General features: G+C 60.9%; 99 protein-coding genes and 6 pseudogenes (1 of these 105 running past the window's edge). 49 read left to right on the top strand and 56 right to left on the bottom strand.

Annotation, left to right across the window (positions count from 1 at the left end; genetic code table 11):
- Nucleotides 1-558, bottom strand: the 5' portion of a protein-coding gene (locus tag R4P64_RS29365) for a recombinase family protein (RefSeq protein WP_317823689.1). It extends 54 nt beyond the left edge of the window; 558 of the gene's 612 nt are visible here — the first part of the coding sequence; its start codon is at nucleotides 556-558; the stop codon falls past the left edge of the window.
- 513 nt (nucleotides 559-1,071) lie between these two features.
- Between R4P64_RS29365 and R4P64_RS29360 the strand changes: the two genes are divergently transcribed.
- Both R4P64_RS29360 and R4P64_RS29355 read left to right on the top strand, forming a co-directional pair.
- Nucleotides 1,072-2,331 (top strand): cytochrome P450, encoded by a 1,260-nt coding sequence (locus R4P64_RS29360; protein ID WP_317823688.1) that lies wholly within the window; start codon nucleotides 1,072-1,074, stop codon nucleotides 2,329-2,331.
- Between the two features lie 55 nt (nucleotides 2,332-2,386).
- The gene (locus R4P64_RS29355; RefSeq protein ID WP_317823687.1) at nucleotides 2,387-3,232 is read left to right on the top strand and encodes a mycofactocin-coupled SDR family oxidoreductase; all 846 of its coding nucleotides are present in this window, start codon (nucleotides 2,387-2,389) and stop codon (nucleotides 3,230-3,232) included.
- Nucleotides 3,233-3,284: 52 nt separating this feature from the next.
- On the opposite strand, the gene R4P64_RS29350 is transcribed toward R4P64_RS29355, so the two are convergent.
- Nucleotides 3,285-3,650, bottom strand: coding sequence for a hypothetical protein (locus R4P64_RS29350; protein ID WP_317823686.1), 366 nt, complete (start codon nucleotides 3,648-3,650; stop codon nucleotides 3,285-3,287).
- Between the two features lie 18 nt (nucleotides 3,651-3,668).
- Between R4P64_RS29350 and R4P64_RS29345 the strand changes: the two genes are divergently transcribed.
- Nucleotides 3,669-4,022 (top strand): integrase core domain-containing protein, encoded by a 354-nt coding sequence (locus R4P64_RS29345; protein WP_317823685.1) that lies wholly within the window; start codon nucleotides 3,669-3,671, stop codon nucleotides 4,020-4,022.
- A 282-nt stretch (nucleotides 4,023-4,304) separates the two neighbouring features.
- Nucleotides 4,305-4,603 (top strand): annotated as a pseudogene (locus tag R4P64_RS29340) (fatty-acid--CoA ligase); the annotation flags it as partial.
- Here R4P64_RS29340 and R4P64_RS29335 read toward each other — a convergent pair.
- Nucleotides 4,521-4,742 carry a recombinase family protein gene (locus R4P64_RS29335; RefSeq protein WP_317823683.1) on the bottom strand — a complete coding sequence of 74 codons (222 nt, stop codon included), beginning with the start codon at nucleotides 4,740-4,742 and terminating at the stop codon, nucleotides 4,521-4,523. The pseudogene R4P64_RS29340 and the gene R4P64_RS29335 sit on opposite strands and share 83 nt — an antisense overlap.
- A 424-nt stretch (nucleotides 4,743-5,166) precedes the next feature.
- On the opposite strand from R4P64_RS29335, the gene R4P64_RS29330 reads away from it, so the two are divergent.
- The 5 genes from R4P64_RS29330 to R4P64_RS29310 are packed head-to-tail and all read left to right on the top strand — an operon-like array spanning nucleotide 5,167 to nucleotide 8,636.
- A complete protein-coding gene (locus R4P64_RS29330; RefSeq protein WP_317823682.1) occupies nucleotides 5,167-5,949 on the top strand; it encodes an amino acid ABC transporter ATP-binding protein in 783 nt (260 codons plus the stop codon).
- Nucleotides 5,950-5,984: 35 nt separating this feature from the next.
- Nucleotides 5,985-6,872 carry a glutamate ABC transporter substrate-binding protein gene (locus tag R4P64_RS29325; protein ID WP_317823681.1) on the top strand — a complete coding sequence of 296 codons (888 nt, stop codon included), beginning with the start codon at nucleotides 5,985-5,987 and terminating at the stop codon, nucleotides 6,870-6,872.
- Nucleotides 6,873-6,901: 29 nt separating this feature from the next.
- Nucleotides 6,902-7,549 (top strand): amino acid ABC transporter permease, encoded by a 648-nt coding sequence (locus R4P64_RS29320; RefSeq protein WP_317823680.1) that lies wholly within the window; start codon nucleotides 6,902-6,904, stop codon nucleotides 7,547-7,549.
- Entirely contained in the window at nucleotides 7,546-8,373 is an 828-nt protein-coding gene (locus R4P64_RS29315; RefSeq protein ID WP_317823679.1) for an amino acid ABC transporter permease, read from the top strand. The genes R4P64_RS29320 and R4P64_RS29315 overlap by 4 nt, the downstream gene beginning before the upstream one ends.
- An 8-nt stretch (nucleotides 8,374-8,381) precedes the next feature.
- Nucleotides 8,382-8,636, top strand: a complete 255-nt coding sequence (locus tag R4P64_RS29310) for a hypothetical protein (RefSeq protein ID WP_317823678.1) — start codon at nucleotides 8,382-8,384, stop codon at nucleotides 8,634-8,636.
- Here R4P64_RS29310 and R4P64_RS29305 read toward each other — a convergent pair.
- Nucleotides 8,611-9,393 (bottom strand): IclR family transcriptional regulator, encoded by a 783-nt coding sequence (locus R4P64_RS29305; protein ID WP_317823677.1) that lies wholly within the window; start codon nucleotides 9,391-9,393, stop codon nucleotides 8,611-8,613. The two genes, R4P64_RS29310 and R4P64_RS29305, sit on opposite strands and share 26 nt — an antisense overlap.
- A gap of 206 nt (nucleotides 9,394-9,599) precedes the next feature.
- Between R4P64_RS29305 and R4P64_RS29300 the strand changes: the two genes are divergently transcribed.
- The 3 genes from R4P64_RS29300 to R4P64_RS29290 are packed head-to-tail and all read left to right on the top strand — an operon-like array spanning nucleotide 9,600 to nucleotide 12,566.
- Nucleotides 9,600-10,790, top strand: coding sequence for a CoA transferase (locus R4P64_RS29300; RefSeq protein ID WP_317823676.1), 1,191 nt, complete (start codon nucleotides 9,600-9,602; stop codon nucleotides 10,788-10,790).
- Nucleotides 10,787-11,617, top strand: coding sequence for a citryl-CoA lyase (locus R4P64_RS29295; RefSeq protein WP_317823675.1), 831 nt, complete (start codon nucleotides 10,787-10,789; stop codon nucleotides 11,615-11,617). The genes R4P64_RS29300 and R4P64_RS29295 overlap by 4 nt, the downstream gene beginning before the upstream one ends.
- Nucleotides 11,604-12,566, top strand: a complete 963-nt coding sequence (locus R4P64_RS29290; protein ID WP_317823674.1) for a cyclase family protein — start codon at nucleotides 11,604-11,606, stop codon at nucleotides 12,564-12,566. The genes R4P64_RS29295 and R4P64_RS29290 overlap by 14 nt, the downstream gene beginning before the upstream one ends.
- Nucleotides 12,567-12,592: 26 nt before the next feature.
- Here the strand turns inward: R4P64_RS29290 and R4P64_RS29285 are convergent, their stop codons facing one another.
- Complete coding sequence (locus R4P64_RS29285) at nucleotides 12,593-12,814, bottom strand: hypothetical protein (protein ID WP_317823673.1); 222 nt, start codon at nucleotides 12,812-12,814, stop codon at nucleotides 12,593-12,595.
- A gap of 2 nt (nucleotides 12,815-12,816) precedes the next feature.
- Here R4P64_RS29285 and R4P64_RS29280 point away from each other — a divergent pair, with 2 nt between their 5' ends.
- Nucleotides 12,817-13,281 (top strand): hypothetical protein, encoded by a 465-nt coding sequence (locus R4P64_RS29280; RefSeq protein ID WP_317823672.1) that lies wholly within the window; start codon nucleotides 12,817-12,819, stop codon nucleotides 13,279-13,281.
- Here the strand turns inward: R4P64_RS29280 and R4P64_RS29275 are convergent.
- From R4P64_RS29275 to R4P64_RS29250, 6 genes are all read right to left on the bottom strand, one after another.
- Entirely contained in the window at nucleotides 13,248-14,285 is a 1,038-nt protein-coding gene (locus R4P64_RS29275; RefSeq protein ID WP_317823671.1) for a wax ester/triacylglycerol synthase domain-containing protein, read from the bottom strand. The two genes, R4P64_RS29280 and R4P64_RS29275, sit on opposite strands and share 34 nt — an antisense overlap.
- A gap of 195 nt (nucleotides 14,286-14,480) precedes the next feature.
- A complete protein-coding gene (locus R4P64_RS29270) occupies nucleotides 14,481-16,118 on the bottom strand; it encodes an ABC transporter permease (protein WP_317823670.1) in 1,638 nt (545 codons plus the stop codon).
- Nucleotides 16,115-17,044 carry an ABC transporter ATP-binding protein gene (locus R4P64_RS29265; RefSeq protein ID WP_317823669.1) on the bottom strand — a complete coding sequence of 310 codons (930 nt, stop codon included), beginning with the start codon at nucleotides 17,042-17,044 and terminating at the stop codon, nucleotides 16,115-16,117. The genes R4P64_RS29270 and R4P64_RS29265 overlap by 4 nt, the downstream gene beginning before the upstream one ends.
- 858 nt (nucleotides 17,045-17,902) lie before the next feature.
- On the bottom strand, nucleotides 17,903-20,233 hold the full coding sequence (locus R4P64_RS29260; protein ID WP_317823668.1) for a LuxR C-terminal-related transcriptional regulator: 2,331 nt from the start codon (nucleotides 20,231-20,233) through the stop codon (nucleotides 17,903-17,905).
- Nucleotides 20,234-21,327: 1,094 nt separating this feature from the next.
- Complete coding sequence (locus R4P64_RS29255; RefSeq protein WP_317823667.1) at nucleotides 21,328-22,023, bottom strand: hypothetical protein; 696 nt, start codon at nucleotides 22,021-22,023, stop codon at nucleotides 21,328-21,330.
- 248 nt (nucleotides 22,024-22,271) lie between these two features.
- Nucleotides 22,272-22,415, bottom strand: a complete 144-nt coding sequence (locus R4P64_RS29250; RefSeq protein ID WP_317823666.1) for a hypothetical protein — start codon at nucleotides 22,413-22,415, stop codon at nucleotides 22,272-22,274.
- A 376-nt stretch (nucleotides 22,416-22,791) separates the two neighbouring features.
- Here R4P64_RS29250 and R4P64_RS29245 point away from each other — a divergent pair, with 376 nt between their 5' ends.
- Nucleotides 22,792-23,112: a hypothetical protein gene (locus R4P64_RS29245; RefSeq protein WP_317823665.1), complete on the top strand. Its 321-nt coding sequence runs from the start codon at nucleotides 22,792-22,794 to the stop codon at nucleotides 23,110-23,112.
- Nucleotides 23,113-24,062: 950 nt separating this feature from the next.
- Here R4P64_RS29245 and R4P64_RS29240 read toward each other — a convergent pair.
- Nucleotides 24,063-24,185, bottom strand: coding sequence for a hypothetical protein (locus tag R4P64_RS29240; protein ID WP_317823663.1), 123 nt, complete (start codon nucleotides 24,183-24,185; stop codon nucleotides 24,063-24,065).
- A 184-nt stretch (nucleotides 24,186-24,369) separates the two neighbouring features.
- On the opposite strand from R4P64_RS29240, the gene R4P64_RS29235 reads away from it, so the two are divergent.
- The 7 genes from R4P64_RS29235 to R4P64_RS29205 all read left to right on the top strand — a co-directional run bounded on the left by R4P64_RS29235 (nucleotide 24,370) and on the right by R4P64_RS29205 (nucleotide 32,209).
- Complete coding sequence (locus tag R4P64_RS29235) at nucleotides 24,370-25,881, top strand: DUF4389 domain-containing protein (protein ID WP_317823662.1); 1,512 nt, start codon at nucleotides 24,370-24,372, stop codon at nucleotides 25,879-25,881.
- Nucleotides 25,881-26,192 (top strand): flavodoxin domain-containing protein, encoded by a 312-nt coding sequence (locus R4P64_RS29230; protein ID WP_317823661.1) that lies wholly within the window; start codon nucleotides 25,881-25,883, stop codon nucleotides 26,190-26,192. Before R4P64_RS29235 ends, R4P64_RS29230 begins: the two co-directional genes overlap by 1 nt.
- An 878-nt stretch (nucleotides 26,193-27,070) precedes the next feature.
- Nucleotides 27,071-28,456, top strand: a complete 1,386-nt coding sequence (locus R4P64_RS29225) for an MFS transporter (RefSeq protein ID WP_317823660.1) — start codon at nucleotides 27,071-27,073, stop codon at nucleotides 28,454-28,456.
- Nucleotides 28,449-29,414, top strand: a complete 966-nt coding sequence (locus R4P64_RS29220; RefSeq protein ID WP_317823659.1) for a D-2-hydroxyacid dehydrogenase family protein — start codon at nucleotides 28,449-28,451, stop codon at nucleotides 29,412-29,414. The genes R4P64_RS29225 and R4P64_RS29220 overlap by 8 nt, the downstream gene beginning before the upstream one ends.
- 158 nt (nucleotides 29,415-29,572) lie before the next feature.
- Entirely contained in the window at nucleotides 29,573-30,412 is an 840-nt protein-coding gene (locus R4P64_RS29215) for an MBL fold metallo-hydrolase (protein ID WP_317823658.1), read from the top strand.
- A gap of 85 nt (nucleotides 30,413-30,497) precedes the next feature.
- Complete coding sequence (locus R4P64_RS29210) at nucleotides 30,498-31,364, top strand: aldo/keto reductase (RefSeq protein WP_317823657.1); 867 nt, start codon at nucleotides 30,498-30,500, stop codon at nucleotides 31,362-31,364.
- Between the two features lie 230 nt (nucleotides 31,365-31,594).
- Nucleotides 31,595-32,209, top strand: a complete 615-nt coding sequence (locus tag R4P64_RS29205; protein ID WP_317823655.1) for a TetR/AcrR family transcriptional regulator — start codon at nucleotides 31,595-31,597, stop codon at nucleotides 32,207-32,209.
- A 351-nt stretch (nucleotides 32,210-32,560) separates the two neighbouring features.
- Here R4P64_RS29205 and R4P64_RS34050 read toward each other — a convergent pair whose 3' ends face one another.
- The 4 genes from R4P64_RS34050 to R4P64_RS29190 all read right to left on the bottom strand — a co-directional run bounded on the left by R4P64_RS34050 (nucleotide 32,561) and on the right by R4P64_RS29190 (nucleotide 36,565).
- Complete coding sequence (locus tag R4P64_RS34050; RefSeq protein ID WP_411742719.1) at nucleotides 32,561-32,965, bottom strand: Zn-ribbon domain-containing OB-fold protein; 405 nt, start codon at nucleotides 32,963-32,965, stop codon at nucleotides 32,561-32,563.
- A 44-nt stretch (nucleotides 32,966-33,009) separates the two neighbouring features.
- The gene (locus R4P64_RS29200; RefSeq protein WP_317823654.1) at nucleotides 33,010-34,143 is read right to left on the bottom strand and encodes a thiolase C-terminal domain-containing protein; all 1,134 of its coding nucleotides are present in this window, start codon (nucleotides 34,141-34,143) and stop codon (nucleotides 33,010-33,012) included.
- Between the two features lie 75 nt (nucleotides 34,144-34,218).
- A complete protein-coding gene (locus R4P64_RS29195) occupies nucleotides 34,219-35,538 on the bottom strand; it encodes an MFS transporter (RefSeq protein ID WP_317823653.1) in 1,320 nt (439 codons plus the stop codon).
- Between the two features lie 277 nt (nucleotides 35,539-35,815).
- The gene (locus R4P64_RS29190) at nucleotides 35,816-36,565 is read right to left on the bottom strand and encodes a GntR family transcriptional regulator (RefSeq protein ID WP_317823652.1); all 750 of its coding nucleotides are present in this window, start codon (nucleotides 36,563-36,565) and stop codon (nucleotides 35,816-35,818) included.
- A gap of 182 nt (nucleotides 36,566-36,747) precedes the next feature.
- Between R4P64_RS29190 and R4P64_RS29185 the strand changes: the two genes are divergently transcribed.
- The 6 genes from R4P64_RS29185 to R4P64_RS29160 all read left to right on the top strand — a co-directional run bounded on the left by R4P64_RS29185 (nucleotide 36,748) and on the right by R4P64_RS29160 (nucleotide 42,714).
- Nucleotides 36,748-38,010, top strand: coding sequence for a CoA transferase (locus tag R4P64_RS29185; protein WP_317823651.1), 1,263 nt, complete (start codon nucleotides 36,748-36,750; stop codon nucleotides 38,008-38,010).
- 60 nt (nucleotides 38,011-38,070) lie between these two features.
- Entirely contained in the window at nucleotides 38,071-38,835 is a 765-nt protein-coding gene (locus R4P64_RS29180; RefSeq protein WP_317823649.1) for an SDR family oxidoreductase, read from the top strand.
- Nucleotides 38,836-38,873: 38 nt separating this feature from the next.
- Complete coding sequence (locus R4P64_RS29175; protein ID WP_317823648.1) at nucleotides 38,874-40,316, top strand: aldehyde dehydrogenase family protein; 1,443 nt, start codon at nucleotides 38,874-38,876, stop codon at nucleotides 40,314-40,316.
- A gap of 11 nt (nucleotides 40,317-40,327) precedes the next feature.
- Complete coding sequence (locus R4P64_RS29170; protein WP_317823647.1) at nucleotides 40,328-41,101, top strand: carboxymuconolactone decarboxylase family protein; 774 nt, start codon at nucleotides 40,328-40,330, stop codon at nucleotides 41,099-41,101.
- 365 nt (nucleotides 41,102-41,466) lie between these two features.
- Complete coding sequence (locus tag R4P64_RS29165; protein ID WP_317823646.1) at nucleotides 41,467-42,312, top strand: SDR family NAD(P)-dependent oxidoreductase; 846 nt, start codon at nucleotides 41,467-41,469, stop codon at nucleotides 42,310-42,312.
- Between the two features lie 105 nt (nucleotides 42,313-42,417).
- Entirely contained in the window at nucleotides 42,418-42,714 is a 297-nt protein-coding gene (locus R4P64_RS29160) for a hypothetical protein (RefSeq protein ID WP_317823645.1), read from the top strand.
- Between the two features lie 516 nt (nucleotides 42,715-43,230).
- Here the strand turns inward: R4P64_RS29160 and R4P64_RS29155 are convergent.
- Nucleotides 43,231-44,391, bottom strand: a complete 1,161-nt coding sequence (locus R4P64_RS29155; protein WP_317823644.1) for an iron-containing alcohol dehydrogenase — start codon at nucleotides 44,389-44,391, stop codon at nucleotides 43,231-43,233.
- Nucleotides 44,392-44,402: 11 nt separating this feature from the next.
- Nucleotides 44,403-45,893: a CoA-acylating methylmalonate-semialdehyde dehydrogenase gene (locus R4P64_RS29150; protein WP_317823642.1), complete on the bottom strand. Its 1,491-nt coding sequence runs from the start codon at nucleotides 45,891-45,893 to the stop codon at nucleotides 44,403-44,405.
- 118 nt (nucleotides 45,894-46,011) lie between these two features.
- Here R4P64_RS29150 and R4P64_RS29145 point away from each other — a divergent pair, with 118 nt between their 5' ends.
- The gene (locus R4P64_RS29145; protein ID WP_317823641.1) at nucleotides 46,012-46,902 is read left to right on the top strand and encodes a LysR family transcriptional regulator; all 891 of its coding nucleotides are present in this window, start codon (nucleotides 46,012-46,014) and stop codon (nucleotides 46,900-46,902) included.
- An 89-nt stretch (nucleotides 46,903-46,991) separates the two neighbouring features.
- Here R4P64_RS29145 and R4P64_RS29140 read toward each other — a convergent pair.
- Nucleotides 46,992-48,402, bottom strand: a pseudogene (locus R4P64_RS29140) (IS3 family transposase).
- Between the two features lie 655 nt (nucleotides 48,403-49,057).
- Here R4P64_RS29140 and R4P64_RS29135 point away from each other — a divergent pair.
- Entirely contained in the window at nucleotides 49,058-50,191 is a 1,134-nt protein-coding gene (locus R4P64_RS29135) for an MFS transporter (protein WP_317823640.1), read from the top strand.
- Nucleotides 50,192-50,710: 519 nt separating this feature from the next.
- Here R4P64_RS29135 and R4P64_RS29130 read toward each other — a convergent pair.
- From R4P64_RS29130 to R4P64_RS29090, 9 genes and pseudogenes are all read right to left on the bottom strand, one after another.
- Complete coding sequence (locus R4P64_RS29130; RefSeq protein ID WP_317823706.1) at nucleotides 50,711-50,848, bottom strand: cold shock domain-containing protein; 138 nt, start codon at nucleotides 50,846-50,848, stop codon at nucleotides 50,711-50,713.
- A 915-nt stretch (nucleotides 50,849-51,763) separates the two neighbouring features.
- Nucleotides 51,764-53,299, bottom strand: coding sequence for a carboxylesterase/lipase family protein (locus R4P64_RS29125; protein ID WP_317823639.1), 1,536 nt, complete (start codon nucleotides 53,297-53,299; stop codon nucleotides 51,764-51,766).
- A gap of 27 nt (nucleotides 53,300-53,326) precedes the next feature.
- Nucleotides 53,327-54,004 (bottom strand): GAP family protein, encoded by a 678-nt coding sequence (locus tag R4P64_RS29120; RefSeq protein WP_317823638.1) that lies wholly within the window; start codon nucleotides 54,002-54,004, stop codon nucleotides 53,327-53,329.
- A 63-nt stretch (nucleotides 54,005-54,067) separates the two neighbouring features.
- On the bottom strand, nucleotides 54,068-55,753 hold the full coding sequence (locus tag R4P64_RS29115) for a two-component system, sensor protein (protein WP_317823637.1): 1,686 nt from the start codon (nucleotides 55,751-55,753) through the stop codon (nucleotides 54,068-54,070).
- A gap of 13 nt (nucleotides 55,754-55,766) precedes the next feature.
- Nucleotides 55,767-56,426 carry a response regulator gene (locus R4P64_RS29110; RefSeq protein ID WP_317823636.1) on the bottom strand — a complete coding sequence of 220 codons (660 nt, stop codon included), beginning with the start codon at nucleotides 56,424-56,426 and terminating at the stop codon, nucleotides 55,767-55,769.
- Nucleotides 56,427-56,856: 430 nt separating this feature from the next.
- Nucleotides 56,857-57,000, bottom strand: a complete 144-nt coding sequence (locus tag R4P64_RS29105) for an ATP-binding protein (RefSeq protein ID WP_317823635.1) — start codon at nucleotides 56,998-57,000, stop codon at nucleotides 56,857-56,859.
- Nucleotides 57,001-57,031: 31 nt separating this feature from the next.
- Nucleotides 57,032-57,465, bottom strand: a pseudogene (locus tag R4P64_RS29100) (type I pantothenate kinase); the annotation flags it as partial.
- Nucleotides 57,466-57,712: 247 nt separating this feature from the next.
- On the bottom strand, nucleotides 57,713-58,174 hold the full coding sequence (locus tag R4P64_RS29095) for an Hsp20 family protein (protein WP_317823633.1): 462 nt from the start codon (nucleotides 58,172-58,174) through the stop codon (nucleotides 57,713-57,715).
- A gap of 177 nt (nucleotides 58,175-58,351) precedes the next feature.
- Nucleotides 58,352-58,729: a MerR family transcriptional regulator gene (locus R4P64_RS29090; protein WP_411742717.1), complete on the bottom strand. Its 378-nt coding sequence runs from the start codon at nucleotides 58,727-58,729 to the stop codon at nucleotides 58,352-58,354.
- A gap of 1,430 nt (nucleotides 58,730-60,159) precedes the next feature.
- On the opposite strand from R4P64_RS29090, the gene R4P64_RS29085 reads away from it, so the two are divergent.
- A complete protein-coding gene (locus R4P64_RS29085; RefSeq protein WP_317823632.1) occupies nucleotides 60,160-61,338 on the top strand; it encodes an alkane 1-monooxygenase in 1,179 nt (392 codons plus the stop codon).
- Between the two features lie 511 nt (nucleotides 61,339-61,849).
- Nucleotides 61,850-62,182 carry a cupin domain-containing protein gene (locus tag R4P64_RS29080; RefSeq protein ID WP_317823631.1) on the top strand — a complete coding sequence of 111 codons (333 nt, stop codon included), beginning with the start codon at nucleotides 61,850-61,852 and terminating at the stop codon, nucleotides 62,180-62,182.
- 66 nt (nucleotides 62,183-62,248) lie between these two features.
- Here the strand turns inward: R4P64_RS29080 and R4P64_RS29075 are convergent, their stop codons facing one another.
- Nucleotides 62,249-62,515 (bottom strand): hypothetical protein, encoded by a 267-nt coding sequence (locus tag R4P64_RS29075; RefSeq protein ID WP_317823630.1) that lies wholly within the window; start codon nucleotides 62,513-62,515, stop codon nucleotides 62,249-62,251.
- A gap of 272 nt (nucleotides 62,516-62,787) precedes the next feature.
- Nucleotides 62,788-63,036: a hypothetical protein gene (locus tag R4P64_RS29070; protein ID WP_317823629.1), complete on the bottom strand. Its 249-nt coding sequence runs from the start codon at nucleotides 63,034-63,036 to the stop codon at nucleotides 62,788-62,790.
- A 606-nt stretch (nucleotides 63,037-63,642) separates the two neighbouring features.
- On the opposite strand from R4P64_RS29070, the gene R4P64_RS29065 reads away from it, so the two are divergent.
- Entirely contained in the window at nucleotides 63,643-63,846 is a 204-nt protein-coding gene (locus R4P64_RS29065) for a cold-shock protein (RefSeq protein ID WP_317823628.1), read from the top strand.
- Nucleotides 63,847-64,749: 903 nt separating this feature from the next.
- On the opposite strand, the gene R4P64_RS29060 is transcribed toward R4P64_RS29065, so the two are convergent.
- The 13 genes and pseudogenes from R4P64_RS29060 to R4P64_RS29000 form a co-directional block, all read right to left on the bottom strand.
- The gene (locus R4P64_RS29060) at nucleotides 64,750-68,265 is read right to left on the bottom strand and encodes an ATP-binding protein (RefSeq protein WP_317823627.1); all 3,516 of its coding nucleotides are present in this window, start codon (nucleotides 68,263-68,265) and stop codon (nucleotides 64,750-64,752) included.
- A gap of 309 nt (nucleotides 68,266-68,574) precedes the next feature.
- A complete protein-coding gene (locus R4P64_RS29055; protein WP_317823626.1) occupies nucleotides 68,575-68,850 on the bottom strand; it encodes a hypothetical protein in 276 nt (91 codons plus the stop codon).
- Complete coding sequence (locus R4P64_RS29050; protein WP_317823625.1) at nucleotides 68,847-70,310, bottom strand: multicopper oxidase family protein; 1,464 nt, start codon at nucleotides 70,308-70,310, stop codon at nucleotides 68,847-68,849. Before R4P64_RS29050 ends, R4P64_RS29055 begins: the two co-directional genes overlap by 4 nt.
- Entirely contained in the window at nucleotides 70,303-70,815 is a 513-nt protein-coding gene (locus tag R4P64_RS29045) for a hypothetical protein (RefSeq protein WP_317823624.1), read from the bottom strand. Before R4P64_RS29045 ends, R4P64_RS29050 begins: the two co-directional genes overlap by 8 nt.
- A 556-nt stretch (nucleotides 70,816-71,371) precedes the next feature.
- On the bottom strand, nucleotides 71,372-72,406 hold the full coding sequence (locus R4P64_RS29040) for a hypothetical protein (protein ID WP_317823623.1): 1,035 nt from the start codon (nucleotides 72,404-72,406) through the stop codon (nucleotides 71,372-71,374).
- A gap of 204 nt (nucleotides 72,407-72,610) precedes the next feature.
- Nucleotides 72,611-73,022: pseudogene (gene tnpA, locus R4P64_RS29035) on the bottom strand (IS200/IS605 family transposase); the annotation flags it as partial.
- Nucleotides 72,932-73,441 (bottom strand): hypothetical protein, encoded by a 510-nt coding sequence (locus R4P64_RS29030; protein WP_317823622.1) that lies wholly within the window; start codon nucleotides 73,439-73,441, stop codon nucleotides 72,932-72,934. The gene R4P64_RS29030 and the pseudogene tnpA, both read right to left, overlap by 91 nt.
- Before the next feature lie 160 nt (nucleotides 73,442-73,601).
- A complete protein-coding gene (locus R4P64_RS29025; protein WP_317823621.1) occupies nucleotides 73,602-75,647 on the bottom strand; it encodes a 3-hydroxyacyl-CoA dehydrogenase NAD-binding domain-containing protein in 2,046 nt (681 codons plus the stop codon).
- Nucleotides 75,644-77,776 (bottom strand): acetate--CoA ligase family protein, encoded by a 2,133-nt coding sequence (locus R4P64_RS29020; protein ID WP_317823620.1) that lies wholly within the window; start codon nucleotides 77,774-77,776, stop codon nucleotides 75,644-75,646. Before R4P64_RS29020 ends, R4P64_RS29025 begins: the two co-directional genes overlap by 4 nt.
- Before the next feature lie 2 nt (nucleotides 77,777-77,778).
- Nucleotides 77,779-78,930, bottom strand: a complete 1,152-nt coding sequence (locus R4P64_RS29015; protein WP_317823619.1) for an acyl-CoA dehydrogenase family protein — start codon at nucleotides 78,928-78,930, stop codon at nucleotides 77,779-77,781.
- A gap of 253 nt (nucleotides 78,931-79,183) precedes the next feature.
- Nucleotides 79,184-79,957, bottom strand: coding sequence for a GntR family transcriptional regulator (locus tag R4P64_RS29010; protein ID WP_317823618.1), 774 nt, complete (start codon nucleotides 79,955-79,957; stop codon nucleotides 79,184-79,186).
- A 190-nt stretch (nucleotides 79,958-80,147) separates the two neighbouring features.
- On the bottom strand, nucleotides 80,148-81,086 hold the full coding sequence (locus tag R4P64_RS29005) for an NAD(P)-dependent oxidoreductase (protein ID WP_317823617.1): 939 nt from the start codon (nucleotides 81,084-81,086) through the stop codon (nucleotides 80,148-80,150).
- A 12-nt stretch (nucleotides 81,087-81,098) separates the two neighbouring features.
- The gene (locus R4P64_RS29000; protein ID WP_317823616.1) at nucleotides 81,099-82,556 is read right to left on the bottom strand and encodes an aldehyde dehydrogenase family protein; all 1,458 of its coding nucleotides are present in this window, start codon (nucleotides 82,554-82,556) and stop codon (nucleotides 81,099-81,101) included.
- Nucleotides 82,557-82,890: 334 nt separating this feature from the next.
- On the opposite strand from R4P64_RS29000, the gene R4P64_RS28995 reads away from it, so the two are divergent.
- The 6 genes from R4P64_RS28995 (at nucleotide 82,891) to R4P64_RS28970 (ending at nucleotide 89,773) form a co-directional block, all read left to right on the top strand.
- Nucleotides 82,891-84,201 (top strand): MFS transporter, encoded by a 1,311-nt coding sequence (locus tag R4P64_RS28995; RefSeq protein ID WP_317823615.1) that lies wholly within the window; start codon nucleotides 82,891-82,893, stop codon nucleotides 84,199-84,201.
- A gap of 143 nt (nucleotides 84,202-84,344) precedes the next feature.
- Nucleotides 84,345-85,655: an MFS transporter gene (locus R4P64_RS28990; RefSeq protein WP_317823614.1), complete on the top strand. Its 1,311-nt coding sequence runs from the start codon at nucleotides 84,345-84,347 to the stop codon at nucleotides 85,653-85,655.
- Between the two features lie 217 nt (nucleotides 85,656-85,872).
- Nucleotides 85,873-86,670: an N-acyl homoserine lactonase family protein gene (locus R4P64_RS28985; RefSeq protein ID WP_317823613.1), complete on the top strand. Its 798-nt coding sequence runs from the start codon at nucleotides 85,873-85,875 to the stop codon at nucleotides 86,668-86,670.
- A gap of 279 nt (nucleotides 86,671-86,949) precedes the next feature.
- A complete protein-coding gene (locus R4P64_RS28980) occupies nucleotides 86,950-87,486 on the top strand; it encodes a carboxymuconolactone decarboxylase family protein (protein WP_317823612.1) in 537 nt (178 codons plus the stop codon).
- Nucleotides 87,483-88,283 carry an SDR family NAD(P)-dependent oxidoreductase gene (locus R4P64_RS28975; protein WP_317823611.1) on the top strand — a complete coding sequence of 267 codons (801 nt, stop codon included), beginning with the start codon at nucleotides 87,483-87,485 and terminating at the stop codon, nucleotides 88,281-88,283. The genes R4P64_RS28980 and R4P64_RS28975 overlap by 4 nt, the downstream gene beginning before the upstream one ends.
- Before the next feature lie 281 nt (nucleotides 88,284-88,564).
- Nucleotides 88,565-89,773 (top strand): acetyl-CoA C-acetyltransferase, encoded by a 1,209-nt coding sequence (locus R4P64_RS28970; RefSeq protein WP_317823610.1) that lies wholly within the window; start codon nucleotides 88,565-88,567, stop codon nucleotides 89,771-89,773.
- A 155-nt stretch (nucleotides 89,774-89,928) separates the two neighbouring features.
- Here R4P64_RS28970 and R4P64_RS34045 read toward each other — a convergent pair.
- The 3 genes and pseudogenes from R4P64_RS34045 to R4P64_RS28960 form a co-directional block, all read right to left on the bottom strand.
- A pseudogene (locus R4P64_RS34045) lies at nucleotides 89,929-90,021 on the bottom strand (cyclophilin-like fold protein); the annotation flags it as partial.
- Between the two features lie 395 nt (nucleotides 90,022-90,416).
- A pseudogene (locus R4P64_RS28965) lies at nucleotides 90,417-90,912 on the bottom strand (zinc-binding dehydrogenase); the annotation flags it as partial.
- A gap of 243 nt (nucleotides 90,913-91,155) precedes the next feature.
- Nucleotides 91,156-92,337, bottom strand: a complete 1,182-nt coding sequence (locus R4P64_RS28960; protein WP_317823704.1) for a serine hydrolase domain-containing protein — start codon at nucleotides 92,335-92,337, stop codon at nucleotides 91,156-91,158.
- Between the two features lie 1,031 nt (nucleotides 92,338-93,368).
- On the opposite strand from R4P64_RS28960, the gene R4P64_RS28950 reads away from it, so the two are divergent.
- From R4P64_RS28950 to R4P64_RS28940, 3 genes are all read left to right on the top strand, one after another.
- The gene (locus R4P64_RS28950) at nucleotides 93,369-94,472 is read left to right on the top strand and encodes a 3-oxoacyl-ACP synthase III family protein (protein WP_033236211.1); all 1,104 of its coding nucleotides are present in this window, start codon (nucleotides 93,369-93,371) and stop codon (nucleotides 94,470-94,472) included.
- Nucleotides 94,456-95,418: a 3-oxoacyl-[acyl-carrier-protein] synthase III C-terminal domain-containing protein gene (locus R4P64_RS28945; protein WP_317823608.1), complete on the top strand. Its 963-nt coding sequence runs from the start codon at nucleotides 94,456-94,458 to the stop codon at nucleotides 95,416-95,418. The genes R4P64_RS28950 and R4P64_RS28945 overlap by 17 nt, the downstream gene beginning before the upstream one ends.
- Nucleotides 95,419-95,552: 134 nt before the next feature.
- Entirely contained in the window at nucleotides 95,553-95,756 is a 204-nt protein-coding gene (locus R4P64_RS28940; RefSeq protein WP_317823607.1) for a hypothetical protein, read from the top strand.
- Nucleotides 95,757-95,897: 141 nt separating this feature from the next.
- On the opposite strand, the gene R4P64_RS28935 is transcribed toward R4P64_RS28940, so the two are convergent.
- Together R4P64_RS28935 and R4P64_RS28930 are read right to left on the bottom strand one after the other, a co-directional pair.
- On the bottom strand, nucleotides 95,898-96,464 hold the full coding sequence (locus R4P64_RS28935; protein WP_317823606.1) for a universal stress protein: 567 nt from the start codon (nucleotides 96,462-96,464) through the stop codon (nucleotides 95,898-95,900).
- A 1-nt stretch (nucleotide 96,465) separates the two neighbouring features.
- Nucleotides 96,466-97,335, bottom strand: coding sequence for a universal stress protein (locus R4P64_RS28930; protein WP_317823605.1), 870 nt, complete (start codon nucleotides 97,333-97,335; stop codon nucleotides 96,466-96,468).
- 610 nt (nucleotides 97,336-97,945) lie between these two features.
- Here R4P64_RS28930 and acsA point away from each other — a divergent pair.
- The 6 genes from acsA to R4P64_RS28900 all read left to right on the top strand — a co-directional run bounded on the left by acsA (nucleotide 97,946) and on the right by R4P64_RS28900 (nucleotide 103,881).
- Nucleotides 97,946-99,742, top strand: a complete 1,797-nt coding sequence (gene acsA, locus R4P64_RS28925) for an acetate--CoA ligase (protein ID WP_317823604.1) — start codon at nucleotides 97,946-97,948, stop codon at nucleotides 99,740-99,742.
- The gene (gene pdhA, locus R4P64_RS28920; protein ID WP_411742716.1) at nucleotides 99,739-100,737 is read left to right on the top strand and encodes a pyruvate dehydrogenase (acetyl-transferring) E1 component subunit alpha; all 999 of its coding nucleotides are present in this window, start codon (nucleotides 99,739-99,741) and stop codon (nucleotides 100,735-100,737) included. The genes acsA and pdhA overlap by 4 nt, the downstream gene beginning before the upstream one ends.
- Nucleotides 100,737-101,711: an alpha-ketoacid dehydrogenase subunit beta gene (locus tag R4P64_RS28915; protein ID WP_045067609.1), complete on the top strand. Its 975-nt coding sequence runs from the start codon at nucleotides 100,737-100,739 to the stop codon at nucleotides 101,709-101,711. The genes pdhA and R4P64_RS28915 overlap by 1 nt, the downstream gene beginning before the upstream one ends.
- Nucleotides 101,712-101,725: 14 nt before the next feature.
- The gene (locus R4P64_RS28910) at nucleotides 101,726-102,853 is read left to right on the top strand and encodes a dihydrolipoamide acetyltransferase family protein (protein WP_317823602.1); all 1,128 of its coding nucleotides are present in this window, start codon (nucleotides 101,726-101,728) and stop codon (nucleotides 102,851-102,853) included.
- A gap of 11 nt (nucleotides 102,854-102,864) precedes the next feature.
- A complete protein-coding gene (locus R4P64_RS28905) occupies nucleotides 102,865-103,113 on the top strand; it encodes an acyl carrier protein (RefSeq protein ID WP_317823601.1) in 249 nt (82 codons plus the stop codon).
- 564 nt (nucleotides 103,114-103,677) lie between these two features.
- Nucleotides 103,678-103,881 (top strand): hypothetical protein, encoded by a 204-nt coding sequence (locus tag R4P64_RS28900; protein ID WP_317823600.1) that lies wholly within the window; start codon nucleotides 103,678-103,680, stop codon nucleotides 103,879-103,881.
- Between the two features lie 35 nt (nucleotides 103,882-103,916).
- On the opposite strand, the gene R4P64_RS28895 is transcribed toward R4P64_RS28900, so the two are convergent.
- The 8 genes from R4P64_RS28895 to R4P64_RS28860 all read right to left on the bottom strand — a co-directional run bounded on the left by R4P64_RS28895 (nucleotide 103,917) and on the right by R4P64_RS28860 (nucleotide 111,260).
- Entirely contained in the window at nucleotides 103,917-105,962 is a 2,046-nt protein-coding gene (locus R4P64_RS28895; RefSeq protein ID WP_317823599.1) for an erythromycin esterase family protein, read from the bottom strand.
- 58 nt (nucleotides 105,963-106,020) lie between these two features.
- Nucleotides 106,021-106,293 carry a cold-shock protein gene (locus R4P64_RS28890; RefSeq protein ID WP_045067616.1) on the bottom strand — a complete coding sequence of 91 codons (273 nt, stop codon included), beginning with the start codon at nucleotides 106,291-106,293 and terminating at the stop codon, nucleotides 106,021-106,023.
- On the bottom strand, nucleotides 106,283-106,711 hold the full coding sequence (locus R4P64_RS28885) for an SPW repeat protein (protein WP_317823598.1): 429 nt from the start codon (nucleotides 106,709-106,711) through the stop codon (nucleotides 106,283-106,285). The genes R4P64_RS28890 and R4P64_RS28885 overlap by 11 nt, the downstream gene beginning before the upstream one ends.
- Before the next feature lie 401 nt (nucleotides 106,712-107,112).
- Nucleotides 107,113-107,580, bottom strand: coding sequence for an Hsp20/alpha crystallin family protein (locus R4P64_RS28880; protein ID WP_317823597.1), 468 nt, complete (start codon nucleotides 107,578-107,580; stop codon nucleotides 107,113-107,115).
- 1,201 nt (nucleotides 107,581-108,781) lie between these two features.
- On the bottom strand, nucleotides 108,782-109,531 hold the full coding sequence (locus tag R4P64_RS28875; RefSeq protein ID WP_317823596.1) for an SDR family NAD(P)-dependent oxidoreductase: 750 nt from the start codon (nucleotides 109,529-109,531) through the stop codon (nucleotides 108,782-108,784).
- A gap of 9 nt (nucleotides 109,532-109,540) precedes the next feature.
- Nucleotides 109,541-109,789: a hypothetical protein gene (locus R4P64_RS28870; protein ID WP_317823595.1), complete on the bottom strand. Its 249-nt coding sequence runs from the start codon at nucleotides 109,787-109,789 to the stop codon at nucleotides 109,541-109,543.
- Nucleotides 109,790-109,836: 47 nt separating this feature from the next.
- Nucleotides 109,837-110,745: a universal stress protein gene (locus tag R4P64_RS28865; protein WP_317823594.1), complete on the bottom strand. Its 909-nt coding sequence runs from the start codon at nucleotides 110,743-110,745 to the stop codon at nucleotides 109,837-109,839.
- Complete coding sequence (locus R4P64_RS28860; RefSeq protein ID WP_317823593.1) at nucleotides 110,742-111,260, bottom strand: flavodoxin domain-containing protein; 519 nt, start codon at nucleotides 111,258-111,260, stop codon at nucleotides 110,742-110,744. Before R4P64_RS28860 ends, R4P64_RS28865 begins: the two co-directional genes overlap by 4 nt.
- Before the next feature lie 232 nt (nucleotides 111,261-111,492).
- On the opposite strand from R4P64_RS28860, the gene R4P64_RS28855 reads away from it, so the two are divergent.
- Entirely contained in the window at nucleotides 111,493-111,888 is a 396-nt protein-coding gene (locus tag R4P64_RS28855) for a hypothetical protein (protein ID WP_317823592.1), read from the top strand.
- Nucleotides 111,889-111,966: 78 nt separating this feature from the next.
- Complete coding sequence (gene otsB / locus R4P64_RS28850) at nucleotides 111,967-115,203, top strand: trehalose-phosphatase (protein WP_317823590.1); 3,237 nt, start codon at nucleotides 111,967-111,969, stop codon at nucleotides 115,201-115,203.
- Nucleotides 115,204-115,343: the final 140 nt, after the last annotated feature.

Here is a 115,343-nt window from a genome sequence, read left to right as displayed (position 1 = left end):
GCCCTCCATCGTGCGCAGCCGGTTCAGACCTGACTCGAAATCGGTGAACGTCATCGAGAGCATCTCAAACACGGTTCGTCCGATGGGGTCGCGCGGATCGTGAACAGTGCCGTCGAACATCAACACCACGTCCCGCGCCGCATGGTCGGTAGTGATTTCACCGAGGTCTGCCACTGAACGGGCCAACCTGTCGAGGGTCGTGACCACGAGGGTGTCCCGCGCAGAGAGAGCAGAGAGCGCAGCTGTCAGAGCGGGGCGTGGTCTATCTGTCCCGGCGAACTGCATGCGATTGGTCGGAATCGCATAGAACGAGAAGGTATTAGCAGAAATTTGAAGCCCACCCGCTCTCAATCCGGGGCCGACGAGAGTGGATGCCATGAAGTCAACACCTGTCGACGTCGGTGTACCACCACCGCCATGATCATCCCAGATTGTGGTTGGTCCTACCCCTCCGTCGCCGTCCCAGATCTTTGTCGGGTCCGCACTTCCGCCACCGTCGGGATCTGGATATAGGTCGCCGGTCTGCGGCTCAATCTTGTCGTCCTCATTCGTCTTCATCGTCGTTCACGGGAGTAACGATTACCGGCGCATTGATCGATGGTGATGGTTATGGTGCTGGTGTTGATGCTGCTCGGCTCTGGTTGCAAAGACGGGTGGCACCTGGTGGCAGGACTTGGCACTGGTCTATTTCTGGCCGGAGCTGGCCTGACTGCGACTGGTGCGCTCGCGCCTGCCAGCGGCCCCATAGCGATTTCAGGCGGGAGAGTAGCCCTCACAGGTGGGGGTGTTGCTTTGATCGGAGCTGGGCTTGAGACTTGGGGAAAGATACACAACGAGAATGGCGCGCCAGCGCCGTGTCGCTGGGGCGGAGTCTGTGGGGCGGGTGCCCGGGTAGGAGCGCGTCGGTGACCGCGACGCGCGCGGTGGTCGAGGTGGGTGATTCGGCGCCACTGGCCAAAGAATGGATGTAATATAAAATGTGCAAAATCGCGTGACGGGAGTCGCTTCCCTTGGCTGGGCGACCCCCTGGTGGTGTGGCGCGGGGACGATGTCGCAAGGAGGCGCATGGCTATGTCTGAAGACGTGTTCGAGCAGAAAGACCGCTTCTTCGGGGTGGGAAGGTTCGACGACCCATATCCGAAACTCGCGGAATTACAAAAGAAATGCCCGGTCCACGAGGGTTCGCTCTCCGGACTGTTCGGCACGGTGGGTGCCGAGAACACCATCTTTCCCGAAGAGAGCTACGTAACGGTCACCGCGTTCGACGAGGTTGACCGTATCCTCAAGTCCCCGAAGGTGTTCTCCTCATCTTGGTACCACCCGAGCATGGGTGAGATCGTCGGGCGCTCGATTCTCGAGATGGATCCTCCGGAGCACCGGCGTTTCCGGGCGTTGCTGCAGGTGGCGTTCAGCAAGTCGGCGGTGGAAGGCTGGGAGGAAGCGTTCATTCGCAGCATCCTGAACCGTGCGGTGGACCGTTTCGCCGGTCGTGGGCACGCGGACCTGTCGCAGGATTTCGCGTTTCTCTACCCCATCGAGGTCACCGCGACGGCGGCCGGACTACCGGTCGACGATCTGGACGAGTTCTACCGCTTCACGGCTGTACTGACCAATGTCGCTGTACCCGCAGAGGATCGGCTGAGGGCGAGCCGGGGGCTTGGTGAAATGGTGCAGCGGCTGATCGATGAGCGTCGCAAAGATCCGCGGGAAGACCTGATCAGTGTCCTCGTGCAGGCGCGTCTCACCGATGAGGAGGCGGCGGAAGCAGAAATCGGGGACGGGAAACGAACCCTCAGTGACGAGGAGATCGTCACGTTCGTCCGGCTGCTCGTCCCCGCGGGTGCGCAGACTACCTATCGGGCCATGACGAACCTCCTGTACGGTCTGCTGACCCACCCCGGCCAGCTCGATGCCCTGCGTGCGGACCGGTCGCTGATTCCGCAGGCGGTCGAGGAGGGAATCCGGTGGGAGGTGCCGTTGACCTACAGTGGGCGGACCGTGACGACCGGCACCGAGGTGTGCGGACGACCGGTCGATGCCGGGAGTCAGGTCCAGGTCCTGCTCGGCGCCGTCAACCGCGATCCGCAGCGGTGGCCCGATGCGGAGAAGTTCGATATCTTCCGGCCGCCGCAGCGGCACCTCGGTTTCGGTACGGGGGTGCATGTGTGCCTCGGAATTAACCTGGCGCGGTCGGAGCTGAAATGCGCGCTGGAGGTGTTGCTCGACCGGCTGCCCGATATCCGGCTGGACCCCGATGCCGACCCGCCCTCGATCACTGGTCTGGGTATGCGGACCGCAGCCCGTCTGCCGGTTGTCTTCACGCCGTCCTGAGGCGAAACATCTTGTGCCGCAGGCATTCAGGTATCGATATCGAGGAGGCAAGAACATGCAGGAAGTGGGAAAGGTCGCGCTCGTAACGGGCGCGGCACGGGGGCAGGGTCGCAGCCACGCGGTGGCGCTGGCGGCCGAGGGTGCGGACGTCGTGCTCGTCGACATCTGCCGGCAGCTCGACACGTGCTCTTATCCATTGAGCACACCCGAGGATCTCGCGGAGACCGTCGCGGCGGTGGAGGCCCAGGGACGTAAGGCCGTTCCGCTGCAGATCGATGTGCGGGACCGCGCCGAGCTCGACGACGCGGTCGACCGGGCGGTAGGGACCCTCGGTCGACTCGATGTGGTGGTGGCGAACGCAGCGATCTCGCCGTTGGGCGCCGGGCTGCCGATCACGGCGTACACCGACACCCTGGGTATCGTGTTCGGGGGAGTGGTGAACACGATCGGATCGGCTCTGAAGCACCTGGAGTCGGGCGCCTCGATCATCGTCATCGGCTCGACGGCGGCGCTGCGCGCCTCGACGACGGAGGGGGTGAGTCGGCACGGTCACGGCGGCGCGGCGTATTCGCTCGGCAAGCAGATGCTTCCCCTGCTTGTGCACGATCTCGCGTACCAGCTGGGACCCCGCGGGATCCGCGTGAACGCAGTACACCCGTCGAACACGAACACCGATCTCCTGCACAACGAGGCGATGTACCGGGCGTTCGTGCCGGGGGCGGAGCATCCCACCCGGGAACAGGCTGAGTCGCTGTTTCCAACCATGCAGCGGATGCCGGTGCCGTTCATGGAGCCATCGGATATCACCGCCGCGGTGAAGTTCCTGGCCTCCGACGAGGCGCGCTACATCACCGGACAGAACCTCGCCGTCGACGGCGGGGCGCTGCTGCTCGGCACCTGACCGGCTCGGGTGCGAGCGGCCCGGTGGGCTGCTCGGCACCCGAGCGGTTGGTTCACCTGCCGGCAATGCCAGGCAGAAGTGCATACTTGATACTATCCGCGAAGGCGATGGCGTGCTCGTCTGCCCGTATGTCGGCGTGATCGGTTCCGACGATCCGGCTTTTCCTGTGTGCATTGATGGTGGCGGTGTCGAAGGCTTCGACGTGGGCGAAGTCGTAGGCGCTTACGTGGGCGTGGTGGGTGGCTTGGAGGAAGCATCGGCCGGGACGTACTCCGCCGCATGCGGTGAGCCATCTGGAGCCCTGCTTGGTGAACGTACCTGCAGCGGCTGTGGCGTCGGTGATGAACTCACCCGCCGCCATTGCTGCCCAGAACGTTTGAAAGATCTCCGGAACCATGCGATGAGAATATGCAGCCACGGTCGACACCTCTGATCAGTGGTGTTGCATCGACCGGTTGAAGCCGCACAATATACATCTATTTCCTTCGCGGAAACGCTTGTGTTGGAAGGGATTGCAGCTTCAATTGGAAGTGTCGGCGACGCCTACGACAATGCCCTCGCGGAGTCGACGATCGGACTGTTCAAGACAGAAGCGGTTTCCAAGAGGAGTCCCTTTCTGCAGGGCCCGATCAAGACGATCGACGACATCGAATTCGCGACGATGGAGTGGGTGGATTGGTTCAATACCCGCCGTCTGCACAGCACCTTGGACTATGTCACTCCGGACGAGTTCGAGGCCGTCTATTACTCTCAATTATCGATTCTCCAGCCGGAGATGTCGCCAGCATAGGAGCGGCAAGAAACCCGGCACGGTTCAGTTGAGCAGATACTCGGTATATGAGCGCTGCGACACCAGATCGAGTTCCTCGTGCTCGTCAAACGGTGACGGGCGCAATGTGTGTGCCCGGACTGAGTATCTGCATCCGAATCCTCCTCAAACCTGCGACAACTAGCGGCGTGTCTCGAGCGTAGGGACGCCGATGCTTGCGCACAGTTCTCGCGTTTCCGAAACTATTTGCAGAATTTTCAAATGCATTGAACAAGTTGCGCGTTATTGCTCTCCCATGCTGGAGGCATCGGCTACTGGGGACGCCTTGACGAGACGGCCGAGACCTTCCACACCAGCTCGACAACCGGTTTAGCGAAGACAGCCACACCGAGGGCGCGCCGGCGGAAGCCAACTCGATGCGTACCGGTGACTTCGGCGTCTACGTCGACGGCGAGCTATATATCACGGGGCGCGTCAAGGACCTCGTGATCGTCGACGGCCAGGCTCTGCGTCCCGGATTCATCGCTGCGTCTGCCGTGCCGGCCAACCGGCTGCCTTCTGTCGTGTTCTCCAACACGCATTCGTGTCTGAAGTTAGGTGCAGCATCGACCGTCCGAGCTGGTCCAGTCGGGTGATCACCAGGACGTCGTCCTCGCGCAGCCGCTGCAGCACCAGATCAAGCTGGGGCCGTGAGGCTTTCGCCCCGCCTGCGTGATCGACGTGGATGTTCTGGGCGGCCACGCCGGCGCGGCACAACGCATCGACCTGATGGTTGGGGTACTGGTCTGCGCTGGAGACTCATGCGTAGCCGATCAGCATGTGTCGAGAATGCCCCGGCTTGGGTTTTTAGACATAGTTTTCCGAGACGGGTTTTTGACGCAACCAGCTTGAATGCGCCATTCAGGGCGGGTGTCTGATAGCGATCGATTCCCGACAGAAATACCGCGAGCACCCAGCGGGCGCCCGCGTCGCCGGAGGGCTCGCGACGGCCGATGAGGGCGGCTACGGATAAAACTCCCAATCCACTAGATGATTTATGTAGACCATCTGATGGTTCATGTGCTAGTTTCGTGTCATTGAAACATGACCTGGATCACTCCCCATCCCTGCTGGTGGGGGTCCGTCACAGACATGGCCTGTCGGGCTGTTTTTACGGAGGAGCACCATGCACTCGACCATTGATCAATCGTCGCTTTCGTCGTCGTCCTTCGAGGCGCCGGTTCTGGTTCGTATGGAGGGTGTGAACAAGTACTTCGGAACCCACCACGTGCTGACGGACGTCGACCTCGACATCACCGCCGGCGAGGTGCTGGTGGTGATCGGCCCGTCCGGGTCGGGAAAGTCGACCCTGTGTCGCACCATCAACCGCCTCGAGCCAATCAGCTCGGGTCGGATCCTGCTTGACGGTGTTGAACTGCCCCAGGAAGGTAAGCGCCTCGCGCGGCTACGTGCCGAGGTTGGAATGGTGTTCCAGTCGTTCAACCTGTTCTCGCACATGACGATCCTGCAGAACGTCATGCTCGGGCCGACCAAGGTTCTCGGAATCGGAAAAAAGGAGGCCGAGGCCACCGCCCGTAGGCTCCTCGACCGAGTCGGTGTGGGTAACCAGGCGGAGAAGATGCCGGCCCAGCTCTCCGGTGGACAGCAGCAGCGCGCGGCGATCGCCCGCGCCTTGGCGATGAAGCCGAAGGTGCTGTTGTTCGACGAGCCGACGTCCGCCCTGGACCCGGAGATGGTCAACGAGGTCCTCGAGGTGATGAAGGAACTCGCCGAGACCGGTATGACGATGGTCGTGGTCACCCACGAGATGGCTTTTGCGAAGTCGGCAGCAAACCGGGTGATCTTCATGGACGCCGGACGCATCGTAGAAGAGGCCGAACCGCACGAATTCTTCGCCAACCCCCAGACCGAGCGCGCCAAGGATTTCCTGTCGAAGGTCCTGCACTGACCGCCGCACCGTCGACACGAAAAAGGTTGTCTGTCATGAGTTTTTCCCGTAAAGCGATCGTGCCACTGGTGGCCGTACTCGCCATCGCCGGCATCGCCCTGTTCGGCACCCGCTCGACCGTGACCACGGGGATCACCCCGGCGGTCGCGCAGTCACCCCAGTTCGCACCAGGCACGACGATGGAGAAGATCGCTCGGGAGGGTGCGCTTCGGGTGGGAACCCGGTTCGATCATCCCGGGCTGTCGGCCCGCAACCTGCGCGGCGAGCAGGAGGGATACGAGATCGATCTGGTCCGATACATCGCCGGCAAACTCGGTGTGCCCGCCGACCGGATCGAGTGGACGGAAGCGAACTCCGCCAGCCGCGAGCAACTACTGCAGCAGGACAAAGTCGACGTCGTCGTCGCGACACTGTCGATCAACGACAAGCGACGTCAGGTGATCAGCTTCGGTGGCCCCTACCTCGACATCAACAACGACCTGGTGACGGCGAAGGGCAATCCGAAGAACATCACCGATCCCCAGACCCCGACCGGGGTGACGGTGTGCTCGACCCTCGGTGGGGCGGTGTCGGCGTCGCTGCGCAAGAACTTCCCGCAGACGAACCTGATCGAATTCGACGTCTCGTCCAAGTGCATCGATGCCCTCAAGAACGGGTCGGTCGACGCGCTCGCCACCCAGGGGCCCATCGGTGCCGGATACGTCAGCAAGGATCAGAAAGACATCGAGCTGATCAACAAACCTTTCGCGGTCGAGTCGTGGGGGGTAGGTATCGCCAAGGGCGATGTCGCGTTCTGCGAGTTCCTCAACAGCGCAATCGCCGATTACTACAGCGACGGCTCCGCCGAGGAAGCCTGGGCCGACAGTCTCGGCCGCTACACCAATCAGCAGCCGGTCATGCCGGAACTGCAGCCCTGCACCTAGATTTTTCGTCACACTTTCGAGGACATCCCATGCACACCGTAGTCGACAATTTCGGCGCCCTGATGGAGGGCTTCGCGGTCACGCTCGCGCTGATCGGCGTCTCCACGGTCCTGGCGCTGATCGGCGGAACGATCCTCGCATCGTTCCGTGTCTCCCCGATCCCACTTCTGCAATCGATCGGCTCCGGGTACGTCGAGACGTTCCGTAACGTCCCGACTGCCGTCATCTACTTCATGACCCTGTTCGGATTCCCGCAGCTCGGCATTATGATCCCGTTCTTCTGGGCGGCCGTCGCCGCGCTGGCGATCTACTACTCCGCCTTCTTCTGCGAGGCCGTCCGCTCGGGCATCAACGCGATCCCGGTCGGACAGTTCGAAGCCGGTCGCTCGATCGGTCTCACGTTCGGCGGCTCATTGCGCTACATCGTGCTGCCGCAGGCCTTCCGGAGCGTTGTTCCACCGCTGATCAACGTGTTCATCGCACTAACCAAGAGTTCGGCGATCGCCAGCGCGTTCGGTGTCGCGGAACTGCTCACCCGTGCCGAAGGCGTGATCGCCGAGGAGAGCCAGGCGGTGCTGTGGATCCTCGCGGCGACCAGCCTCCTGTACCTGGTGATCACCATCCCCGCGGGGACCATCGCCAACATCGTCGAGAAGAAAGTTGCGGTGGCGCGATGACAACGACAGCAACCAAACCGGCAACTACCAAACCCACGATCGCCATGTACGACGTACTCGGACCGCAAGGTCAACGAAAGGTCCGCAACGCCACCTGGGTCGGTGCCGTCGTGGTTGCGATCATCGTGGCACTGGGACTCTACCAGCTTGGCTCCCACGGCCAGCTCAGCCCCGATCTGTGGTCGGTACTGCTCGACCGGGACCTGATGCGCAGCGTCCTGAAGGGTCTGCTCGCCACGATTCAGTGCGCGATCGTCTCCATCGTGCTCTCGGTGGTGTTCGGCATGATTCTCGCGGCAATGCGGATGTCGGACAGCAGACTCCTGCGGGGCGTTGTGCGGGTATGGGTGGAGATCTTCCGCGGCCTGCCCCTGCTGGTGCTGATCTTCTTCATCTTCCTCGGCGCACCCCAATTCGGAATCATCGTCCCGACGTTCTGGGCACTGGCTATCGGCATCTCGCTCTACAACAGCGCCGTGATGAGTGAGATCTTCCGCGCCGGCATCGCGTCGTTGCCCCGCGGTCAGGCCGAAGCGGCGGCCGCGATCGGCATGCGCAAGACCCAGATCTTCCGCATCATCCTGCTGCCGCAGGGCATCCGGATCATGCTGCCCGCCCTGATCAGCCAGGTCGTGACGATCGTGAAGGAAACCTCCCTCGGCTTCGTCATCGGCTACACCGAACTGCTGCGCAGCGGCCGGGTCGCAGTGGAGTACCTCGGTGGGCAGTACGCCATCCCGGTCTATGTCTTGATCGCGATCATCTACCTGCTGATGAACGTCGGGCTGTCGAAGCTTGCGCGCCGAATCGACGCCCGCTCGTGAGGTAGGGGATGGCCTTTCCCTCGGCCGTTGTTGTCCGAGTGGAGAGCGCGATCAGTGCCGGTATCTCGAGCGCCCGTACCCCGGTCGAGATACCGGCATTTGTTCTGTGCGGAGCAAAAGGGGATGAGCGCAGTTCCGGCATCACCTGCCGTGGCGCGGATGCGCAGAAGCGGCGCGTCGAGGCCCACCCGCTGGCCGTTGCGGCTGTAGGGGGCCGGGCGCCGTGCCCGGACGGGTTCAGTCCAGACCGGGCATGCCGATAGCTGAAATCTCCTCTGCCGCTGCCCCGGTGCATTCGATGTAGTGGGGTGTCCGGTCCTCGGTGAACCGGCCGGTGGGACCGCCCAGAGTCAACGCGGCCACGACCGTGCCGTGGGAGTCGATGAGCGGGAAGGACAGCCCGGACGAGCCGAGCTCACGCTCGCCGTGGACGAGCTGATATCCGCGTTCGCGCCCGACCTCGACCTTCTCACGCAACTCGTCGGCGAATTCGGGGCCGTACGGGGAGTCCGCGGCCACGTCGTCGATCAGTTCCGGTGCGGCCAACAGCAGAATCTTGCCGGCGGCACCGGCCCACAGCGGGTACGGCACTCCGAGCGGGATGACGCTTCGCACGGTCGCCGTGCTCTCCCACTGGGCGACCACCACCCGGGACAGACCCTGCCGGATGTACAGGTTCACCGTCTCGCCGGTGTCGGCGCTGAGCTGGCGCATGACGTCGACGACCTCTTCCGGCGGCGCCCAGGTCGTGCCCGCCAGGCGCACCCAGCGCAGCATCTCCGGGCCGAGGCTATAGACCCCATCCGCGCGGCTGGTAAGGACACTGCGCGCACACATCGTCGCCACCAAACGGACGACGGTGGTTTTCGGCAGTTTCGTCCCCTCTACGAGTTCTTTGAGGCTGCGGGTGGGATGCGCTGCGTCGAACAATTCGAGCAGGTCGATCACCCGGGTGACGCTGCGGACACCCGCGTCGGCAACGGCCGGCTTCTCTGCTGAATCCGTAGGTACTGCAGTCACCCTTTGGTCCTCCCTGCTCAGCAACTCTTCCGATGCACCACTCTACGGTTCGGAGAAACCGATCTGTACGGATACGGGCGAATCGACGACAACCTAAACCATTAGATGGCTTACATAGACCGCTAGATGGTTTTTATGGTAGGGTTAGGTGCGTCACACGACGACGCTCTTGCTTGGTGGGATTCGCCCACGGAAAGGATTTTCCGATGAAGTTGCTCGATGGAATCCGAGTCTTGGATCTCACCAACGTCCTTGCCGGCCCGTACGCGAGTTACCAGCTCTCACTGATGGGTGCCGACGTCATCAAGGTCGAAGTACCCGGCAGCGGCGACCTGGCTCGACAACTCGGTGCCGACACCGGGCTGTCGAGTCAGAAGCTCGGCGCCTCGTTCGTGGCCCAGAACGCTGGTAAGCGCTCGATCACGGTCAACCTCAAGAGTGCGGCCGGCCGGAAGGTGTTCGACCGGTTGATCGCCGGCGCCGACGTCCTCGTCGAGAACTTCCGTCCGGGTGTGCTCGCCCGGCTTGGCTACTCCTGGGACGAGTTGCACGCGATGAACCGGCGGCTGGTGTACTGCGCGATCTCCGGTTTCGGGCAGACCGGGCCGATGCGGGAGCGCCCGGCGTACGACCAGATCATCCAGGGTCTGTCCGGGATGAGTGCGGTCACCGGCACACCCGAAACCGCACCGTTGCGCGTCGGGTTCCCGGTGTGCGACACCCTCGGCGGGATGACCGCCGCGATGGCCATCAACGGAGCTCTCGCGTCCCGGGGCCGGACCGACGAGGGTGTCTACCTGGATGTGTCGATGCTTGAGAGTTCGCTGACGGCGCTGGGCTGGGTGGTCTCGGACTACCTCATCGCCGGACGGCAACCCAGCGCGAACGGCAACGAAAACCCCACCGGCGCACCGTCAGCGACCTTCCAGACAGGATCCGGTGCCCTCAACATCGCGGCCAACAAGCAGGAACAGTTCGAGATCCTGTGCAAGCTGATCGGCCGCGAAGATCTGATCGACGACCCCCGGTTCGCGCTGCGCGACGACCGCAAGAACCGTCGCCCGGAACTGCGCGTCGAGATCGAGGCCGCCCTCGCGGCCAAGTCCGCCCGCGAGTGGGAGCCGATGCTCAATGAGGCAGGGGTGCCCGCGGGACTGGTCCTCGACGTCACCGACTCCCTCGACCTCGAGCAGATCACTCAACGTGAACTGGTCCACCAGGTCGACCTGCCCGATCGCACGGTCAGCGTCCTCGGCACCGGCTTCCACGTAAACGGTCGCCCGCTGGCCCCGGCGTCGGCGCCCCCGACGCTGAGCGAACACACCGACGAACTGCTCACCGATCTCGGCTTCACTGCAGACGAGATCACCGAACTGCACACGGAAGGCGCGGTATGACCACCATCGATGACGTCACCGGCTGGTGGCGCACCGAGATCAGCGACATCTCACCCGGCGTCATCCGCTACCGCGGCTACGCCATCGAGGACCTGATCCCGACCACCTCGTACGCCGGCATGGTCTGGCTGATGATCCGCGGCGAACGCCCCACCCCATGGCAGGAACGACTCCTCGACGCCGCCCTGGTGTCCGCCGTCGACCACGGCCCGCAGGCACCGTCGATCGCGGCTTCCCGTATGGCCGCCACCTGCGGGGTCGGCCTCAACAACGTGATGGCCACCGGCGTCGGGATGCTCGGCGACGTCCACGGCGGCGCAGGTGAGCAATGCATGAGCGTGCTCGCCGACATCGTCGAGCAGGCCACCGACCCTACCGATCTGCGCCCTGTCGCCGACCGCATCGTGGCCGAATACCGTTCCGCTAAAAGGTATGTGCCCGGGTTCGGGCACCGATTCCACCCCCGCGATCCGCGCCGCGACCCGCTGCTGTCGCTGGTCGACGCGGCCCGCGACGACGGTGCGGTGTCCGGCCAGTACCTGCACGCCGCCCTCGCCCTCGAGCAGTCCCTCGCCGCCGGACGGACCCGGCCGGTCCCGATGAACATCGACGGTGCCACCGCCGTGGTCTACGCCGAGCTCGGCTTCCCACCCCCGCTCGGCCGCGGGCTGTTCGTCCTGTCCCGTTCGGTCGGCATCCTCGCCCACGGCTGGGAGCAGACCCAGCAGGGCGGCCGCAACAAGGGACCGATTCCCCGCACCCTGTTGCCCACCTACACCGGCCATCCAGCCCGCGCCGTCGAGGACACCACCCATGCCGATCGATAACCCCACCACCAACACCCCGGCCGCGCCGGCCCGCTCGACGTGGGGACAGTTCGAAACCACGCCCGACCGGGGAATGGCCAACTACGCCGGCCCCGACCACGTCCGTGGCGCCGCCACGCTGGTGCAGCGTGGGGCGGTCTTCGGGCTGGACTACCCCCTGGATGCGTTCGTGCCGTCGTTGGCGACGCCGCGCAGCGCTCCCGAACACCATGTGGTCTCCCGGCACCGCGACCACCGCGACGACTACCTGGACAGATTCTGGCCGCAGGCCGCCAGCCACCTGGACGGGTTGCGGCACCGCCGCCACGCCGAGCACGGCTTCTACAACGGCACCCCGGACGATGCGATCGTTGCCGGCAATCCGGCCCTCGGCATCAACCACTGGTCCCAACACCCGATCGTGGGCCGCGGAGTCCTCATCGACATCGGCCGCCACCGCACCCACCTCGGGAAACCGATCGATCATGCCGGCGGCGAAGCCCTCGACATCAGCGAACTCGACGACACCTTGGCCGCTCAGGACGTGCAGCTACGCGCCGGTGATCTGCTGCTGATCCGCACCGGCTGGGCACAGTGGTTCCTCGACGAGGCCAGCGCCGACGAGCGTGCGCAGATCCACACCAGCAAGACCTGCACCGGCCTCGCGCAGTCGCAGGCCGCAATCGACTGGTTCGCCGCCCATCAGGTCGCCCTTGCCGCCTCGGACACTTTCGCGCTCGAACGACTTCCCGCAGTAGCTGATTCACCCTTCGGGGCCGACACCGACCGCGGCATGATGCATCAGGAACTCATCGCGCTGCTCGGCCTGCCCATCGGCGAGCTGTGGAAACTCCACGAACTCGGCGAGGACTGCGCCCGGGACCGCCGGTACGAATGCCTGCTGACTGTCAAACCCCTCAACCTCACCGGCGGCGTCGGTTCGCCAGCCAACGCCACCGCCATCAAGTGACCACCGGGTACGGTGCCGCGGCGGTGTCAATCGAGGACGGATGGACCGAGGTAATCGACGACGGTTTCATCGCCCTGGTCGGCCCCTTCCACACCCGCACCGACGGCGGTCAGACCGAGGTCGTGGTCGTGTGCCAGGACAAGCACCGCAACCGGCGAGGAATCGTGCCAGGCGGGCTGGTGATGACGTTCGACGACCGCGCACTCGGCATCGCGGTCCGCGCGCACAGCGGCGCCCCACCATGGCAACGGTGCACCTCGACGTGCACTTCGTCGCTCCCATTCACGTCGGCGCCGTCCTGCGCGGCCGACCCCACACCGCACCCGGGACCCGGTCGCTGCTTTTCATGCGAATGAAATGGATCTTCGAGACTGGGCGGGCGATGTCTGGACAGAACTGGACGCAACGCAACAGGCGCTTCTCGCGCGCAGCAGAGTCGATCGACGAACGCTATCCGGACCCGGACGTCCAGCTGGAGCGCGATGCGGCGCTCTCGACTGCCGTGCAATACATGCTGGGGGAGACAACAGCCGCCGAGGTGCGCGAGCGACTCAATCGCGCCTGTGTCGAGGCGATGGAAGCATTGGCAAGAGTAAAGATCTGGGGTAAGGCCCTCGCCAAAGTCGATGGCCTTCCTACTTGTGGCCGTTCGGTGCTTCAGGCCGGTCACCACGTTTCAGGTCACGCCTCGGGCTGCCCGTTAGCGAGTGTGTAGAGCGCCCATCCGGTGGGAGCTGTCCACCAGCGAACATTGGCAGGCGGCGTCCGCCGAGGTGCGCCTGTGGGAGCTCCGGCTACCAGATTCGCGGCGTGTCTGAGATCCCTTTTGAATGCCGAGCCGAGAGTGGGACTGAACGCAAATTGCCTGGTGATCTCCGCGCCCGCAAGATACAGAGGTACCGAGGAACCTACGACGTTCGAAGCGACAAAATCCATGTGTTTGAGGATGTCGCCGGTCACCGCAACCGGTAGCATATTCAGCATCGCAGCCAAGTGCGGAGAGAGCGGAATTGCAGGTTCATTGCGCCAGCTGTCGACGATGTCGTGGACTCGGCGCATCGGCTGATCCGGACTCGCGATATCGAGTGGTAACGCAAATCTTGCCAATGAGATTCGGTTGCCGCCCAATGGGTCTCGATCGGTACGTAGACTGATCGGCAAGGTCACCATCAGCTCCGGCGGCACAGCACCATGGCGGCGGTGGTACTCGGCCATTCCGAGGAGAACAGCAGCCAAGAATGCATCGTTGATCGAGCACTTGGTGGCAGTCGCGGCTGCGGCAAGCGCCGCGACCGGCAGCTCGAGTACGCCGAAACTTCGACGCGTACTACGAGCAGTCATCACCGGTGACAATGTGGTAGTCGCCGGTCGTGTCATACGCAGAGCCGAACCGAGGATTCGTGCGGCGCCGCGGCCGGTAACGGCAGGATGCCGCAATGCGCGTGCACCCTGTCGAACAGCGGAACCAGCCGCTGTCCCCAGTGCAATCGCCACGGCGTTGGCACCGGTCGGATGATCAATAGATGTCACAGTCTCCCGCGCGGGTCGATCCGATTCGCCTTCTCTTGTCTCGTCTGTGATTTCACGTGTCAGTTGCATTCCCCCGACCCCGTCGGTGAGAGAATGATGAACCTTGACCACCAGTGCCGCGCCGCCGTCAGCGAGTCCGTCGAGCACTGTGAACTCCCACAGCGGACGATCCTTGTCGAATGCGGCCATCCCAGCTGTTTTGCGGAACAGCAGATTAGAGCAACATCCGAGCACACGGCAATCCAAAGGAACCACGCACCGGCAATCGAAATATTTGAATAATCGAGCCGAGAACTCCTAACGGCTGCACCCCAAATAACTTGACAACGCCGTGTCAAGAGGGGCGATGCCGACGGACGATGCTGAAGGTCGCACGCTGATTCGTCAGCGCAGGTCCCGTCGTCGGAAAGCAAATAAACCCGTCGCTGTCAGCGCAGCTGCGATGAGCGTCAACCACACGAGAGGCATCAACTCGAACGGTGCGCCCGGCAGTCTCGGGGCGTGGGTGAACGGTTCGAGATCAAGTACCCATTGGGGGAGTCTCGCGAGCGAGCCGACCAGGAAGATGAAGAGAAATGCCACCAGGACGCCCCAGACGACCGGCGTGAACCTCGGAACTACGCCGAACAAGAAGACGGTGACTCCGGTGAGCACCCAGACCGCCGGCAGCTGCACAAGCGCAGCGCCGAGGACGGACGGCAGGGTACTTCCTATATCGCCGTTGGCAATTCCGTAGGTGCCTCCCGCCGTAAGTCCGGCGACCAGGAGAGCACTGGCGGGACCGAGCAGTGCAAACACGATGTGGCTCGACGCCCATCGGATTCGGCCCACCGCGCCGGCAGTTACCGGTTCGACGCGCTGGGCGGTCTCTTCGGAGTGCAGGCGCAGCGCCGCAGACACGGAGTATGCCGCGGCAGCTATCCCGAGCATGATGAAGGCGTAGCCGATGAAAGACTTTTCGAGAGACTGAGATCCGCCCATACGGGTGATGATGTCGCGGATTGCCTGGCTGTCTCCGATTTGTCCGCCGACGCTCGTTGCTGCACTGCCGATGAGTAGGCCGTACAACCCTAGCCCGATAGTCCAGGCTGCAAGTGTGCCGCGCTGCATTCGCAAGGCCAGCGCGAGAGTGCCTGCGAGACTGGAAGATGCGACCGCAGGACCTTCACGTTCTGCGATGAGCCCTCCGCCGACGTCGCGCCTGCGTAGGAGTGCGTAAGCCACCCAGGTAAGTACAGCTGCAGTGAGGAGGGTGGGTATGAGGACCCACCAGCGTTCGTCGGCGTAGGCGCGGATCTGCAATGACCAACCCAAGGGCGAGAACCAGGAGAGCGTCCCCGACCCGGCGTCCCCGATGGCACGAAGCGCAAACGCGGCACCGAGTACAGACATAGCGATGCCGCGGGCAACCCTGGCACTAGGAGTCAGTTGCGCCGCGACGGCGGCGGCAGCACTGAACACCAGCCCGGATCCGGCCAGCGCCGCCCCGAATGCAACTGAGCCGGCAACGGGTAGGTTTTGGGTGAGAAGTGATGCAGTACAGAGAATCCCGGTGACGACGGATGCCCCGCCGGCTAGAACCAACGCCGCAGTCAGGCTCGAATATCGCCCGACGGAGGTGGAATCCAGAAGTTCGGTCCGGCCATTCTCCTCTTCGGCGCGCGTATGGCGAATGACAGTGAGAATTGCCGCGACTGCGATCAGCGTCGAGTAGATTCCGGCCTTCCAGACTCCGACTGATCCCAGACTGGCGTTGAAGATCGGGCCGTACATCGCGATCTCGGCCGGACTGGCCGCAGTTGTGGCCGCGAAGGCAGCGAGTTGCTCTGGGGAAGTGTAGATGCCGGCGATGCTCGCCACGTACAACGCCGGCGCCGACGCGAAGATCAGAATCCACAAGGGGAGAGCTATGCGATCCCGGCGTAAATACAGGCGCACGAAATGAAGAGTCCCGGTGAAATGCGAGTTCGAGACGGGTTCGGGATCTCTGGATTTGGGACGCGAGATCATGGAGATGCTCATGCCTCCACCTGTTCTTTCCGATCTGGCTCCGTCGAACTCGCTTCATCGACCCCGTAATGGCGAAGGAAGAGTTCTTCGAGAGTGGGCGGCGCACTGACGAAGCTGCGCACGCCGGTATCGCCGAGAACTCGGATGAGCTCTCCGAGATGCTCACTGTCGACCTGACAATGCAACATCGATCCGTCGAGTTGGATGTCTGCGACCCCTCCGATTCGGCTGAGATCGCCGGGGTCCCCGAGGAGTTCGGCCGTGATGGAGGTGCGACTCAGATGCCGCATGGACTCGAGTGTTCCGGATTCGACGGTTTTCCCGGACCTGATGATAGTGACGTGTTCGCAGAGCGCCTCTACTTCGGAGAGGATGTGGCTGGACAGGAGGACGCTCACTCCGCGGCCGCTGGCTTCGGCGACGCACTCGCGAAACACCTTTTCCATCAGAGGATCCAAGCCGGATGTCGGTTCGTCGAGGAGGAGCAGGCGGGCGTTGGATGAGAGCGCTGAAATCAACGTGACTTTCTGACGATTTCCTTTGGAGTACGCGCGGCCTTTCTTTCGCGGGTCCAGGTCGAAACGCTCGATCAACTCCTTTTTGCGTGTGCTGTCCAACCCGCCTCGCATTCGCGCCAGTAGATCGATCGTTTCGCCGCCCGACAGCGATGGCCACAACGTCACGTCGCCCGGGACATACGCCATGTCGCGGTGTAGTTCGACGGCGTCTCGCCACGGGTTGCGCCCGAACACGGTAGCTTCGCCACTATCGGGATGCAGGCTCCCGAGCAGGACACGAAGAGTGGTGGATTTTCCGGCTCCGTTGGGTCCGAGGAATCCGTGAACCTGACCTTCGTCGACGGTGAGTTCGAGTCCGTTCAGCGCCCGCGTTCGCCCGAATGTCTTTACTAACTCGTGAACTTCGATGACCGCGCTCATGAATAGTCCTATTTCCATTTCGTGGAGTTTGTGGCTCCCTCTCGCCGCGGACGGAGTCTCTTTGCCGACGCTTCGACTTGAGGAGGTAGACGGCAAGTCTAGGAGCAGTTTGCACACGTGACTGTTAACCGCACCTGCATGGTTCGCCGGATGGAAGCGATTGGCGCGCGAGGACTTCCTTTTCTTGCGTCAGCCTCGCCGCTCGGCCATAAACGAGTGTGCATCCCCGGTGCGTCTCTTGTCCGGCCAGTCGAGGACTCGGCGGTGACTAGAGCCGAATCGAAAGCCAACGATCTGCGATTCGGGAGATGGTGTTCCTGTGCGCACTCCATGCAATCGACTCTCCTCCGGTGAGTGGGAGATATCCATAATTAGTGGGTTTGAGGCGGATAGGGGGTGAGGCGATGCTGTGAAATATTCGTCGTATCACGAATGAGAAAGCAGGATCCCCCCGACGATGAGGGCGCCGGGAATGCATGCGAAGACGAAGCCGAGTGCTGCGGTAATGACGGTGATCAAGCCGACGGTATTCTTCTGTTTCATCGGCTGGTCGGTTATGGGGGTAAGGGGCATAACCGAGGGAAGGACCCATGGGGTCCGGGCGGCGGCATGTTCAGAGTCGTGTCTTCAGAGTGTTGTGCCTGTCGCGTGACGATTTCCACCCGCTCACAGAGCGTTGTTGCTTGGCTAATTCGAGTGTGTGGCGCATCCGCCCTGCGGCTGTCCCATTTCCGAGGTGGATGCTCGAAATACTTTCTCAGATATAGGCAGACACCACGGACAAACACGAAAACAGCATGTGGATGTGAACGACTCGTCGATGTGTTCCAGTCTTCTCGCGCGATAGAGGATCTTCGTTCATTGACATTCGGAAGAGTTGGGGAGGTTGTTTTTGTGCTGGAGCACCCAGGCTGCGATGCTGGTGCGCGAGCTGTATCCGAGTTTGTTCCGTATGTGATCGACGTGGCCGTCGACGGTTCGCTGAGAAATGAACAGTTTTTTTGCAATTGCCCTGTTGGTCAATCCTTGCGCTAAGAGCTTGGCCACCTGCAGTTCCCGCGGAGTCAGCATGGCGTCGTCGGCCGTCGTTTTCTGTGCTCGATTGAGCGGCTGTTCCCTCAGTGCGCGAGCTATTGCGTCGTCGAGAGTCAGATTTTTGCCGTGATCGAAAGCAGTTTGGAAACCCTTGTCTCCGATCTTGTTACGGGCATCGATCGCTCCTGCTTCGTGGTACGGCACCATGCTCCCGAAGGTGGCCATGGGACTGCCCGTGGCAGTGAACAGTGTGTCGGCCGCGCCCATCAGTGTGGCTGTTAGGTTCGCGTCCTGGTCGACAAGCGTCCACGCGAGTTCCTCGAGGCACCATGCGCATCCGAACTGGTTGTCTAGCTTCTGCAGCAGTCGCAGGGAGTCCTCCAGTAGCTCGATGCCGCGAGTGCGGTCGCCGTGACGCCACAGCGCGGATCCGTAGTCCGACATCGTCATCGACCGCCACATGATTTCGCCGTGCGATTCGGAGATGGCCAATTCTTGTTCGTAGATGCCTGCGGCCCGATCAGTTTCGCCGAGTGCGTCGACGACGAATGCGAACCAGTAGAGCGCGGGGACCAGACGGGCGATGTCGTCGTTTGCCCGGAATGCTCCGACAGCCCGGTCGAGGTACTCGGCACCGCGCACCAGATCGCCGTCGGCGACCGCGACGAATCCGAGCGCGTACGTCGCCAGTACGCGCCCGTTGTCGTTGCGCTGTTTCTCGGCGTGGCGTCGAGCATCTTCGGTGAGGTTTGTCGCTGAGGCGATATCGCGTTGGAGGGCTGCCAGCAGGGCGCCGGTCACGGTGGCTTCGACTACCGCGTCACCGACGGTGCCTTCGATTCGAGCGGGCACCTTGGTCAGAGCACGGTCCAGCCAGTAGCGACCTTCGTTGAATCGACCACGCGTAAGCCAGTAATCATGCAGTGCACTTGCGGCATGCAGTGTGTCTTCGATCGAGTCAGGATCGGTCAGGCTGAACTCCAATGCACTGCGCACGTTGGGCAGATCGCGGTCGATCCGCGTCATCCAGTCGATTTGGTGCGGTCCGATCCAGTCCTTCTCGGCGCAGAAGATGAGCTCCCTGAACCAGGCACAGTGTCGGTGCTGCAGTGAGTCCCATTCGTCGTCCGGTAACAGGCCGCGTCCATAATCGCGAAGAGTCTCGAGTATGCGGTATCGGACGTACGGGCCGTCTTGTTCGCGGATGAGGATTGATTTGTCGACCAGGGACATCACAAGATCGTCCAGATCTTCGTTCTCGGGTTCCTCGGAGAAAATTCCCTCGACCGATTCGAGATCGAAGCTGCCCGTAAAAACGCTCAAGTGTGCCCACAATAACTGCTCCGACGGAGTACACAGATCGAAGCTCCAGTCGATACTCCGTGCAAGGGTCTGTTGCCGCTCCGGTGCGTTCCGGATGCCCCGCGTCAATAGCTGGAAACGGTCGTTGAGTCGTTGCAGGATCTGATCGACCGACATTGCCTTCAGACGAGCAGCTGCCAGCTCGATAGGCAGCGGCAGCCCCTCTAACCTGCGCACGATCTTTTCGACAACCGCACGGTTCTCGTTGGTGATCCGGAAACCCGTGACCGTGGACTGCGCCCGCTGCTCGAAGAGCATCATCGCGTCGCCATCACTGCTATCGGTGGGAAATGATGGCTTGGTGGGTAGCCTCATCGGCGGCACTCGTAACACCATCTCGCCGTGGATGCCAAGCGGTTCTCGACTGGTCGCCAGCACTGTCAGTCGAGCGCAGTAGCGAAGCAGTTCGGCGACGGCATCGGCGACGCACTCGATGAGGTGTTCGCAGTTGTCCAGAACCAACAGGATCCGGTCGTTGGCGAGTCGCTCGATCAGTACCGACCGTGGTGACCGTGTGGATCGGTCTTGTACTCCGAGCGCAGCCAGAATCGTCTGGTCGAGGAGTGCCGGCTCCTGCAGGTCGCTGAAGTCGACGAACCACACGCCCTCGGGGAACGCTCGGGTGGAATCATTGGCGACACGCAGAGCCAGCCGGGTCTTGCCGACCCCGCCCAGGCCCGTCAGAGTCACGAGGCGGTATTCCGACAGCAGACGGCGGACTTCTTTGGCTTCGGACCGTCGACCGACGAAACTGCTTAGTTCGATCGGTAGGTTTCCTCGTGTCGCCGCCATGTTTATCGTGCCGAATTGTCATGTGTAGGGGAAGCTTTACCCCCACAGTGTACGCGGAACGGTGTAGGCGGAATGTGCGGTCGCACCTCCCGCGATTTCTGAGTCGGCTGGACGAGATCCGCCGAGTTCGTTGTCCCGGTTCCGGCCGTTGTACTGATCTGGCGGATGCGTTCGCGGGTGTTTCGGTGAGTAGTGTCGGCGCAGAGCCACAGCTATGGAGTTCTGGGCAATGACGCCGTGCGTTGATGATTGTGGGAGGAAATCTGTCTCCTCGAAAACTACTGCCGCAGAGAATAATTGGATTTCAGGTGCGAGTCACACCAGTCGGTCGAGGAAGCTAGGGCTTCGGAGTCCTCCGACCTCAGGCACATCAGCTTGCGCGCCAGCTCTGCCCGCGATTACCTTTGTCCGTTCCGCAGAATAGGTTTAGTACCACCATCCACGCCGAAAGTGCCGAAAGTACGGCGAATCACCTCATGGATGTTGCGAGATTCTGACAGTCTCACCGACGACGAGCAGATCAGGCAAACCTCGCCAGCTGCCGACACCTCGAATCCACCGCAGCGCACGTCACATCGTTCGCGCATATTCTCGCCGAATACTTTGGGAAACAACTGAACTCGTGGATGTCTGCCTTCGTGGCAGATGACCCTCCGCGCTTGCATCGCTTCGTTCGAGGACTAGACACCGATCACGCCGCGGTTAGGAATGGACTAACTCTGTCGTACAGTTCCGGCGCTGTCGAAGGCGCGTCAATCGGATCAAGATGCTCAAACGGCAGATGTACGGACGTGCCGGATTCGACTTGCTCGACAAACGAATACTCCTCAGCGGCTGATACTTTCAAAATCAATCATGGAAAGTGGGCCAGAACCAGTTTTCGACCGTCGTTCACAGGGCAGGCTTGTGTGACGGTTACCCATGATTTCATGTAGCCGGAGCCGGTGCGATAAGGTCGGCGTCGATCGTTTTCTCTTGTTTCGAGAGCTAGACGCTGATCGGTGGTCACCCGCCGCAGCCCGCACCCGACCGTCGAGGTTCCCGACTCGCCCTGCGGCGCACGCGGTCGAAAGGCGGGTACATCGGGCTATCGGTCACCGGGTGGCAGGGTGGGTACTGCTCTCGGCGAGGTGGCGAATCGTGAGGAGCATTTTGCGGCTCATGACGAAGCTGACGGGTTCGATCAGAGTGGGACCGAAGGCGAGTCGACTGGACAGGCGTGGCCCGAACGCTCCGCGGCCCCGCTCGACCAATCGGGTACGTCGGTGATCGACACGGTGCAGGTGGAATGCCCAGATCTGTGAATCGTCGGTCTCCGGGAGAGCCCCGTGCAGGACCAGTCGGGAGTTCGGTTCGGTCATGACAACAGTCAGTGGGGGTGCCTGAGGGTGTAATCGGATCTGGTCGCCCACACCGATGTGTTGGTATTCCGGGACGAGGGTGTCGGAGTTGCGCACGTGGCAGCCGATGAGGTTTTCGAGTCCTTCGTAACTGTAGAAGCCGCCGCGCCCTTGGCCCAATTGGGCGATCCACGGCCACACCTTCTCCGGTGGTGCGTCGATCGTGATCGCATGGGTGTAGCCCCACCGGGCCTGCGGGACGAACTCGTCGCCGGGCAGCGTTGCCGCGGCCTCCGCGTCGGTGGCGCCCCACCCGGTGCGCCAACGGCGCAGGGGCTTCGTCAACGGCACGTGCACGGCGATGAGCACGGCTCCGGCGATCGCTTGCACGGTCGTTGCCGACGCGCGGCGTAAAATGGTGTGCATGGCGGGCTTCTCGGTCGTCGTCATGGCTCCTCATCTGGGGGCAGTCGGAGGTGGTCCCGTCGGCGACGGTGGTCGCGGTTCGCGCAGCTGTCTGCAACGAGACGGGGTGGCGTGCCCGTACGCGAACCAGTGATTGGCTCGGCGGCGGGTGGGACAGCCGCCTTAATGGCGACGGTGCCACCATGTCGAGTGTGAAGGGTCGCGCGCCTCCCCACCGGTTTTTCATCGTAAGGACGGTGATGAGCACCTCACATTCTGCTGCGGTCGCGCCGCTACGGACGCTCGTCGTGCGTGGGGCGCGTGAGCGTCTGGTCGGGCGAGCGCCGGGACGGGCTACGTACCGAAATGTACGTCGTGGATATAGCGGTGACCGACAGGATGAGGGCGATGAGAACGAGCGCGAGTGGCCAGTCCATGAGTATTCACTCCTTGAGGGTGCGCGCCGCGCGGTGGACGGCTCTATGCGGTTATCAGTTTCTTTTCGTAGGCGTTGTGCGCGGAGCAACACGAGAGCCACTGTGAACCGGTTGTTGTCGTTCCGTTCGGTGCAGGCGACGCCCGGGAGGATCGCGCGGATCCGGACGCGACGCCCAGACAGCCGATGACGAGCGCGATGTTGTTGCCGATTTTTGGGTACTCCCGTTTTCTCCGAGTTGGTCCGATACCAGTGTCGGCCGGCCCTCGGGGCTGCGGTGAGGGCCATATGTCACTAACTCCACCCCCGGCTGTCTCCTTACTGCTACGCGCCACTGCTGCACCACTAGTAGTGGGTGGGCGGGCACAATGGGCATCATGTCTGCAGAACCGGAGACGTTGCGGGTCGAGCTGGAAGAGGTCGGGGCGCGGCACTGGTGGGCTTCGCTGTTGGCGACCCTGGCCTCGCAGTCGGGGAACGCGTACATGCGGTTCGTCGGTGTCGTCGATGGCAGATCGCGGTATGTCAGTTCCACCTTTCCGGTCTCTCGCACGTTGGGAACCGTTGCGCCGCAGGAAGCGTGGGCTCCAGAGATGACAGCGTCCCTGGCCGAGCTTCGACGCAGCATCGAGGATGATGGTTGGCACCTGAGCGGCCGTGGACGGCAGCCGTGGTCTCTGATCTACCGACTTCACTGAGGCGAGTCGCAGGTCATCCGTGTGCTCGGATCAACGGATCATCAGGGGGTCGGTGGAACAAGGCTTCGGTCATCTCCGCGCGGAAGAACTCCCAGTCCGCGTTGTCGTGAGCTGCCTAACCAGCCCGTAGCTGCGCGGGAATGTTCATACCCGCGTCCATGCGCGCGGAATCGATGATGTCGGTGAACCGGTGGCGGCCGAACCCGGTGCCCGTCTGAGTTGCCTCACCGTTGTAGGCGCAGTCCGCGCAGGGTGCCGTCGTGAGGAACCTTCAGGTGGGCGGTCTTCTCTTGCCTGTCGACGGGTCGTACCCGTCGACAGGCAGTCCGCGATTTTAGCGGTGGCAGCCCAGATGAAGCCAGTGTCGGAGTCGGGTATCTGAGTCGCCGAAAAACGGACGCCACCTCCTAGACGGATCTGCCCGGATATGTGCAATTGCATCGACCGGGCTTCCCTCAAAGCGCGTGTGTGATCCAGCGGCGGGCAACGGGCGGAAGGTTTCCGAACGGTGCAGAGTACGGCGACTAAGGGTCGCAGGGCGGGAATACGGGCGAGGGCCTATGCACAGTTCCGGCTTCACCGATCACGGTCAGTTCCGGATCGGCGCTCAGCGATCCGCGGCACATGATCTCGTGGTCATCGGCGAGAAACTACGGTGGTCATGAGGCGAGTCAGTGTCAGCGTCCGTTGAAAACGACATCACGGGCGACGTCGCCGACGACGGGGTCGGGATCCGGCGACCGTGGCACGCAGCGGGCTGCGCAACCTCATCACCCGCACCGAACAGGCCGGTGGCATGCGCCGGAAGCCCGAGAGAGAGCGGTGGCACTCGCTGTCCTGGACCGTACCGCTACCGGCGCCGTAACTTCGCACCGTCCGGGACGGTAGTTCTGTCCCGGACGGGTTATCTCCGCCTGCCTCCCGGGTGGTCAACACGGCCGCACCCATTCCTAGCGCGCCCTGGCCGCGACAGTGGAAGCGACGGTGACATTCGCGGCCGTCGATAGGGGCCACCACACCGACTCGAAGAGAGTGGCGCGATGTCGGCGCAGATCGGTTAGTGGCTTAGTCACGGGTACACCGCTTGCGTTGTGCAGAGTTGTCCGGGTGCTTGTCGAGTGGTGTCCCGAATACATCGGAGGACGTATTCGGGACACCACCGCTGTTTCGTCAACCTCGGGTAGTGACCAATGGCCCTGACGGAGCGTCTCGCCTGACACCACAGTGGTGTCAGGACAAACGATTTCGGAGGCTGGCGTGAGACCTGGAAGAATCGTTGCGCTCGTCATCGGGTGCCTGTGTGCTGTGGTCGGGTTCGCCCTTCTAGGTGCTTCCGTGTTCCTCGGGTGGGCGTACTTCACACAGAACGACAACGGCTATTTCACCTCGCCCACCCAGAGGTATCAGTCCGCGGCGAATGCCCTGGTGTCGCAGCGGATCGATCTTTTCGAGGAAGCAAACTTTCCCCAGGGCTTCAGCACCGAGGACCTCGGTCGGGTGATGCTGCGCGTCACCTCGGACCTGTCGGACAAGGAAATCTTCGTCGGAATCGGCCCGCGCGAGGCGGTGGAAGGCTATCTCTCCGGTGTCGCGCGCAGCGAGGTGACAGAAATTGAATTCGACCCCTTCCAGCCGAGTTACCGTCAGATCCCCGGTGACCGAAATCCGAAAAATCCAGCGGTTCAGTCTTTTTGGGACGTCTCGTCCGCTGGTTCCGGAACCCAGGAGGTGGAATGGGATCTTCAGCGCGGGTCTTGGACCGCTGTCGTGATGAACGCCGACGGCAGTCCCAACGTCGCTGTCGACGTCCAGGCCGGGGTGCGGCTCGAGGTCCTCGGACCTCTAGCATTCGGTGTACTCATCGCTGCTGTGGTGATGCTCGCAGTGGGCATTCCACTGGTTGTGGTGGGAGCGCTGGGGCTCGGCCGGCACGGTCCACCTCAACCGCACTGGCCGGCAGCGATGAGTGGACTCGGTGCGGGCTATGTCCCCACCGCACCATCGACCGCCCACGCACCCACCCCGTCCGCGCCCTATGCCGCGCACCTGCGAGGCGACCTTGATCAACCGCTGTCGCGTTGGTTGTGGCTGGTCAAATGGTTGCTCGCGATTCCGCACTACTTTGTGTTGTTCTTCCTCGGTCTGGGATTCGTGGTAACAACAGTGGTGGCAGGATTCGCGATTGTGTTCACGGGCCGGTATCCGCGGGGGCTATTCGATTTCAACGTAGGAGTTCTGCGCTGGCTCTGGCGTGTGCAGTTCTACGCTTACTCCGCACTGGGCACCGATCGGTATCCGCCGTTCACACTGGCGCGCACCGATTACCCAGCTGACTTCGATGTCGAGTATCCCGAGACACTCTCCCGTGGGCTCGTTCTGGTGAAGTGGTGGCTGCTGGCCATACCGCACTACTTGATACTGGCCGTTCTCGCTGGCGGGTGGTTCGGCGGATGGCGCTTCGGAGTTACTAGTGGCGACGACAGAATCTCCGGACAGCCCTGGTTGTTCGGCTCGCTGCTCGGCGTTCTCATCCTGGTCGCGTCGATCATCATCCTGTTCACCGGCCGCTATCCGCGCCCGCTCTTCGACTTCATCATGGGTATCAACCGCTGGGTCTACCGTGTCATCGCCTACGTCGCGCTCATGCGCGACGAGTATCCACCCTTCCGATTCGACCAGGGACCACGCGAACCCCACGACCACACCGCTCCACGGGGCCGGGCGCCGGATGATCTGCCGGCCGCAGGTCACCCGCAGGGATCGACCTGATGACCACCTTGGTGAGCTACGCGACGGCGAAGGGTTCAATCCGAGAGTTAGTCGAGTGCATCGCTGCGCAGCTCGAATCCTTGGGTGAGACCGTGTACGTACTGTCGTTGTGCGCCGTCACCTCGGTGCAGGAATACGACGGAAGTGCCATCCACAGTGGTCAGTGGCTTCCCGAAGCTGCGGACGCCATCGAGCGGCTGCGCCCCCAACTCGCCGGCCGGTCCGTGTGGGCGTACTCCGTGTCGTCGGTGCGGGAACCAGACGATCCTATCGAACCGGGTGGAGTTGGTGTGGCTGTTGGTGGTTGGTGATCGTGTGGAGGAGTCGTCAGGCTCGTTCGATGATGTGGTGGAGCGGTAGCTGTACTGAATCCGGACCTATATCCATGTCGTGAAGGTGCGGAGTTGCTTGTGCCATGTGGGGCTTTGGGGGTTGTGTTCGTCGTTGTGATGCATTGCTACCGAGGGGGAGGTGTCGAGTTCCGCAGGTGCAGGTTCGCTTATTGCTCTGTGGATTCGGCTTGTTCCCAACGGCAGTGGTTCCTGCGGTAATTGTCACGCAACCAAGTGTGCTCGCGTTCGGTTGCTCAGCGTCGTCGGCAAGCACAACCGACCGCAATGATGACGATGCGGATCGAGGTGAACGCATCGAAGAGAGAGATTGCCGACCCGACCACGACCTCTGCGTTGGAAGCCCAAGCAGGCGCTCGGATCTCGCGGCAAATTCTCGACTTCTGTATGGGCCAGCGCGCGAGGGGCGTCTAAGTAGGATTTCATGGAGTTGAGATCAGACTATCCGGATGCCCAATGTGCGCAGCACGATCGGACGTGACGGCGGTGTCTAACGCCCACAACGAGTTTGGTCGCCCGTAAGAGCTGGACGGACCGAGATGGTTGAGAATGGCCACCGGCCAGTTCTGCGATGGCGAGGTTTCAGGCTGTGCTTTGCCGATCGCGAGCTTCGGATCGTGGGTGTGCGTTGCGGTTCCCGACGTCGAGAGCGTGTACACCTTCGTCATCGGCGGTCGGCGGGCAGGCGCCGTCGAAACGTTCCGGGGGGCGGGTGTCTGGTGCTTGCCGGCGTGGCCTTATCTCGTCTGGGGCAGTTTGCGAAGTGACTCTACTCACTTATGGAACGATTGATCCGCAAATAGCTTGACCGACCGACTCGCGGCGGCAACTATTATGGCATGAACGATCCAGATATAGGTGCGAGTGAAACGGTCCGAGCTCGCCCGTTGTCCCCAGATATAGAGGAATCAGTCAGTGGCCCAACGGCATTGAGTCAGGCGACGGTACTACTGCTGGCAGTGGTCTGTGGGGCGGCGGTCGCGAACATCTACTACGCACAGCCGTTGCTCCCGGTGATTGCGCAGTCGCTCGGGGTGTCCCAGGGCGCCAGTGGACTGGTGGTCACTGTCTCGCAGGTCGGCTATGCGCTGTCACTGGCGCTCTTGGTGCCTCTGGGCGATGTGCTCGAACGGCGTCGCCTGGTGACCGTGCTGCTCGGCGCGAGTGCCGTCGCTCTCCTCGGCGCGGCCGCGTCCCCGGCACTCGGGTCGCTGCTTGCCGCGATCGCGGTCGTCGGGGTTACTTCTGCGGTGGCGCAGATCGTTGTACCGCTGGCCGCGTCGTTGGCGCCGAACCACCAGCGTGGGGCGGTTGTAGGCACGGTGACCAGCGGTCTGCTCATCGGAATCATGATTGCGCGGACAGTCGCCGGACTACTTGCCGAAATCGGCGATTGGCATCTGGTGTACGTCTTCGCCGCGGTCCTGATGGCAGTCCTGGCAGTCGTGTTGCGGCTGGTCCTGGACCCGGTGCCCCCCTCGGAGCGCACTACTTATCCGCAACTTCTGCGCTCCGTGCTGACGCTCGTACATTCCGAATCGTTGCTTCGCAGGCGCATGGTCTTGGCCGCGGCCGGTATGGGCTGCTTCACCGTTCTGTGGACCGCGTCGTCGTTCCTGCTGGCGGACGCGCCGTACGCCTACGAGCCCGCGGCCATCGGATTGTTCGGACTGGCCGGAGTCGTCGGAGCCTTCGCCGCGATGGGAGCCGGTAGGCTCGCCGACCGCGGGCGAGGCCGTCAGGTGACTACGAGCGGATTGATCCTGCTGACCGTCAGCTGGCCCGTGCTCGCCCTCGCCGGCATGGGCGGACTGGGCGGACTGATCGCCCTGGTTGTCGGCATCGTGGTGCTCAACCTGGCTCAGCAGTCCTTGTTGATCAGCCACCAGAGCGCGATCTACCACCGCGCCCCGCATGCCCGGAGCAGGGTGACGACAGCCCTTATGGTCTCCGCGTTCGCCGGCAGCACAGTCGCCTCAGCGTTGACCGCGGCGCTGTACCCGGTCGTAGGGTGGCTCGGGATGTGTGTGCTCGGCTTTGTCATCGCGCTGGTCGGCGTCGGAACGTGGGTATTGGAGATTCTCCACCCCAGCCCTTCCGAACCCCTTGCCGCGCCGTTGGCCACAGCAGACACCACCGGAACTCAACAGAGCCCGATAGCGGTCGGCCGCGCAGGTTCTCATCCCGCGGAACGGTCTCACCGCCAGGGGGTCGACCATGTTTGAAATCCGCCGAGTGGCGATCCTCGACGACTACCAGGGAGTCGCGCGCCAGTACGCCGACTGGAACGCTTTGCCGGAAGATGCTCGCATCACGGTGTTCACCGAACCCCTGGGCGATCCCGACGACGTGATAGCCGCACTACGGCCGTTCGACGTCATTGTTGCCATGCGTGAGCGCACCGCTTTTCCTGCCGCGATCATCAGCAGGCTGCCGAATCTGCAACTGCTGGTGACGACCGGCCCTGCCAACGCGGCTATCGACGTCGCGGCGGCCCGGCAGCGCGGGATCGTGGTGTCGGGCACGCGCGGGGCAGGTCTGACCTCGACAGCCGAGCTGACCTGGGGGCTGATCCACGCACTTGCCCGCTCCGTCCCCGCCGAGGACCGCGGTGTACGTGAGGGAACTTGGCAGCGGACCGTCGGGCGCGACCTGCACGGCGCCCGTCTCGGTGTCATCGGGCTCGGCGGCGTCGGCACCCGCGTGGCGCGGGTAGGGCTCGCCTTCGGGATGGACGTCGTCGCGTGGAGCAGCAACCTCGACAACGTGCACGCTCAAGCAGTCGGCGTCACTCCGGTCGGCAAGGAGGAATTGCTGACGACCTCTGACGTGGTCACGGTTCACCTCAAACTCTCCGCACGCACTGCCGGGCTCCTGGGTCGCGACGAACTGGCACTCCTGCGGCCGGATGCATTGCTGGTCAACACCTCTCGTAGCGCTGTCGTCGACGAGGAAGCTCTACTCGCTGCCCTCCACGCCGGCGCGATCGGCGGGGCCGGGCTGGACGTCCACTCCATCGAGCCGCTCCCAGCAGACTCACCGTGGCGAACCTCCCCCCGCACGGTGCTCACCCCGCATCTCGGGTACGTCACCGAGGGCGCCTACAAGATCTTCTACTCCGACGCGCTCGAGGACATCCTCGCGTACGGCGCCGGTGCACCGATCCGTGTGGTCGAGCCGTGAGTAGACCGCACCTCTCTAATTCTCATGCACACGATGACGAAAGGCACGATTCAGTGACCACGCAAGGAACGCACGATCGACTCAACGCGACGGACAGTGCCGAGAGGGACGATCGTGTGCGGCTTGACGGCCCGAGCTGCGATGACTCAGGATTCCGGGTGCCCGGACTCTGGACTCGCACGCTGGGGAAACTGACCCTGAGCTACATCCCGGACGCAGGAGTGACGATGATCCCGGACCGGTTGTACCCGTCCTCCACCGAGGAGGAATGGGGCCAGCACTGCACGCATATGACCGGCGCCGGTCACCTGTCCATGGGATGTGGAGCCCTACTTGTAGAGAGGGGCGACACCCGGCTGCTCATCGACGCCGGCCACGGCCACATCTCTGGTGACGAAGTGGAGCATTTCCAGCACGCCTTTGGTCATGTACGGGACCTTCCTGCATCACTCGCGGCGCTGGGCGTGGACCCGGCCGGGTTGGAGATGGTTGCCTTCACCCACTTCCACGGCGACCACACCGGGTGGGCCCGGCCCGACGCCACCGAGGACTCCCGGAGCCTGTTCAGCACGGCGCGGTGGCTGGTCGGAGAGGGAGAATTGGAGAGCATCGCGGACGGAACGGCGACCGTGCTGGCCGGTCAGAATGAACGAACAATCGTCGTGACTGACGGGACCGAAATCGCGGACGGCATCCGAGCGTGGTCTCTCCCCGGACATACCCCGGGACACACCGCATGGGTCCTCGACACCGGCGACGGTCGGGAAGTCGTGGCTTTCGGTGACGCCCTGCACTCACCAGTCCAGGTGGTGCACCCCGGTTGGGAGGTGCTCCTCGACGCCGACAGAAACGAGGCCGAACGCTCACGGCTCCGGCTTATCGACTACCTCACGCGAGAAGGGGTATACGGCTTCGGTGTTCACTTCGCGGATCAGCAATTGGGGACCGTGGAATCCGGGCGTTGGCGCCCCTGGGCCGACGCGATAGACGCTCGCTGACGTCCACGCCGCCACCGCGATCACTTACATGTACGCGCACAAAGCGGCAGGCGCGTCAACTGGCAGCACACCAAGGAGATTTGTTATGAGAACAGACCAGCCGCCCGCCTCGGCGGCGGGGAGCCACACCCTCGGAAACGATCTGACGGTCACCCGCCTCGGCTTCGGCTCGATGCAGCTGACCGGCCCGGGGGTCTGGGGAGATCCGAAGAATCCGGACGAAGCAGTACGGGTGCTGCGCCGGGCGGTGGACCTCGGCGTCGACTTCATCGATACGGCCGACTCGTACGGTCCGGCCGTCGCCGAACCGCTCATCAAGAAGGCGTTGTATCCCTACCCGAAGGGTCTGGTCATCGCGACCAAAGCCGGGCTCACCCGGCAGGGCCCCGACCAGTGGCTTCCGGTGGGTAGGCCCGAGTATCTGCGCCAACAGGCCGAAATGAGCCTGCGCCACCTCGGTCTGGACCGCATCGATTTGTTCCAGTTGCACCGTATCGACCCCAAAGTCCCCCTCGAGGAGCAGATCGGGGCGTTGAAAGAGCTACAAGAGGAAGGGAAGATTCGCCACATCGGTCTCTCGGAGGTGTCCGTCGGCGACGTCGAAGCTGCGTCGGCGATGGTCGAGATCGTCTCGGTGCAGAACTTGTTCAATCTGGCTGATCGTACGGCCGAGCCACTGCTGGACTACGCCACAGAACATGGCATCGGCTTCATTCCGTGGTTCCCGCTAGCTACCGGAAAACTCGCGCAGGAAGGCACCCCGCTCGCTGCGCTGGCCGAACAACGTGGCGCGACACCGTCGCAACTCGCCCTGGCATGGCTCCTCAAGCGTTCCCCGGCGATCCTGCCTATTCCGGGAACTTCGTCCGTGGCACATCTTGAGGAGAACATAAGCGCTGCTGGAATTAAACTGTCCGACAACGAGTTTGCTGCCCTCAGTGAGGTGGTGTAGTGGCTGTTCCCCGCGAGGCAGCCGTTGGGACGCGACCGCCTCGCAACCCTCGGGCTCGATCATCGGTGTGTGGAACGCGGTAGGCGGCGCACAGTGGAAACGGCCAGGGTGTACGGCCGACACCCGAGGGGGTATCGCGCTGTTCGGGCTACCGTCCGCCGGGGATAGGCGGCACACCCCGGCCGGCCGCGCTGCTATAATGGATTATTCGTTCCAATAAGGAGGTCGCTGTGCCCACCCTCGGCCGTCCCCGTGCCTTCGACATGCCGAAGGTTCTCCAAGCCGCGATGCGGCTCTTCTGGGAACACGGCTACGACGCGACCTCGGTGACGCATCTACGTGAGGCCACCGGGCTGTCCTCAGCAAGCCTCTACGGCGCTTTCGGTTCCAAGCAGGGATTGTTCGAACGAGTGGCCGAGCACTACATTGCCGGGCCGGGCAGCGTGACCGAAGTCCTCGCCGACGAGACTCTGAGCCCACGCGAGGCCGTCGCCGGGTTGCTACACGCATCGATCGACATGCAAACCGACACCTCCCACCCGCGGGGCTGCCTCGTCGCCCTGTCCGGCACCGTCCGCGCACCGGGCGACGGAGAAGCCGCGGTACGCCAGATGATGTCGGCGCGCCGCGCCGCCGACCGGGCAGGCATCAGGCGATGCGTGGTTCGTGGCATCGAGGCGGGGGAGTTGGCGGAAGACATCGATGTGGACGGCTTCACGTCAATGATTCACAGTTTCCTGCTCGGCGTCTCCACGCAGGTGTGCGACGACGTACCAGCCCGAGACCTCCACGCCGCAGCGGATGCTGCGCTCGCGGCGTGGCCTACGCCAACAAAGGTAGCCTGACCGGAATACCAAAGGCCCCATACGAGTCTCCCCGCAATAAACTGCGTCTCCGCTCCTCACGCCGCCATCGACCAGATGTCACGCTCCCCGCTCACCGGTCCGCGCGTGCGATTGGGAGCCCCCACGAACCGAGGTGTTTGCTCGTGTTCTTCTGCCAGACAGTAATTCGGACGAACTTTGGAGGCCGTATTCGTCACCGCTGAGGAATCGTGAGACGTGGTTTCAGGCATCTTCGGCGCCTCGCTGACCGCAACGGCGTCTGCAGGTGGTACTTGTCTATTTTTCTGACTGTCGATTACGAAACAGCAGCCTCGTCAGTGACGTTTGACGAGGGATCCCGATGTCGCTTAACTATTTGCCCCCCAATGGAACTACGCCAGAATCTATCGTCGTGGGCGGGTGTTCGAGCACCCATTCGAGCATGGTGAAATCACTATCGATCTCGGTGAACAAAGCGGTCACACGGCCCCCGATTGCTATCGCGCTGCCAGGTTCGCATAGGAGGCGCCCTGGCAATGTCGGCCCGGAATCGAGTTCGATCAACGCGATCGTATAGGGGACAGCGTCTTTCAGCATGGGGTGTAATGCTTGTTCGTACACGGTGTAGCTCCAGATGTGCCCCACGGGTTCAACGTCGCGCCAACAGGCGTTTCGAGACCAGCATTCCGGGCACAGTTCGCTTGCCGGAAATCTTATGTAGGAGCACTTTCCGCAGTGCTGCAGCGATAGCCGACCTTGGCGCAGTGAATCCCACATCGTCGATGAAAGCTGATGGTCGAATTGCGGCCGAATATGAGTGTTCATGCCGCCGCCGTCAGGAGCGTTGCTGCTGCTTTCAGGAAGTCGTGGGAAGAACAGTCGAGGGCGGTCTCGGCTCCGGGTACCTGTCTTTCGCCGCACTCGCCCCGCAGTTGGCGGACTGATTCGCAGAGGTTGAGCCATCCCCACATGTAGCTCTCGGAGAGCTGTCCTCCGCTGGTGTTGACCGGTAGCGATCCACCTGGGCGGGTGTTTCCTTCGGCGAAGAACGCTCCAGCTTCACCGGGTTTGCAGAAGCCGTAGCTTTCGAGCATCTGAAGAGTCCACACAGATGTCGCATCTTGGACGTAGACGGCGTCAATTTCGGATGGACGCACTCCGGTCGTGTTCCAGAGTTGCTGAGCTGTCGCGCTGAGCCATGGTCGCATGAGGTTGTCGGGATTTTGGTCGGCGCGTAGAGCGGTCTTCTCTGCAATGCCGACGATGTGGATCGGTTTCTTGGGTGAGTTCTTCGCCCGATCCGCGCGGGTCAGGACGAGCGCGGCTCCTCCATCGGAGATCATGGTGAGGTCCGGGCGTCGTAAGGGGGCTGCGATGTAGGGATGGTTGAGGTAGTCGTCGATCGACATCTTCTCTTTGAAAATGCTGAGGGGGTTGAGCCGAGCCCACTCGCGTTGAGATACCGATACCCAACCGAGTTGTTCTTCGGTGGTCCCGTACAGATGCTGGTGGCGACGGAACGCCATCGCCGCCGAGCCTGCGACGTGCACCAGGCCTGCTGCTGCAGCGAATTCCGCGCCGCCGCCGACGACCCGTCCGAAACCGACGCGTTGGGATCGTTGATTTGTCCCGTATGCGAGCACCACGGTGTTTGCGAGTCCGGCGGTGATCGCCATGACGCCGAGATGGAGTGAGAAGTTGCCGGTTCCGTAGTCGAGTGTGGCACTGAAGTCGGGGTTCATTCCGAGCAGGTGGCCGATTTGTTCATCGATTCCTGCGCCGCCGGTGAGGTTGCGGCATGTGATCAAACCATCGATGTCGTCTTTGGTCAGGCCGGCATCGGCGATCGCGAGTTCGATTGCGTCTGCGGCTATTTCGTTTGCCGTCTTACCTGGAAGTTGTCCCTGTTCGGTGGTTCCGACACCGACCACTGCGGTCTTCATGGCGATGGACATACTGTTCGAGTCTCCTTGTGCACCGGGTCGAGCTACGACACCGTTGAGGGTCGTCTGTTGATGGCTGGCGACGATTTACTTGTTGGGCTGGTCGAGTTCTCGGAGATCAATGCCCTTCGTCTCTTTGATGAGAATAGCGCCGCCGATCACAATGAGCCCCAGCACCATGATGTACACACTGAACAGCGAACTCTTGCCAATCGAGGTCAGCCAGGTGTTCAGGTAGGGGGCAGTGCCGCCGAATATTGCAACGGATAGTGAGACGACGAGTCCGACGATGGTGGCCCGGATGCGGGTTGGCGCCTGTTCGGCGACGACAGCTGGATAGATCGATCCAGCACAAGCCCAGACGAGTTGACCGAGCATCAGCGCGACGAAGAGAGTCCATGGGGCGCTGGACACAACATTGGCGATTGGAAATGCGAGGGCAATCATCAGCGTGCCTTGGGCGAATATGAACGGCTTTCTACCAATTCGATCCGAGAGGGCTCCCATGAAAGGTAGTAGGAGCACGATGAGACCCTGCGCCAACAAGCTCACCACGAAGGCGGATGTCGGGTGCATGTCGTGCTGTGCGATCGCGTTGGTCGGCGCGAACGACACCCATGCGTAGAAGGAGATATTTGTACCGACGGAGACCATGATGATTCGCAAAGCGATGCCTGCGATTTCGCGGCGGCTCATCGTCATGACGGGGGAGTCGGAATCTTCTGCGGTTTCGGCTTCTTCGAGGAATACTTCGGTTTCGACCGCGCTTCGGCGGATCCACAGCGCGAACACTCCCAGCAAACCCCCGAATGCAAAACCTATTCTCCATCCGTACGAATCCATTTGGTCCGCATCGAATACGCCGGTGAGAATCGCGGCACTGGCAGTTGCTGTCATCAGACCGATCGTCGATGCCACGAAGGGCATGGACGACCAGAGTCCACGTCTCGCTGGTGGGGCGAGTTCGGCTGCGTAGGTGTAGGAGACGCCCGCCTCGCCTCCGTGTGCCAGTCCTTGGACCAGCCGAACGATCAGCAGCATCGCCGAGGCCCAGACTCCGACCGCCGCATAGGTGGGAAGTGCCGCCATTGCGACGCTCCAGGCCGCGAGCAGGCACATCGTCGCCACCATGACGTTCTTTCTGCCGATCTTGTCGCTGAGCCTGCCGAAGACGAAACCGCCGATGGGGCGCGCGACGAATCCGACTGCGAAGATTGCGAGCGTACTGAGAAGGGCCGAAGTTGGGTTGTCGGATCGAAATGCGTTGGCAGCGAGATAGACCGAGAAGATGCCGTACAGGTTCCAGTCGAACCATTCGAGTGCGTTTCCGGCACCCGCCGCGATCAGCGAACGGCGCTGTGCTCCGAATGTCGTTTGCTTGTCCTCGGATTGGGTGGTGCTTACCATTGTTTCTCCATGTGTGCTGGCGAAGGAGTCGACACGCGACTGGAAGGCCGTGTCGTCCGCGGGTCGGCTTGCTGGTGACCGTCGATCAGTTTCGAGGCGGATGCTGGTGGCTGTCGAAAAGCCTCGTGGGATCGGAGCGTGCACGATCCCGTCGTCGCGGTCGAAACATTTACGGCGAGATCAGGGTCACAGTCGACACTAGGTGGTAAGACCTCGCTATTGCAACCCCCTAGTGAAGATTTCTTGGATCAAGTGTCGACTCTTGTAGTCTGGTGCGTCAGCGGGTGACCTTTGCTCTATCGTCGACGATTGCGAGCAGGCCAGGTAGTGCGTTGGTCGCCATCGCCCGATTGAGTGCGGCCGCGAGCTCCCCGTCGCGCTCGCGCAATGCGAGCATCAGTCGCTGATGGTCTGCCAGCGAACGTTCGATTCGCCATCCGCGAGCCATTCCGAGGTGTCGCAACTGCATCACTCGAAGCCCCAGTCCGTCGATCGTTCGTTTGAGTGTTGCGTTTCCGCAGATCAGGGAAGCTTGCTCGTGGAAGAGCACGACCTGCCAGAAGTAGGCGTCGTCGTCTCCGCTCTCGGCTGCAGCTACCAAACCTGCGAGGCCCTCTTCGAGGGTTTCGAGATCTGCATCGGAGGCGTTGCTCACGATCTGTCGTGCGACGAGACCGTAGAGCTCGCTACGGAGGTCGTAGATCTCGATGATGGTCTGCCGTGTGAATTCTGCAGCACGGGGGCGTCGACGAGCCGGAACCTCGACCATCCCTTGGCGCTCGAGAACCAGGAGGGCTTCCCGGACCGGCGTACGGCTCGTTCCGAACCGCTGTGCCAACTCGAAAGAGTTCAAATCGTCCGACTGTTCAACACGTTCTTCGATTATGTCCCTGGCGATTTCGATGGCGATCTTGCCTACCAGCGAATCTTGCCGTTCGTCCACGCCCAGCAGTCTCGCGAGAATTCCATCGATATCCGCCGTGGACGTTTTCGCCTTCGACTGTGCCGCATTTCCTTTGGTGCTCATGCGAACACATTAATGCCCCGCTCGTGTGTTGACGTCTGATCGGGTCAAGCGTCATCACTGTGAGAAGGTCAACCCGTACGTACAAGTGTCGACACTTGAGCGCATTCTTTTGTGTGAGTACTGGATTTTTGGTTCACGATCTGCTTATAGTGGCGACACTTACTGAGAAGGGACTACGCCCCATGGCGACCGCATCATCAGTTCGGCCACTCCCGCTCGCTGGAATCAGAGTCTTGGATCTCACGACGTTCCTTTCCGGACCTTCCGCTACGCAATTGCTGGCGGATCTCGGAGCTGATGTCGTGAAAATTGAACCTGCAGTAGGAGATTCGAGCCGTTCCATCCCTCCGCACTTCCTCGGAGAGGACAGTGCGTACTACTTGGCCAACAACCGCAACAAGCGAAGTGTGGTACTCGATCTCAAGCATCCGGAAGGTCTCGACATCGCCTTACGGCTGATCGGAGCTTCCGACGTGGTGATCGAGAACTTCCGCCCCGGAGTCTGCGAGCGTCTGGGAATCGACAAACATGCAGTCACCACCGATCGCCCGGAACTGGTGTGGGCATCCATCAGCGGTTTCGGGCAGGTCGGACCTCACCAATCGCGTCCTGCATACGACATGATCGTCCAGGCCATGAGTGGGGTAATGAGCCTGACCGGACATCCTGGTCAGCCCGCTGCCAGACTCGGTGTTCCGGCAGGTGACGTAGTGGCCGGCATGTACGCCGTGATCGGTGTGCTGTCGGCGCTAGTCTCGCGGGCCGGCACCGGGGTGGGCCGAATCGTCGACGTCTCCATGCTCGACTCCCAGCTCAGTCAGCTGTCCTACCAATCCGTGTACGCGATGATGTCCGGACAGGTTCCGGGTAGGCAGGGGGCCGGACACGACTCGATTCCCACCTACAGATCCTTCCTCGGATCGGACGGAGCAGAATTCGTCGTCACTGCCAATACACAGGCGATGTGGGAGCGCTTGTGCATAGCAATCGAAGAACCTAGGTTGCCATTGGACCCACGATTTCTCGACCAGTCCCTGCGGCTGCAGCACAAACACGAGCTGTGGCGCCTTCTCGAGAAAGCATTTGCCGAGCACCCTGCCGCAGAATGGGTGTCGCGCCTTATCGAGCAGCAGGTCCCGTGCGCACCTATCCGCGATGTCGCCGAAGCGCTCGATGACGCCCGAGCTTCGGGGCGCGGAATGGTCATCGAGCTGAACGATGGCAGTCACTCGTTCGAGGCGGTCGCAACACCGATCTTGTTCGAGGACAGCGAAATTCCTCCACTACGCTACCCGCCACGTCTCGGCGAGCAGACCCGTGAAGTGCTCGGCGAGGTTCTTTCGCTGACGCCCGAGGAATGCGACAGACTCGTCCGCTCGGGCGCGGTTTTCCAATCGGACACATGTTCCGACCCGCTGTCTGCACAGCATCGATCCGTCGACTGACGGAACCACAAACCGAACCCCCTACCTCAACGAAACAACAACCAACAGAAGGATTTTCCCATGAAACTGAACGGCAAAACTGCAGTCATCACGGGCGCTGGATCGGGCATGGGGCGCGCCGGTGCGCTTCTGTTCGCTCAAGAAGGTGCTCAGATCGTCGTCGCCGACCGCGACGAGACCGCAGCCAAGGAAACCGCAGAACTGGTGCGCTCGAAGGGCGGTGAAGCGGTCGTGGCCGTTGCTGACGTCACGACGCTCGACGGCAACGAATCGATCGTTCGATGCGCTGTTGACTCCTTCGGTGCTGTGGATGTGTTCTGGGCCAACGCAGGCGTTGCCGCGCCCATGAGTCCGCTGGCAGAGCAATCCGTCGACTTCTTCGACACGCTCATGGCGGTCAACGCGAAGGGGCCTTGGCTGGGCGCCCGCGCAGTGATGCCGCTCATGCAGGAGCGTCCCGTCGCATCCTTCATCATCACCGCGTCGCTGTCGGGATTTCGCGCTCGACCGAATAACAGCGCCTATTCAACCTCCAAGGGTGCGGCGATTCAGCTCACTCGCGCACTGTCGATCGAATTCGCACCCAAAGTTCGCGTCAACTCCGTCGCACCTGTGTCCACCGAGACCCCCATGCTTCGCACATTCATGGAACACCAGGACAACATCGAAGCGACGATAGCCGCTCAGCGTGCCGGCGTCCCGCTCGGACGACTTGCTCAGGCCGACGACGTTGCCAAGGCAGCACTGTTCTTCGCCTCCGCAGACTCCGAGTTCATCACCGGCGTCACCCTTCCCATCGACGGCGGAATATCAGCTCGATCTTGACCTACAACACTTTCCGACACAGAGAAGGAACTCACCACATGCACAGGGAATACTACGGTTCCATCATCGATGGCAAGGAATTACCCGAATCCGGTACGGTGACGATGGACAGCATCGATCCCGCAAATGGCGCCGTGCTTGCCAGGATCCAACGTTCCGATTCTGCTGTCGTCGACGAAGCGGTCGCCTCGTCGCACCGGGCATTCGACCAGTGGCGTGCCTTGGACGGGTCCGTTCGCGCCGATGCGATGAATGCGCTGTCGAAGGCAATTCTCGACAATCTTGAATTGCTGGCTTACCTCGAATCCGTTGACAACGGGAAACCACTGCGAGAAGCAGAGGCCGATGTCCGTCTCACAGCCAGCTATTACGCCTACTACGCGGGTATCGCCGACAAGATTCACGGAGAAACCGTTCCCCTCGGTCCGTCATTTCACTCCTACACTCGCGTCGAACCTTACGGCGTCACTGCACATATCGTTCCGTGGAACGCGGCACTCCAGCAGACCGCACGGGGCGTCGCTCCCGCCATTGCCGGCGGAAACACTGCCGTGGTCAAACCCGCTGAGGACACCTCCATGGCGGTCGTCGAATTCGCCCGACTGGCAGTCGAAGTCGCGGGGATGCCGCCAGGCGTGATCAACGTCGTTACCGGTCTAGGAGCGGAAGCCGGGGCCGCGCTCGTTGAGCACAGAGACGTTCGCCGGATTGCATTCACTGGATCCGTTCCCACCGGGCAGTCCGTCCTCCGCGCATCGGCCACTCATTTGAGCCCGGTGACACTCGAACTTGGAGGAAAGTCGCCGAACATCGTCTTCTCAGACGCGGATCTGGACAAAGCTGCAACCGGATCGCTGGCGGCGATCAATTTCAATGCCGGCCAGGTGTGCATGGCTGGTAGCCGATTGCTCGTTCACTCCAGTATCCATGACGAATTCGTGGAACGGCTGACCCAACTCGACCGTGCGGTTAGTCTCGGTCGAGGACTCGACAACCCAGACATGGGGCCAATCACGACGGAGAAGCAGTACCGAAAAATCCTCGAGTACTTCGACATCGGCCGTTCGGAAGGTGCCGAGATCGCAATCGGCGGCGGGCGTGCACAGGTCGAAGGAATGGAGGAGGGGCGCTTCGTCCAGCCCACCATCTTTACCGGGGTCCGCAATGACATGCGCATCGCTCAAGAAGAGATCTTCGGTCCCGTTCTTGCCGTTATTGCTTTTGACGACGAAGACGAGGCCGTCCGGATCGCGAATGACACTCCCTACGGGTTGACCGCAGGACTGTGGACCAACGACCTGGCGCGGGCGCATCGCGTAGCGGGCCGCATCGAGGCCGGTCAGGTATCGGTTAACAACTACTTTGCCGGTGGAATTCGCACGCCGTTCGGTGGCTACAAGGCGAGCGGATTCGGTAGGGAGAAGGGGCCTGACGCGGTCTACCACTACCTGCAAACCAAATCCATCGCTATCCAGCTCTGAGAGGGCGGACTATGACGACATCCGAAGAGCATACGGCGCCTGCCGAGGCACTTTCCGGGTATCTCGGCGGCTGGACTGACACGCTCGACGCCGAATACCGCGATTCCCCAAAGTTTTTCGACAGATTTCTTGCGATGCTCGATGTCCCTCGATCCCGAGATTCGCTCACACCTGTCGAACAAGCGCTGATCGGAGTGGCGGTAGTAGGAAACACCGCCAGCACCAATTGGCCGCGCTTGCGTGCATACGTCCGCGTCGCGCTCCGTCTCGGGGCGAGTCGATCCGAAGTTCGTGATGTCTTGCAGCTGGTGAGCATCATGAGCATTCATGCACTGTCGATCGGTGCGCCTGCCGTCGCAGATGTACTGCGCGAGCGTGGAATCGGTCCGTCAGCTGAATTGAGCGCTCGACAGCAGGGGTTGCGTGCGGATTTTGAGCACAATCGCGGTTATTGGCACAAAAGTTGGGACGATGTGCTTGCACTCGACCCTGATATGTTCGAAGCGTATACGAACTTCTCCACTGTCGGTCCCCAATTCGGTTCGCTACCAGTCAAACTGCGTGAGCTGATTTACATTGCGATCGATTGCGTCGTCACGCACCTATATGTTCCTGGCGTCCAAATTCACACTCGGGCTGCACTGGATGCAGGTGCCACTGTCGACGAAATCCTCTCGGCGATTGAGATTGCGGCGTTCACTGGTGCGGACCCGTACTTCGAGGCGATAGCGCGTGTCCCCGAACTATTTGAGGGAGCTAATGAAGTAGTGGAGCATTCTCAGTAGTGAACCGACGGCACTCGTTTCACGCTCGGCAGTCGAAATTATTTGTATCTCATAGGATTTGAAGTCCTGAGTGGCTGTGTAGCGTCATAGCGGTGTCGATCTGAGTGTGGGTCGACAATGACGCAACGGACAATCGGAGCAATGTCGGTGGGGTGATGGACGCAGCGTCACGGTGACCTGTGGCCAGCACCCCACCGACACAGCACGACTCGACTGGATCGGGCCGTGCTGCGAATCGTCTCGGACGAAATCGACGGGATGAGGGCACGAGTGAAGCCAACTGGCACCGTGAGACGAGACTAGCGACAGTCGGCCCACTGAGAAGCATTCATCCCTTGCATACGACTTTGACACAGGAGATCGATATGTTGACATTCGATGGCAAGGTAGCAGTCGTCACCGGTGGTGCGAGCGGGATCGGATTCGCGATGGCGGAGCGGTTCGCGAAGGATGGCGCGAAGATCGTCCTTGCCGATATCGAAGAGGGCGCGCTGGCAATGGCCGTGGCGGCAATTCGGGCCTCGGGAGCCGATGCTATCGGAGTACAGACCGACGTTTCCAACCCGGAGAGCGTGCGCCACTTGGCATTGCGCACCCTAGACGAGTTTGATGCCGTCCACATTCTTTGCAACAACGCGGGCGTCGAGAGCGGCGCATTATTTTCCGACATCCCGCTGCGAACATGGCAGTGGGTGATGGACGTCAACTTTTACGGCGTCCTCCACGGCTGCCGGGAGTTTCTGCCCCTACTTCGTCAGCAGCCCGAAGCGCACATCGTCAACACCTGCTCGGTGGCTGCATTCGCAACCGGGGCACCCACGATGAGCCCCTACGCGGCTTCGAAATTCGCAGTTCTGGGCTTGAGCGAGAATCTCGAGATCGAACTGCGAACCGCCGGAGAGTCGGTCGGGGTATCCGTTCTATGCCCAGGCCCCGTCAAGACACGCATGACCGAGTCCGAGCGCAATCGGCCAGTCGATGTCGAAACATCGACGGATCCCCTGCGGCGTTCGGTGCTCGATCGGCTCGCTGACACAACTGCCGAGTCAGGACTGGATCCGCAGAATGTCGCAGATCTGGTCCTCGATGCTATCCGAACGAGACGATTCTTCATTCTGCCCCACCCCGACATAGCGATAAACGGGGTGGAGCGGCGCATCGAGTGGATGAGAAACGGTACGCCGACTGATGCTCGCGAGGCGGGCAAGTAGGTGCGCCGACGGCCGACGAGTTCGACGATTGGGTTTGAACAGTGAGCAAACCCAAGACCGATTGCGGTCCACCCTCACCGTCGGTTCTCCGCGCCGGCGGCGAGGGTGGACCTGCACATAAGTTGGGCAGAATCGGCGGAACGTGAATGCAAGGGCTGGCAAGCGTGCAACGATGCCGTAGTTGCCGAACTTCTCGATGTCGGCCGCTACGAACGCAGGACCGAAGCACTGCAATGGTTCTCGGCCTCATACTGCCTACACAAGAAGGGCACCGAAGACCACAGGAACCTGCGATCCGATTGTTTTCCCCGGGCGTGCTCGGACGGCGTCATCGCGTCGATGGCAGCAGATCACGATGTTCCACTGCAATTGCACAATGCAATTGCACAAGTTGGTATGTAGGCCGGCCCGTTCAGGGCCGACCTACATGTGGTGGCACTCGCTTGATGCCAGTGGCGATTAAAGGGGCAGCGATGACTGGGCGATTGATCTCGTACGCTCACCGCGATTCGCGGTAAACCGTTGTCGCTAAGAAAGAATTCTGCCCCTGACTGGAAAATTCGACGTGCGGCGGCTGAATCAATCTCAGAAGCATGAACACAATTCCGGTGAACATGACGGTGTCCTACTATCCGAACCTTTCGGTCGACTCGAAAACCGCATGGTCCTACGCCGGTGAACACGCATCCGACCCGCAGTACATTAGTTGTCGACCTCGACGTCACTTTGGTGACCACTCGTTCGGAGACAGCAGAGTACTCGCTAAACTTGCAGCAGTGCTTCGGTTTCCAACTCTATTCGATCTTCGTTGACCATTCTGATTCGGGTGGCTGCGGGCTGATCGGTCCACCGATCAGGCCCGCAGCGGCCTATGACGGAAGGTTGAGGTTAATCAGCGCGGAGCATCGCGGTACGCCTTCAGGCGAAAACTTGGTCGTACAGCGACTCGATCGCGTCGACATCGGGAATAATCGGATTGTTCGCGGGAGATCCGGACTCCAGAGCTTGTCGCGCCATCAGTGGGATGAGTTGGTCCCATGCGCCGCGGTCGATTCCGTATGACTTCGGCGTTGGGACTGCCAGTTCGGTGCACAGTGATGTTATCGACTCGATCAGGGACTGGGCGGCGAAGGAGTCCGTTGCAGATTGTGTCGCGGCACCGAATTGTCTGGCGCACTCTGCATATCGAGCTTCGGCACCGGTGACAGAGAATGCGGTGATTGCAGGTAGCAGCATTGCATTGGAAAGCCCATGTGCGACATGGAAATGAGCACCGATAGGACGGCTCATCCCATGAACGAGTGCGACACTAGCGTTGGAGAAAGCCATGCCCGCTTGCATCGAGGCGATCATCATCGCCTCGCGGGCTGACACGTTCTGGCCGTCCTTGTAGGCAGTGCTGATGTTCTGGCCTATCAGCCGGATCGCAGATAGTGCGAGTCCGTCCGAGAAAGGGTTAGCCTTCCTGCTGACGTAGGCCTCGATCGCGTGTGTGAGTGCGTCGATTCCGGTGTCTGCGGTCAGTCGCGGTGGCATCGACATCGTGAGTTCGAAGTCGACGACCGTTGCGATTGGAAGAAACGAGAGCCCGGGGCACAACATCTTCTCGTCTGTGGCGCTGTCGCTGATGACAGTGAATTGCGTTGCTTCGGAGCCGCTTCCGGACGTGGTGGGAATCGCGATGATGGGTAGTGCAGCTCCGGTGTACGCGGATGGAGCCTTGTACGATCGCATGGTGCCGCCGTTGACCGACAGGACTGCCAGAGCCTTGGCGGTGTCCATTGGACTGCCACCACCGAAGCCGATCACTGAATCCGCTCTATGGTCGACAATTGCTTGCAGACCTGCCTCCAAAGACATCGTGGTCGGGTCGGGAACAGTATCGGAGAACAGTTCGGGTTCTTTTCCCGCGGTCCGAAGGAGGCTGATGACCCGATCTGCTGCGCCGGTCTTGGTGAGATATGAATCGGTCACCACAAGGGGGCGTTGCAGGTGAAGTTGGTCGACGACTGAGCCGATCTCATCGATAGCTCCGGCACCGATCCGTGCGAAGCGGGGTAGTGAAATGTATGCGGTCATGACGAGAGCTCCTACGTGTTTTGGGGGAAGCCGAGTTCGATGCCAGCGTGGCTCGGGTCGAGCCACCGTGTTGTGATCACCTTGCCGCGGGTGAAGAAGTGGACACCTTCCAAGCCGTGAGCATGTGAATCGCCGAAGAGGGAGTTCTTCCATCCGCCGAATGAGTAGTAGGCCATAGGAACCGGGACCGGAACATTGATGCCGACCATGCCAACTTGGACTTCGTTCTGGAAGCGTCGGGCTGCTCCACCGTCGTTGGTGAATATCGCAGTTCCATTGCCGAACTCGCTCGAGTTCACCAACTCCAAAGCTTCGTCGTATGAGTCGACTCGAATTACTGACAAGACGGGCCCAAAGATCTCGTCGGTGTAGATACTCATTTCGGTTCCAACGTGGTCGATGAGCGTCGGCCCCAGCCAAAACCCGTCAGCAGCATCGTCAATCGTTATTGTCCGGCCGTCGACTACGATCGTTGCACCGTCTTTTTCTCCTGCGTCGACATACGAGGCAACTTTGTCGCGATGTGATTTGCTGACCAACGGTCCCATGTCGGATGCCTTGTTGCCGTCTCCGATCTTGAGAATTCTTGTTCGCGCTGCGATCTTGGCTACAAGTTCATCTGCGATGTTGCCGACCGCTACGAGTACGGAGATTGCCATGCATCGTTCGCCGGCAGAACCGAATCCGGCGTTCACCATTGCGTCGGCTGCCAAATCGAGGTCTGCATCGGGAAGCACAATCGCGTGGTTTTTGGCGCCGCCGAGAGCCTGGACGCGTTTTCCGTGGGCGGTGCCGGTCGCATAGACGTACTGTGCAATAGGTGTCGACCCCACGAACGAGATTGCCTTGATCTCTGGATTGACCAGCAGTTCGTCGACAGCGATCTTGTCCCCCTGCAGAACATTGAATACTCCGTCGGGTAGGCCGGCTTCCGACCAGAGTTCGGCGATCCACAGGGAAGCGCTCGGATCCTTCTCGCTCGGCTTGAGGACGACAGTATTGCCTGCGGCGATCGCGATGGGGAAGAACCACATCGGCACCATGGCAGGGAAGTTGAACGGGGAGATGATGCCGACGGGGCCGATCGGCTGGCGCAGCGATGTGACGTCGATGGATGTAGACGCGTTTTCGGTCATCCCGCCTCTGAGCAGGTATGGTATCCCACAGGCGAATTCCACTACCTCCTGGCCTCGGGAGACTTCCCCGAGCGCGTCGGAGAGCACCTTTCCGTGCTCCGAAGTGATGATCTCGGCAAGCTCGTTCTTGCGTTCGTTGAGTAGCTCTCTGAATCTGAACACAATCGAAGTGCGCTTCGCGAGTGAAGTGTCGCGCCATGCCGGGAAAGCGGCCGCTGCGGCGTTGATTGCCACGCGGGTATCGTGTTGGTCTGCCAGCGCCACTCTGCGGGTGACTTCACCGGTAGCGGGGTTGGTTACGGGTGCGTTCGTCGCACTTTGGCCCGTGTACTGCTTGTTGTTGATCCAGTGGGGCACAACGGACATCGGTCTGTCTCCTGGGATTTGCGGGAATGGAACTCTGAGTCTGCTTGTGTAGCAACACATGCGTCAACGGGTAATGTGGCAGTCGGAGCTGCACATTTGCAGAAAGGGAGTGACGGCGATGTTCACCGCGGATAACATGCGTTATCTTCTGGAATTGTCGAGGACGGGGCGAATCGCCGACGCAGCAAAGCGCCTTGGCGTCGACCACACGACGGTTTCCCGACGCATTACAAAGCTTGAAAAAGACACAGGTACAAGGCTTTTCGATCGTGGTGCTGCAGGTTGGGAATTGACGGAGGCAGGCCGCCGACTGGTTCCGCATGCCGAGGTTGTGGAATCTGCGCTGCTGGCGGCGCTGGACGAGACGGCGCCGATTGGGGGATTGACCGGAACAGTTCGCATCATCACACCGGATGGATTCGGAGCTTTTGTTCTGGTGCCAGGATTGAGCGGGATTCGCGCCGAACATCCTGACCTATTCGTCGAATTGGTTACGTCGACCTCACACGACTTACTTACCGGGCGTGACTTCGACATCGCTGTCACCCTCGAATGTCCGCCACCCCGGTCGGTCACCGTGAGCAGACTTGCGAACTACGACCTTCGCCTCTACGCCTCACGGCAATACCTGGATAAAAACGGCGCCATCGCATCTGTCGACGATCTGCGTGATCACACGCTCGTCTGGTACGTAGACGCGTTTCTCGATGTGGAACCGCTTCGAATTCTCGATTCCCTACTGCCTCGGTGTCGGGCGCAGATCCAAACGAACAACATTGCGGGGCACTATCAAGCAGTCAAAAGTGGTGTCGGAGTGGCCCCGTTACCGACCTATATCGGAGCCTTCGATCCGGACTTGGTGGAGGTACTGTCGGATCAGTTCATCGCCCATCGCACCTACTGGTTGGTTGTCCCACGTGATCTTGCGAGGCTGTCAAGAGTGAAAGCTGTCAGCGACGCGCTTTTCTCGATTGTGGCAGCCAACTCGGAACTTCACAGACCAATGTAGCGGTGGCGATGACCCTTGGGTGTCGTCAACTTATCTGGGCGGTGAGTGAGGGGTGACGGAATGTGCAAGGCGATTGAGTCCCACGGGAGTTACGCGGCGGCCTGATCGGCATCGGGTTCGGCCGAGGGCTTGTTGATCCAGACGTCGATGGGTAGGTTCAGGATCTTTGGGATGCCGGCCGTTCCGAAGCGCTCGGGATGCTGCGCACGTGCCTGAGCGAGCACGACGGCGCGTTCGGTGGCCTTCTGTCCGGCACGACCGAAGTGCACATCCGCCGGTGCGTGCAGCCCGATCCCGGTATGGCGATGTTCGTGGTTGTACCACGAGGTGAACGCGTCAAGAACATTTCGTGCATGGTGAATCGAAGCGAAACGCTCCGGCCACATCGGCCCGTACTTGAGGGTCTTGAACAGTGATTCCGAATATGGACTGTCGTTCGATACCTGTGGCCGTGAATGTGAGCGGATGACCTCAAGATCCGCGAGCAGCGTCGCCGCGGTCCTACTCGTCATCGACGTACCCCGATCCGCGTGCACCACGTTCGGAATACCTTGTACAGCAAAGATTTCGGTCATCATTTCCGCAGCGAGCAATCACCGATTCGTGTGTCTGCACCTGTGTGCCCACGATGTAGCGGGAGAAGATGTCGATCATCACGTACGCGTCAAAATATGTGCCTCTGACCGGGCCGGGCAACTTCGTGATGTCCCACGAATACACCTGACGCGGTGCGGTCGCCACCAGTTCCGGACAAGCACGGGCGGGATGACGGGCTTGGCGTCGCCGCTCTTTGGCCTGCGCGTTCTCCCGCAGAACTCGATACATCGTCGACACCGAACACAGATAGATTCCCTCGTCGAGAAGCTGGGCGTTGACCTCGAGCGGTGACCGGTCGACGAACCAGGCGCTGCACAATATGTCGAGGACCCAACGACGTTCCGCCTCGGTGAGCTTGTTCTCCGGGACCCGCCCGGCAGTGGTGACAGCCGGATCTACTGCCGCAGGGCGGCCTTTGTCCCGCGTCGCGGTGCAACGCGCAATTCCTGTCAGTGTGCTTGCATCCCTTGCGGTTACGCCGGATTCGGTGTGAGTTCGTGATGGGCGTGCATCAACGCTTTTTGAGATGCTCGTCCGTGTTCGTGCTCTCGGAGAGTTACTCCAAGAGCTCGTGCGCTTTTCCCATGATTCCCAGTGCGGTTTGGGTGGTGGCCAGTTTCTTGTTCGCTCGTTCGAGTTCGCGTGTAAGTCGGGCGATCTCGGCCTGTTCGGCGGTGAGTTTGCCGGTCTTCTCGCCGGGTTTCTTGCCGTCGAGGACGCCGGCGTCGCGTTGTTTGCGCCATTCACTGATCAGCGAGGAGCACAGGCCTTCGCGGCGCAGGTACGCACCGCCTCCGTTGCTCTGGCAGGCCTGCTTGTACGCGGTCAGGTGGGCGAGGTTGTCGGCGGCACTGAGGCGCGTCGTCGCGCGGGTCCGTCGGCGCGAGGATGCGAAGGGTCCATCCGGACATTGTCCTTGACCGGAACCATGTTGGAAATTGTCATCGTCGGGTTGATCCGTATCTCGCCCTGCAGGCGGGGTTGCTGTGAACCGCTGGACTCAACTCACCCTGGCACGCAGGGTGATGGTCGGCTGAGTTGTGGAGTCGGGACAGAGGTGGATTCGATTCGGTAGCTGTACAGGCGGCACCACTTTCTTGCGGATCATTGTGTGTGGCTGTATTGCAGGTTGACTTTGCGCTTGTGTGCCGTCGCGGCGGCGTTTCTCCCGCATAGGTTTTTGTTTCTGCATTGGCAACCCCCACTAGGGGTGGGTGTGTCCTGTTCTCCCGCAGTGGGTTGTCGCCCATCAACGGGGGTTGTTGGCCCCTGTTGATGGGCGCAGGGGTCGGGCATTGTCCAGGGTGCCGCGGAGTTCGAACTGCCGGGGCGCCCGGTTCTGCTCATGTGCTCCTCGACTTCAACGGGTGTGTCTGGAATTACAGACTGTTTGATCCATATTAGTTTGCGGCTGAGCGATTGCAGATGTTTGAGTTACGGAATGACTGATCCACAAATAGTATCTGAAGCCACAGCGCCTCCTCGCATCGCTGAGAGTGATCCTTCGGTCGGCCGGCAGTTATCCGGTCGCCAGCTGCCTTGGTCGGCGCTGTTGGCAATGGCCGCAACGGCATTCATTGTCATCATGACCGAGACGCTGCCCGCCGGTTTGCTCCTCGAGATCTCGGACGGGCTTGTGATCAGCGAAGCCGCTGCCGGTCAGTTGATCAGCGCCTATGCATTTGGAGCGGTCCTGTGCGCGATACCGGCGATCGCTCTCACTCGTGGATACCGGCGGAAGCCGATCTTGATCGTCGCGGTCAGTGGGTTCGTCGTGGCTAACACGATGACCGCGGTGGCACCTGACTTCGCTGTCGCACTCGGAGCGAGATTAGTGGCCGGTGCATTTTCAGGAATAGTCTGGGGGACGCTTGCGGGATACGCCCGAAAGATATCGCCCCCGGCAGTCGCCGGAACTGCTCTTACAGTTGCGATGGCAGGGACTCCAGTTGCCTTTGCTATCGGCACTCCGCTGGCAACGTTCCTCGGCACAGTGACCGGCTGGCGCGCAACATTTATGGTCATGTCGGTTGCCGCTGTCGCACTCATTGTGTGGATCGTCGCTGCGGTCCCCGACTCGTCGGGGCAGAACAGTACGGCCCAAACTCCGTTGCGCCGGGTTGTACTCATTCCGGGTGTGGGGTCGATCCTTGCCGTGGTCCTAGGCTGGTTCCTCGCGCACAACGTGTTGTATACATACATTTCCCCGATCGTCGAACATCTGAATGTGGGGATCAGGGTGGACGTCGCGTTGGCGATCTTCGGAGCCGCTTCTCTGGCGGGCCTTGGTGTGACTGGTGTTCTGGTTGATCGCATGTTGCGGGCACTTGTCTTGTCGAGCTTGATTGTTTTTGCGATCGGAGCCATCATGTTTGCGATCTTCGGCGTCAACCCCTTTGTCTTCATCGTCGCAGTCTTATTGTGGGGCATGTCTTTCGGTGGTGCCGCACCGTTGCTGCAGACTGCGCTCGCGGACGCATCGGGGCCGGATGCCGATGTGGCGAATTCGATGCTCACGACTGTGGCTAACTTGGCGATCTTCGGGGGTGGGGCACTTGGCGGGATGGCTCTGGGTGTGTCAGGTGCGGGCTTCTTTCCGTTCGCCGCGCTGGTGCTGATCGTCGTGGTCATCATCGTGGTGGCCGCATCGCGTGTGCACGGATTCGTTCCAGGTCAACGAAATCGGTCATGAGTTCCTGTATCAACATGTTCGGATCCGGCTTCCCAGGAATGCGGCCGTGCTGCGAGGCCCGGCGGCCTACGACGCAGTTACTGCGCTGACCAACCGCGCAATGGCGGGGCAAGTGTTGGCGTACCGAGCAGAATATGCTGAGCGTGGCGCGCATATTTGTCGCCCGTTGCCATTGATGATTCATTGCAGATAACCGAAGCAAGTAGTCGAGCTGCCCGCCCTGCGTTCGACGAGTTCGCGGTCGAATCCTGCCATGTATCGGGCGGGGTACAGCGATTCGAGCGCCATGTGGACTGAGCTTGTCATCGCGGCCTTGGACATGGCGGTCGCAGCGCATGGCCCGCACGATCATGCACTCGGACAGGGAAAGTCAATATGCGGCCGACATCATGAAGCAGACGTGCGAGCGGTACGGGCTGCGCCGTTCTATGGGAGATGCCGGGATATGCTGGGATACCCCGGTGTCGAAAGCGTGTGGTCGACGTTCAAGCATGAGTACCTCTATCGCCATACTTTCGCCTATGAAGGACCTTTCTGGCCCTGGCCAACCTCGAATCCCACACACTGGTTCTCTTCGAGCGACTTGTAGCCGCTGCCCGAGATCTCGGAGAAGCGAACGAACACAGGTCCAACTGCCCCGATCGCTGGCACAGCGATTTACGAGCGCGGTGACTTGGGCACAATCTTGGTGATCACATACCATCGTGTGACCGACCCCGCCGACGGAATCAATCTGCGGGACTGTGCCGGGCAGCGGGCTGCCCGGATCTGCGGTCCGCGTCCGGTGATATAGACAGTCCATCCGGCGGCGCCCAGTGCGAGAGCGATACCGTGCCCGACACCTCGTCTGGCTCCGGATACAAGAGCAACTCGGCGCTGTTGAGCGGCCTGACCCGCCGAGTGAGCCCCAGCCGAGGAAGGCGACGACGTGTCATGAGAAGTTCTCTACTACAGTCGCCTCGGGATCAAGGGGACGCACGACAGACCAAAGCACGGTGGCGTGGCACTTACTCACCTTCCACTGGCCGTCCTCAATGACGTAGGCGTCGTCGTACTCGACGGCACTAACCTTTTCGGTCCCGAGGGGTTAGGTGGAAAGCGGTGCATCGATCGTGTTGTCCCGCCGACGATCCTTGGGGATGTCACGTCGGCGGGACTGCTCAATTGGGCGGCTGGCTCAGCAGTCGCGCGAGCGAAGGGAATATGTATGGCACTGGGTGTCGGTTACCGGTCTTCGTCAGGTAACAGTTACTCGAGTGTTGTTGTCGACGACAGCACCGGAGCATCCCAGACCAACCGATCTCGACCGTTTCACAGTCCCGAAACTTCTGCAGATTGGTCGTGAAGTTGCCGCAACGCAAGTTGGCAGTTGGTGTCGCGGACTAATGAACAACGCATATGAAGGAACAGATGACTCCGCCGCGATCGAATGAAGCAACCAACCGCAGTTGCTGTACTGGGTCACTTGCGCCGCCTGTCAGATGACGCGAATGCCTTCGCCAATCATCCGGTAGTGACTGTCTGTGGGGCTTGGGGTTTAGCTGATTTGCGGCACGTCGCACGGGAGGTTGCTCAGGTGAACGCGATAACCGTCTCGCCCCATGCTTCCCGTATCTCGCAGTCCAGATCATCGACAACGCTGTCCTGCTTGTCGACGACGAGCGTGGCACGCTGATTGGTGTCGTAGGCAGGCCAACTGGGATCCTGTTGAGAGTCCGACGCTTTGGCAAACGCCAGCCACCGAGCTTGCATGCGGTCCGCGACATGACGCGCCGTTCCGAGTCCACCTAATTTGTAGGTGATGTCCTTGGCCGAGTGCGTGATGTTACCGAATACGTAGGGCAGTTCCGTTCCGTGAGTGGCTCCGATCTTCAACACCTTCAACATCGCTGGGGCATAGTCGAATCGGTACAACCAGGTCGGCGCAACGCGACTGTGCGCCTCAGCGATCCAGAGTGTCGGCAAGCGGAATCCGAAGTCTCGGGTGAGTCCGAGTCCGGCATTGACCTGCGAGAGGCCCGAGTAGGCGGATTCGATCTGCGAGTGCTCGGGTAGTTCGACGTGCGGATGCTCGTCGGCAATCTCCGCGAACATTGCCCGAATCACGTCGGGGTCGATAGGCATCAAGGGAGACTTCATCATTCGGAACAGCGACGACTCGTCCTTGTTGGTTCCGATGAGCAGAGGAATCGGGTGCGCATTGCCGCGGCGGAACGCGCGCACCGGGTAATCGGGCAGGAGATCTCCGTCGACGATCGGTGCAAAAGCCAGGGTTCCCGGGGTCTCCTGCGGGATTCGCGCGAAGAGTTCGTCGGATGGTCCGACCAGGTCTTCAGCGGCGACAGACCGCAATAGCCTGCCGTCCGCACCGCCGAAGATCTCAAGGAAGGTGTGCGCCACCTTGTCCCCACGTTCGCTGCCGTATACCGAAGTGGCCGGTGAGCTTTGGGCAATGGCACGATGAAACAATCCGCGCGCCGAGGGAACGGTCATCAAAGTCGTTACCGCACCTCCACCAGCAGACTCTCCGAAGAGCGTCACCCGATCCGGATCGCCACCGAACCCCTTGATGTTGCCTTGCACCCACCGTAATGCCGCAATCATGTCTCGCAGAGCCACATTGGAATCGAAGGTGTGTTCCTCGGAGTTCAAGGACGAGAAGTCCACGAATCCGAAAACCCCGATCCGGTAGTTGACGGTTACGACCACAACGTCGCCGTTCTCTGCCAATGACCTCCCGTCGTACACGGGTTGGCTGGACGCTCCCCGAAAATACGCGCCTCCGTGAATCCAGACCATCACCGGCTTCTTCGACGCATTTTCCGTGGGCGCCCACACATTGAGGGACAGGCAGTCTTCGTCCATCACGACGTTGTCTCCGAGAGGAATCACCGCAATGCGACTCTGCGGCTCGCATGGGCCGTATTCCGTTGCGTCGTAGACGTCGGTCCACGGTTCCGGTGGAACCGGTGCTCGGAACCGCAGGGGCCCGACCGGCGGTGCCGCATAACGGATTCCCTTCCAACTGGATACGGCTCCCTCCGTGGATCCACGTACGGGACCGTGCAGTGTCTGGACAACAGGCGCATTGTTGTGGGTGGTTGTCATGTCGGTTACTCCTCGTATGGTGGTGTCTTACTTCGAGAGTGCTTCTACGACGTGTGAGAGCTCCAATGCCGCAAGTATCAGAAACAGCACCGTCATGATGGCCGAGTTGTGCCGAATCAGCGCGGTTTTGGTGGAACGCAGGGCATCGGTCACCCGATCGGACGGTACCGCGGCGAGCGCCGACAAGAGGATCAGCGCAATCGATGCAGCCACGGCGAACAGAACCGAATATGCAAGGATCCCGATCCATGAAAGATGATCGCCGCCGATGATCGAGCCGGCTTTCAGTTCGAGTGGCAGATTCTTGGCATTGGGCACGGTCAGCAGAAGACCCAGAACAGCCGCTTTCAACGGTTGCATCGAGTCGATCTGGGCAAGCCACGACGGCATGGCGGGCTCTGCGTCCCCCTTCGGGCGCGCACGCCAACTCGAGTACGCGAGCGCCAGGAAACCGATCGTGAACACAACGGCAAACACAGTCTGTACCGTGTGCGCGCCACCACTTGCCTTCGCGGCGACACCGGTGGTCGTGTAGGCCGTGACAGCCGTGATCACAGCAGCACCAACGGTGATACTCGCGGTATAGGCGAAGGCGTTTTCCTTCGATCTGACCGACAGGAGGATCGCGATGACCGCGACCAACGGAATCGGACTGATGACAATTCCGGTGGCAAGTGGGATGAGCTGCGCAGTAATCGATTCCATACAGAAACCGTATAAATCGTCGCGAGGAAGTCCGGTGCGATGTTCGGGCTCCACGACACTCGCTTAGTCCAGTACTACGATGAGTACAACATCTCCGGAGTGCTCGACCAGATCGACCGAGGACGCAGCTGCGGCAATCGATGCCAGTCCGATACCGCGGTCGGGGCCGGTCGGCAACAGTCCAGCTGAACTGATCTGCACCGCAATCGCGGCAGCAGAGGAACGTTCGACCGTGATGCGCACCCAACCGCCAACTCCATGTTTGACTGCGTTTGTCAGGCCCTCGGACAAGACGTCGACCAGGGCCTCGAGCCGCGCAGACCCTGCCGGGACCAACGGCCACACTGCATCGTCGATAGTGCTCTCGATCGGAATCGCATAGCGCCACACGGTAAGAAGTTCTTCGATCCGCTCGGACGCCTCCGGTTCATCGCGCTGCCCTGCGGAGCCTGACTGCGTGTCCTCGAGCTCCCCGAGAATCCGTGTGAGTGTTCCGGGAACATCGACGGCACCGGCGGTTCGCGAAAACCACGACGCCGCAACCAATTCTCCCTGAACAGACGTGTGCAGAAGACGTGCCAGCTCGCGGCGGTTTGCGTTGAGCTCGGCATGAATGCGAGCCGCGTCGCGGGCTTGTTCGCCGAGCGCAGCACGCAGTTGTTGCTCTTCGTCCTGTCTCTGGAGATCTGCCGCCCTGATAAGGCAGATAGACAGAGCAAGCGTCGGATAGACGAATATTGCCGACAAGTAGAAGACGGGTGGATAGCCGAAGGTCGGGAGAAGCACGTACGTCAGGGTGATACTCGCCAAGGCACTCGAACCGTAGGCGCCGGCAAGAAGCACGATTCTCGTCGATGGACGCCGCGCCCGTATCCACCGCGACGCAGTCGCGTTGCCGAGAACGAATATGGGGAATCCGACAACTACCTGAACTACGGTGAACGCCGTCCCGTAGGTACCGAGCAGATAGATCGCAATCAGAACCGTGTATGCAAGGACGGGTCCGTACACCGGCGCCGACTCCACCGAGCGAAGAACACCCGCCATTCGATCGCGTGCGGTCATACGTACGAACCCGGGAGCTGTGTCAGGCTGCGGGATATCCCGAAACAACCGGTGGCTCATCGGCCGGACTATGTCGTCGGAAATCTTTCGAAGAATCGCAGCCGCCTGCTGTCCTTCGAGTTCCGTGTCGGCAACCGTCCCCATCAACCGTTTGATCCTCCGCTCCAGCTCATGTCGACTGTGCAGACGGATCTGGTCGAGTCGATAGCGATCACGAGCTTGCTGCAAGGCCACGGCTTTCCGAGCGGCGCGCAGACTGCGTTGCAGTTCGATCCGTACTCGCAGCGCCCCCACCAGGACGGCCACGAGCGACAGCAGAATCACACTGCACACGGTATTGAGCGCCACCCGAACCAGAATCGGGCGAGAATCGACAGGGAGGCCGAGCGCAGCCGTCGTGGCATCGAGGACGAATGGGCGGGCCGCGCCGATCAACACAAAGAGAACGAGAGCACACCACGGTGTCGGGCTTGCTCGTAGCAGCGTCCGCGCAATCAACAGCAGGCCGCCTACGACGCAATGAGTGACAAAGGCTCCCACTGACATCAGCGCAACGTCTCGGGGTCCGTCGCACAGGTAGTAGTTCGTCATCACAGTGACGGCGAACGGCAGAGTGATAATCCACGACCAGATGGTGACGGTGTTTCGATCGCCCAGTCGAAGCCACCATTCGTGCAGGTTCACGCCGCTTCCACAATCACGGCGAGTCGATGTCTTCTGGCGCACCGAAATGGCGGATGAAAATTCCGGCGGCCAGAACTCTCGGATTGAGCGCTGGGTCATGCGTCAGGTCCAAGCTTCCCAAGGTCCGCGCGATCAGCTTCTCCACGCCCCGAATCGACGAACCTCGATGCTCGGCGATTGCCGCGTTGGACCAGCCGAGCGCGATGTACCGAAGCAGGTCGAGTTGTGAGCGAGTGAGATACGACAGCGGCGACTCGACCTGATCGGCAGAACTCGGTGGAGCCGACTCGATCAGCGCTGCTTCCACAAGCGCTACGAGTTGTTCGCTGGATTGGACCGATCCTTTATCGACGAAAAGTGACTTCGGCGGCACACCTGCTGATCCAGGCGCCGACGCCGCATTCGGATAGTTGGTGAGGAACACTATCGCGCAGTGCGGCGCCTTGACGGTCAGGATATTCGCAAGATCGATTCCGTTGGGCCGCACTCCCAGATCCACGTCAGTCACCACCAGATCCGGGTCGAAACCGTCGAACGCCGACAATGCGTCCGAAGCAGTGGCGGCGGTGTAGACCACGAACCCTGCATGTTCGAGAACGTCACCGACCAACGCACGCATGAGCGGTTGATCCTCGACCACCAGCACGCGTCGCACCCAGCGATCAGTCATCATGGAAGTGACATTAACGCCACGAGCCCGGCGAATTCCGACAACCGCGGGTGTACCGAAGCGTCGTGCCGCCGACGACCCACCCCAGTAACCTGGCAGCTAATTAATCGGTTCGTTTGCCAGTGGATCACGACGATTCCTCGACTCGAATGATCCGGCATGAGTCGGTGCGCGGGGAGAAACGCATGTGATCTGTGGTCCCGCCTACCCCATCTGCGGTACTCAGTTAGCTAGGCCTCGCGCGTGCGGCGAGTTCGTTGGGAAGGGTGAATGTCGCACCTGCGTAAAGTTCACATCGCGCATGCCAGGAGCGTCAGTGCCATTCGCTCCGGTAGGGAAGTGGAATGGACCACACCAGCGGTCGTTCCGGCCCGAGGAGTGGTTCGAACGTCGAATGTTCCGTGGAGTTCGGTGGCCCGGTCAGCGAGATGGCTCAATCCTCGCCGGTGGGTACGTGCGCAATTCCGACTCCGTTGTCTGCGACGGAGATGGTCAGTTCGTCCTGTACGTCGACGGTGATCGTGACTGAGAAAGCGTCTGCATGTTTGATTGCGTTGCTCAGTGATTCCCGTAGCACGGCTTCGAGGTGGTCTGCGGCGTTCGATGCCGCGCAGAGCGAGGAAGCACCGGCCGAGCCACGACTCGATGGCTTCGACGTAGATGGAAAAGCCGAACAGGTCCGAGACCATCAATCGCGGCCCCGGCTTGCAGGACGGCGAGTCCCTTGAGGATAAGGATGTCGGGCTGGCACACCACATGCTGTTTCCCGTCGAAAATGTCATAGGAGATGTGCGAATGCACCGGAGCTGTGACCTCGGGCGCCCCTGAGCTGACCTCGGTCACGAACCACAGTAGCGCGCGGGGGCTGTACGACTACCGGGAATCCCTCACGGTGCATGGTTGCCAGCCGGGTCAATTCCGCTGACGGATAAAGGAATCCATCTTCGGTGACGAGATCGACACTGGGGTGAGTATCTCAACGTGAAAGCATGGCCTGCAGCACGCGCGAGGTTCTGGACTTAGGCGAAGAAGTCGGCCCGGCACACGAAGGACGCAGTTCTCGCCTCGCGATTCGTCATGACTTCGAGATTCGGCGGAATGGCCTCCGGATCAAGGAATAGTCAGGGCGGGCACTGGCTCGAAAGAGGGTTCTGGCGTGGGATATCTGTTGTGCGACTTGAAGGAAGGTGCGCCTGACGATAGATGGTCAGACAAGCAGGTGGGGTGCCGCCCGATCCCCTTACCTGAGGTTCGGGCGTCACCCCACTTATTGGTGTGCGGGCGGCAGGTCAGGCTTCGATCGGTACAGGCTGCGCCGACTGATCGGTTCCGGCGCGAGAGGGCGGCCCGGACGAGATATCGATGCGGCGTGGTTTCGCTTTTTCGGCGATCGGCAGGCTCACCGTCAGGACACCGTTGTCATACGACGCGACGATCCGGTCTGAGTCGATGTCGTCGCTGATGGAGAGTTGGCGCCGGTAGGTGCCAGCGAATCGTTCACCGGCCAGCCATGTCACACCGTCCTCCGACGGGGCGCTGCGGTGGGCGGTCAACGTCAACGTGGAGCCGTCGACGCGCACGTCGACCGATCCGGGATCCACGCCGGGAAGATCGGCGTGCAGGACGTAGTGGTCGTCGACTTTGTAGAGGTCCATCGGCATGAATCGCGGACTGCGGCTGCTGCCGGAACCTGGGGCGAGCAAAGATTTGGTGATCGAGTCGATGTCGGTGAAAGGATCGAAACGAAGCACAGCAACACACCTCCCATGTCGCAGAAAGAAAGGTCCCCGCCACCGCGGCGGGCGACCGAACACACTGTGCGAGAACATATTAAACAAATGATCTGGCACTCGGCAACCCTGAGTGCCAGATTATTCGGGTAGGGCTACAGCACTGTGGGAAGGGGGCCGGTGCTGCGGGACTCAGGTCTATTCAGGCGCGGCAGCCGTCCCGTTCTCCTGCTGCTGGGTGTGTTGGAGTTCGGCGTTGATACGGCGGGCTTCGGCGAGTTGATCTTCGAGGATGATGATGCGGCACGCCGACTCCAGGGCGGTGCCGCCGGCGACGAGTTCGTGGGCGCGGGCGGCGAGACGGAGTTGGTAGCGGGAGTAGCGGCGGTGTCCGCCGTCGGAGCGTTGCGGGGTGAGGGGTTTCGCGGCGTCGAGACTGCGCAGGAACGCTTGCCGGACGCCGAGGATGTCGGCGGCCTGACCCATGCTGTAGACGGGGTAGTTTTCGTCGTCGAACTTGTCGGACAGTGCACTGCCGGGGGGTTCTACCTGAATGGGTCGCTTCTCTCTGTCCACGGACGGGACCCCCGGCGCCGTTGTGGCCGCCGGGGGTCTGGGTTGAACTTCCTTACACAACTGCACTCTTTCGAGCTTCCGGACTTCAATTGCACTGTCCGGTAGCCGCTCTCAAGGGGCTGCCGAGGCCACACACATCAAACATAACTTTCGGCCTCGAACCTGCCCTGCGGTACTGCTTGCGGGTAGTTCATCTCTCCCGCACCTTGTGATTTATTCTCTCGGTACATGAGAAAAGATACAACAGCTCGATGCGAATGTCTACCCTGGCCGCTACAGATATTTTCCAGTGGCCCCGAGAGCTACGGCCTGCGGGTAAATGCCGCGGGATGGTTGCCGGAGACCAGCAACGGTTGTGAACAGGCTGCCGGGGCCGGGTGGGGTTCTGGAATAATGCTCGCATGCGAAATGCCCCGAAGTCAGAGTCGTTGCTCCGTGCGCAGTCCGATCGAGAGGAATCCGACAATGCCCGACGGGGCCGTGACGGGGCAGTGTCGAGCTCGGATGGGCACTCTGAGATGTTGGAGTCGAGGTCGCGCAGTCGCAGTGCCGCGATGCGGTCCGCGCGGGCGGACCTGTCGGTGCATGCGCGTGGGGTGGAGAGCATGAACGAGGCCCTGCACCCACAGGGTGCACAGGGTGATTGATTTTAGGTGCAGCTCGTGGCGACGGGTGAAGAACCCGTTGACTGGGGAGACTCCTGACGCATCGTATTGCTGCGATGCCGGCGACCGGTCGGCTTCTTGGGGCCGTTATCTTGTGTCCTCGTCGACATCGCCCTGGACAGGTGAGCGCGCATCCGATAGCTGGTAGCCGTCGTGTCGTTAGGTGTCCCTGGTGGGCGCGCATCGAACTGCGCCTTGTGTAGTGCGCAACACTGAACCAGTTCGACGTTGCGGGTCTCATTCTCAAGGCGCCCGGTTCGACAGGTGGCCGCCAGCGTTAGCGGGCCCACGTCATGACCGCAGTCAGTCCTCCTCGACGTCGGCTGTCGGTGCGGTGTTCCCGCCAAGACCTGGCTGCGGAGACTCTGATTCCGTCGCGGCGGTTCCAGGGGCTTCCTGACGCCATCCGTTATGACGTCGGTCACCAAATGTGAATGTATGTCCATCAACGACAAGTAGACTTACTGCTACTGCGGTCGGCCCAACCTCCACAGGCCCGGAAAACTGGTATCGCGGATCAAGGCTCTGCCGCAACGTCATTCACGGCTTCTGAAATCTCGGCGACGGTATCGTAACGGCGGCGCCCTATCGCAGGGTAACTGAAAACCGCCCGCGAATGCGCACGCACTGCAGTTTCGGTCCTTCAAATACCACCTGCAACTCGATGCACATGTAACTTATTGCGGCGGAATGGGATACACAGGTTATATGTTCGTCTAACGGCCGGAGTTCTACCATAGTGTTGTACATGTTCGGATCATCTCGATGACCCCCACGACCGCTGCATCCGAGACTGCCAACCTGCCCCTCTGGCGGGACCGGAAACGGTACTGGTGGCCGTTGGGTCTACTGATTCCACTGAGCCCGTTCCTGTCCTGGTTTCTCGTTGAACATCTGACCTTGGGTTTGTTCTGGGCGACAGGGGCATGGATTCTGGTTTTGGTCATTCCGATCGTCGATCTTCTTGCCGGTGAAGACGGCCAGAGCCCACCCGACGATGTCATCCCACTACTACAGAAAGACCGATATTATCGTTGGTGCACATACCTTTTCTTGCCGCTGCAGTACGCCGGATTGATCTTCGCATGCTGGTGCTGGGTGAACGCCCCCATGGCCACGGGTGAGAAGATCGCCCTCGCGATGACTGTCGGCGTCGTCGCCGGTGTCGGCATCAACGCCGCGCACGAGCTCGGCCACAAGAATGACACCGTCGAGCGCTGGTTGGCGAAAATTGTTCTCGCGCAATCGTTCTACGGTCATTTCTTTGTCGAACACAATCACGGACATCATGTCCGGGTGGCGACACCGGGCGATCCGGCCAGTGCCCGGTTCGGTGAATCATTCTGGGCGTTCTTGCCGCGCAGTGTCGTCGGTGGGCTGAAGTCGGGATGGCGGATCGAAACGGCGCGCCTGCGCCGGCGTGGGAAAAGCGCATGGAACCCTGGAAACGCGGTTGTCCAGACGTGGGCAATGAGCCTCGCCGTGTTCGGTGGGTTGATCGCAGTATTCGGGTGGGAGATCGCGCCGTGGCTGCTTCTGCAGGCCTTCGCCGGAGTCTCGTTCCTGGAGGCCGCGAACTACCTCGAGCACTACGGACTGCTGCGCAACCGCAGGCCCGACGGCAGCTTCGTGAAAGTTCGACCGGAGGACAGTTGGAACAGTGACCACCTCGTGAGCAATCTGTTCCTCTTCCAACTGCAACGTCACAGCGACCATCATGCGAATTCGCGACTGAGGTACCAGTCACTGCGTGGCAACGCGGCGGCTCCTCAGTTGCCGGCAGGGTACGCGGTGATGATCGTCTGCGCGTGGATACCGCCGCTGTGGAGGCGGCTCATGGACCGTCGTGTCTTGGCCTACTACAACCACGACCTCACCCGCATCAATACCCGAGCACCGCGCAGCACTCGGGCGAGAACTGCGCTCGCGCGAGACCAGCGGTAGGGCGGCGCCTGACGTGTCCTGAACGACATGACGACATGGCCGGCAATGACGCGGTGGCCGGTAGCACGTGCATCGTCGAGACGTAATCCAGCACGAGTGTGTCGCCGAAGTCATCGAGTGTGACACTGAAAATGTGCGCAGTTGTTGCACGCCTTGGACAATCGCAGTGCGGTTTCAGTGGTGATAGCGCACCTGTCGCGCACTATTCGCTGATTCCCCTTGGTAGGACGCCGGTTTCGGTTGGCTATCCCGCACCGCGGGCCTGATTCGGGACGTCCTAGGACAGCGGTCAACCAGATTGTTTGCGTGACCGTTGGAGTTTTTGAAGATGTGCATCAGCGACGTAGCTATCGCTGAATTTTGAGTTTGTGGCAGAGAGTTCGGCTGCCGTGCGGATCGACACCCGGCCGAGGAATTGTACTTCAGGCTTGAGGAATCCTAGCTGCCCCACGTCCTGAGCCCAGTTGCTCGTACAGTCGCAATGAGCCACATACCGAATAAAGGACGCCTCATGATGAAACGCTCGTTGGAAGCCCTCGCCCGCGAACAACTCGAAAAGGCGGCATCGGCCACGAGCGGACGGGCCGCGCACACCGTGTACGGGGGTCACGAACACGTCCTTCGTCAGACTCTTATCGCTTTGGCAGCGGGCCAGGAACTGAGCGAACATGAGAATCCCGGTGAGGCGACGGTGCAGGTAATCCTCGGTCGTGTTCGACTGCGGGCGGGGGACGTCTCGTGGGAAGGTCGGCGTGGTGATCTGCTCGTAGTGCCGCAATCACTGCATTCTTTGGAGTCGATCGAAGACTCGGTAGTACTCATGACCGTGGCGAAGCTTCCCTGAATGCTGCCGGCAATTTCTCTTCATTTGTTTTTCGATTTCTCGGTGGACCACGTATACACACTGGGCTTACATGACTGCCCTCAGTAGCGCGCGGTTGTCCGTACGTAGCCGCCCAGCTACCAGTTGAGTTCCTTCACCTGCTCTGGGTTGCGTGCCATGGCGGATATAGGTAAGCGCTCCATCCAAGTGCGGACTGACCCACGCCTTCGCCTTGGCGGTGGCATCAGTACGGCTGTCGACGCTGAATGCGGTCGTGAATGCTGCTGTCGTACATACGTCGGCGGCGAAACCACCCGCTGTGGTTGCGCGGACGATGCGTGTTCTCCGAGTCATGGATTGCAGACTGGCAGGGTAGTGCGCGCAAGACGACGCGCATCCCTGCACGGGCAAGTTTGCGCAAAATAATGTGCGGCTAAATGTGGTGGTACGTGCGATGGATTCGACCAAGTCGTGGAAGTCGTAAATCTGGGTGTTCGATAGCCGCAAGCGGAGAGGGCACAGGTGCTGCATCATGTGGTCGCCTCAGGCGGCGGGGTATTTGTGCTGATGATGCATGTACAACGCTTCTGGCTGTGATTCTCGTCGATGAGAGACGACGAAAGTTATCAAGCGAGTTCGAGGCCGCCGTCGGCGGCGGAGACCAAGCGTCCGTCGTCGAGGGCGATCGCCCACCGTTGTACCGGTGCCCAGTCCCGGCCCAGATCAGAATTGTCGATGACGGCATCGGCGTAGTCCTCGAGCACGACACCGAACCGGGACGCGGTGTCACTGGACCGCGATCCAGAGGACGAAATCACCTTGACCCGGGAACCCACCGCAACGGGATCATCGCGTTGAGTGTTCGAATCGGTCATAGGCTGGCGCCGATAGTTCTTTGGACTGCTCGACATCCAGGTAAGCGTTGATCCGGTTGGGAGCGTTCGTAGTTCGGCGATGGTCCGTCCGAACGAGTCGAGTCGAGCCGAGCCGTGATGCTCCTCATGACGTCGTAAATCGGCTACGGACGGTCCAGGCTTGTGTGCCCGCCACTGCTCGGAGTCACTCGCAAACTGGGCGAAGGTGGCGTAAGGCAATGCGACATCTCCGCGTCGCTGAGGAACTGGTAGCAGGTAGGAGCATTCATTAAGCTCGACGATTCCGGTTTCTTCAAGGGGGTCAGCTCGCCGCTGCTCTTGTAGCGATACGCCGAGTCCCCGTTCGGAAGGGAAACGGTGCCGACCTGCCTGTTGTCGGGGTTGGGTTTCACTTCGACCCCGGGGTCGGCACTCTAGCTCATCTCAGGATTGTCTCGACCTCGAAAAACCGGACAGAACGAGGCCGACTTGCGCGCACTCAATATTTGAGTTGAACGATGCGTAGCTACACTCCGCAGCGACCGAGATTTTCCTGGCGTGAGAGGATATAGGCATCGAGATCGGGATTTCGATGTGAAATCCGGATCGATTTTGTAGGGAGTTTGTATGGCGCAGGGCATCGTGAAGTGGTTCAACGGCGAAAAGGGCTTTGGTTTCATTGCTCCGGACGACGGAACACCGGATGTGTTCGTTCATTTTTCTGAGATCTCGGGCAGCGGTTACAAGTCGCTCGACGAGAACCAGCGTGTGGAGTTCGAGGTTGGCCAGGGCCAGAAGGGTCCTCAGGCCACCGATGTGCGCACTGTCTAGTTAGGACCACAAGAGGGTCGTGCTCGCAAGGGTGCGGCCCTTTTCTGTACCCTGGGTGTCGTCCCGATGCCAGTGGGCTTAACGATCGCCTGTGTGAGACCGAAACCGCTGTCCTGGAATCTGTTCCGGGCGCGACAGCCGAGCAGTTGTCCACCGGAATCTGGCCAGAAACCCCTGCCGTGCAAGATGCTGCTGGGAATCCTTTAGCCAGATAGTTCCAGAGTCACCGCGCGTCCAGTTGGCGCATCTTCTAATTACGTGAGGCCATGATCGTGACAGCGTCCGGTTGGCTTTGGGCAGTCAAGGTTTTCTGCGGTAGACCTGTGTTCTAAGAAAGTTCGGTGCTCGGCTTGGGATAGTTACGCCCGGAAAATCGCGGGAGTCACGGCGGAGTCCTGCGACCGGGAACATAGCTGCGTCAGGTCGGGCAGGTCTACGCCCACCAGGTGTGTCGTCGTCGGCTCGACGTGGCGATACGTTGCGTGTCAACGTTTTTCGGCGTCCAATGGTGCGCGGTATTGTCTCTAGCGGATGGCGATGCGCTCGAAGTGCTGTCCCAGGCCTGCAAGCACTGCGACGCCGCGAGATGGTTCTTCCGCAGGTTGCGCACGAGTGCCGCGGACTATCGCCATCGACGAGTTCGGTAGCTACCGGGTGGAACACCGCGAGGTGTTGGCTTCGGTCGAGCATCGTCGCTCGAAATATCTTCAGCTTGTATACCGATTGTGAAACCGCGCTGTGAGGGAGTGTTTCTTCCTATGTATCGCTGGATCGGTCGATCGGTACTGAGTTGATGAAAAATTCTGCTGCTTAATGCTCTTCGCAACGGACGTGGATGCAATGGGACCGAAATTGTGGTGAAGGGAAGATTTGGATTGCGCATGTGACATGTGTTGAGCAAGTTCATAACTGGGGGCTTGACTGTGGCAGTAGATCGATACGGCGGACGACGGCTGTTGCTCCGATGTTCGTAGCATTGCCGCGGACCTTCGCAGCGAGCGTCTCATCAACTGTGCCGGTCTCGAGGGACGCGATGAGCAGTGACAGGTAACCAGATTCGGCTTCCCATCCTGCAAAGTTACTTTCGGAGTGTGCGGTGAGAGCGTCGGCAATGTGGGAGCTGGCCCGCGTGAGGTCTCCGAACCCCATTGTCAAGTGTGCAAGATGATGGTGTACGACACCGTAGATGCTGGCCCACGTCAACACGGTGCTCTCGGCGTGGCTGCTCAGATAGTGGTAGATCTGTTTGCACAGCGGTGCTGCTGACAGCTGCGCAGCTGCTCGGCCGATTAATGTGAGTGTGGACAACCACATCGGGTCGATCGGAATGTCGCCCAGGCGTTCTGGCGTGTACCAGGAGAGTAGGTCCGCTGCCTCGTCGCGGGCACCGACGTCGATCAGTGCTACTGCCAATGCGGGGCGAAGGGTGGGGTTGTTATCAAAATTTGCGCGCATCATCGACGATTGGTCGACGACTTCTTGCAGGTTCCCTCGTAAGGTTCCGAACGCGGTCACTGCAGGGAGGAGTCGGCCATAGTAATTTTTGTCGGTGGGAGAGGGTGGGATCGCCCGAATTCGTTTCAGGCGTGCTTCACACTCGAGCAGACGTCCTGCGGCGAGATCGAGACCGAGACGGCCGTAGTTTACCAACCAATCGAGTTCGGGATTTCCGTTGATGTGGGCATCAGTGAGGGTGTCGAGAGTTGTTGCGGCACCTGTCAGGTCACCGGATTCGAGGCGTGCGCGCGAGAGCCAGACAGCGGTAGTCACGTCGCGCAGTATCGGTGCTCGTACGCTGACCAGGTTGTTGAGATCGGTCAGTGCGGTTTCGGTGAGTTTGCTGCTGTGGGGTGTTCGTAGTCCGATTAGTGCCGCGACGCTCACACGCGCGAGGAGCGGGCCGTCGCCGAGGTCTCGGGCTATACCGGCGGCGCGGGCAATCAGGTTGCCACTTTCGCGTGACTCGTCTTCCCACGCGTGTTCTATTACCAACTGTGTCAACAGGATTGCATATTCCGCCGTTAGGTCCCGGCCCGTTTGTACCATCGCTTTGCACATGGCATCGATAACGTTGACCCGTTCGATGTCGGCGGAGTATTGCTGGACGAACATCATTCCGTGGCGTTCGCTGGCTAAGACGGCCTCGATCTGTAGGGTGGGGTCGCCCAGGCGATTCGCCATAGTCAACGCGGACAACGCTATGACGCGAGCATTTGGATCCCGGGTAGCCCGGCGGGCGCGGCCGAGTCCGATCAGTAGGCGACACTGCTGTGGGGTGTTCTCCTCAGGTGGGCTCAGGGTGAGGGCGTGATTGTAGTGTGCGAGTGCATCTTCGTAGGCCCCGAGATTGAATGCGTGGTCACCAGCGAGGTGCGCGTAGGTGCGTGCATGTGGTCGATCGGAGAAGAGGCCTCGGCTGAAGTGATATGCCAGGCGCGCAGAATTATCGAGGCTATTGGGTGCGCGCCATTGGGCAAGAGCGTGACCGACTAGGGAATGCGTAGCTGCCCGGCGGCCGGGAGCGATACTGGAGTACACCACTTCCTGCACCAGTGGATGCCGCAATGTGATCGCGTCGTGTGTTTGCGCGGGTGGGTGGATGAGTTTCGCGTTCCACGGGGCAGGTCGGTCCGAATCGTCGTCTTGATTGACCAGATGCGCGTGCACGAGTTCGTCGAGAGCATCGGAAAATTCGATCTCGTCGATATTTTGGGCTGTCATGCGAAGGACATCGTGAGATATCGAGCTACCGATCACCGCGCAGAGCCGTAGCAATGACTGTGCTGTTGTACCGAGTCCGTGTTCCGTGCTGCGGATGAACTCGAGGATGGACGCCGGCGCTGAATCGTCGTCGCCTTGGGGGTTTTCGAGGATCGAGGTCAGGAAAAGTGGGTGTCCGTGGGTGCGGCGATGCAGTGCGACAGGGTCGAGTGAAGACCGATAGGCGTGGACGAGTTGCCGTACGTCCGCGATATCGAACTCGGTCAACGCAATTCGGTGTACGTTTCCCCGTCGTGTTGCGGTGTTGAGGGTCTTGTTCAGTTCCGGATCGTTCAGTGATTGGGTCCGTGCGGTGATGACGATGCACAGGGTGCTTGTCGAGCTGGCTTGCATGAGGTAGCGGAGGAGTGCATGGGTGGTGCTCGACGCCCACTGCAGATCGTCGATGACGATGATCGTCGGTGCTGACCGCGATGCTGCTGTGAGCCAGTGGTGGACAGCGGTGACTATCAGTGCTCGGTCGTCACCGCGGGTGTCGGCAGGTGCGAGATCGCCGTATCGGTTCGCGGCGCCCGGAATCAGCCGTAAAATTTCGGAGCCGTTTTCCGTCAACCACTGTCTGGCCCGGGCGACTCCCATTGCATCGAGTTCTCGCGAGGCGGCTTCGGCGAACGGTTCGAACGCGATGATGGCATCCTCGCTGCAGCTGCCGAAGAGAATGTCGAGGTGTCCGTGTTGTGCTCGCTTGAGTGCCTCGGTTACGAGGGTGGTCTTGCCGGTTCCTGCGTCGCCGGTGATGACCACGCATTGGCCGATTCCGAGCGCAGCTTCTTCCCATGCGCGGGTGATGGTGTCGAGTTCCATCTCGCGACCGATGGGCGTTCTGTGTGGTCTTGGTGGGCTGCTGCTCGTGCGGGAGTTCGGTTGCGCAGGATTCCTTTTGGTGTCTTGACGCAGTGCAGTGAGGAATAGTTGTTCGGTTTCGGGTGAGGGGGCGACGCCGAGGTTGTCGGACAATGCTTGTCGGCATCGTGTGGCCAGGTCGAGTGCCTGCGCTCGGTCTCCCAGGCCGAGGTATCCGCGCATTGCGTGGCGATATGCGCGTTCACGAAGCGGGTCGATGCTGATCAATGCCTCTGCGCAGTGGACGGCGCGATCGTAGGCACCTACCTCGATCGAGGCGGTGGCATCGATGTCCAGCGCTTGGATGCGTAATCTCTCGCATTCCGTCCGGACGTCGTCCGCCCAGGAGCCTGTCACTCCGCGCAAGACCGGTCTGGCGAGGGCTTTGTGCGCGTCGTGGGCATGGTCGGCGCGGATCGAAGTCGGTATGTCTTTGTTTTGGCAATGTGTTCGGATGGTTTCCAGATCGACTGCTACCGAATCCGGTAGTACGAACTGCACGTACCCGAGCCGTGAGCGCACGCTGTCCCCGGGGATGGAAGCGGCTTCCAGTGTGTCGCGCACTCGCGAGATCACGGTCCGTATTGTTGCGTTCCACGATTTCGGGCGTGTGTGCGGCCAGATGATCGAGGCCAATTCGTCTAGGGCGACGTCTCGGTATCGGTGGAGCGTGAGGTAGGCAAGTATTTCCACGCAACGTGGGCCTCCGATCGTTCGAGGGTCCACGGTGCGGGGGCCACATTTGATCGAAATGTCACCGATCACCTGAACGGTGATAGCGCCCAATTCGGTCATGGGATGAATGTAATCATATTGGCGGCCGCACCGTGCGAGTGATTCTTCGTCACCGAAGTGAGCTCAACTTTTTTCGAGTATTTTCGAGCTGCGTGCTTTGGATCCTCATGGTGCTGGGGCGGTGGCAGTATTGGTGGTCGGGAGCCTCTGCCCGGCTCGGAATGGGCACAAGCTTGGGGTAACGAAGCGTAGGCGGGTGAAGTTGGTTGATCTACGCGATGGGAAGGCTCTCGGACACTACGTTAGCTGCATGGCAAGGGAGGGAACGGGTCGAAGACGTGTAGCTTTGGCTGCGCGGTGGCTGTGGTTTTAGAGCGCAACAACTACTGCGACAAGTGCATTGAGGACTGTTGCGGAGACGGCGAAACTGTACGCGCCGGGCCGAGCAGCCCGAAAACGCGCGCCAACAACAGAAGCCGCCACCAGAGTGATCGCGGCGGAAGTCGCACACACGGCGATACCGGATTGAATGGGGAGTGCTTGCAACAATCCCCAGGCAGTGATCAGACCGAGAGGCAGGCCGGCCAGGATCTGAAGTGCCGTCTGTGCGCGGCTCCGTGAGCGTCGCTGCTTTTGCGACGTCATTGCTTGTCGACCACTTCGAGAAGCTGCATCATGCCGTGGTCCTCGTGGAAGAGGATGTGACAGTGCATGACGAATTGGCCGGTGAAGTCTTCGAACCGGTGTCGGATAGTGAGGGTGCCGAATGGGGGAAGCATTGCGGTGTCCCGGTAGTGCTGCTCGTCGACGGGTTCACCGTTGACTGCGACGACTTGAAAGTCGTTGACGTGGATGTGTACCGGGTGCGGCTCGTAGGTGCGGTTGACGAAATGCCACTCTTCGGTGTCTCCGAGCGTCATCGTTTCGTTCACCACGTGGTGGTCGAACGTGGTGCCGTTGATGTAGTACATGAAGTGCTCGATGTCGCCGGTGCCTCGCGGTTCCATCTCCTCGAAGACGAATTCGCGTCTGCGGTCGATGACGGCGTCTCGGAGGTCGTCGAAGGGTAGCAGCGCGTCGGGTAAGGGGTCCGGGTTCTGCAGGTTGCCTCGGGTAACCAGATTCAGCAACGGCATCGGTGCCGGGACCATCGATGAGTAGAAGGGTCCATATTGCTCCCAACTGAGCGAACGAAGTTGGTAGGTACCAGTATTGGCACCTTCGACCAGCGCATCGACTCGCCCTCCGGGAACGATTTCGACGATGTCGCGTGCCGCGACAGAGGTGAGTGCGTCGCCGTCGATGGCGATAATATGCATGGGGTGTTCGTCGAGTTGGAGCCGCAGGAAAAGTGAGCTGGCGTTGATGATGCGCCAGCGCTGAATTTCTCCCGGCGCGATCTCGGTCGTCGGTTGGAAAGTTCCGTTGACGAGGGTTTGCTGCAGGTTGTTCGAGCTTTTGTCGCCGGGGACCATTTCGCCGTCGGCGATTTCCGTCTGACTCAGCACGAGTAGACGCTCTGGTCGTCCGTGGACTCCGGGTATGTCGTCGAGTTCTCCGCGAACGATCAGGGCTCCGAACAGTCCGCCGAATACCTGTGTGTCGCTGAGGGTGTGCTGATGGGAGTGATACCAGTAGGTTCCGGAGGAATGGTTTGGCGGCAGATCGTAAGCGTAGTCGAATGTCGTGCCCGGTTCCACGGCCATCAGTACGTCATCACTCGGTTGCCGGGGCGAGACATGCCAGCCGTGGGTGTGGAGATTTGTCGGTTCTGCGATGTCGTTGATCAGCGATACCTCGATGCGGTCACCCGTCCGTACGTCCAGTGTCGGGCCGGGGTAGGTGCCTTCGTAGGTCACGGCACGGACGCGACCGCCGCCCAGTGCGACGTCCCCGTCGGCGACCCGCAGTTGTGTTCGGAGTAAACCGTTTTCGCTCGTTCGCACGCTGGGTTCGAACCACATCGAGTCGTGTGCTGCATCGCTGCGGGATGCGCAGGCGGTCAGCATCGGCGTCGAGAGCAGTGGAAGTCCGGCGAGCGCGGCCGCTCCGGTGAAAAAACGCCGTCGGGTGATCGGGTAGGTGAGAGGTCTGGCTTTAGCCATTGCCTGGCTCCTTGACGATGGTGACGGTGCGGGTGGTGGCCGCAAGCGGGTGTCCGGTCCAGGTGACATCGATCGTATGTTGGGTCTGGCCGTCACAAGCGAATACGACTGCTGCTCCGATGCCGGTGGGGCCTCCGGCAGGGACTTGATATGGCAGTTCATTCTGGATGCCGACCGGTAGCACTTGTCCGTCGAGTGAGAGCGATACCTCGGTGGCTGCCGACGCGCTCCAGCCCACGGTCACGATCGATCGGGCCGGTACAGCTTCCAGGCAACCGAACGTCGGGAGGATGGTGAAATCGGTAACCGTGACCACGTCGCTTGCCTCTGGTGACGATGCCTGAGTGGCCGTGGAGGCTGGAGTCGTCCGCGTCGGTATCGGTTGAAGTCCGTCACGACTATCGTCGGTGGCTGCGCATCCGCTCAGCGCGAGTAGAACTGCAATTGCAGTCGTAGACCTGCGTAGGCGGCGCATGTCGGTGGCTTTGCGCGCAGGAGTAGGCATCGATCGAGTCCACTTCGTCGGGTAGGAAGCTGATGCGGTTCAGCAAGTGCGGAAGAAGCGAAGTCGCCGCCCCGGAACGGCTTTCAGTGTCGCGGAAGAGTGCAACTATTCTGCATATACGGCGCCGGGCAATCGCCCTGGCTGTTCGGTCGAGAAAGCGAGACCTTGATACGCGCAGGACTGAACGTCGAGCGCGGCCCAATCGAATCGGCGCTCGCCGCGATGCCGAGTGGGCCGAGGAGGCGGCGGTTGCGCTACCTGACGCCAGGGATGGGAGAGGCACCTGCGGTGGCAGTGGTGCTGGATGCGGATTCGCCGTCGATGGCTGAGATCTGGGACACCCGCGCGCCTGCCTGCCGAACGCGAACCCTCCCGTGCAAGTGCTGATGGGAGAGGCGCTACCGCGGACTCGACGCGGAAAGCTGGACCATTAGGCTCTGGTGCGTCGTCACCGAGCCCTCCCTCCCCGTGTGCGTCGCCGCGGCCGGCATCGGCCAACGTGCCAGTTCCGGCGCCCGAAGTCGCAGTGGTGGTGACTGCGGCTGCGAGCGAATTCTCAGAAGCTGGACGAACCGAAGTTCGGAGCTGACGAACCGGGCGCCGGCGTGAGCAGCGGACCTTCCTGTGGTGTGATCACGGCGGTGTTCGCAATCGGTGTATCCAGATAGATGCCGGGCAAGTTCCACGTGGTGTTCCCGATCTTGATGGTGAAGTCGCCGTGCACGCGGTCCACCCTCTCTTTTGCGAGGAACGTGACCGATCGCTGAGGCGGAATGGTGGTATTGACCTGCTGTGAGTATCCGACTGTCTGCGACCAGGTGCGGCCGATCGACCCCGATACTTCGGCGTTGATGATCGAACCCAGCTTCGCCGAGACCTTGCCCGCGATGGCGATGTTCGAGGACTCCGTCTGGCTGTAGTTCACGTTGATCGACGATGTAACGGGCGATGTGGTTGCGTTGTTGATCGCGGTGTACACCTGGTGGTTCTCGCTGAAGGTGACTTCGTGGCTTGTCGGCGAGAAGCCGCAGCTGCTGATTCGAGTGTCCGCGCACAGAGATAGCAGGGTTTGAGCTTGCTTCTGTCCGTCACCGGGTCCGAAAGTGAGATTTGTTCCCGGGCTGTCGAGGAGCTGACCGATACGATCGTCGATTGTCGTGCACTCGACCGATGCGGCGCAGGCCAAGTATGACGTTGCGCCCAGCGGAGATTGGTGGAAGTGGAAGTCGTAACGGTAGGGAGGTTCGCCGGTGTGGGGGACGTTCGGGTCGTTGTCGGGCCACGCCTTGTAGACCGGGTAGACATCGCCGTCGGTGAACACATACGAGGATGCGGAGAAACTGGCGGACTGACCGGGCTGCAGTACCGAGCCGACGCCGGGTCCTCCCGACAAGCTGTCCCCACCGTTCAATCCGGCGAAGAAGGCTGCATTCTGGGTCAAGTTCTGGATTTCGAAGGATCGGCTCAAGCCGGACGTCGGGGGTGCCGGCTCTGCTGTCGCTGGGCCGGCCGACAATCCGAGCATCAGGATGGTCGCTGCTGTTACCGATAGCCCGGCTCGCGCGCTGATTCTGGTACCGAATCGCTTCATGAAGTGTTCCTCGATCGATGTGGGGCGAGCGCCGGATGGCGTCGTTGCGACTGAAGATAGAGAGAGAGTGCCTATATTTTGCAATTGGGTCAGAGAACGCGAACGCGATGTGCGTCAACTGAGCTATCAGCGCCATCTTGGCCGTTCAGGGCCGGGAGGAAGCTGATCGGTGTCCCGGTCTTTTCGGGCCGTCGGTGATGCTGGTGGGTCGGGTCGCTGCTGATTGGTGATGTACTCGGCGATGCTCGACAACGGTGCCTCATCTGCGGACGCAACAAGATACGACGGCGACAAAAATGGTTGCCCCACAGGAATGGTTGCCCCACAGGTACGTGCGGATATGTTCGGGAAACTCTTGCTGCAAGTATCGGGCCGAGACCCCTTTGCGGCTGTTGACCAACGTGGAGAGCTGAACGGTCTGCGGATAGTGAATGAGCAGGGGCACGTGATCGGATTCGCCGTTGAGCTCGGTGAGTGTTGCCCCGAACTTGTTGCGCACCTCTGCCGTGATCGTTTCGCACCGCGTCAGCATCGGGTCGGTGAAAGCCCCTCGCCGATATTTGGTGGCAAGAGCAAATGTGACTGTAGCGCGAGCGGGAGAGTGGTGGTGGGTGCGAGGTGAAACGGATTGTCATGGTCGAACTTGTACCCACGCCCGAACAGTTCGCGGCATTGGAGTCGACGTTGGTGGTGTGCAACGCCGTCGCCTACGAGGTTGCCGGGCTGGCGCAGTCGATGAAGCTGCGGTTGCGGCGGCCGTTGCAGGGTTGCGATGTATCCGATGGTGAAGTCGCGAGGATTGTCGGTGCAACCGTCGTTGTAGGTGTTGCGAAGGTTGTTGATGCCGACGCCCCCCGAACCGCGAATCTGATGAACGGAAATTACGGTCTTCCGGGGCCGAGCCGGCATGCCGCAGTCGCTGGTACCGCGATCGGGTTCCGGCCGAATGCTGCGCAACCTTTCGACGATCGTGGCGAAGAAGGACAACGCCGAACGTCCGCGTTCCATCGTGGTCGGGCCCCTGGCGAAGATCATTCGGCCCGTGCTCAAAGAGCTCGCAGTCGAGCGTGCTGGGGCCGGTCGACACCGCGCCGTACTACGCGCTTGAGGTCGAAGCCACCGCACTCGGAACCGTGGGTGGAAAAACATTGGGGCGAGGCGATATCGCCTCGCCCCAATGTTTTTCCTGCTGTAGTTACAGCGAGTCGAGTATCTTGATGACGTGGGCCGGTTGTGCCCCCGCGGTCGGGGAGTGCGCCGCGCGGTATGTCACCGGGCACGATTCGTAGACTTCTTGCAGTCCTGTTGCTAACCAGTCAGGTTGGCGATGCGATGCATACCGCAATGGTCCGCCGTGCTGGCGGGGGAATGCGAAACCATTTACCAGTGCCAGGTCGATGTCGGTTGCACGCGCGGCGACGCCGTCGGAGAGTACCCCTACGGTTTCGCTGACCATGGAAGCGATGACGCGTCGGACGATCGTCTCGTCGTCGAATTGCTTTGCCGTGATGGCTTTTCGTGTCCGCTCGGCATCGATCAGTGCCTCGACCTTGGGATCGGGGAGCCCTTTGCTGCTGCCGTCCGGGTACTTGTACCAACCGGCACCGGTCTTGCGTCCGAGTCGGCCTTCTTCACAGAGGAGATCGGGGATCCTGACGTATCTTTGCTGCGGGTCGCGGTTCGGCGCGAGACGTTTGCGACGTGACCATGCGATGTCCAGACCTGACATGTCTGCCACCGCGAATGGCCCCATCGCGAATCCGAAGTCGGTCAATGCTCGGTCGATCTGTTCGGGACTGCATCCGTCCTCTACGAGGAATTCGCATTGTGCTCGGTATGCGGCGTAGATGCGATTGGCGACGAATCCTTCGCCGACGCGTGCGCGGATACCGGTTTTGCCGAGACGTCGAACTACCGTCGACAGCGCCGCGATGACCTCGGGTGAGGTTTTCGCGGTTTCCACTACCTCCACCAGGCGGTTGAGATGGGCGGGGTTGAAGAAGTGCAGCCCGACGACTCTGGATGGATCGGCGACGACGGATCCGATGTCGTCAAGATCCAGGTACGAGGTGTTGCTGGCCAGGATTGCCGCGGCAGGCGCATGTTCGTCGAGCGCACGGAATAGTGTGCGTTTGACGTCGAGATCCTCGAATACCGCATCGATCACCAGATCGGCGTTGATCAGTGCCTCGATGAGAGTCGTCGTGGTGAACAGCGACGGTTCCTGCTCCGTGCGTCCGGCCTTCGCTGTTGCTGCAGCAACGGTCTGAACGGTCCGCTCCAGCGCGTCGATATTGGTATCGGTGACCGTGGTGCGAAAACCTGCGAGCACCAGTGCAGCTGCAATCGAAGCGCCCATCGTGCCAGCACCCACAACAGTCACCCGGTTCACAGGACGAGCCTGCGCGGTCGAGCGTAGTGCCTTCGCTGCGGCCCTCTCGGCGAAAAACAGATAGCGCAGGGAGGCAGCCTCTTCCGACTCACGCAGTCGGGTGAAAACCTCCCGTTCCGCAGTCAGCGCCACATCGCCGGGTTCGGTTGTCGCACGGTGAACGGCGTCGATCGCCTCGAGGATATGTGGTCGACTTTTGCCCTTCTTCGTCACGTGTGCGGACATGGCAGCGAGTGCATCCCGATCAGGTTCCGGCACAGATAGTTCCCGGAGAATTCGCTTCGAACCGGCGCGGGCGGCGGCGATCGCGTGTTCGACCAGGTTGTCATCGACGAGGGCGTCGAGAATGCCGAGCTCGTGGGCTTGATCGGCTTTGATTCTGGCTGCGGTACCGATCAGTTCCAAAGCGCTGGTTGCACCGACAAGGCGCGGCAATCGGACCGTTCCACCTGCGCCGGGAATGATGCCCAGCCCTACTTCGGGCAAACCGACGACAGCGGTGCGGTCGGCGATCCGGAGATCACAACCTAACGCCAACTCGAAGCCGCCACCCAGCGCGAGACCACTGATTGCCGCGACTACCGGCACCGGCAGTGATTCGATTTCTCTAATGACCGCGGGCAGTTGCGGTTCGGCTAAGGGGCCGTCGAATTCTCTGATGTCGGAACCGGAGTAAAAGTTCGCTCCGGACCCGGTGATGACCACGCCTCGTAGACCGTCGATGTCTCGAGCTTTGGCGAGTTCGGCAAGGAGCCCGCTGCGAACAGCATGTGAGCCTGCATTGACCGGGGGATTGTCGATGGTGACCACCACGACGTCGCCGTCGAGAAGGCTGGTGCAGATCGTCATGCGTGTTCCTGCCCCTCGGCAATAGCAATACGGACAAGCGCGTCCACTGCGCACACGCCGTGACCGGTCTTGTTGATCAGCAACGGATTGACCTCGGCTTCGAAGACGGCGGGGCCGGGGCGTTCGGCGATGGACGACAGCGCAACGATCGTATCGACGATTGCGTCGACGTCACCGTGGTCGCGACCACGGAATCCGCGGTAAAGCTCCAGTGCCGCAACCTCTTCGGTCATTTCCACGGCTGCTTCGCGAGAGGCCGGGGCGGTCCGGATGCTCCTGTCGCGATGGATTTCCGCCAGTTCACCACCGGCGGCAAGCATGACGATCGGACCGGCGTCCGGGTCGACCCGGTAGCCGACCAGAACTTCTCCGAGACCCGAGACCATAGGCTGAACCAGGATTCGTTGCACCTGCACATCGGGACGGTGTTCCGCTACGGACTGCACGATCCGCGCCACAGCGTCGCGTAATTGCTGTTCGTTGGCGATATGGAGCACGACGCCACCGACATCGGATTTGTGGGCAATTCTCGAATCGAGCACTTTGGCGACGACCGGGTACGGGAAGGGCAGGGTGTCGATCACGGGGTCTTCGAGGACATCGAGAACCAACGCCGGGGCATGCGGGATCGACAGTGTATCGAGGAAGCCGTAGGCCTCGACCTCGTCGAGGATTCGGGACGGGGAGTTCTCGTCAGGCCGGGCTGCGAGCGGGGGAGTTGTGTGTGGGGTACGGCGCCGGAACGTCGCAGCAACCACGTCGGCACACGCCTCGGGGGTGCGGAACGCCGGAATGTTCTTGTCCGCGAGCAATGTCAGCGCATCGGGGGCGTCCGGCACGATGAATGCGGCGAGCGGGGTGGGGGCGTCCTTGCTGTCGATGAGCGCACGCAACGCCAGTTCCGGGTTGAATCGCGCGGACGAACCGATCACCGCGATGAGCAGATCGAATTCTCCGCTGCTGAGCAGAACGTCCAGTGCCTGGCTCATCACTTCGTACTTGGTGCCGGCCAGCGTCACGTCGACGATTCGGGCGGGGGACGCGTCGACACCTCGGCGTGCGAGCTCTGCGAACGTCTCGTCCGATGCCCGCTGCACGTCGATACCTCGGACGCCGAGCTGGTCGACGACCATCGCGGCACCGCCGCCGGTGGTGGTGACGACACCGACACGGGGCGGCGGAGAACCGGCCGGCCGAATGGGTAGACGCGCAGCTAGGGCGGCGCATTCGAGGAGTCCTTCGACGGTATCAACACGGGCAATTGCGTTGTCGGCGAAGAACTCTGCGGCGACGTCGTCGGCGCCGGCGAGTGCTCCGGTGTGTGAGACGGCGAGTTCGGCAGCGGCGTCGGAGCGCCCCAGCTTGTAGACCGTTACCGGCTTGCCGCGTTCGGCAGCTCCGCGGGCAAAGTCTCGTAGTTCGTCCGCGCCGCGAAGGTTTTCGAGGAACAGTAGGTAACTCGTTACTGCGGGATCGTCGAGTGTCGCGGTGCACAGTTCGCCGACGGAGAGGTCGCATTCGCCGCCGGTGGAGACCAAGCCGGCGAAACCGATGCCGCGGGCCTTGCCTCGCGAGGCCAGTGCTCCGATCATCGAACCGGACTGGGACGCGACGAAGGTGGAGCCGCCGGGTAGGTCCTTCTCGGCGAAGGCCGCATTCGCGGTCAAGACCAGGCCGTTGTTGGGGTTGGCGACACCGAGGCTGCTCGGGCCGATCAGGCGAACGCCGCAGGTGCGGGCGGTCTCGATGAGGCGTCGTTCGCGTTCCGCCCCGGCAGGCCCGCTCTCGCTGAAGCCGCTGGCCAGCACGGTGGCCACGGTGACCCCGAGGCGTCCACATTCTTCTACCGCTGCGACTGCGGTGTCGGATCCCGTCATGATGAACACGTGCTCGGGGACCTCGGGAAGGTCGGTCAGGGATGGCCAGGCTTTTTCGCCTTGCACGATGTCCCGGCGAGGGTTGACCGGGTAGATCCGGCCGGCGTAGCCGCTGGCTCGTAAGAAGCGCAGCGGGCGGCCGGTTGTCTTGCCGGGGTCGTCGGAGGCTCCGACCAGTGCGATGGACGATGGCGCCAGGATTGCGTGGGACAAGTCCCGTACGGCTGGGGCGGTGAGGTGATCGATGGTCATGGTCAGCCTTTCCGCTGGCTGAAGCGGCGTCCGAATACGTTTTCGGCGATGCGGTTCTGCAGGATCTCGATGGAGCCGCCGGCGATCATCCAGCCGCGGGTACGACGGAAGCAGTATTCGACGAGCGATTCCTGGCTGTAACCCGTTCCGCCCATGACCTGTACGGCTTCGTTGGCTGCGTGGAAGCCGGCTCGGTTGGAGGCGAGTTTCGCGGCGGCGGTGTTGTAGGCGCTGGGGAGGCCCTTGTCGTCGAGATCGGTGACCGCGCGGTAGAGCAGCAGTTGTGCGCTGTCGAGTTCGACGGCGCAGTCGGCGAACTTCCATTGCAGGCCCTGGAATTCGCACAATGGGCGGCCGAACTGCTCGCGGTCGAGTGCGTAGTCACGGGCAATGTTGAAAGCGTGGCGGCCCAGTGCCAGTGCGCGGGTGGAGTTTCCGAGTCGCTCGACGTTGAAACCGCTGATCTGTTTCTTGAAGCCGCCTTCGCCGAGGAGAACGTTTTCCTTGGGGATCCAGCAGTTGTCGAAGTAGAGCTGGCACCATTTCTCGCCGCTCATGAATTCGGTGGGTTGGCCGAAATTCAGGCCTTCCGCTCCGCGCTCGATGAGGACCGAGCCGATTCCGCCGGTGCCAGGGCCGAAGCGGACGTAGATGAGGAAGAAGTCTGCGTCGACGCTATGGGTTCCGAAGATCTTGGTGCCGTTGATCAGGTAGCCGGCGCCGTCTTCCTTTGCGGTGGTGGTCAATTCGGTGACTGCGGATCCAGCGCCGGGTTCGGTCATGCCGAGACCGATGAGTTTTTCGCCGGAGAGGAGACCGGGGAGGAAACGTTCGCGTTGTTCGGTGCTGGCGTATTGCGCGAAGGTGCGGATTGCCCCGAAGTTTCCAGCTTGGACCAGGTCCGCGGCAGTGGGGCAGTGCAGGGCTACTTCGTAGATTGCTTGCACTGCGCTCATCAGGTCGCCGCCTTGGCCGCCATGCTCTTCCGGAATCGTGATTCCGATCAGTCCCTGTTCAGCGAGCATCTTGTTGAGTTCGCGATCGAGGCCGTGATGATGGGCGCGTTCGAGAGCTCCTGCAGCCAGTTTTGTGGCGGCGAAGCGACGTACCACCTCGGCGAATTCGCGGTGCTCGGGGTTGAGGGTGAGGTCCATGGGTTCTCCTTGGAGTCGAGAGACCCCGAGTACTCGTACTCAAGGTCGATCTTCTGAGACGTCGGAATGAATACCGAAATGCGCTTGCGCGCACTAAGCGGCCTACCGACTTCGTTCATGTCTGTCCGCATCAGTGGGCGTTCTGGGCGCCGAGAATCGGTTCTCGCCGATTTTTGCCTGTTTTCGAGACGTCTGCGGAGGACGTAGCAGGCACTTCGGTAATCGCGACCGTGTGCCGTGTGCCGTGTTTGAGCTACGCGAGTCCCTCGTAAAGGGATTCGGCGCCTTCGTTATCGAGGCTGAGGTTGACCGTGTAGGTGTAGCGGTCGCCTCGGTAGTAGGACTCGACGTAGTCGATCGGCTTCTTGTTCGGTCCGAAAATGACGCGAGTGACTGTGAGTACCGGTGCTCCCTGAGGCAGATCCAGTCGCGCTGCAATCTCCGGGTCGGCGATGTCGGCTCGGATGGATTGCCTTGCGCTGGTCAGTTCGATGCCGGATTCGACAAGAATGGTCATCAGCGAGTCACGTTCGAGGTTGACTTCATCGATCAGGTTGCCGACCTTCTCAGGAAGATGATCGACGCTGTACGCGAAAATCTGGCCATCGAGATGGCGGGTACGGGAAACTCGGACGACGTGCCCGACATTGAGTCCGAGGGCGGAGCGAACTCGCTCCTCGACGGGTGCATGTCGTTCGATCCGAACATCCTTCACTCCGGAACGTTTGGTCTCTTGCATCAATTCGGACAATGATCCGTTGAAGTGTTGGCCGACCTGTGCCGCGGCGGCAGGTAGAACTCGAGTTCCGCGGCCGCTGCCCCGGATCACCAGCCCTTCCGATACCAGTACTCCGACTGCCTGGCGAGCAGTGACCCGACTCACCGAGTAGGTGGACATGAGCTGCGGCTCTGATGGAAGAGTTGAGTCGACCGGGTATTCGCCCAAGAGGATCCGGCGCCGAAGCCTGTCGGCTAGTTGATGGTAGAGCGGCAGGGCTGCATCAGGATCAAGGGCAGAGGTGCTCATGAATACTCCTGATTGGTCAACGCTCGAACTTCGATTCCAGGCCGAGGTAAGGCCCGAGATACCTGAGTTCGCATTGTAGTGCCGAATGTACTCCGAAGGAAAAGCCACGGGTTTCCTCTTATTCTCCCATGATCACCGAATGGGTCCGAGCCTGCGTCAACGGCCGCGACCGGCGCGTGTCGCCTCGCAGCTAGTCCGACCCGGCAGCGTCGATGCCTGCCATGTCCTCGTACAGCTTGATCAGCGCAACGCTGTCGAGTTGGCCGAGTCCCTTTGCGCGCGCGGCTTCGAAGATCTGGTGGATTGCTCCTGCCGCCGGCATCGCAAATGCCGAGTCGTGGGCCACGGTCAGCGCGAGTCGGAGATCCTTTTCCGCTAGGTAGAGGGCGAATCGCGGGCTCAGGTCGCGGTCCAGGACATAGGGGATCCGCTTGGAGAAGTGGAAGGATCGGCCTCCTGACTGGTTGATTACGTCGTAGAGACGCTGTGCGTCGAGTCCGAGCTTGCGGCCGAGTGCGAACGCTTCGACTGCGACCGCGACGTTCCCCATCGCCATCGTATTGTTCACGATCTTGATGGCCTTGCCCTTTCCTACCCCGCCGACATGCTGGACGATGCCGATGGCATCGAGGAACGGCTTCGCTACGTCGAGGTCGGCATCCGAGGCTCCGACCATGAGGACGAGTCGACCGTCGCGGGCCTCCGGAGGGCCTCCGGAGACGGGGGAGTCGATGACTCTCACGTCGTGCGCGACGGCTTCTTCGGCGATCTCTTCGATGGTGGAAGGCAGCGTGGTACTCAGATCGATGAGGATTTTGCCTCGGAGCTGGGACAGTAGTCCGGATTCGAGGACTGCGGCGCGCAAGGTTCGGTCATCGGGCAGGCTCGTGAAGACGACCTCGAGGGATGCAACCGATTCGTCGGTCATCGTGCTTGCACCTTCATCCGTCAGACGTGCCACGGCTGCGGGGTCGAGGTCGCGAACGAATGTCTGGAAACCGGCCGTTACGAGGCGGTGGGCGACCGATCCGCCCATCGCTCCGAGCCCGATGATGCCGACTGAGGACGTGATGGTCGAATCGAGAGCGGTCGTGTCGTTCTGTTCCGAGATCTGTTGGGAAATCGTCATTGTGGATCCTATCTATCCGTAGTAACCGATGATCGTTTTCAACTGGCTGTATGCGCGGAGTGCCTGCACACCCTTTTCGCGGCCGATACCGCTTTTGCGGTAGCCACCGAAGGGCGACTCGACGCCTGCGCCGCCGTACCGATTGATGAAGACCTGCCCGGCGCTCAAGCGCGTCGCCGCACGGTGAGCCGTAGCAAAGTCGCGGGTGAAGATTCCCGCGGAGAGGCCGTATTCACTGTCGTTCGCGATCTGAATCGCTTGCTCGAAGTTCGAGAACCGCAGAACCGATTGGACGGGACCGAAGACCTCTTCCTGCGCGATGGCCATGTTGTTGTCGACGTCCGTGAGGACGGTGGGCTGCACGTAGAAGCCGCCGGGAAAGTCGGGTACATGGGCGATGTCGCCGCCGGCGACTATTCGAGCTCCATCGGAGACTGCACCCCGGATTTTGGACAGGACCTGCTCGACCTGCGCAGCAGAGGACAGCGGGCCGAGATCGGGGTCGTCGAGCCCTCGGCCGGGCCGGAGCGGAGAGACCTTGTTGACGAGCCGTTGCACGTACTCGTCGTGGACACTTTCATGGACGAGTACTCGGGTACATGCAAAGCAGGACTGGCCGGAATTTCTGATGATCGCGTTGGCGCCGGCGTCAACTGCCGCGTCGAGATCAGCGTCGGCCATCACGATCAGAGGCGACTTGCCCCCGAGCTCGAGATGCACCGGAACCGCTCTTCGGGCTGCGGACGCCATGACGTGCGTGCCCGTGTTCACCGATCCGGTAAAGGACACATGGCGCACTAGGGGGTGGCCGACAAGTGCGGCTCCCGTCGATTTACCAAGGCCGACAACGATACTGACAACCCCAGAGGGGATCCCGGCCTCGTCGGCCAGTCGTCCGAATTCGAGTGCGGTCGACGGGGTGAGCTCCGAAGGCTTGACGACCACAGTGTTCTTCGCAGCCAGGGCGGGCGCAACACCTCGGGCCAATTGGCTCAACGGCGCATTCCACGGTACGACTTGTCCGACGACACCGTAGGGCTCGTAGCGGGAGAACGAGAAGACGTCGTCTTCGGTGGGGAACACCTCCCCGCCGGTCTTGTCGCACAACGCGCCATAGAACTCGAAATACCGTGCAGCGGTGTCGACGTCCGCCTTCGCTTGTCGTAGTGGTTTGCCGGTATCGAGACTCTCCAGATGGGCAAGGCGCCCCTGGTTGGTCCTCAGCAACTCCGCCAGGGTGAGGAGCTTGCGAGCGCGTTCGAAATCTGTGATCGATCCCCATGTGTCGACCGCGGTATTGGCGGCTTCGACCGCTTGGTCGACGAGGGCTGCCGAACAACCCGCGAGGGTGTAGAGATGCGCGCCGGTTGAAGGGTCTATTTGGTCGATGGGGGCGTCATCGCCGTCCATTGCCTGGCCGTTGATCCAGGCGGCGCCTTGGACCGCCCGCAGCTGCTGCACGCCTGTCATAGTCACTTCCCTGTGGTGGATATCGATGTAATAAGAACGGAAACTAGAACGTCCTAACGTTAGCATGTTTGTGGCGCCGGCAACATCTTCCGGTCGTTTTACTGGCCTTTTAGGTGGAATTACGACCAATGGGCTCGAAGCTTGACCGTACGTCCTAACGTTGATACCTTCGTGACTGGCATCACGTTCCTTCGTAGTTCGGATGTTGTGTGAAGGACCCGTAACCGCGGGTGGCTTCCATTCGGTGCTACGCACGATCCGTTCGGCAACGCCTCTTCGGCAGGGCCGGCTTCTGCCCAGAAACTTTCAGTGAGAGACTCCTTATGAGGTTCCAATGACTGCAATCAAATCCATGACTTCGTTGTCGACCAAGGAACGCGACAAGGAAGTCAGACGCGTCGTAGCGTCGAGCTATTTCGGCAGCATGCTCGAGTACTACGACTTCCTGCTCTACGGCACAGCAGCAGCGCTGGTGTTCGGCCCGGTCTTCTTCTCCAACCTCTCACCCACCGCTGCGACCATCGCCTCACTCGGCACCTTCGCAGCGGGTTACCTTGCGCGGCCGTTCGGTGGGATCGTCTTCGGGCACTTCGGCGATCGGCTGGGCCGAAAATCGATGCTGATGATCTCGATGTCGATGATGGGCGGAGCATCGGTCCTGATCGGATTGGTTCCATCGGCAGAGATGATCGGCTCCTGGGGTGCAGTCCTGCTGATCCTGCTGCGCCTGATTCAGGGAATCGCCATCGGAGGTGAATGGGGTGGGGCTGTCCTCATGTCGCTCGAACATGCAGACCCGAAAAAGCGCGGGTTTCTGACCTCCTTCACCAATGCAGGCGCTCCCTCCGGATCCCTTCTGGGAACGCTCGTCATGGGCGCCGTCGCGTGGCTCCCCGAGGAAGACTTCATGTCCTGGGGCTGGCGAATCCCCTTCCTACTCTCCGCAATTCTGGTGGCACTCGGCCTGTTCATCAGAAGCCGAGTCAGCGAGAGCCCGATCTTCGTTGCGGCGCTCGAGAAGGACAAGGATGCACCCAAGCGTGAAATGCCCCTTCTCCAGATTCTCAAGAAACCCCGAGTCCTGGTCATCGTCACCTTCTCTTGCGTCGGCCTCTTCGCGCTGAAGGCCACCTTCTCGACCTTCGGCATCACCTTCGCGGTCAATGGTGGAACAGAACGCTCCGACACTCTGTTCGCCTTCGCGGTAGCACAGTTCATCGCTATCTTCGCAGTCCTCGCCTTCGCGCGGATCTCCGACCGGTTCGGTCGCCGCCCCGTCATGGCAGCCGGTCTGGCCATCTACATCGCGATGTCGTTCCCCATTTTCGCTCTACTCGGATCCGGCACGAGGGCACTGGTTACGCTCGCGTTCGTGATGGCGTTTCTGTGCCACGCCGCGGTTTACGGGCCCATGGCGGCGTACGTATCCGAGCAGTTCCCGACATCCTCGCGTTACACCGGTTCGTCAGTCGCTTTCCAGACAGGATCGATCGTTGCGGGACTGAGCCCGATGGCTGCAGCCGCCTTGTATGCCGTCAGTGGAAACTCGACAACGACGTCATTCTTCATGATGGGCATCTGCGCCATCAGCTTGGTCGCACTCTGGCGGGCATCAGAAACGCGCGACAACGACCTCACACGGTGAGCGCAGAAAGCGAAATGTAGTACTTCCTCAACATTGGCCGTTATCCCGGGCGGCTGCGATGCAGGCCAGTTCGTATACGCGAATTATGTTGGGGTCGAGCTGATCCGGAATAGCCGCGGAAAATTGAAACTAAGGACAATCCATTGACCCAGCAACATTTGACCCCAGCTCAGGAAACGCGGGGTGGATTAGCGCAAGACAAAGTCAGAAAAGCCATCTGGATCGGTGGAGTCGGATCAGCGATCGAGTACTTCGATTTCACGGTTTATGCGTTTTTGGCTACCACCATCGCAGTAGTGTTCTTTCCCTCGTCTGATCCTGCAACTGGACTTCTTCTAGCGCTTGCGGTGTTCGCTGCGTCGTTTGTGTTCCGACCCATCGGCGGCTTGGTCATCGGCCACATCGCCGACAAGTATGGACGTAAACCTGCGTTGATCATCGCTGTCGGCGGGATGGGAATTGCCACAGCGAGCATCGGATTCCTCCCCAGTTACGAGACTGCGGGTGTCATTGCTCCCATCCTGCTTGTCACGGCGCGAATTGTTCAGGCCCTCGCGGCGGGTGGTGAAATGGGCGGCGCCGGAACGTACGTAGCCGAGGCTTCTCCGCCAGAGAAACGCGGATTTGTCACCAGCACGACGATGCTGGGCTTGATGATCGGCACACTTCTCGGTGCGTTCACTGTTGCGATGCTCAATTTGGCACTGACATCAGAGGAACTCGTTGACTGGGGGTGGCGTCTGCCGTTCTATCTCTCTGTCGTCTTCACGCTGATAGCTCTCATTTTCCGGAAGAAAATGGAAGAGTCGAACAAGTTCGAAGACCTCGAAGAGCGGCAGGTGACCAAAGCGCCGGCAGTCATCCTGTTCCGACTTCACTGGAAGATTGTCCTGCTGACGACCATGATCGCGCTGACCTCCCAAGCTTCGTACTACCTGGTCTTCACGTATTTGGGGACGTACTTCACCCGGGCAGAGCTCGTGGACTCGTCGACCGCGGCCATAGCGACTACGTGCACTCTTGCCATCGCAACTTTGATGATTCCTGTCTGGGGCAAACTCTCGGATCGGGTTGGCCGTAAACCGATTCTTATCGGCTCCGTTGGCTTGACCCTGCTGTTGATTTACCCGCTTTTCATGTTCATGGGAACCGGCCCAGTCTCAGCCATAATCGGTCAGATCGTCTATGGCCTGCTCGTTTCAGCCCACCTTGGCGTGCTAGTCGCAGTCATTTCCGAGCTCTTTCCCACCAACGTCAGAAGCACCGGCTTCTCCATGGGCTTCAACTTCGCAGCCGTTCTCGGTGGCGGCACAGCCCCCTACGTATCGACCTGGCTGATAGAAGAAACCGGGAGCCTTCGATCTCCTGCATTTCTCATCATGCTGATGGCGTCCATTTCCCTTATCGGTGCGCTTCTCATCAAAGAGTCCAAAGGTAAGGAACTGCAAGGCTGATTCGGAAGCCCTTGTGCAGTAAGTGGATTGGAGCATCTCGGACGGCCGGTGATGCAGCGACAGAAACCATCAACAGGGAAGCGGAAGTGCGATGTCAGACATCAAGACACTCGAATCCATCGGGGTAGGTGATGGATATGCCGATGTGCACCAACCTCATTCGTGATCGGCACTACCCGATCCCTGTCAAGCACCTCAAGCGGAAAGTGATGCCGTCATGAGCGATCCCTTCGAACTCTTTGCCATCAGACTCGGCCACGTCGACCGGCCCGCTCGCGACAACTTCCTCAACGGCCCTGCCCGCGAGGGAACGATGCGCATGGACTTCGACATGTGGCTGGCCCGCAACGATGAGCGGGTCGTGGCCATCGACACCGGTTTCAGCACCGAAGCAGGGGCCCACCGCCGCCGCACCCTCGAGCGGAGCCCGCAAGACGCCGTGCGCGAACTGGGCATCGACCCCCGGGAGGTTACCGATGTAGTTGTGACGCACCTGCATTACGATCACGCCGGCAACCTCGACCACTTTCCCGCTGCGCGTATCTGGGTGCAGCAAGCAGAGGTTGCCTACGTCACCAGCGATGCGATGCGTCACCCCGAGTTGCACCACTTCTTCGAAGCCGACGACGTCTGCAGCCTTCTACAGCAGTCCTTCAAGGGCCGTGTCAACCAAGTGGCGGGGGAAGCAACCGTCGCAAAGGGTATGGAGCTGCACCTCGTGGGCGGACACACTCCTGGCCTTCAGATCGTCAGGGTGCTCACGCGACGGGGATGGGTTGTCGTGGCCTCCGACGCACTTCACTACTACGAGAACTTCGAGCGTCGCAATCCCTTTCCAGGGATCGTCAATGTGCCGCAGATGATGGACGGTTACGATCAGATCTTGCACCTGGCAAGCGATGTCGATCACATCGTGCCCGGTCACGATCCGCAGGTGATGAAGCGCTATGCCGAGGATTCAGCGGGGTTGCCAGAGGGCATCGTCGCTTTGCACCACGATCCGGCCGAAGGATAACCCGCACCCTGAGCGTGGCCACACTGTGCTCACGTTCGCTGCCGCGGATCAGCTCTCAATGGTCACGACAGAGTCATGAGCGGTGAGCGAAGCATTTTGGGGACCTTTCGAGGATGCTCTGGTGGAGAAGGAAGTCAGCCCATCTGCGCCGCTGGAGTCATCAAAGGGCGCAGTGACATCTCTCGTCATGGTTGTCGAACAGGAGACGCGCCAACATAATTCGATGTCAATAGTGGCCGGAACAATTGTTGAACAGCGAGCAGACGAAGGACACGCAACGTGCCAAGAGTAGAACCCGCAGCCAGGGAAGGAGCAATCGCAGACCGATTGCGAACCCGGCGCGGCGGCCATCTGACCCCACTCGACGATGCCCTGCTGCACAGCGAACCGTTCGCCGACGGCTGGAACAGCCTCCTCGCCGCCGTGCGCAGCCAGATGAACCTACCGGGAGACCTACGCGAACTGGCGATCAGTCGGGTCGCCGACCTCAACGACGCCGACTACGTGTGGCACGCACACGTACCCCTGGCACTGAATGAAGGGTTGACCGTTGAACAGGTTGCGGCCCTACGCGAAGGCGCTGACACTGCACCCTTGACCGAGTTGCAATTACTGGTGCGGACCTACACCGACGCGATGACCCGCACGATATCTGTGAGCGACGAACTCAGCGACCGAATACACGCCCTGCTGGGCACGGAGCAGTTCGTCGAACTCACCGGCACCATCGCCGCATACAACATGGTCTCGCGGTTCCTAGTCGCCCTTGACATCGGCCAGATCCAAGAAACCGAAGGAAGCGAAATCACAGCATGAGCGCACGTCTGGAAGGCAAAGTCGCGATCGTCACCGGCGCCGGTAGCGTCGGACCGGGCTGGGGCAACGGGCGCGCCGCCGCAGTCAGATTCGCAGAGGAAGGCGCCCGGGTCTTCGCAGTCGACCTCCACGCTGAGGCGCTCGAAGAGACCGTGGCGCGGTTCGGCGGCCGCAACGACGCCATCGTGCCGTTTCAATGCGATGTCACCGACACCGACGCGGTGAGCGCCATGGTCGACGAATGCCGCAGTACGCTCGGGGCGATCGACATCCTGGTCAACAACGTCGGAGGATCCCATCCGGGTGGGCCGGTGGAGATGTCCGAAGAAGACTGGGGCCGTCAGCTCGAATTGAACCTGACCACAACCTATTTGACATGCAAGCATGTGCTTCCGCACATGAAGGACGTAGGTTCTGGGGCCATCGTCAACACCGCGTCGACCTCAGGTATCCGATGGACGGGGTCCGCACAGGCGGCGTACGCAGCCTCGAAGGCTGGTGTCATCGCGTTCACCCGGTCGGTGGCAGTCCAGCATGCGCCGTTCGGAATACGCGCGAACACCGTCGTTCCCGGCCAATTGCACACACCGATGGTCGAGGTCCGCCTGGCGCGTCAGCGCACTGGGGGAGACGTCGACGAGCTCCTCGAGCAGCGCCTGGCACGGATTCCCCTCGGCTTCATGGGCGACGGCCGCGACACAGCAAACGTGGCGCTGTTTCTCGCTTCCGACGAGGCACAGTTCATCACCGGCACCGAGATCGTCGTAGACGGCGGCATGTCAGCCCGCTGCGACTGAACAGGTTGAACACCAACGGCGAGCCTCCCCGCGGCTGAGTGGAACCCGCTTCAGTCAGATTGCAGCTGCCGCCCGTGTCGGTATAGGAGCGGGAGTTGGCGGAACCACAACACTGTTCATCATCGTCGGTGGGATGCCCACCGAAGATTTGTATCATCTACTAGCACAACATGTCCCGGAGTCTATTCGATGAAGATCCCGATCCCGAATAGCTTCGCAAACGCTCTGCACGACCGAACATGCCACCAATAGGCCCGTATCGACAATCCAAGGAATCTGTCATGAACGACGTTGTCATCTGTGAACCCCTCCGCACACCGGTAGGCCGCTTCGGCGGTGTCTTCCGCGACATCGCACCGGAAGACCTCGCTTCCACCTTGATCACCGAACTCGTCTCGCGTACCGGAATTTCCGGTTCCGATGTGGACGACGTGATCTTGGGGCAGGCATCCCCGAGCGGTGAGGCCCCGGCCATCGGCCGCATTGCCGCGCTCAATGCTGGACTCGGCATCGATGTCCCCGGCATGCAGGTGGATCGGCGCTGCGGATCCGGTTTGCAGGCGATCATCGCGGCAGTCATGCAGGTTCAGTCCGGCGGTAGCGATCTGGTTCTCGCCGGCGGCGCCGAGTCCATGAGTGCGGCCGAGTTCTACGCCACCGGAATGCGTTGGGGTGTCAAGGGTGAAGCCGTGGCGCTCAGTGATCGTTTGGCCCGCGCCCGTGTCACTGCCGGCGGCCGCGATTTCCCGGTCCCTGGCGGCATGATCGAAACCGCAGAGAACTTGCGGGCAGAGTTCTCCATCAGCCGCGAGGATCAGGACGCATTAGCCGTGCAGTCTCATCAGCGCGCAGTCGCCGCCCAGAAGAATGGCGTCTTTGCCCAGGAAATCGTTCCGGTCTCCGTTCCCCAGCGCAAGGGTGATGCACTCCTCGTCGACACCGACGAGCATCCGCGCGCCGACACCTCGATGGAATCCCTTGCCCGCCTTCGCCCCATGCGCGGCAAGATCGATCCCGACTCTACCGTCACGGCCGGCAACGCGAGCGGTCAGAACGACGGCGCGGCACTCGCCATCGTCACCACCGCCGAGAAGGCACGCTCACTCGGTCTGCGTCCCCTTGCCCGCCTTGCCAGTTGGAGTGTTGCCGGTGTTCCGCCCCGCACCATGGGCATCGGCCCCGTTCCGGCGTCGGAGAAGGCACTTGGCCGCCTCGGCCTCACCTTGGCGGACATGGACGCCATCGAACTCAACGAAGCCTTTGCCGCACAGGCACTTGCAGTTCTGCGCACCTGGAAACTCGAAGCCGACGACCCCCGAATCAACCCCAACGGCTCCGGCATCTCACTCGGTCACCCTGTAGGTGCGACCGGCGGACGAATCCTCGCCACTCTGCTGCGCGAAATGGATCGACGGGAAGCCCGCTACGGCCTCGAAACCATGTGCATCGGCGGTGGCCAGGGACTGGCTGCCGTGTTCGAACGAGTCTGATGTGTTGCCGCGCCGACGGTGCACTTGTCGCGCGGAGCTGACGTCCGCCGATTCTCCTGTGCAGGTTGATGACCCGACCACATCCTGGTTGGCCGAGGTGAATGATTGCCGGAAGTCGTCCTCGATCGGGGTCGGACTCAGGCGAGCGTTCTGTCTCAAGTTTTTCGGGGAAGTTGGCTGATCTTATCCCTTCCCGCGAATTCTTCGACTGAGAGCGTGAGTGGAAGCATCGAGAGGAAATCACGGGTTGTGGGATTGTCGGATTAGATCATGACGTCTATTTCGGTATCGCCTGCGGTGAAGCGCACGACGGTCCCTTTGACCATGCCCACCTCGATTGCCGGGTCGGCAGAACTGCTCGCGGACGAAGGAACCGATGTGTTCGGCAGCGGGAAGCGTCGAATTCGAGGTGGAAGGTTCGAGGGGTGTCGCGTATCCGGTGACGGCGAACACGATGGCCAATGTTCCTGCGATGAGGAGCTTTTGTCGCAGGGGTTCCTTCATTCTCGTTTGCAGTTCACAGGTTCGGCGTGGTGAACGGCTCATCGCCTGCCGGTCGCTAAGCGGGTGAGTTCGCAAGGGGCAGCGCAGTAATGCGGGTGTGGCCGGAGTTTTGTTCGCGGCCACACCCTCAACTCCTAGCCTAGACGAGGGTTGCGATGTCGATGACGAACCGGTACCGAACATCGGAGGCAAGGACGCGTTCGTATGCGTCGTTGATGTGATCGGCGGCGATGAATTCGGTTTCGGGAGTGATGCCGTGCTCAGCGCAGAAGTCGAGCATTTCCTTAGGTCTCGCGGATGCCGCCGATCGCCGACCCGGCGAAGGAGCGGCGCCCCAGGATCAGCGAAAACACGTTCACCGGAAGCGGTTTCGACGGTGCGCCGACGTTCACCAGGGAACCGTCGAGTGTCAGCGACTGCAGGTAGGAGCTGATATCGATTTTCGCGCTGACGGTGTTCACTTTCAGATCGAAGGTGTCGGCGAGATTGGTGAACGTTGTCGGGTTACTGGTGGCGTCGAAGTGATCGGCGCCTAGACGCAAGCCGTCGTCCATTTTGCGTAGGGTTTGGGACGGGACGGCGACGTCGGCGCCCAGTGCGCGTGCGATCTGGTCTGCCATGTGGCCCAGCTGGCCACTGACTCCGGGATGCGCTTGCCGAATCCCGGATGGCATCACCGTACTGTCGTGGTCTACCCGGGTGTAGTACCCGTACGTCGCCGAAGTCTTTGTTGGACAGGTTGGCTCGGCCCGACAACGTCGATAAGCGTGCGACCGAACGTGTTCGTTGTGTCGACGTATGTGGGGTTTACACTGCGCTTATCGGGCTGGGGACTACCCGGCGCGACTGGCGTGGCCGTGCGCAGGAATCGCTTCAGTTCACAGAGAACGGGCGATCGATTCCGCCTGGGCCCCCAGTTTGGCCAACCGTAGGTCCGCGAATGGAGTGAGAACACCGCCCATTCTGTTCGTTACGAAGGCTAGGGACAAGCCGGTCTCCGGGTCCGCGAATGCGCCCGATCCGCCGAGGCCGTAGTGTCCGAAGGCGTGCACCGATTGACTGCGTTGGGCAACGAATGCCGAGTGGTAGCCGAGTCGCCAGTTCATCCGGATTCCAAGGACGTAGTCACGTGCAATTGTCTGCACCTCACCGAGCTGTTCGAGGGTCTCTTCCCCTAGGAACCGGTTACCTCCCACGACACCTCGGTTCGCGAGTGCTGCGTACATGCGGGCGAGGGCGCGTGCACTAAAAACGCCGTTCCATCCGGGCATGACGTAATCGTGGATGGAAGGATTGTGGACCAGTTTGTCGAATCCCTCCGGCATCCCTGCATCTGCGATATTTCGGAATGCCGGCATCCGTGCCAGCGCGGAGGAAGCGGTGTCCCATGGCATCCTGAAGGGGTTGATCTGAGGGAAGAGTTTCGCAATTCGATGGCGTTGATCTCCGGGTACCTGGAACCAGAACTCGTCGATTCCCAGGGGTTCCGCGATTTCGGTGCGGACAAGATCGGTGAATGATGTACCGGTTGCCCGGCTTGTAAGTTCTGCGACGAGGGAACCGAAGGTGACTGCATGATATCCGGGCGCAATGAGGCCGCGTCGGTCCGGTGTAGCTGACGCGAGAGCGCTGACAATGCAGTCGTGATCGAGCAGAGCCAACTGTCCCGGAACCAGGCCACGTACACGATGTAATCCGGCTTGGTGAGTCAACAGTTGCCGTACCGTGACGGCGTCCTTGCCAGCACTCGCGAACTCGGGCCAGTATTCGGCGACAGGTGCGTCGTATTCGATCAGCCCGCGTTCTGCGACACGGTGCAGAACCGTACTCGCAACACCTTTTCCGGTGGAGAAGGACATGGATACGGTCTCTGGTTGCCAGCGCGTGTCACGGGCCGCCCACCCAGACCAGATGTCGACAACTGGCTCGCCGCCGAAGTAGACCGCAAGCGCGCCGCCACCGCTCGAGGGCCGCTCGAAGAGTCGGAAGAACTGCCCGGCCAGCTGACCGAAACGAGGATCGACGAGCATAACGCGTTGCCCTGAAAGCTCGGAACGCATCGGCACCGGTATTTCAGTCGGGCGGATGCTCTCGACCTCACGGGGACTTGTCATGATGTGTACTTCTCATTCGATCGGAGGTCGTTGACTACTACCTCGCTGTGTGCAACACCGAATACAGCTGCAGGATTCCCTGTTAGCGCAGGGAGAACCGCGCGTGACCATGGCATCAGGCCTCCCAAGAATCGCCGGAACGCACTTGACCCTGAGAATCCCGCCCCGGACATCCGGACAGGTAGAGCCGAAGAACTCTCATGGCAAGGACTTCCGGCATGTTGATCGAGAACTCGGGCCGCCTGTCAAGACGAGCAGAAAGACCCTGTGGGCCGATCGGAAAAGAGCGCACGATAGGAGAAGAGGCGTGGGGCGCTGCGAGACCGGGCGTGTTCATTGCCGAAGGGAGAATGTAGGAGGCCTCGCTGTGATGTATACCCACCATCTCAGTAGTTGGGGTTGGGATTACGCACTGATGTTCATTGGTATGGCACTGTTTTGGAGTTTGTTGATCGTCGGAATCTTTCTGTTGATTCGTTATGTCGGACATGGATCCGATCCTCCACCTAGATCCCTACCGCGCCACAGTGCGGAGACGATGCTTGCCGAGCGGTTCGCACGTGGAGAGATCGACGAAGACGAGTACAAGAACCGCCTGACCGTTCTCAGGACACAATCATCTCCCTGAGTGACTCCACAGGGCGTAACGAAAGGAGTGATCGCAGTGAACGCGATGCAGACGTGTCACACCTTCATGATGTGTCTTCACAGTTTGGGCGTACTTCCGCCCATGCACATGATGCCGATGATGTGACTAGTCAATTCATCTGATTTGCAATGCAATTCGAGCAGTCCAATGAATTAGCCGAACGCTGGCGCGTCCCGTCTCGTAGCGGATTGAGGTCGACGTTGCCGCTCAGCGCGGAAGCAGGCGAGAAGTCCATGGTGGTCTCCGCGCGAATACTGCTGAATGTCAACACGATGCGATGCCCAGTGGCAGAAAGTACGGCGCAAGACGAACCGAGGAATAGAGCGAAATGGTCAAGCACTGGCTGGTGACGGACGCTGAAGGCAATGACATCCGAGAGCCTTACCGGACGCGGATCGCGGGGGCAGGTCGGCACCTTCCCGTCACACGGCTCACGACCGACGAATTGATGACGACAACACGGCATTCGACCCATATCGATCTCGAACGTTTGACCGGGATTCACGAGCGCCGCGTCAGTGTGGGTGATGAGGATTCCTACACCCTTGCAACGGCGGCCGCACGGGATGCCTTGGAGAAGTCGGGCCGTTCGATTGAGTCGATAGACGTAGTGATCAGCTGCAGCATCACCAAGTTTCGTGATGGTCTCACTCAATGGATTGAACCCACGATGAGCGGTGTCGTCGCGCGGGCTCTCGGAGCGAACAAGACCATGACGTTCGATCTTTCAAATGCATGCGCAGGGATGCTCACCGGTGTCATGGTGGCCAACAATTGGATACGCCAGGGTGTCGTCGAGCGGGCTTTGATCGTGAGTGGTGAATATATTTCCCAACTCGGCCGCAATGCCGCGCAACATATCCACAACATCATGAGTAAAGAGTTGGCCTCGTTGACACTGGGCGATGCGGGCGCAGCGCTTGTCCTCGAACGGGCGCCCGCCGGTGCCGTCGGGATCCGACTTGCCGGATTCACCACCGTGGCCGATTACAGCCGTTTATGTCTCGCTTACCCGAAGGGCGGTGCTCCGGGCGCTCGCATGTTTACCAATTCGCGCGCGATTCAGAAGGCAGCCATCGCCGACACCCCGCTGCTCCTACATGAGGTACTCGACTCACTCGAGCTGTCGATACACGACATCGACCATGTGATCACTCATCAGACTTCCGCGCGGGCAATCAAGAAGGGTATGGCTCAGATGGAGGCGTCGTTCGGAGACAGTCCGCGGCATGACGCGGTCATCACAGTCGACCGATACGGGAACACAGCGTCGACAACTCACACGGTGGCGTTGGTCGAGGAACTCGAGGCCGGCCGTATCCAGCCGGGAGAGACTGTCGCGTTGATCTCCTTGGCCTCTGGGTTGGAGATCGGGGTAGTTCTAGTGGAAATCGATGGAGAACTGGTGGCGCGCTATGGGAACGATCATTGAGCAGTTGTCCCTCACCCGGGGTGGATGGCGGAGTCGGCACAGTGCACTTCACCTCGCGTCAGCGGCGGCGCGGTCCTGCCTCGACAAGGCCGGATGTCGCCCCGACGACCTCGATCTCCTCCTGAACGCAGGTCTGTATCGCGACCGAAATCTCGGTGAACCGGCCCTTGCCGCTCTCATTCAAGACGATATCGGCGCCCATCCAGAGGATCCGCACACCGGCGACCATGGAACGTTCTCCTTCGATGTCGCGAACGGTACCTGTGGCGTGTTGACCGCGCTGCAGATTGTTGACGGATTTCTTCGTTCCCGTGTGATCGAACGCGCACTCGTCGTCGCCAGTGATGCCGACCCGGGGCACGGGCTCAGCGAGAGGTTTCCCTTCTCGGCAGTGGGGGGAGCGGCGTTGTGCTGCTGGACCGATGATCACTATGGGCTCGGCCAGGTGCATTGGGTGAATCGTATCGATGGAGGGGACTCGTTCCGGGCGACGGTTGGTCAGAACGACAACCGGAATGTGTTGCGTTTCCATGAGTCAAGTTCGCTCGACGAGGACTACGCTGCGGCGGGTTACGAAGCAGTCGCCACATGTCTGCAGGAGGCGAAACTGGAACTGGCAGAAGTCGATTCCGTCGTGGCCGCGCCCGCCCGCCCTGGGTTTCGGGCCGCACTGGCAGCAAAGCTGGGAATGCCGGAGTCGCGCGTCACCGTGGCTGACGCCGAGCACATGCACACCGCTGCACTGATCGCAGCTTTGGAGAGGGAAGAACGAGGACGTTCGACACGTGCACGCACAGTGCTCGTCGCAGTGGGAGCGGGTGTGACCGCAGGCGCCGCCCTGTACGACGGCCCGCCGATACCTGAGGAGAAGAGGGCGAGGCGACTATGGCGTCACGGAAGAATCATCGTTAAGGACCAGCGATCCGGCGTCGAGACCGCTCCCTGACACGTTCCGCAGTCGCCGCACAGCAAACGTGGAGCAATCGCTGGAGTAGTCGGCTCAGCATCTCGTCTTCGCCTTAGGCGCCGTTTCGCTTGATGCGAACTGGGTACCACACGAGATGGTTTAAGGAGAGTGACATGGATTCACGTGACGTCGATCTAGTGGTGTGGAGCGAATCCGAGAAACGTGAAGCGTGGTGGTGTGGGGTTATGGGAATCAATGCGGCCGTGCGGCATGGCGAGACAACAGATGTGAAGGAACTACCCGCCGGTAACCCTTCGACGGCGGCTAGCAGAACCGAGCGCCCACCGGCGTCGAGCCAAACCGTCAGCGCGGCCTGACCAGGCCGCGTCGCACGCGCCGCCCGGCAGAAACGGCTAAATCGGTTCCTCTGGAAACCGGAGAAACTGTTGTTATGAATCAGATTCACTGATTCATAACGGGATGCGTCACTGTTTGTCGCCACAGGAGTGGATGACACGTCATGGGGCTGACGCCGGTGGGCTGGCGGGCTGGCCGGGGAATGCCGCACTGTCCGGGATCATCAGCAGCGGACGATGGGTGTGGTGGATCAGGTGGGCTAAGACAGACTCACCGGATATGCGTTCGATGATCGAAGTGATCCCTCTCCGTGGTGTTCCGATGACAATCATCACCGCGTCGCATGCGTTTGCGGTGGCTGTCAGCAGTCTCCCGGGATCCTCCGGTGAGACCTCGTAGGACCAGGGACCGCCAAACGATGCGAGTGTGGCGCATGTTCGAGCGCGTTCGGATTCGAGTGTCTCGGCGAACTCGTGTTCGTAGCGTGGCGAGTCGGGTTCGATGGGGTAGTCGGCGAGATCGATGCTGTGGACCACGTGCAGTTCAGCGTTGAGTTGCCGAGCGAAGCCGATCGCGAACGCCAGTGCAGGATGGATGCCAGGGTGTGCGTCGACTCCGACCACGAGGTGACAGCACGGCGGGCGCTGGCATACCGGTCCGTCGATATGGATCGGTTCGAGGGCTCTCCGCCCAGCGTGGAAACGACGGCGCTTGCTATAGGCAGTCATGTCACCGGCCGCTGTTGGCGATCATCACTGGACATTGGGCGGCGTGGATGACTTCACGGCAAGTGTTTCCGAGGAGCATGCCGTTGAATCCGCCGCGGCCTCGTCGGCCCACCACCACCACCAACTGCGCGCGCCGGGAGTACTCGATCAGGTACTTGCCCGGCTGGACCATGGCCAGGACCGGACGCACTGTTACCTCGGGATACAGGTCTCGGAATTCTCGGAGATTTCCCTCGAGACGGTTTCGTTGATCGTTTTGGTGATCGATCCAGTCGGCATCGCGGAATGTTGGGAATACCACAGCGATGGTGATGTCGGACCAGGCGTGCACTGCGAGGAGGTCGACACCGCGCAAAGATGCTTCCGCGAATGCTGCTGTGATGGCAGGTCGACTGTGCTCGGTTCCGTCGACACCCAGCAGTATCGGGCGCCGAGAGTGGTTGGCCGGGGTCTGAGTCAATCCTCTGGCAATAATGAAGGGGCACAATGAGTGAACAGCTAGCGCCGAGCTGACGATGCTGCCAACGGATTCCTTCTGCGCGTGAGATCCGACTATCAGGATCGCGGCGTCCTGCGATGCGCGGCGGAGTGCGGGAATCGTGAGGTCGGTGCGCAGTTCGCAGTGGATGTTCAGCGGATGGCCCTCGACGGCTTTTCGGGCGAGTATTGTTGCCTGCGCCAACCTCTGTTCTGCTCTGCCTTCGTGGTCCTCGAAGAAGACGTTTGGAATGCTGAACGTGGTTCCGTAGGTGGTGGGGGTGAGAAACGCGGTTATCAATAGCAGCGGGGCCTCGCGTGCACCCCACCACACAGCCTCATCCGACTGTGGCGTTCCATCGATGCCTACGACAATGGGTGGATTGGTATTCACGTGATGCCTCCGACTGTCGGCGGGACTCGGTAGCGGTCGAACTTCCGGTGGGCTGCTCTTCCATCCTGAGAGGAGCGCTGTATCGACATCAGAGGAGAAAGTCATCTTCAGCGCATGTTGGTCGACGCTCTCGTCGTTCCAGGTAATGGGGGTCTGCCTCAGGGAGAGGTGATATCTGATCTCTTGTGGGGTGAGTGGCGCTTGAAGGACGTTCACCGTGTCGAAACCGTATCCTCGCGTCGACGGCACGACATTGTCCAGGTTCCTGAAGTCGTGACGCTGACGCCGAGATACCTCAACAGATCAGGTGCATCCCCGGACCATCAGTTTGGCCACAATTCCAGTCTGGGTAGCGCCGACGCTCGACATGTGCACACACGGTGCTTGGCAGTGGCGTGTGTACCGCCGCTGATGCAGATTCTGCGACCCGCGCGAGCGCGGCCCCGCACCGTACAGCATCCGATTCCCTAGGGGCCGCGCAGACATCGGCCAGCGACTTTTCAGAGGCCGGCTACGGTCCTTAGCCCCTATCCGGCTGACAGTGCACGGACAACGCTGGAAGTGAACCTAAACGATCGACACGCACTACGCCGAACCGACGGGGCCACCCATGGATATCATCGACCGTTCACTCAACGTCGATCGTCCACCGAACTTCATGGACTACGAAGGCGAACGGAAACGCTTTTCCTGGACCGAGATTAACCGTGAACTCGGTTGGGCCCCTGGGGGATGCAACATCGCCTACTATGCGGTCGACCGGCATGCCGACGGACCACTGCGGGACGAGACAGCCTTCCGCGTCATCGGGCCCTCGGGGGAGTCCACAGACTTGACAACGAGTGATATCAGCTTCGGCGAATTAGCCAAACGGTCGAGGACCTTCACCAATGTGCTCCGGAAACTCGGGGTCGACAAAGGTGATCCGGTGTTCCTTTACATGGGACGCATCTCGGAGTTGTACACCGTGTTCTTCGGCGCACTACGCAACGGATGCATCGTTTCACCGATGTTCTCCGCATTCGGTCCGGAACCCCTCGCGACCCGTATCAGGCTCGGTGGCGCCAGGGTCCTCGTCACCACAGAACGCCTCTACCGCCAACGTGTGGAGAAGATTCGCGCAGATCTCCCGACGCTGCGCCACGTGCTGTTGATCGGTACAAGTGATACACCTACCGACCTTCCAGGAACGATCGACTTGCACACCGCGATGTCGGAAGTCGACGACGATGCAGAGATCACACCGACAACCGCTGACGACATCGCTCTGCTTCATTTCACCAGCGGAACCACGGGAGCACCCAAGGGCGCCATCCATGTCCACGGCGCTGTCGCAACACATTTCGCGACCGGGCGCTACGCGCTTGATCTGCACTCGACCGACACGTACTGGTGCAGCGCCGACCCCGGCTGGGTAACCGGAACGTCGTACGGCGTCATCACCCCGCTACTGCACGGCGTCACGTCCGTCGTAGACACCGAAGAGTTCAACGCCGAGCGGTGGTACCGCATCCTTGAACAGTTGAAGGTGACGGTCTGGTACACCGCCCCCACAGCCATTCGTATGTTGATGAAATACGGATCGGATCTTGCGCGCGAATTTTCCTTCCCGACACTGAGATTCATCGCCAGTGTCGGCGAACCCCTCAACCCCGATGCAGTGCTGTGGGGCCGAGACGTACTCGGCCACCCGATTCACGACAACTGGTGGCAGACAGAAACCGGCGGAATCATGATCGCCAACACCCCAGGATTCGCCATCAAACCAGGGTCGATGGGGCGTCCGCTACCCGGTGTCGGCGCCGGTGTCGTCACCCGATCCGCGGACGGCACGGTCTCCGTCGTCGAAGAACCCGGCGTCGAGGGTGAACTCGCCCTCCGACGTGGGTGGCCGGCCATGTTCCGCGGGTATCTACACGACGACGAACGCTACCGTAAGTGCTTTTCCGGCGAATGGTACCTGACCGGTGATCTCGCCAAACGCGATGCCGACGGCTACTTCTGGTTCGTCGGCCGCGCTGATGACGTCATCAAATCGGCAGGGCACCTTATCGGCCCGTTCGAGGTAGAAAACGTCCTCACCGAGCATCCGGCGGTTGCCGAAGCAGGAGTGATCGGAAAACCGGACGCGATCGTCGGCGAGGTTGTGAAAGCCTTCGTGGCGGTCAAGAGCGGGTGGAAGCCCGACGACGCGCTCCGTCGAGAACTGCTCGGATATGCACGAACAAAGCTCGGAGCCGCGGTCGCACCCAAAGAAATCGAATTCGTCGACGTGCTGCCCCACACACGAAGCGGCAAGATCATGCGGCGGTTGCTCAAGGCCAGAGAACTCGGGTTGCCGGAGGGTGACACATCGACGCTCGAGAGCGACGACAGTAGGTCGACGCAGACGAGCGAAGGTGAATGACTGTGAACACCTTTGCTTACGACAAGGCCTTCGCAGTCGAGCTTCTCACCGACATGCTCCGTATTAGACGACTCGAAGAAAAGGCCGCAGAACTGTACGGCGCGGGGAAGATTCGCGGGTTCCTGCACCTGTACGTCGGCGAGGAAGCTGTCGCAGTTGGCGCACTACACGCATTACTGCCAGAAGATTCGGTGGTTGCCACGTATCGCGAACACGGCCACGCACTCATCCATGGGGTGCCGATGAACGCAATCATGGCGGAAATGTTCGGAAAACGCGAGGGCTGTTCGCGAGGCAGGGGCGGCTCCATGCACCTGTTCGACGCGAAGACACATTTCTACGGTGGCAACGCTATCGTCGCCGGCGGCATCCCCCTTGCCGTAGGGCTGGCGATGGCGGACAAGATGCAGGGACGAAAGAGCATTACCGCTTGCTTTTTCGGAGAAGGAGCCATGGCCGAAGGAGCCTTCCACGAATCGATGAATCTGGCATCCCTGTGGCAACTTCCGGTGCTGTTCTGTTGTGAGAACAACCTGTACGCCATGGGTACCGCACTCGCACGGTCCGAGTCCCAGACAGATTTGTGCGTCAAGGCTGCTTCCTTCGACGTCCCGACCCTGCGGGCCGACGGAATGGATGTCATTGCGAGCCTCGAAGCCGCGCGGGCGGGCGCGGCCCATGTACGGGCAACTGAGGGGCCTCACTTCGTAGAGTTTCAGACTTACCGCTTCCGCGCGCACTCGATGTTCGATCCGGAACTGTATCGAGACAAAGCGGAAGTCGACGCGTGGAAGGCACGTGGCCCGATCCACACATTCTCAGCTCGACTGAAAGGGCTGGGCCTGTTCAGCGAGACGGAATTCCTTCGAATCGACGATGCCGTAGCAGCGGAAGTGGACGCCGCTGTCGCTTTCGCTGAAGCCGGCACCTGGGAGTCACCCGAGGACCTCCTGCGAGATGTCCTGACTCCCGCGGATGCGGCGAAGGAGACCTGATGAAGACAAGTTACCGCGAAGCGATGCGGGAGGCGATCCGCGAAGCGATGTCGGCAGATGACCGTGTCTTCCTGATGGGGGAGGACATCGGTCGTTACGGAGGCACGTACGCAGTCTCGAAAGGGCTGCTCGCCGAGTTCGGACCCGACCGTATCCGAGACGCGCCACTGTCGGAATTGGGATTCGTCGGTGTCGGGATCGGCGCGGCGATCGGTGGGATGCGGCCGATCGTCGAAATCATGACGGTCAATTTCAGCTTGCTGGCACTTGACCAGATCGTGAACACAGCAGCGTCGATACGACACATGTCCGGCGGACAATTCTCGGTGCCGGTCGTTATCCGGATGGCTACCGGTGCAGGTCGACAACTTGCGGCCCAGCACTCCCACAGTCTCGAGAATTGGTATGCCCACATCCCCGGGATTCGTGTGCTCGCTCCCGCAACGGTGACCGACGCCCGCGGCATGCTCGCCCAAGCCCTCGCGGATCCGGATCCGGTGATCATCTTCGAGCACGTCGGGCTATACAACAGTGTCGCAGATATCGACTGGCCGCAGCCCGTCGATATCGACTCCGCGAAGGTTCGTCGAGTCGGCAAGGACATCACCTTGATCAGCTACGGCGGGTCCATGCCCAAGACCTTGGCTGCAGCAGACACACTCGCCGAGGAGGGCCTTGATGCCGAGGTGCTCGACCTCCGCGTCCTACGACCACTCGATACCGAGGCAATCACATCATCTGTGAGCAAGACTCACCGAGCTGTGGTCGTCGACGAAGGTTGGCGCAGTGGAAGTCTGGCATCTGAAGTTATGACTCGCATCGTGGAGACAGCGTTCTACGAACTCGACGCGCCACCGCGTCGAGTATGCAGCGCGGAAGTTCCCGTGCCGTACCCGAAACACCTCGAGCAGGCTGCTATCCCGCAGATAGAGACGATCGTGTCCACGGCGCGGAACGTGACAGGTGATCGGTGACGTGAGGAACCCCCATGTTTGATTTCGTACTGCCTTCCCTCGGCTCCGATATGGAGGAGGGCACACTCACCGACTGGCTGGTCAAGCCGGGCGAGGAAGTCGAACGCGGTCAAGCCGTCGCAACGGTAGACACCGTGAAAGCAGCAGTGGACGTGGAAATCTGGCAGAAAGGAACGATATATCAATTGCTGATCGAACCCGGGACGACCGTGTCGGTGGGGACTGCCATGGCTACGCTCCTCGCTCCAGGCGAGTCCGCTCCCGACACGGCTCCGGAGCCGAAACCATTGCAGGACAAAGCGGAACCGCAACGACGAATTCGTGTATCCCCGGTGGCGCGCCGAGAAGCTGAGAAACTCGGCATCGACATCGCCTCACTCGAGGGAACAGGACCGCTCTCGTCAGTAACACTGAACGATGTGCTCAATGCCGCGCATTCGAGGACTTCGGAACCAACCGAGGTCGTTGCCGCAGACAAGGTCAAGGAGATGCGCCGGGCAATCGCAGCATCGATGAGCCGGTCCAAGCGCGAGATACCGCACTACTACTTGACCGACCACATCCCCTTGGAAGCTGCTGCCGCTTGGCTCGAACGTGAAAACACCGGTCGCCCGGTGACTGAGCGCCTGTTGGCCGCTGTGCTGCAACTCAAGGCGGTTGCACTTGCAGCGCAACGCTTCCCCGAGATGAACGGGTTCTGGCAGGACGGCGAGTTCCGACCCCACAAGTCCGTGCACGTGGGTGTTGCGATATCTCTGCGTCAAGGAGGTCTGGTCGCCCCGGCCATTCACGACACCGCTGACAAACCCCTCCGACAACTGATGGCCGAGTTGACAGACTTGGTGGCACGCGCACGTGCCGGGTCGATGCGCAGCTCCGAGATGTCGGATCCGACACTGACGGTGACGAACCTGGGCGAACGCAGCGTCGAAGCAGTCCTCGGAGTCATATACCCGCCGCAAGTGGCGCTGGTCGGATTCGGCCAGATCGCCGAGCGGCCGTGGGTTGATGACGGACAACTGTGTGTTCACAAAGTGGTCACCTCATCGCTCGCAGCCGACCACAGAGCTTCCGACGGGCACCGCGGAGCTCAGTTCCTGACCGCAATCCGTGAACTGCTGCAACATCCGCAAGATCTGTAAAGGAGCTGAACGTGAACGCATCCGACATCGAGACTTCGGTGATCGCGGCGCTGCAAGACATCGCACCCGAAATCGACGACAACGAACTCGTCCGCGATCAATCGCTTCGAAGTCAAGTGGACCTCGATTCGATGGACTGGCTGAATTTCCTTGTCCGACTGCACTCGAGGCTCGGAGTCGATATTCCGGAGTCTGACTATGCCGCACTAGTCACGCTGGCAAATATCACCGACTACGTTTCCACTCGCGTACCGTCCTGAGATCGCATTTGTTCCCCTTCCTCGGCGAACATGTACGGTGCCTTCGCTTTCAGGGGTATCCGATGCATCTCTAGCAATGTCGGAAACCAGCGGCTCCTCTGCCAGTTCCCTCACTGCTGTCCTCATGACCGTTGCGACCGAGTACCCCGCTGAGGCGCTCGATTGCGGTGTGGCCGGTGATCACCGTGCGGCCCTGGTCGATCGCATCTCGCTGCCGGCGGATGGACACCGTGTGGGAATGCCCTGTCGGAAGGCGGTTCAAGTGAATACCGGCACAAAATAGTCTTGCTCGTCGGTGGGGTGTCTTATCGCTGATCGGAATGGTCATGCTGATCGCCACCGCCATACGGGGCCGGTTCTACCTTCCGCCAGCGCCACGACGAGTATCTCGCCACTCCCGCCGAGGTATACCGGACGAAGACCGGTGCCCTGGTCTCCCCGCAGCTCGATTGCGTACGTCCGTGTACCGCCAATCTGGCCTCGCGGTGATGATGTCGGAAGGATTCTGTTGCGCGCCTGGGCGAAGGAGTCCGGAACCGCGGTATTCGTCGGCATCGAACGCACATGAAGTTGACAAACATCTGCCCGGTGTTGCGCACACTGTGGTTACCGACCTCAGGTTCGGACCGTTCGATATCGGGTGTCGGAAGATCCGTGGAACAGGGCCCGCAGTACCTCCCGAATCCTGTCTTCTTTCCCCGCCGGCTCTCGTTCGCCGTCGCCGTCGACATCGCGATCATCGCAGTAGTTCTCGCATGGAGTCAGTGACAGGAGTAGATGTCCGGCTGGCACGGCGTAAAGGGTTACAGTGCAAAGGGATAGGTTTCGGGCCGTTCTCCTTCTATCCACAAACTTGTGCGGTCGAGCGGTTCAAGGGCCCTTGTCGTATCTACGTGCACCACCGCGTCGAATTGGTCGGACAACCTGGCATGGAAGTAGTGGCTCTGTCTTTCCGTTTCGGGACGGTAGATCACACCGATAACACGTTCCAGACGTGCAGTCCGCAGTGTGTCGGCAGCAGGTCCGTGGTGGGTGCGGATGAGGAATGAACCTCTGCCGACCTCGTGGAAAAGTTCCTCGACGCTACTGGGCAAGGCCGCACGGACAACTTTGCGTTCGGCCGGTCCGCCCCATTCGCCGGCGGCAGTGACAGTCCCTTCATACGTACTGAAGCCGATCAGACGACAGGTGTCAGGATATCGTTCGCGGACCAGTTGCCCGACCGTCAGCTCGCCGTGCGCTCCCACCTCGGTGGCACGGGCATCGCCGACATGCGAGTTGTGGGCCCACACCACCACACGCGACGGCGTTTCGGCCCCAATGTCGAGGTGCTTGACCAGTGCATCGAGTGTGTCGACCATGTGGCGGTCGCGCATGTTCCATGACGAGACCCTGGCTCGGAACATGGTGCGGTAGTACTCTTCTGCATCACGCACCGTGGCCGCGTTGCGCTCGGCATAGAACTGTTCGTCCTCCGGGGCGATGCCGTCTTGGCCAACGTAGTCGATGGCATGGCACTGAAGATCTTTCAGCTGTTCGACGACCTGTGTCTCACACGATTCGCCGGCGCCGAAAGCTGCTGCGTAGCCGTAGGACTGACCGTCCTCTGTTGCTACCTGGTCGAAACAGGAATATCGATCACGAGCGCGTCGTGCCGCATCCGGATCCACGCGTTCGAGGTATTCGATCACTTCCTGGATGGATCGGTGCATGCTGTAGAGATCGAGTCCGTAGAATCCCACCTGGTGACCGTCGACTGCTGCGCTGGCCGTGTTGTGCTCGCGTAGCCAGGCAACGAAGTCGAGTACTTCCGTATTGCGCCACATCCAGGCAGGGAATCGTTCGAAGCCGCGCAGTGACTGCTCCGCCGAAGTGTCCTGCCCCTGCCCGCGAACATATCGGTTGATTCGGTAGGCATCCGGCCAGTCGGCTTCTGCAGCGACAGCATTGAAACCCTTGTCCTCGATCAGGATTCGTGTCATCTGGGCACGTGCAGCGTAGAACTCGTGAGTGCCGTGTGAACTCTCGCCGATCAGCACTACGCGTGCATCACCGACAAGATCGAGTAGGGCGTCACGAGGGGGAACACCGTTTGGCGCGCTTTCGCTGGCAATTCGAATAATTCCCGCAGCCGAGGTGAATTCGTGAATCCTGGCGCCATCTGTGTTCCTCCCGCGGGTCGAGGTGCGCAGTAATGTGCAAACTTCCTCGTCCGTCACCTGGCTGAAATCCCAGAACGAGGCGCCGACCGCGCGGAACGGAAAGGGCATGGTCGCACACACCATGTCGTCGACCATTGCGCCGAGTTCGCGGCACGTCGATTCCGGTGCCGCTGGCACCGCGACGACGATCCGCGCAGGCTCCTGTCGACGGATCGAGTCGACCGCGGCGAAGATGCTGGCGCCGGTGGCGAGACCGTCGTCGACAAGAATCACTGTCTTGCCCGCGACCTCGGGTGGCGGCCTATTCTCCCGGTACACGGCTTCGCGTCGTGCCAGTTCGCGGCCTTCCTTGACCACGACTTCGCTCAGTTGCGCCGAGGAGATGGCGAGGTCTCGGAGAAGGTCGTCGTTGAGGACCACGGACCCGCCGCTGGCGAGGGCTCCCATGGCATATTCGTCATGCCCCGGGATGCCGAGTTTGCGCACGACAAACGCATCGAGAGGAGCGTCCAGCGCTGCCGCTACTTCCCATGCCACGGGAACGCCTCCGCGTGCGAGGCCGAGGACGACGACATCCGAGTTGCCGCGGTAAACCGTCAGTAGTTCCCCGAGCATGCGACCTGCTTCTCGACGATTCCGAAAGACCTGTTCCGGTCTGCCCGCAGATGTTCTGGTGGAACTGCTCATATTTCGACTCACTTCTCTGCCCGCCGATGCACCGGACCATATTGGTTCGCAACGATGTTCACGTTATTTCGGCTCGTGTGCGCCGGGTACGCGTATTTTTGTGGACATTGCGGGCCTGGGGCGGGTGTGTTGTCAGGTCGAGGTCGTAGGTAACTAGCTCTCCGTCATCAAGCGTGCGGAAACCGCTTCCTGCGATCTCGGAATGGTGCACGAAGACGCTAGGGCCGTCGCCGTCGGGTGCAATGAACCCGAACCCGCTCGCCTGGTTGAACCATTCGACGTGACCGTGTCTCTGTTTGGCGGAGGCAATAGCGTTCGGGTCACTGGTCATGCGATTCCCGTCGTTGAACGCGCGGTCCCATTCCTACTGCTGCAGTGGCAAGCCCAAGAAGGCACACCAGTGCTCCGACAACGGAGTTGGACCAGATCATCGCCGTGCTGGTATCGACACCGGAAACGATCCAGGGGGAGACGATCAACCAGATCCCGAGCAACGGTGCGACGAAGGTCAGGCCGTGACTGCGGCCGTATGCGGTTCCGAACGCGACCGAGAGCACTGCGATAGCCACACCGGTGATCAGGTTCGTTACGGTCAGGGGAGTTTGGTTGTCGAAGCCGACGATCCACGCGGATGCAGCGCCGTACAGTCCGGATATCATCATCATGCCGTCGGTGATTTGGGCGGTAGGTTCCTGGGCTACCTGATCGTAGCGCTCGCGCAGTGCGACGATGTCTGGATGCGTGTGCATGGGTGCGTGGGTAGATGACATTGTGTTCATCTCCTCGGTAATGCGGTGGACAACATCCCGTCCGCATCGGTTGGTTTCTTTGGTGGGTAATGGCTTTCGCCAGTGAATCCTGGCGAAAGCAGCCCGGAAGAATCCGAAGAGGACTGACTAGTGGTGAGGTTCTTTTCGTGGTTTTCAGCCTTGGCTGTTGGTTGCTGGATTCGATAATCGCGCCGATTAGTGTGCACAGACCCAGTGTGAGGGCGCTGAGCGTAGCGATCACGAAGGCGCGGTGCTCCACGCCGCTACCGCTGCCAGTGCGAGTCAGAGCGCAACGATCAGGGAGACCACTGATTTAGGCATACCTGCTTCGATCGAGAACGGCGGACTGTACCAGCCCTGACGGACAGAGGATTGATCGTTCAGTTCTTCTTGCCGCCCTTGGCGATTGCCTTCTTGACTTCGACGTGCTTTTCCGGCGATTGTGCTTCGGAAACCGGTACCGTCACCATCAAGATGCCATCGTCGTAGGTTGCGGCGATGTCATCTTCCTGGGCGCCAGTGGGCAAGGACATCGACCGGAAGAAGCTCCCGTAGTGGAATTCTGACCGGGTGCCCTCTTCCTGCTTCTCGGTGCGTTCTGCCTTGATTGTCAGTTGGCCGTCGCGGACGCTGATATCGACATCGTGTTCGGGGTCTACTCCGGGGAGTTCGGCGCGCAGGACGTATCGGCCCTTTTCGAGGTGTTCCTCGACGCGAATCATGTGGCCTTCGAGCGAGGACCATGCCGGCATCGCCTCGAATCTGGCCATCAAATCGGACCAGTCGGGAAGTGACGGCCACGCCGGCAGCATTGCCGGGTGGGAGCTTCTGGGGGAAAGAACGCTCATAGCTGACTCCTGTGATGGAAATGGTTGCTGATGCCTCCGATTTCACTCCTCACCGGGTGGGGTCAGTAGGGTCAACTGTCCTCGATTCGATGACGAGTGAACTTCCGAACTTGACCGGGTTGCCCGGAAGTGGTTCGCTCAGCCGAGCCCTCAGCCTCATTCTTCTAGTCTGATGTCAGCAATGATGTTGGGCTACAACGGTTTCTCTGCACCTGTGTCGAGGTTGCGCGAGAGATGTCAATGGTTGGCGATGTCTCGGCGTGCACCGGTCCACGTGGCTGATGCTGACGACCGCCCAGATGGGTCACCCAGATACGCACCTGTCGTTGCCGGCTGCGGCACGCATCAGTCCACCCAGATCGGTACCGTCACGTGTCTGATACGGATGAGTCACCGCACGACGAAACGTTTGTGCTGATTGGCCGAAAGTAATTGATGATGGGTCTTTCGTCATCTATTCGAATGATCCTGCGTCGAAACGTCGTTGACGACCGTATGGTCGTTGTGTCGAGATTCAACATGAGGGGGCGAGTCTTGGTGTGGATAGTGGGTCGCCGTGTCGTGTGCTCGGCGCGGATGACGCTAATACCCCTGGCCTCGGTGTGAGGTCGGGGGTATTGGCACGGGGCAGCGGGCTGCAATGCAGCCCGGCTGCGTACCTACACCAGGTGAATGTGAGTTCTTATGCTGGCTAGCTGCTTAACCAACGTGAGTCGGCGCTCCGAGAGCTGCCGAATCGCATCGTCGTTGCCGGCAAGCTGGGCGCGGTTCAACTGACAATTGTCCAGTTGGGCCTTGACGGTCGACATGCCATCACCTTCGATCACTGCGTGGAGGTACGTTCTGATACTGCCAGTGAAAAAAGCAATGTACATGGGCAGAAGTACCTACCCGGGTACCGGTATCGGTCCCGACATGACAGAAAACAACCTCGGTGTGAGGTTGTGACCACCTCGTAGTTACCGGTATGTAAGTGGCGGACCCCAACGCGGGGCATTAAGTTCATCTTCGCGTCATCGACGTTGTCGACGGTGCCGGGCCCCGCTGATTGTGACTCCCATCCCGGTCAGCGGGGTCTGTTCTAATTTTCTCTGCTTCCTCGTTCGCGAGATTGATCACCGAGACGAGAGGCAGCTAACCGCCCATTCGCTCCCGCGAAATCGGTTCCGTGTCAATGGATTTTCTCATTAGGTGCGAATCGTCATTTCCCATCGGGAACGGGGTGAGTGAATCCCGATGTGCACCCGCCGTCGAGGATGAATTCGGAGCCGGTCGAGTACGTCGCTTCGCAGACTATGAACCGCACCATCGAGGCAACCTCCTCAGGGCTTCCGCAGCGCGGGATCGGTTGCTCGGCAATGCATGAGGAACCGAATGGCGCTGTCATTGCATTGTCGATCGGTCCGGGGTGAACGGAGCAGACCCGTATGTTGTACGGGCTGAAGTCAAGCGCGGCAGTCTTCGTAAGCCCTCGAAGGCCCCACTGGCTTGCAACGTACGCTCCGAGTCCTCCGTAGCCGGTCAGAGCGGCGGTGGAGGAAATATTCACGATGGTGCCACTGTTTGATCTCATCAGTGACTTTGCAGCGCAATGCATTCCGAGCCAGGCGCCGTACAGGTTGGTGTTCAGGACGTGTCTGAACTGCGTCGGATGTTGCTCTTGAATGCTGCCGGACTCGAGAATGCCTGCATTGTTGACGAGAACGGACAGGGGGCCGAATGTCGTTTCTGCTGTGTCGATGGCGGATTTCCAGCTTTCGGTTTGTGTGACGTCGAGACGTTGGAAGGCCACCTGGTTGCCCAGCTTCGCTGCGCTTTTTTCGCCCTCTGTATCAAGGAGGTCTCCGATCAGGACTCCGATACCTTCTTCCGACAGGGCTTTGGCTATAGCTGCGCCCATCCCGCGCGCCCCACCGGTGACGAGTGCACTTTTTCCCTTGACGTCGTTCACGGCGCCCTCTCAGTCGAAGTTGTTGGCCTTGCTGTCGAGGTAACTGATGATCCGTTGACGAGCGAGGCGTTCGCTCAATTCGGGGAGAGCCTTCGACGATGCCCATGACAGGTCGGCCAGAGCGCCCTCGACGACGATGTCGATACATTCCGGGGAGATGCGTCCGGAGAACTCGGCGGCGAGGCGGTTGACGGTCAGGGATCGCTGTGCGGACTGCGATGTCTCTGGGGATGCGGACGGTTCGAGGTGTGTGGTCATTGTCAGCCCGATCAGTCTGATGTGCTTAGTGGTGGTCGGATTTTCGGTCAGGAAGCAACGGGGGAATGGAGAATCAACAGAGGGCACGACACCGTATGCATGAGGTGCCGGCTTGTGGAACCGAGAAGCATCGAAGAAATTCCGCCGCGCCCGCGTCGTCCCACGACGACGAGTTGTGCTGATGTCGACTCGGCCGTCAACTGCCGTGCAGGGCGGTCTTTGACGACGACCCGCCGAACCGCGACATCGGGGTATTTTTCTTTCCACCCGGCGAGTCGTTCAGCGAGCACGGCGTGTTCGGCGGTAGCGATCGCGTCCCAGTCGAGGACGACACCGTTGGGGTCGGAGGTGAAGGCGGTCGTGAGATGAGAATCGCTCCAGGCATGGACTGCAACGAGATCGACTCCGTGCAGGGATGCGGCTTCGAATGCTTCGGCGATGGCAGGTTCGCTGTTTTCCGTGCCGTCGACACCCACTACCACCGGACCGTCGAGCGGCGATCGGTTCGCGCCAGGAATGTGTCGAACGATCGCCACCGGACATGGAGCATGCAACACCACTGCCGAGCTTGTGGAGCCGAGGACACCTGATGCGAATTGATCAAGCCCGTGCGACCCCACGACAAGCATTGCGGCGTCGTGCGATTCGTCCAGCAGCAGTTCGACAGCATTGCCGAATCTCAAGTGCTTGACGATGGTGAGTCGTGTGGAGTCGGCTGAGTTCAGTGCCTCCGCATGGGCTTTCGAGAGCCGTTCCTCACCTTCGTAGCGTTGATCCGGGAACTCAGGTGCCTGCAGCGCTACGGCGTTTCGGAAAGTAGTTTCCGTACCGGGCATCGTGGCGACCAGGTGCAGTGGGCGTGCCCGTAGTGCGGCTTCTCGAGCAGCCCACCGAACGGCGTTCGATGCAGCGTCGGAACGGTCGACTCCGACGACAATCGGTGCGCGCATGGTCATGAGTTGCCTTCCGGTTCCAAGTGGCGTGTTCGCCGGGGTGTGTCGATAATCGACTCTGCCCAACTGCGCACCGACGCCCAATTGCGGAAGTCCCCTTCCGGAGCGTGCACCGCCCGGGATGCGAGCTTTTCGCCGAATCCGAGGACAGTGCGATCGAGTTTGCCGGAGAACGATCGGTGCTCGGCGGCGCCGGTCGTGTCAACCAGGGAGGCAAGGTCGGAGGGATCGCCGCCTGAGGACTCGTCCGGCCCGATCGGTCCGGACGAGAACAGCCAAACCTGCCGTAGCCGCAGCGCATCGGAGAAGCGATCCGCGAAGTCCTTGGCTTCTTTCATCCAGCGGCCGTAATAGACTGCACTGCCGAGGACGATCGTGTCGTAACCGGTGAGTTCATGTACTTCACCTGGGGCGACAAGATCAACGTCCACCCCGTTGCCACGGAAAGTTTCAGCGAGAACGGCGGCGATCTCAGTAGTCGAGCCGTGCCGACTAGCCGCGGTGACCAGGGCCCTCATGAATGCCTCCGTGCAACTGGTTGGTGCCGATGCTTGAATCTGGCTGCTGCCGTAAGCCTCGCGACTCGAGGGCGGGGCCTTCAACTCGAATTGTTCCGCGGCGACCTGCCTGACGCGAGAGTCACCAGGTGCATGAAAAAGGGCCTTTGGACCATCTCACTTGTGTTCCGACGGCACGGGTTTGACGCGGGTTATCCCACTAACGTCAAGAGTGACGATCACCCTGTGATCGATGACGCCAACGCAGGAGGGCACAAGCACAATGGAATCTCGGGAGTCTGCACACTGTGTGAGCGCGATAGGTGAGATGGTGGTCATCGGCGGACCGGGTGAGGCTCGGTCGTTTCCCGTCGGTGTGTGGATGTTGACCGACGGCCGGAGAGTAGTAGTGGTCGGTGAGGGTGGCCCGATTTCGGTAGGTGTCGTCGACGGAACGCTCTTGAGCGCCGCTGTGCATGCACGGTGGCCGGGCGCCGTGGTGCTCGAGAGGCGACCGGAGGTCGGCAGCGCACCCGACCCGCGGGGGTATTCCGCGCGATACGTCGAGGTTCGGGACGACGGTTCACGCACGGACCCTGCGTTTGCAGATCTTGCGAAAGCAGGGTTTGTAGTGGGACCGGTCAACTGAGGCATCGCCACCGAACCACTCCGACATCACGGAAACCAGGAGAGAAAACATTGTGCACACACCGTTGGAGCTGACTCGATGACACGGGCTCCGGCAAGCCCGCTCGGCCGCCGAATGTCGGAGATACCGGAAGCTTTGGCATCCCGAGATCAGTTGACCGCCCTTGTGCGTTCCCGGCAGCCAGCAGTCTTCCTGGACTTCGACGGCACACTCTCGAACATCGTGAACGACCCGGCCGCTGCCACCCTGGTCGACGGTGTCGCACACGAGCTTGCCCGGCTCGCACACTGCTGCCCGGTAGGTGTGATCAGCGGCCGCGATCTGTCAGACATACAGACTCGAGTTGGCATGACCGGGATCTGGTATGCGGGGAGTCACGGTTTCGAAGTCGTCGGACCAAGCGGACATCACTACCGGAACGACACAGCCCTGTCGTCGGTGCCGGATCTCGAACGTGCCACGCACATGCTTCGGGACCGCCTGTCCAGCGTTCCGGGAGTTGTAGTGGAGCATAAGAATTTTACTGTCGCCGTCCATTACCGAACGGTGGATATGGACATGGTCGACGAGGTGGTCGCCACGGTCCACAAAGTCGCGGATCGAGCCGGGCTCCGTGTCACCAGCGGGCGCAAGGTCGTCGAGCTTCGCCCCGACGTCGACTGGGACAAAGGCCAGACACTGGACTGGATTCTCGAGCACCTCACAGACACCGGCAACGTACTGCCGATCTATATCGGTGACGACTTCACCGACGAGGATGCCTTTTCCGCGGTGGCGGACCTCGGAGTCGGTATCGTGGTGCGCCACTTCGAGGACGGCGATCGACGGTCGGCTGCCAGATTCGCGGTCGACAGCCCCGACGAGGTCTGCCACCTGTTGCAATGGCTGGCCGATCTGCTGGGAAGCCATTCGGCGACAGTGCCGGAGCCGAGTGATCCTTGGACAGTGTTCTTCGACGGGTACGACCCGAACGCCGAGAAACTTCGAGAGGCACTCTGCACGGTAGGTAACGGTGCTGTCGCCACTCGCGGTTGCGCACCTGAATCCTCCGCAGGTGCCGGGCACTACCCGGGTACGTATGCGTCCGGCATATTCAACCGTCTCCAGGACGAAATGACCGGGAGCACCCTCGACAACGAAAGCATGGTGAACCTGCCGAACTGGTTGCCGGTGACATTCCGGATCGACGGCGGGTCGTGGTTCGACATCGACGCTGCGGAAGTGCTCGAATTCCAGCAGTACTTTGATCTTCGCCGGGCCATTCTCACTCGCCGCTTCCAGATCCGCGACAACGCGGGTCACACCACATCGATCGTCCAGCGAAGATTTGTTGCCATGCACCTCTCGCATGCCTGTGCCCTCGAGATGACAATTGTGGCCGAAAACTGGTCGGGCCGACTCGAGATCCGTTCGGAACTCGACGGCACGGTCGAAAACACACTGGTCGAGCGCTACCGCGGACTCAGCAGCCGTCACCTCGAACTGACGAAGGCCGCCGCACTCTCCAACGACTCGGTGCTGCTTGTGGTGCAGACCAACCAATCTCGAATACCGGTGGCGATGGCAGCCCGGAATACGGTGTGGCGTGACGGCGATCCCTTCCCAAGTCGATACCGGCTAGTCGAGGGCGGCGGCCGGATCGGGCACGACATCACCGTGGACCTCGACACGGGCTGTTCTGTCACTCTCGAGAAAATGGTGACTGTGTTCACCGGCCATGATCACGCGGTGTCCGAGCCGGCTGACGAAGCCGAGCGCTGGCTCTCCCGGCTGGGCCGTTTCGATGTGGTGCTCGACCGTCATGTGCTGGCGCTGGTGTCTTTGTGGGACCGTATGGGCATCGACTTCGAGGGCCACGGCCACGCGCTGCGCGTCGTACGGTTCCATGTCCTTCACATGTTGCAGACGGTCTCGCCGAACAGCGCCGACCGTGACGTAGGCGTACCGGCACGCGGACTGCATGGGGAGGCGTATCGAGGCCATATCTTCTGGGACGAGTTGTTCGTTTTTTCGGTGCTGAACCTTCGGATGCCCACGCTGACCCGATCATTGCTGCGGTATCGGTACCGCCGTTTGGGGGAGGCCCGCCGGGCGGCGAGCGAAGCCGGTCACCAGGGCGCGATGTTCCCGTGGCAGTCGGGCAGTGACGGTCGGGAGGAGAGCCAGCAACTGCATCTCAATCCGAGATCCGGTCGCTGGCACCCGGACCCGAGTCGGCGCCAGCACCATATCGGCATCGCGATCGCCTACAACATATGGCAGTACTATCAGGTCACTGGCGATATGGAGTACCTGATCGATTGCGGTGCAGAGGTTTTGGTGGAAATTGCACGTTTCTACGCCAGCCTCACCTCCTTCGACCAGGCGCTCGGTCGTTATGTCATCCGAGGCGTCATCGGACCTGACGAGTTCCACTCCGGATACCCGAACGCCCCTTTCGGTGGGATCGACAACAACGCATATACCAATGTCATGTCGGTCTGGGTGATGCTGCGGGCACTCGACGCGCTCGACGTGGTCCCGCTTCAGATTCGCTCGGACCTGACTCAAGCGCTGGGACTGACCACGGTGGAAATCGATCGTTGGAGGGATATCACTGCCCACATGTTCGTTCCGTTTCACGATCAGGTCATCAGCCAGTTCGAGGGATATGCCGACCTTCCGGAACTGAATTGGGAAGAGTATCGCCGCCGCTACGGCGATATCCAACGCCTCGATCGAATCCTCGAGGCCGAGGGTGACGACGTCAACTGCTACAAGGCATCGAAGCAAGCTGACGTCATGATGCTGTTCTACCTGCTCTCCTCCGACGAGTTACGTTACATCCTCGACGGTTTGGGCTATGAGTTCGCCGGTGACGCCATACCGAGAACCATCGACTACTACATGGCACGCACTTCGCACGGCTCGACGCTGAGTGGCGTTGTCCATTCCTGGGTGCTGGCACGAGCAAACCGCGATCGCGCGATGGAGTTCTTCGACCTGGCGCTCAAATCCGACATCGCCGATATTCAGGGGGGAACCACCGCGGAGGGAATTCACTTAGCTGCCATGGCCGGCAGTGTCGATCTGCTGCAACGGTGTTTTACCGGGCTCGAGACGCGAGGTGACCGTCTTATCTTTTCCCCGCACTGGCCGGAGCAACTAGGCACCCTCGAGTTTCCCATTTTCTACCGGGGCCATCGACTGCGTCTGTGTATCAATCGCAAGGTAGTGCAGGTCAGCGCCGCGGCGGGGACCCAGCCACCAATCGAGGTCGAGTGCCGTGGTCAGGTCGTGCAACTTCACCCGGGCGCCACAGTCCAACTGACCTAGCGGCCAGGTCTTTCGGCCGTCTGTTCATCGCTCATCGTGGTGTATTGCGGTCCTGGGGTTGTGATGGCACGAGCACTGCGGCACCGATAGTTCTGTCTGCTGCAAGATCGACCAAGGCGCGATTGGCTTGGTCGAGAGGA

It is taken from the genome of Rhodococcus sp. IEGM 1366 (genome assembly GCF_033142425.1).
Classification (GTDB): Bacteria; Actinomycetota; Actinomycetes; order Mycobacteriales; family Mycobacteriaceae; genus Rhodococcus_F; species Rhodococcus_F globerula.
Note: the sequence above shows the minus strand (reverse complement) of the source record. Positions and strands in the feature narration are given on the sequence as shown.

Excerpts from the sequence above, each read along its gene's own strand:
- R4P64_RS29360 (WP_317823688.1), top strand. The coding sequence starts at position 1,072 with ATGTCTGAAGACGTGTTCGAGCAGAAAGACCGCTTCTTCGGGGTGGGA.
- R4P64_RS29355 (WP_317823687.1), top strand. The coding sequence starts at position 2,387 with ATGCAGGAAGTGGGAAAGGTCGCGCTCGTAACGGGCGCGGCACGGGGG.
- R4P64_RS29330 (WP_317823682.1), top strand. The coding sequence starts at position 5,167 with ATGCACTCGACCATTGATCAATCGTCGCTTTCGTCGTCGTCCTTCGAG.
- R4P64_RS29325 (WP_317823681.1), top strand. The coding sequence starts at position 5,985 with ATGAGTTTTTCCCGTAAAGCGATCGTGCCACTGGTGGCCGTACTCGCC.
- R4P64_RS29320 (WP_317823680.1), top strand. The coding sequence starts at position 6,902 with ATGCACACCGTAGTCGACAATTTCGGCGCCCTGATGGAGGGCTTCGCG.
- R4P64_RS29315 (WP_317823679.1), top strand. The coding sequence starts at position 7,546 with ATGACAACGACAGCAACCAAACCGGCAACTACCAAACCCACGATCGCC.
- R4P64_RS29310 (WP_317823678.1), top strand. The coding sequence starts at position 8,382 with ATGGCCTTTCCCTCGGCCGTTGTTGTCCGAGTGGAGAGCGCGATCAGT.
- R4P64_RS29300 (WP_317823676.1), top strand. The coding sequence starts at position 9,600 with ATGAAGTTGCTCGATGGAATCCGAGTCTTGGATCTCACCAACGTCCTT.
- R4P64_RS29295 (WP_317823675.1), top strand. The coding sequence starts at position 10,787 with ATGACCACCATCGATGACGTCACCGGCTGGTGGCGCACCGAGATCAGC.
- R4P64_RS29290 (WP_317823674.1), top strand. The coding sequence starts at position 11,604 with ATGCCGATCGATAACCCCACCACCAACACCCCGGCCGCGCCGGCCCGC.
- R4P64_RS29275 (WP_317823671.1), bottom strand. The coding sequence starts at position 14,285 with ATGGCCGCATTCGACAAGGATCGTCCGCTGTGGGAGTTCACAGTGCTC.
- R4P64_RS29270 (WP_317823670.1), bottom strand. The coding sequence starts at position 16,118 with ATGAGCATCTCCATGATCTCGCGTCCCAAATCCAGAGATCCCGAACCC.
- R4P64_RS29265 (WP_317823669.1), bottom strand. The coding sequence starts at position 17,044 with ATGAGCGCGGTCATCGAAGTTCACGAGTTAGTAAAGACATTCGGGCGA.
- R4P64_RS29260 (WP_317823668.1), bottom strand. The coding sequence starts at position 20,233 with ATGGCGGCGACACGAGGAAACCTACCGATCGAACTAAGCAGTTTCGTC.
- R4P64_RS29255 (WP_317823667.1), bottom strand. The coding sequence starts at position 22,023 with ATGACGACGACCGAGAAGCCCGCCATGCACACCATTTTACGCCGCGCG.
- R4P64_RS29250 (WP_317823666.1), bottom strand. The coding sequence starts at position 22,415 with ATGGACTGGCCACTCGCGCTCGTTCTCATCGCCCTCATCCTGTCGGTC.
- R4P64_RS29245 (WP_317823665.1), top strand. The coding sequence starts at position 22,792 with ATGTCTGCAGAACCGGAGACGTTGCGGGTCGAGCTGGAAGAGGTCGGG.
- R4P64_RS29230 (WP_317823661.1), top strand. The coding sequence starts at position 25,881 with ATGACCACCTTGGTGAGCTACGCGACGGCGAAGGGTTCAATCCGAGAG.
- R4P64_RS29225 (WP_317823660.1), top strand. The coding sequence starts at position 27,071 with ATGAACGATCCAGATATAGGTGCGAGTGAAACGGTCCGAGCTCGCCCG.
- R4P64_RS29220 (WP_317823659.1), top strand. The coding sequence starts at position 28,449 with ATGTTTGAAATCCGCCGAGTGGCGATCCTCGACGACTACCAGGGAGTC.
- R4P64_RS29210 (WP_317823657.1), top strand. The coding sequence starts at position 30,498 with ATGAGAACAGACCAGCCGCCCGCCTCGGCGGCGGGGAGCCACACCCTC.
- R4P64_RS34050 (WP_411742719.1), bottom strand. The coding sequence starts at position 32,965 with ATGTGGGATTCACTGCGCCAAGGTCGGCTATCGCTGCAGCACTGCGGA.
- R4P64_RS29200 (WP_317823654.1), bottom strand. The coding sequence starts at position 34,143 with ATGTCCATCGCCATGAAGACCGCAGTGGTCGGTGTCGGAACCACCGAA.
- R4P64_RS29195 (WP_317823653.1), bottom strand. The coding sequence starts at position 35,538 with ATGGTAAGCACCACCCAATCCGAGGACAAGCAAACGACATTCGGAGCA.
- R4P64_RS29190 (WP_317823652.1), bottom strand. The coding sequence starts at position 36,565 with ATGAGCACCAAAGGAAATGCGGCACAGTCGAAGGCGAAAACGTCCACG.
- R4P64_RS29185 (WP_317823651.1), top strand. The coding sequence starts at position 36,748 with ATGGCGACCGCATCATCAGTTCGGCCACTCCCGCTCGCTGGAATCAGA.
- R4P64_RS29180 (WP_317823649.1), top strand. The coding sequence starts at position 38,071 with ATGAAACTGAACGGCAAAACTGCAGTCATCACGGGCGCTGGATCGGGC.
- R4P64_RS29175 (WP_317823648.1), top strand. The coding sequence starts at position 38,874 with ATGCACAGGGAATACTACGGTTCCATCATCGATGGCAAGGAATTACCC.
- R4P64_RS29170 (WP_317823647.1), top strand. The coding sequence starts at position 40,328 with ATGACGACATCCGAAGAGCATACGGCGCCTGCCGAGGCACTTTCCGGG.
- R4P64_RS29165 (WP_317823646.1), top strand. The coding sequence starts at position 41,467 with ATGTTGACATTCGATGGCAAGGTAGCAGTCGTCACCGGTGGTGCGAGC.
- R4P64_RS29155 (WP_317823644.1), bottom strand. The coding sequence starts at position 44,391 with ATGACCGCATACATTTCACTACCCCGCTTCGCACGGATCGGTGCCGGA.
- R4P64_RS29150 (WP_317823642.1), bottom strand. The coding sequence starts at position 45,893 with ATGTCCGTTGTGCCCCACTGGATCAACAACAAGCAGTACACGGGCCAA.
- R4P64_RS29145 (WP_317823641.1), top strand. The coding sequence starts at position 46,012 with ATGTTCACCGCGGATAACATGCGTTATCTTCTGGAATTGTCGAGGACG.
- R4P64_RS29135 (WP_317823640.1), top strand. The coding sequence starts at position 49,058 with ATGGCCGCAACGGCATTCATTGTCATCATGACCGAGACGCTGCCCGCC.
- R4P64_RS29125 (WP_317823639.1), bottom strand. The coding sequence starts at position 53,299 with ATGACAACCACCCACAACAATGCGCCTGTTGTCCAGACACTGCACGGT.
- R4P64_RS29120 (WP_317823638.1), bottom strand. The coding sequence starts at position 54,004 with ATGGAATCGATTACTGCGCAGCTCATCCCACTTGCCACCGGAATTGTC.
- R4P64_RS29110 (WP_317823636.1), bottom strand. The coding sequence starts at position 56,426 with ATGATGACTGATCGCTGGGTGCGACGCGTGCTGGTGGTCGAGGATCAA.
- R4P64_RS29085 (WP_317823632.1), top strand. The coding sequence starts at position 60,160 with ATGACCCCCACGACCGCTGCATCCGAGACTGCCAACCTGCCCCTCTGG.
- R4P64_RS29080 (WP_317823631.1), top strand. The coding sequence starts at position 61,850 with ATGATGAAACGCTCGTTGGAAGCCCTCGCCCGCGAACAACTCGAAAAG.
- R4P64_RS29075 (WP_317823630.1), bottom strand. The coding sequence starts at position 62,515 with ATGACTCGGAGAACACGCATCGTCCGCGCAACCACAGCGGGTGGTTTC.
- R4P64_RS29070 (WP_317823629.1), bottom strand. The coding sequence starts at position 63,036 with ATGACCGATTCGAACACTCAACGCGATGATCCCGTTGCGGTGGGTTCC.
- R4P64_RS29065 (WP_317823628.1), top strand. The coding sequence starts at position 63,643 with ATGGCGCAGGGCATCGTGAAGTGGTTCAACGGCGAAAAGGGCTTTGGT.
- R4P64_RS29060 (WP_317823627.1), bottom strand. The coding sequence starts at position 68,265 with ATGACCGAATTGGGCGCTATCACCGTTCAGGTGATCGGTGACATTTCG.
- R4P64_RS29055 (WP_317823626.1), bottom strand. The coding sequence starts at position 68,850 with ATGACGTCGCAAAAGCAGCGACGCTCACGGAGCCGCGCACAGACGGCA.
- R4P64_RS29050 (WP_317823625.1), bottom strand. The coding sequence starts at position 70,310 with ATGGCTAAAGCCAGACCTCTCACCTACCCGATCACCCGACGGCGTTTT.
- R4P64_RS29045 (WP_317823624.1), bottom strand. The coding sequence starts at position 70,815 with ATGCCTACTCCTGCGCGCAAAGCCACCGACATGCGCCGCCTACGCAGG.
- R4P64_RS29040 (WP_317823623.1), bottom strand. The coding sequence starts at position 72,406 with ATGAAGCGATTCGGTACCAGAATCAGCGCGCGAGCCGGGCTATCGGTA.
- R4P64_RS29030 (WP_317823622.1), bottom strand. The coding sequence starts at position 73,441 with ATGATCTTCGCCAGGGGCCCGACCACGATGGAACGCGGACGTTCGGCG.
- R4P64_RS29025 (WP_317823621.1), bottom strand. The coding sequence starts at position 75,647 with ATGACGATCTGCACCAGCCTTCTCGACGGCGACGTCGTGGTGGTCACC.
- R4P64_RS29020 (WP_317823620.1), bottom strand. The coding sequence starts at position 77,776 with ATGACCATCGATCACCTCACCGCCCCAGCCGTACGGGACTTGTCCCAC.
- R4P64_RS29015 (WP_317823619.1), bottom strand. The coding sequence starts at position 78,930 with ATGGACCTCACCCTCAACCCCGAGCACCGCGAATTCGCCGAGGTGGTA.
- R4P64_RS29010 (WP_317823618.1), bottom strand. The coding sequence starts at position 79,957 with ATGAGCACCTCTGCCCTTGATCCTGATGCAGCCCTGCCGCTCTACCAT.
- R4P64_RS29005 (WP_317823617.1), bottom strand. The coding sequence starts at position 81,086 with ATGACGATTTCCCAACAGATCTCGGAACAGAACGACACGACCGCTCTC.
- R4P64_RS29000 (WP_317823616.1), bottom strand. The coding sequence starts at position 82,556 with ATGACAGGCGTGCAGCAGCTGCGGGCGGTCCAAGGCGCCGCCTGGATC.
- R4P64_RS28995 (WP_317823615.1), top strand. The coding sequence starts at position 82,891 with ATGACTGCAATCAAATCCATGACTTCGTTGTCGACCAAGGAACGCGAC.
- R4P64_RS28985 (WP_317823613.1), top strand. The coding sequence starts at position 85,873 with ATGAGCGATCCCTTCGAACTCTTTGCCATCAGACTCGGCCACGTCGAC.
- R4P64_RS28975 (WP_317823611.1), top strand. The coding sequence starts at position 87,483 with ATGAGCGCACGTCTGGAAGGCAAAGTCGCGATCGTCACCGGCGCCGGT.
- R4P64_RS28970 (WP_317823610.1), top strand. The coding sequence starts at position 88,565 with ATGAACGACGTTGTCATCTGTGAACCCCTCCGCACACCGGTAGGCCGC.
- R4P64_RS28960 (WP_317823704.1), bottom strand. The coding sequence starts at position 92,337 with ATGCGTTCCGAGCTTTCAGGGCAACGCGTTATGCTCGTCGATCCTCGT.
- R4P64_RS28950 (WP_033236211.1), top strand. The coding sequence starts at position 93,369 with ATGGTCAAGCACTGGCTGGTGACGGACGCTGAAGGCAATGACATCCGA.
- R4P64_RS28945 (WP_317823608.1), top strand. The coding sequence starts at position 94,456 with ATGGGAACGATCATTGAGCAGTTGTCCCTCACCCGGGGTGGATGGCGG.
- R4P64_RS28940 (WP_317823607.1), top strand. The coding sequence starts at position 95,553 with ATGGATTCACGTGACGTCGATCTAGTGGTGTGGAGCGAATCCGAGAAA.
- R4P64_RS28935 (WP_317823606.1), bottom strand. The coding sequence starts at position 96,464 with ATGACTGCCTATAGCAAGCGCCGTCGTTTCCACGCTGGGCGGAGAGCC.
- acsA (WP_317823604.1), top strand. The coding sequence starts at position 97,946 with ATGGATATCATCGACCGTTCACTCAACGTCGATCGTCCACCGAACTTC.
- pdhA (WP_411742716.1), top strand. The coding sequence starts at position 99,739 with ATGACTGTGAACACCTTTGCTTACGACAAGGCCTTCGCAGTCGAGCTT.
- R4P64_RS28915 (WP_045067609.1), top strand. The coding sequence starts at position 100,737 with ATGAAGACAAGTTACCGCGAAGCGATGCGGGAGGCGATCCGCGAAGCG.
- R4P64_RS28910 (WP_317823602.1), top strand. The coding sequence starts at position 101,726 with ATGTTTGATTTCGTACTGCCTTCCCTCGGCTCCGATATGGAGGAGGGC.
- R4P64_RS28900 (WP_317823600.1), top strand. The coding sequence starts at position 103,678 with ATGAAGTTGACAAACATCTGCCCGGTGTTGCGCACACTGTGGTTACCG.
- R4P64_RS28895 (WP_317823599.1), bottom strand. The coding sequence starts at position 105,962 with ATGAGCAGTTCCACCAGAACATCTGCGGGCAGACCGGAACAGGTCTTT.
- R4P64_RS28890 (WP_045067616.1), bottom strand. The coding sequence starts at position 106,293 with ATGACCAGTGACCCGAACGCTATTGCCTCCGCCAAACAGAGACACGGT.
- R4P64_RS28885 (WP_317823598.1), bottom strand. The coding sequence starts at position 106,711 with ATGCACACGCATCCAGACATCGTCGCACTGCGCGAGCGCTACGATCAG.
- R4P64_RS28880 (WP_317823597.1), bottom strand. The coding sequence starts at position 107,580 with ATGAGCGTTCTTTCCCCCAGAAGCTCCCACCCGGCAATGCTGCCGGCG.
- R4P64_RS28870 (WP_317823595.1), bottom strand. The coding sequence starts at position 109,789 with ATGACCACACACCTCGAACCGTCCGCATCCCCAGAGACATCGCAGTCC.
- R4P64_RS28865 (WP_317823594.1), bottom strand. The coding sequence starts at position 110,745 with ATGACCATGCGCGCACCGATTGTCGTCGGAGTCGACCGTTCCGACGCT.
- R4P64_RS28860 (WP_317823593.1), bottom strand. The coding sequence starts at position 111,260 with ATGAGGGCCCTGGTCACCGCGGCTAGTCGGCACGGCTCGACTACTGAG.
- R4P64_RS28855 (WP_317823592.1), top strand. The coding sequence starts at position 111,493 with ATGACGCCAACGCAGGAGGGCACAAGCACAATGGAATCTCGGGAGTCT.
- otsB (WP_317823590.1), top strand. The coding sequence starts at position 111,967 with ATGACACGGGCTCCGGCAAGCCCGCTCGGCCGCCGAATGTCGGAGATA.